Origin of the sequence: Tahibacter harae (genome assembly GCF_024437735.1) — a bacterium.
GTDB classification, from domain to species: Bacteria; Pseudomonadota; Gammaproteobacteria; order Xanthomonadales; family Rhodanobacteraceae; genus Tahibacter; species Tahibacter harae.
Map to the genome: position 1 here is coordinate 1 of NZ_JANFQO010000002.1, position 115,343 is coordinate 115,343.

Annotated in this window: 55 protein-coding genes (1 of these 55 running past the window's edge); 24 read left to right on the top strand and 31 right to left on the bottom strand. The window is 69.2% G+C overall.

Annotation, left to right across the window (positions count from 1 at the left end; all coding sequences use genetic code 11):
* The 7 genes from NM961_RS02020 to NM961_RS02050 all read left to right on the top strand — a co-directional run.
* Nucleotides 1-6,600 (top strand): SDR family NAD(P)-dependent oxidoreductase (locus NM961_RS02020; protein ID WP_255910677.1); only part of this gene is annotated, 6,600 nt, incomplete at its 5' end.
* Nucleotide 6,601: 1 nt separating this feature from the next.
* Nucleotides 6,602-6,853, top strand: a complete 252-nt coding sequence (locus tag NM961_RS02025) for an acyl carrier protein (protein WP_255911304.1) — start codon at nt 6,602-6,604, stop codon at nt 6,851-6,853.
* On the top strand, nt 6,846-8,075 hold the full coding sequence (locus NM961_RS02030) for a beta-ketoacyl synthase N-terminal-like domain-containing protein (protein WP_255910680.1): 1,230 nt from the start codon (nt 6,846-6,848) through the stop codon (nt 8,073-8,075). The genes NM961_RS02025 and NM961_RS02030 overlap by 8 nt, the downstream gene beginning before the upstream one ends.
* A 13-nt stretch (nt 8,076-8,088) precedes the next feature.
* Nucleotides 8,089-9,360 carry a hydroxymethylglutaryl-CoA synthase family protein gene (locus NM961_RS02035; protein ID WP_255910683.1) on the top strand — a complete coding sequence of 424 codons (1,272 nt, stop codon included), beginning with the start codon at nt 8,089-8,091 and terminating at the stop codon, nt 9,358-9,360.
* A complete protein-coding gene (locus NM961_RS02040) occupies nt 9,357-10,130 on the top strand; it encodes an enoyl-CoA hydratase/isomerase (protein WP_255910686.1) in 774 nt (257 codons plus the stop codon). Before NM961_RS02035 ends, NM961_RS02040 begins: the two co-directional genes overlap by 4 nt.
* Before the next feature lie 13 nt (nt 10,131-10,143).
* Entirely contained in the window at nt 10,144-10,908 is a 765-nt protein-coding gene (locus NM961_RS02045) for a polyketide synthase (RefSeq protein ID WP_255910689.1), read from the top strand.
* Between the two features lie 14 nt (nt 10,909-10,922).
* A complete protein-coding gene (locus tag NM961_RS02050) occupies nt 10,923-17,594 on the top strand; it encodes an SDR family NAD(P)-dependent oxidoreductase (RefSeq protein ID WP_255910691.1) in 6,672 nt (2,223 codons plus the stop codon).
* Between the two features lie 102 nt (nt 17,595-17,696).
* On the opposite strand, the gene NM961_RS02055 is transcribed toward NM961_RS02050, so the two are convergent.
* Together NM961_RS02055 and NM961_RS02060 are read right to left on the bottom strand one after the other, a co-directional pair.
* A complete protein-coding gene (locus NM961_RS02055; RefSeq protein WP_255910693.1) occupies nt 17,697-18,650 on the bottom strand; it encodes an acyltransferase domain-containing protein in 954 nt (317 codons plus the stop codon).
* Nucleotides 18,647-20,041: a PfaD family polyunsaturated fatty acid/polyketide biosynthesis protein gene (locus NM961_RS02060; protein ID WP_255910696.1), complete on the bottom strand. Its 1,395-nt coding sequence runs from the start codon at nt 20,039-20,041 to the stop codon at nt 18,647-18,649. The genes NM961_RS02055 and NM961_RS02060 overlap by 4 nt, the downstream gene beginning before the upstream one ends.
* A gap of 274 nt (nt 20,042-20,315) precedes the next feature.
* Here NM961_RS02060 and NM961_RS02065 point away from each other — a divergent pair, with 274 nt between their 5' ends.
* Both NM961_RS02065 and NM961_RS02070 read left to right on the top strand, forming a co-directional pair.
* On the top strand, nt 20,316-34,022 hold the full coding sequence (locus tag NM961_RS02065) for a non-ribosomal peptide synthetase (protein ID WP_255910699.1): 13,707 nt from the start codon (nt 20,316-20,318) through the stop codon (nt 34,020-34,022).
* On the top strand, nt 34,019-35,221 hold the full coding sequence (locus tag NM961_RS02070; protein ID WP_255910701.1) for a glycosyltransferase: 1,203 nt from the start codon (nt 34,019-34,021) through the stop codon (nt 35,219-35,221). The genes NM961_RS02065 and NM961_RS02070 overlap by 4 nt, the downstream gene beginning before the upstream one ends.
* Before the next feature lie 67 nt (nt 35,222-35,288).
* On the opposite strand, the gene NM961_RS02075 is transcribed toward NM961_RS02070, so the two are convergent.
* The gene (locus NM961_RS02075) at nt 35,289-39,416 is read right to left on the bottom strand and encodes a hypothetical protein (RefSeq protein ID WP_255910703.1); all 4,128 of its coding nucleotides are present in this window, start codon (nt 39,414-39,416) and stop codon (nt 35,289-35,291) included.
* Nucleotides 39,417-39,961: 545 nt separating this feature from the next.
* Between NM961_RS02075 and NM961_RS02080 the strand changes: the two genes are divergently transcribed.
* Complete coding sequence (locus NM961_RS02080; protein WP_255910705.1) at nt 39,962-40,597, top strand: hypothetical protein; 636 nt, start codon at nt 39,962-39,964, stop codon at nt 40,595-40,597.
* Between the two features lie 832 nt (nt 40,598-41,429).
* Nucleotides 41,430-41,963, top strand: coding sequence for a DUF4136 domain-containing protein (locus NM961_RS02085; protein WP_255910707.1), 534 nt, complete (start codon nt 41,430-41,432; stop codon nt 41,961-41,963).
* 18 nt (nt 41,964-41,981) lie between these two features.
* Here the strand turns inward: NM961_RS02085 and NM961_RS02090 are convergent, their stop codons facing one another.
* From NM961_RS02090 to NM961_RS02125, 8 genes are all read right to left on the bottom strand, one after another.
* Nucleotides 41,982-43,100 carry an RMD1 family protein gene (locus NM961_RS02090; RefSeq protein WP_255910709.1) on the bottom strand — a complete coding sequence of 373 codons (1,119 nt, stop codon included), beginning with the start codon at nt 43,098-43,100 and terminating at the stop codon, nt 41,982-41,984.
* Between the two features lie 9 nt (nt 43,101-43,109).
* Entirely contained in the window at nt 43,110-44,321 is a 1,212-nt protein-coding gene (locus tag NM961_RS02095) for an efflux RND transporter periplasmic adaptor subunit (RefSeq protein WP_255910711.1), read from the bottom strand.
* A gap of 3 nt (nt 44,322-44,324) precedes the next feature.
* Nucleotides 44,325-46,679: an ABC transporter permease gene (locus tag NM961_RS02100; RefSeq protein ID WP_255911306.1), complete on the bottom strand. Its 2,355-nt coding sequence runs from the start codon at nt 46,677-46,679 to the stop codon at nt 44,325-44,327.
* A gap of 2 nt (nt 46,680-46,681) precedes the next feature.
* Entirely contained in the window at nt 46,682-47,389 is a 708-nt protein-coding gene (locus tag NM961_RS02105; RefSeq protein WP_255910713.1) for an ABC transporter ATP-binding protein, read from the bottom strand.
* 474 nt (nt 47,390-47,863) lie between these two features.
* A complete protein-coding gene (locus NM961_RS02110; protein ID WP_255910715.1) occupies nt 47,864-48,862 on the bottom strand; it encodes a sensor domain-containing diguanylate cyclase in 999 nt (332 codons plus the stop codon).
* 648 nt (nt 48,863-49,510) lie between these two features.
* Nucleotides 49,511-50,623 (bottom strand): cyclopropane fatty acyl phospholipid synthase, encoded by a 1,113-nt coding sequence (cfa, locus tag NM961_RS02115; RefSeq protein WP_255910717.1) that lies wholly within the window; start codon nt 50,621-50,623, stop codon nt 49,511-49,513.
* A gap of 567 nt (nt 50,624-51,190) precedes the next feature.
* Entirely contained in the window at nt 51,191-51,838 is a 648-nt protein-coding gene (locus NM961_RS02120) for a BON domain-containing protein (RefSeq protein ID WP_255910719.1), read from the bottom strand.
* 74 nt (nt 51,839-51,912) lie between these two features.
* On the bottom strand, nt 51,913-52,353 hold the full coding sequence (locus tag NM961_RS02125) for an Hsp20/alpha crystallin family protein (protein ID WP_255910721.1): 441 nt from the start codon (nt 52,351-52,353) through the stop codon (nt 51,913-51,915).
* 567 nt (nt 52,354-52,920) lie between these two features.
* On the opposite strand from NM961_RS02125, the gene NM961_RS02130 reads away from it, so the two are divergent.
* The 3 genes from NM961_RS02130 to NM961_RS24090 all read left to right on the top strand — a co-directional run bounded on the left by NM961_RS02130 (nt 52,921) and on the right by NM961_RS24090 (nt 56,011).
* Nucleotides 52,921-53,409: a universal stress protein gene (locus NM961_RS02130; RefSeq protein WP_255910723.1), complete on the top strand. Its 489-nt coding sequence runs from the start codon at nt 52,921-52,923 to the stop codon at nt 53,407-53,409.
* 221 nt (nt 53,410-53,630) lie between these two features.
* On the top strand, nt 53,631-53,924 hold the full coding sequence (locus tag NM961_RS02135; protein WP_255910725.1) for a hypothetical protein: 294 nt from the start codon (nt 53,631-53,633) through the stop codon (nt 53,922-53,924).
* An 884-nt stretch (nt 53,925-54,808) separates the two neighbouring features.
* Nucleotides 54,809-56,011: a choice-of-anchor Q domain-containing protein gene (locus NM961_RS24090; protein WP_255910727.1), complete on the top strand. Its 1,203-nt coding sequence runs from the start codon at nt 54,809-54,811 to the stop codon at nt 56,009-56,011.
* Between the two features lie 32 nt (nt 56,012-56,043).
* On the opposite strand, the gene NM961_RS02145 is transcribed toward NM961_RS24090, so the two are convergent.
* The 11 genes from NM961_RS02145 to NM961_RS02195 all read right to left on the bottom strand — a co-directional run bounded on the left by NM961_RS02145 (nt 56,044) and on the right by NM961_RS02195 (nt 65,582).
* The gene (locus tag NM961_RS02145; protein ID WP_255911308.1) at nt 56,044-56,595 is read right to left on the bottom strand and encodes a lipocalin family protein; all 552 of its coding nucleotides are present in this window, start codon (nt 56,593-56,595) and stop codon (nt 56,044-56,046) included.
* Between the two features lie 2 nt (nt 56,596-56,597).
* Nucleotides 56,598-57,683 (bottom strand): SAM-dependent methyltransferase, encoded by a 1,086-nt coding sequence (locus NM961_RS02150; RefSeq protein ID WP_255910729.1) that lies wholly within the window; start codon nt 57,681-57,683, stop codon nt 56,598-56,600.
* Nucleotides 57,680-58,462, bottom strand: a complete 783-nt coding sequence (locus NM961_RS02155; RefSeq protein ID WP_255910731.1) for a DUF1295 domain-containing protein — start codon at nt 58,460-58,462, stop codon at nt 57,680-57,682. Before NM961_RS02155 ends, NM961_RS02150 begins: the two co-directional genes overlap by 4 nt.
* Nucleotides 58,459-58,992: a DUF2878 domain-containing protein gene (locus tag NM961_RS02160; RefSeq protein WP_255910733.1), complete on the bottom strand. Its 534-nt coding sequence runs from the start codon at nt 58,990-58,992 to the stop codon at nt 58,459-58,461. The genes NM961_RS02155 and NM961_RS02160 overlap by 4 nt, the downstream gene beginning before the upstream one ends.
* The gene (locus tag NM961_RS02165; RefSeq protein ID WP_255910735.1) at nt 58,985-60,262 is read right to left on the bottom strand and encodes an SAM-dependent methyltransferase; all 1,278 of its coding nucleotides are present in this window, start codon (nt 60,260-60,262) and stop codon (nt 58,985-58,987) included. Before NM961_RS02165 ends, NM961_RS02160 begins: the two co-directional genes overlap by 8 nt.
* Entirely contained in the window at nt 60,259-61,035 is a 777-nt protein-coding gene (locus tag NM961_RS02170; RefSeq protein WP_255910737.1) for a DUF1365 domain-containing protein, read from the bottom strand. The genes NM961_RS02165 and NM961_RS02170 overlap by 4 nt, the downstream gene beginning before the upstream one ends.
* Complete coding sequence (locus tag NM961_RS02175) at nt 61,032-62,303, bottom strand: NAD(P)/FAD-dependent oxidoreductase (protein ID WP_255910739.1); 1,272 nt, start codon at nt 62,301-62,303, stop codon at nt 61,032-61,034. The genes NM961_RS02170 and NM961_RS02175 overlap by 4 nt, the downstream gene beginning before the upstream one ends.
* Nucleotides 62,304-62,305: 2 nt before the next feature.
* A complete protein-coding gene (locus NM961_RS02180) occupies nt 62,306-63,244 on the bottom strand; it encodes an acyl-CoA desaturase (protein ID WP_255910741.1) in 939 nt (312 codons plus the stop codon).
* A gap of 65 nt (nt 63,245-63,309) precedes the next feature.
* Entirely contained in the window at nt 63,310-64,059 is a 750-nt protein-coding gene (locus tag NM961_RS02185; protein ID WP_255910744.1) for an anti-sigma factor, read from the bottom strand.
* A complete protein-coding gene (locus NM961_RS02190; RefSeq protein ID WP_255910746.1) occupies nt 64,056-64,628 on the bottom strand; it encodes a sigma-70 family RNA polymerase sigma factor in 573 nt (190 codons plus the stop codon). Before NM961_RS02190 ends, NM961_RS02185 begins: the two co-directional genes overlap by 4 nt.
* Before the next feature lie 135 nt (nt 64,629-64,763).
* Nucleotides 64,764-65,582 (bottom strand): hypothetical protein, encoded by an 819-nt coding sequence (locus tag NM961_RS02195; RefSeq protein WP_255910749.1) that lies wholly within the window; start codon nt 65,580-65,582, stop codon nt 64,764-64,766.
* A 537-nt stretch (nt 65,583-66,119) separates the two neighbouring features.
* On the opposite strand from NM961_RS02195, the gene NM961_RS23915 reads away from it, so the two are divergent.
* The 4 genes from NM961_RS23915 (at nt 66,120) to NM961_RS02220 (ending at nt 76,565) form a co-directional block, all read left to right on the top strand.
* Nucleotides 66,120-70,796, top strand: coding sequence for a hypothetical protein (locus NM961_RS23915; protein WP_305118995.1), 4,677 nt, complete (start codon nt 66,120-66,122; stop codon nt 70,794-70,796).
* A 40-nt stretch (nt 70,797-70,836) separates the two neighbouring features.
* Nucleotides 70,837-74,493, top strand: a complete 3,657-nt coding sequence (locus NM961_RS02210) for a DUF4132 domain-containing protein (protein WP_255910752.1) — start codon at nt 70,837-70,839, stop codon at nt 74,491-74,493.
* A 244-nt stretch (nt 74,494-74,737) separates the two neighbouring features.
* Complete coding sequence (locus tag NM961_RS02215) at nt 74,738-75,802, top strand: M35 family metallo-endopeptidase (RefSeq protein ID WP_255910755.1); 1,065 nt, start codon at nt 74,738-74,740, stop codon at nt 75,800-75,802.
* A gap of 370 nt (nt 75,803-76,172) precedes the next feature.
* On the top strand, nt 76,173-76,565 hold the full coding sequence (locus tag NM961_RS02220) for a nuclear transport factor 2 family protein (protein WP_255910758.1): 393 nt from the start codon (nt 76,173-76,175) through the stop codon (nt 76,563-76,565).
* Between the two features lie 120 nt (nt 76,566-76,685).
* Here the strand turns inward: NM961_RS02220 and NM961_RS02225 are convergent, their stop codons facing one another.
* From NM961_RS02225 to NM961_RS02235, 3 genes are read right to left on the bottom strand one after another with little or no spacing between them, the layout of a single operon-like run.
* Nucleotides 76,686-83,012: a polyketide synthase gene (locus NM961_RS02225; protein WP_255910761.1), complete on the bottom strand. Its 6,327-nt coding sequence runs from the start codon at nt 83,010-83,012 to the stop codon at nt 76,686-76,688.
* 4 nt (nt 83,013-83,016) lie between these two features.
* Nucleotides 83,017-89,028, bottom strand: a complete 6,012-nt coding sequence (locus tag NM961_RS02230; protein ID WP_255910764.1) for a type I polyketide synthase — start codon at nt 89,026-89,028, stop codon at nt 83,017-83,019.
* On the bottom strand, nt 89,025-90,647 hold the full coding sequence (locus tag NM961_RS02235; RefSeq protein ID WP_255910767.1) for a PfaD family polyunsaturated fatty acid/polyketide biosynthesis protein: 1,623 nt from the start codon (nt 90,645-90,647) through the stop codon (nt 89,025-89,027). The genes NM961_RS02230 and NM961_RS02235 overlap by 4 nt, the downstream gene beginning before the upstream one ends.
* 55 nt (nt 90,648-90,702) lie before the next feature.
* Between NM961_RS02235 and NM961_RS02240 the strand changes: the two genes are divergently transcribed.
* Nucleotides 90,703-91,287: a TetR/AcrR family transcriptional regulator gene (locus NM961_RS02240; protein ID WP_255910770.1), complete on the top strand. Its 585-nt coding sequence runs from the start codon at nt 90,703-90,705 to the stop codon at nt 91,285-91,287.
* Between the two features lie 58 nt (nt 91,288-91,345).
* Here NM961_RS02240 and NM961_RS02245 read toward each other — a convergent pair whose 3' ends face one another.
* Nucleotides 91,346-92,506, bottom strand: a complete 1,161-nt coding sequence (locus tag NM961_RS02245) for a hypothetical protein (protein ID WP_255910773.1) — start codon at nt 92,504-92,506, stop codon at nt 91,346-91,348.
* 462 nt (nt 92,507-92,968) lie between these two features.
* Between NM961_RS02245 and NM961_RS02250 the strand changes: the two genes are divergently transcribed.
* Nucleotides 92,969-93,553, top strand: a complete 585-nt coding sequence (locus NM961_RS02250; RefSeq protein ID WP_255910776.1) for a hypothetical protein — start codon at nt 92,969-92,971, stop codon at nt 93,551-93,553.
* Complete coding sequence (locus NM961_RS02255; RefSeq protein WP_255910778.1) at nt 93,550-101,202, top strand: Ig-like domain repeat protein; 7,653 nt, start codon at nt 93,550-93,552, stop codon at nt 101,200-101,202. Before NM961_RS02250 ends, NM961_RS02255 begins: the two co-directional genes overlap by 4 nt.
* Before the next feature lie 144 nt (nt 101,203-101,346).
* Here the strand turns inward: NM961_RS02255 and NM961_RS02260 are convergent, their stop codons facing one another.
* Nucleotides 101,347-103,026 carry an ABC1 kinase family protein gene (locus NM961_RS02260; protein WP_255910781.1) on the bottom strand — a complete coding sequence of 560 codons (1,680 nt, stop codon included), beginning with the start codon at nt 103,024-103,026 and terminating at the stop codon, nt 101,347-101,349.
* A 192-nt stretch (nt 103,027-103,218) separates the two neighbouring features.
* Nucleotides 103,219-103,794 (bottom strand): NAD(P)H-dependent oxidoreductase, encoded by a 576-nt coding sequence (locus tag NM961_RS02265; protein WP_255910784.1) that lies wholly within the window; start codon nt 103,792-103,794, stop codon nt 103,219-103,221.
* A gap of 423 nt (nt 103,795-104,217) precedes the next feature.
* On the opposite strand from NM961_RS02265, the gene NM961_RS02270 reads away from it, so the two are divergent.
* Together NM961_RS02270 and NM961_RS02275 are read left to right on the top strand one after the other, a co-directional pair.
* Nucleotides 104,218-104,742 (top strand): ECF-type sigma factor, encoded by a 525-nt coding sequence (locus NM961_RS02270; protein WP_255910787.1) that lies wholly within the window; start codon nt 104,218-104,220, stop codon nt 104,740-104,742.
* Nucleotides 104,739-107,516: a protein kinase domain-containing protein gene (locus tag NM961_RS02275; RefSeq protein WP_255910790.1), complete on the top strand. Its 2,778-nt coding sequence runs from the start codon at nt 104,739-104,741 to the stop codon at nt 107,514-107,516. The genes NM961_RS02270 and NM961_RS02275 overlap by 4 nt, the downstream gene beginning before the upstream one ends.
* 309 nt (nt 107,517-107,825) lie before the next feature.
* On the opposite strand, the gene NM961_RS02280 is transcribed toward NM961_RS02275, so the two are convergent.
* Both NM961_RS02280 and NM961_RS02285 read right to left on the bottom strand, forming a co-directional pair.
* A complete protein-coding gene (locus NM961_RS02280; RefSeq protein WP_255910793.1) occupies nt 107,826-110,231 on the bottom strand; it encodes a serine/threonine-protein kinase in 2,406 nt (801 codons plus the stop codon).
* 428 nt (nt 110,232-110,659) lie between these two features.
* On the bottom strand, nt 110,660-111,169 hold the full coding sequence (locus tag NM961_RS02285) for a hypothetical protein (RefSeq protein ID WP_255910796.1): 510 nt from the start codon (nt 111,167-111,169) through the stop codon (nt 110,660-110,662).
* Between the two features lie 387 nt (nt 111,170-111,556).
* On the opposite strand from NM961_RS02285, the gene NM961_RS02290 reads away from it, so the two are divergent.
* Entirely contained in the window at nt 111,557-113,995 is a 2,439-nt protein-coding gene (locus tag NM961_RS02290) for a hypothetical protein (protein WP_255910799.1), read from the top strand.
* A 37-nt stretch (nt 113,996-114,032) separates the two neighbouring features.
* Here the strand turns inward: NM961_RS02290 and NM961_RS02295 are convergent, their stop codons facing one another.
* Nucleotides 114,033-115,343, bottom strand: partial view of a glycosyltransferase gene (locus NM961_RS02295; RefSeq protein ID WP_255910802.1) — the 3' end only. The gene runs 2,823 nt beyond the window's last position; only the last 1,311 of its 4,134 coding nucleotides appear in the window; its start codon lies beyond the right edge, outside the window; the stop codon is at nt 114,033-114,035.

Consider the following 115,343-nt stretch of genomic DNA (forward strand, 5'->3'; position numbering starts at 1 on the left):
AGCAAGGGCAACGCCGGCCATACCCTGGCCGCCTCGGGCCTGGTCAGCCTGGTCTGCCTGGTGCAGGCGCTGCGCCACGGCGAGATTCCGGCCAGCCTGTATGCCGAGGAACCCAGCGACTACATCGACTGGTCGCAGAGTGCGTTCCAGATCCCGCAGGCGCTGACGCCCTGGCCGCGCACGGGTGAGAAACCGCGCCTGGGCGCCGTCAGCGCGTTCGGCATGAGCGGCACCAATGCGCATGCCATCGTCGAGGAATACGTCGCGGCGCCCGCTGTCGCCACTCCGCCGGCACCGGCCGTGCTGCTGGTGCTGTCGGCCAAGACCCCGGCCGCCTTGCGCCAGCGCATCGACGAGCTGGCCGAGGCACTGCGCCAGGACGACGGAAGCACCGCACTCAGCGCCGTCAGCTACACGCTGCTGTGCACGCGCCAGCACTTCAGCCAGCGCGCCGCCATTGTCGCCAGCGACCGCGACCACGCGCTCGCCCTGCTGGCGCTGCTGGCCGCCGGCGAACGCCAGCCCAACCTGTTCCGCGGCAGCGTGGCGCGCGAGTTCGCGCCGCAGACCGGCCTTGCCCGCTACGCCCAGGACCGCATCGCCGCCGCCGCCGGCCTGCAGCACGATCCGGCCGCGCTGCAGGAATGCCTGGCCACGCTGGCCGACCTGTACTGCCAGGGCTATGCCATCGCCGACGCCGCGCTGTTCGGCCCCGTCCCGCCGCCGCGCGCCGCACTGCCGACCTATCCGTTCGAGCGCGAACGCCTGTGGATAGAAACCACGGCACGCCGCCGCACCGGCGCAGCGAGCCATCTGCACCCGCTGCTGCACAGCAATACCTCCGACCTGCACGAACAACGCTATTCCTCCACCTTTGCCGGCGATGAATTCTTCCTCGCCGACCACCGCATCGGCGGCCGCCGCCTGCTGCCCGGCACGGCTTACCTGGAAATGGCGCGCGCCGCGGTACAGCGCGCCGCCAGGCCGGGGCCGCAGCAGTTCATCAGCCTGCGCGAGGTGGTCTGGCTGCGGCCGTTCGCGGTGGACGGCGAGCCGGCCGAACTGCATATCCGCCTGGGTGTGCAGGACGACGGCCGCATTGCGTTCCAGATCGTTTCCGGCAACGCCGATGAAGGCGGATTGCTGCATTGCCAGGGCATTGCCGTGGTGCAGGATCGCGGCGAAGTGTCGCCGCTGGATGCGGCTGCGCTCGCCGCGGCGGCCTCTGCCGCCACGCTGGACGCCGCCGACTGCTATGCGCTGTACCAGTCGCTGGGCATGGACTACGGCCCGTCCCACCGCGGCATCGCCGCGCTGGAACTGGGCCAGGAACAGGTGATTGCACGCCTGCAGCTGGATTTCGCCGCCCACGGCGGCGAGGGCTTCGGCCTGCATCCGGGCCAGCTCGACTCGGCGCTGCAGGCGGCGATCGGCCTCGCCCTGGACAGCGAGGAACGCACGCCGGCGCTGCCGTTCGCGCTCGACGCCATCGAGATACACCAGGCGCTGCCGGCGCAGTTGCAGGCCTGGGTGCGCTACAGCCCGGGCAGCACTGCGCAGGGCCGCGTGCGCCGCCTGGACATCGACCTCTACGACGATACGGGCACCGTGTTCGCCGCGCTGCGCGGCTTTGCGACGCGCAGCCTGGCCGATACGGCAGCCGAGGCCGGCGGGCCGGGTCCGGACGCTTCGGCGGCGGATTCTTTGCCGCAACCTGTCGCGAACGCGGCGGTGCCGGCCGGTGCCGATCCTGCCGCGGATGCGGCGAACTACCTGCGCCAGCTGCTTTCCGGCGCGATCAAGCTCGCGCCGCACCGCATCGACGTCACGGCGCCGCTGGAGGTCTACGGCATCGATTCGGTCATGGCGACCGAGCTGACCGCCCAGCTGGAGCAGGTGTTCGGCCCGCTGTCCAAGACCCTGTTCTTTGAATACCAGACCATCGCCGAACTGAGCGGCTATTTCCTGCGCAGCCACTCGGCCCGGCTGCAGCAACTGCTGGGGCAGGGCAGCGCGGCGCCCGACACCGCACGTTCCCGTGCCGCTGCCGCCGCCGCGGTACCGGCGACGAACACGCCCACGCTGCCGCTGCGCCGCACGCTCGCCACGGCGCGCGGCGGCGACGGCGCCATGGACATCGCCATCATCGGCCTGGCCGGGCGCTATCCGCAGGCGCCGACGCTGGAGGATTTCTGGAACAACCTGCGCGCAGGCCGCGACAGCGTGACCGAGATCCCGGCAGAGCGCTGGGACCACCGCCCGTTCACCGAAGCGGTCGGCGCGACCGGCAAGGGCTATTGCCGCTGGGGCGGTTTCCTCGACGGCGTCGAGGACTTCGATCCGCAGTTCTTCGGCATCTCGCCGCGCGAGGCGGTGGTGCTGGATCCGCAGGAACGCCTGTTCCTGCAGTGCGCCTATGCGACGCTGGAAGATGCGGGCTATACGCGCGCCATGCTGCGGGAGCGCGTCGCCGGCAATGTCGGCGTCTATGTCGGCGTGATGTACGAGGAATATCCGTACCTGGGCGTGCAGGCGCAGCTGGCCGGTACGCCGGTCGCGCTGGCCGGCAGCCCGGCCTCCTGTGCCAACCGCGTTTCGTACTACTGCGATTTCCACGGTCCGAGCATGACCGTGGACAGCATGTGCTCGTCCTCGCTGACCACGATCCACCTGGCCTGCGAGAGCCTGCTGCGCGGCGAATGCGCGCTGGCCCTGGCCGGCGGCGTGAATGTGTCGGTGCATCCGAACAAGTACCTGGTGCTGCTGCAGGGCCAGTTCTCTTCCAGCGTGGGCCGCTGCGAAAGCTTCGGCCGCGGCGGCGACGGCTATGTGCCGGGCGAAGGCGTAGGCGCGGTGCTGCTCAAGCCGCTGGCCCAGGCCGAGGCCGACGGCGACCATATCTACGGCGTGATCAAGGCGACCGCGGTCAACCACGGCGGCAAGACCAACGGCTATACCGTGCCCAATCCGCTGGCGCAGTCCGCCGTGATCGCCCAGGCCCTGCGCCGCGGCGGCATAGAGCCGGGCTGGGTCAGCTATGTCGAGGCCCATGGCACCGGCACGGCGCTGGGCGATCCCATCGAGATCGCCGGCCTGAGCAAGGCCTTCGGCGCGGAAGCGCTGCCGCCGCAGTCCTGTGCCATCGGCTCGGTCAAGTCCAACATCGGCCACTGCGAAAGCGCCGCCGGCATCGCCGGCGTGACCAAGGTGCTGCTGCAGCTGCGCCACGGCCAGATCGCGCCGTCGCTGCATTCGGCCGAGCTGAATCCGAAGATCGATTTCGCCAACTCGCCGTTCGTGGTGCCGCAGCGCCTGGAAACCTGGCAGCGGCCCAGCCGCGACATAGCCGGCCAGCGGCGCGAGCTGCCGCGCATCGCGGGCATTTCCTCGTTCGGCGCGGGCGGCTCCAACGCCCACGTCATCATCCAGGAATACCGCGCGGCCGCGGCCGAACCCGCGGCGGGCGCGCAGTTGCTGGTGCTGTCGGCGCGCACGCCCGAGCAGTTGCAGGCGCGCGCGCGCCTGCTGCTCGCAGCGCTGCAGAATGCCGCGGCGGCTGAATCGCTGGCCGATATTGCCTACACCCTGCAGACCGGGCGCGAGGCCATGGGCGAGCGCCTGGCCCTGGTCGCGGCGGATCACAGCGCGGCCGTAATGCGCCTGCAGGCCTTCCTCGACGGCCGTGCGGAGGAGTTCGACGACGTGTTCGCCGGCAATGCCGGCGAGCGGCGCAACCTTGCCGCGTTCGCCGACGACGAAGCCTTCCGCGAAGCCTTGCAGAAATGGATCGCGCGCGGCCGCTACAGCCAGCTCGCGCAGGCCTGGAGCACGGGCCTGGAACTGGACTGGAACCTGCTGCACCGCGGCCGCAGCGCGCGCCGCGTATCGCTGCCGACGTATCCGTTCGCGCGCGTGCGCTGCTGGCTGGATCTGGATGGCGCGCCGGCGCCGGCGCCCGTCAGCCTGGCCGCGCCGCGCACCGCCGTGGCGGCGGGCGCTGCTGCAGCGCCGCGCGCCGGACTGGCCCTGAACGAGGTCGCCGGCAGCGGCGGCCTGCAGTTCAGCCTGCGCCTGGACGGCAGCGAGTTTTTCCTGCGCGACCACCGCGTCGGCGGCCGTCCGGTACTGCCCGGCGTGGCCTATCTGGAAATCGCCCGCGCCGCGGCGGTGCAGGCCTGGAATCTCGGCGCGGCCGAGGCGCTGACGCTGCAGCGCGTGGTCTGGCTGCGGCCGCTCGCGGTCGAGGCCAGCCGCGACGTCGCGATCCGCTTCAAACCCGACGGCGATGCGCGCCTGAACTTCGAGATCGCCTCGCGCGAGACCGGCGGCGAAACCGTGGTGCACTGCCAGGGCAGCGTACTGCGCGCCGCGGCGGCCGCGCCGGCGCCGCTGGATCTCGCCCGGTTGCAGGTGGACTGCCCGGCGCAGCCGCTGGACGCCGCGGCGCTGTATGCGATCTATGCGAGCGCCGGACTGGAATACGGCCCGGCTCATCGTGGCGTGCGCAGCCTGCATGCTGGTTCCGGCCAGGTGCTGGCCGGCCTGGAACTGCCGGCCGCGGCGGCCGGCGATTTCCTGCTCAATCCGGCGCTGCTCGATGCGGCGCTGCAGGCGGCGCTGGGCATGTCGCTGCAGCAGGACGGGCTGGAGTCGGCGCGTCCGGCGCTGCCGTTCGCGATCGACAGCGTCAACGCCGTAGCGCCTTGCGCCGGGCAGGCCTGGGCCTGGATCCGCCAGGCCGCCGGCCGCAGCGGCGAGGAAGCCGTGCGCAAGCTGGATATAGACCTGTGCGACGCGCAGGGCCGCGTCTGCGTGCAGCTGCGCGGCTTCGCCGCCCGCGCCGTCGCCGCAACCGGCACAGGCGCCAGCGCGGCCACGGCCCTGTTGCAGCCGGCCTGGCTGCCGCTGAACCTGCCGCAGCCGGCCGGCGTACTGAGCGGGCAGCGCGGCGTGCTGCTGTGCGGTGTCAGCGAGGCGGTCGCCGCCGCTGTGCGCGCAGCGGTGGGCGGCGCCCAGTTCGTCGCAGTGTCCCCGTCCGGCGACAGTGCGGCGCAATACCACGCCGCTGCGGCGGCCGGCCTGCACATGCTGCAGGAACTGCTCGCCAGCCGGCCGGCCACGCCGGTGCCGGTGCAGTGGGTGGTCGCCGACGGCTCGCCGCTGCAGGGCCTGGCCGGCATGCTCAAGACCGCGCGCCAGGAAAGCCCGCAGCTGCAGGGCCAGCTGATCGCGCTGGAAACGCTGGACGATGCCGGCGCCATCGTGCGCGCGCTGCAGCAGGCCGCGGCCTCGCCCGAGCAGATCGAGCTGCGCTGGGCCGAGGGCCAGAGCTGGAGCCGCGGCTGGCAGGATCTGATCCCGCCGGCGCAGCAGACCGCGATCTGGAAACAGCGCGGCAATTACCTCATCACCGGCGGCGCCGGCGGCCTGGGCCTGATCTTCGCCGGCGAGATTGCCCGCCGTGCCGACGCGCCGCGCCTGTTCCTGACCGGCCGCTCCGCCCTCAAGCCGGCGCAGGAAGCCGCGCTGGCCGCGCTGCGCGAAAGCGGTGCCGAGGTTTCCTACCACCGCGTCGATGTGGCCGATGCCGCGGCGGTGCAGCGCCTGGTGGACGAGATCCGTGCCGGCCACGGCGAGCTGCAGGGCATAGTGCACAGCGCCGGCGTACTGCGCGACGGCTTCCTGCTGCGCAAGTCCGCCGACGACCTGCGCCAGGTGCTGTTGCCCAAGGTCGATGGCTGCGCCGCACTGGATGCGGCCAGCGCCGGTCACGCGCTGGACTTCTTCGTCTGCTTCTCGTCGATGTCCTCGGCCCTGGGCAATGTCGGCCAGGCCGACTACGCCGCGGCCAACGGCTACATGGACGCATTCGCCGCGCAGCGCAACCGCCAGGTGCGGCGCGGCCTGCGCAGCGGACGCACGGTGTCGCTGAACTGGCCGCTCTGGGCCGAAGGCGGCATGGGCGTCAGCGACGCGACCCAGGCCCGCGCCAAGGACAGTTCCGGCCTGGTGCCGCTGGCCAGTGCCGACGGCCTGCGCGTGTTCTACGAGACCCTGGCCAGCTCGGCCGACCAGGTGCTGGTGCTGTCCGGCGCGGTGCAGCCGCTGCGCCAGTTCCTGACCGGCAGGCCGCCGCTCGCCGGCGCGGCGGCGCGGCCGGCGGCGCGCGCTTCCGGCCTGTCGCGGCTGGCCGAGGACGGCAGCCCGATCAGCGCCAAGCAGCTGCGCGCGCAGCTGGTGCGCAGCGTGGCCGAAACCCTGATGCTGGATCCGTCGGAGGTCGACGAAGACCGCCCGCTGGAAGCGCTGGGGCTGGATTCCATCCTGTCGGTCAACTGGGTGCGCGACATCAACGAAGGCTACGGCGTGGCCATTTCGGTCACGGACATCTACGACCATCCCAGCATCCGTGCCATGGCCGCCCACCTGCGCAAGCTGATCGCGGCATTGCCGCCGCCGGCGCCCGCCGCACCGGCGGCGCAGGAAAATCTCGACGTGGATGCGATACTCGAACGGCTGCAGAACGGCCAGATGGACGTGGCCGAGGCGGAGCGGCTGCTGGCCACATTGAACATTGCGCAGGAGAAGGGTTTTGGCTGAAGTGAAAAGTTGGGACGAGGTCTATGCCATCGTCCTCAAGCATGTGCGTGACGTATTGCCGGAACTGCAGTCGCATGCGTTCCAGCCCAGCGACAGCCTGCGCGAGCTGGGCGCCAATTCGATCGACCGCGCCGACATCGTGATGGAAGTCATGGAGACCCTGTCGCTGGACATCCCGCGCGTCGAACTGCTCGGGCCGCGCTGCATCGGCGAACTGGTCGACCTGATCCACGCCAAGCTCGGCAATGCCTGAACTGGTCATCTCCGCGCTGGGCGTGACCTCGGCGATAGGGCAGGGCAAGGCCGCGTTCGCCGAGGCGCTGTTCGCCGGCCGCCACGCCTTCGGCCGGCTGCAGCGGCCCGGCCGCAGCGAGCCCGGCGACGACAGCGCATGCTTTCTCGGCGCGGAGATCGCCGATCTGTCGCTCCCGCCGCGGCTGCCAGCGCGCAGTGCGCGCACCGCCTCGCTGGCCGCCCAGGTCGCGGCGGCGACGCTGCAGGAGGCCTGGGACGAGGCGCGCCTGGACCAGGTCGACGCCGGACGCATCGGCCTGGTCGTGGGCGGTTCCAATATGCAGCAGCGCGAACTGGTGCGGCTGCAGGCGGAATTCGCCGGCCGTGCCCAGTACCTGCGGCCGAGCTACGCCACCTCCTTCCTGGACACGGATATTTGTGGACTGTGCACCGAGCTGTTCGGCATCCGCGGTTTCGCCTGCACCCTGGGCGCGGCCTCGGCCAGCGGGCAGATCGCGCTGATCCAGGCCGCCCAGGCCGTCGCCGCGGGCCAGGCCGATGCCTGCATCGCGCTCGGCGCGCTGATGGACCTGTCGTACTGGGAATGCCAGGCGCTGCGCTCGGCCGGCGCGATGGGCTCGGACGTGTTTGCCGGCGAGCCCGCGCAGGCCTGCCGGCCGTTCGACCGCCGCCGCGACGGCTTCATCTACGGCGAGAACTGCGCCGCGCTGGTGGTGGAAACCGCCGCATCGGCGCGCGCGCGCGGGCTGGAACCGTATGCGCACATCGCCGGCTGCGCCTGGGTCATGGACGCCAACCGCAGCACCAATCCCTCGCACGAGGGCGAACTGCGCGCGCTGCGCCAGGCCCTGGGCCAGGCCGGCGTCGACGCGGCAATGATCGATTACGTCAATCCGCACGGCACCGGTTCCCCGCTGGGCGACGAGACCGAGCTGCGCGCGATCTGCGATGCCGGCCTTGCGGCGGCATCCATCAATGCAACCAAATCCATCACCGGCCATGGCCTGACCGCGGCCGGCGCGGTGGAACTGGCCGCCGTGGCGCTGCAGCTGCGCGCCGGGCGGCTGCATCCCACGCGCAACCTCGACGACCCGGTCGCGCCCGGGCTGAACTGGGTCGGCGCGCAGGCGCGGCAGCAGTCCGTGCGCTGGGCGGTCAGTCTCAGCATGGGTTTCGGCGGTTTCAATTCGGCGGTGTGTCTGCGCCATCCACAGGCTTGAAAAGGTAGATGACATGAGTGTGGTCGGAATCGAGGCGATGAATGTGTTCGGCGGCACGGCCCGTATCGGCGTGATCGAGTTGATGGATCACCGCGGGCTGGATACCAAGCGCGCGGACAACCTGCTCATGGTCGAGCGCTCGGTCGCGCTGCCGCAGGAAGATCCGATCAGCTTCGCCGTGAACGCCGCCAAGCCGCTGATCGATGCGCTGAGCCCGGCCGAGCGCGACCGCATCGAACTGCTGATTACCTGTTCCGAGTCGGGCATCGATTTCGGCAAGTCGATGAGCACCTACGTGCACCACTACCTCGGGCTCAACCGCAACTGCCGTCTGTTCGAACTCAAGCAGGCCTGCTATTCGGGCACGGCCGGCTTCCAGATGGCGGTGAATTTCATCCTGTCGCAGACCTCGCCCGGCGCCAAGGCGCTGGTGATCGCCACCGACATCGCCCGCGCCGTGCTGCCGGAAGGTGTCGAGCTGTCGATGCTGCGCAATTCGGAATGGGGCTATGCCGAGCCCAGCTCGGGCGCCGGCGCGGTCGCGCTGCTGGTCAGCGACACACCGCGCGTGTTCCAGGTCGACGTGGGCGCCAACGGCTACTACGGCTACGAGGTCATGGACACCTGCCGGCCGGTGCCCGACGGCGATGTCGGCGATTCGGACCTGTCGCTGATGTCCTACCTGGACTGCTGCGAGAACGCCTACCTCGAATACGCCAAGCGCGTCGACGGCGCCGACTACGCCAGCACCTTCCAGTACCTGGTGTTCCACACGCCCTTCGGCGGCATGGTCAAGGGCGCGCACCGCACGCTGATGCGCAAGCTCAGCAAGGCCGACCGGCAGAGCATCGAAAACGATTTCAACACCCGCGTCATGCCCGGCCTGGACTACTGCCAGCGCGTGGGCAACATCATGGGCGCGACCGTGTTCCTGTCGCTGGCCAGCACCATCGACCGCGGCGACTACAGCAGCGCGCGGCGCCTGGGGTGTTTCTCCTACGGTTCGGGCTGCTGCTCGGAGTTCTTCAGCGGCGTGGTGCAGCCGGCCAGTCAGCAGCTGCTGGCGCAGCAGCGCATCGACGACGGGCTGAACCAGCGCGTGCTGCTGAACGTGGAGGAATACGACCAGCTGATGATCGCCAACCGCCCGGTGCGCTTCGGCGTGCGCGACCTCACGCTGGATCCCCACGGCGACCGCTACATCGGCGCGATGGCCAAGCCGCGGCCGCTGCTGTACCTGTCCCAGGTCGCCGGCTTCCACCGCAAGTACGAGTGGGTGGCATGAGCTATTCGACGATACGCACGCGCGACGAGGGTTCCATCCGCTACCTGCAGCTGTACCGGCCGGAAGCACGCAACACCATCAACGCGCAGCTGATCGAGGAATGCAACGACGCCGTCGCCGCGGCGGAAGGGCAGGCGGCGGTGCTGGTGATCGAAGGCCTGCCCGACGTGTTCTGCTTCGGCGCGGATTTCCAGGGCATGCGCGATGCGCTGGTGCAGGGCGAAGTCGGCGACGATGACGGCGCCGGCGCCGACAAGCTGTACCGGCTGTGGCTGCGCATCGCCACCGGCCCGTTCATCACCGTCGCCCATGTGCGCGGCCAGGCCAATGCCGGCGGCATGGGCTTCGTCTCGGCCTGCGATATCGTGCTGGCCGATGCGGCCGCGCGCTTCAGCCTGTCCGAACTGCTGTTCGGCCTGTACCCGGCCTGCGTATTGCCGTTCCTGATCCGGCGCATAGGCCTGACCAAGGCCAACTACATGACCGTCAGCACCCAGCCGGTCGGCGTGGAACAGGCTGCCGCCTGGGGCCTGGTCGATGCCTGGCAGGCGCAGAGCGAGCCGCTGCTGGCGCGCTACCTGCTGCGGCTGCGACGGCTGTCGCCGCAGAGCGTGGCGCATTACAAGAACTACCTGGGCCAGCTCAACGATAGCCTGTCCGGCGCGCGCGAGCTGGCCGTGCGCAGCAACCTGGCCATGAACGAGCTGCCCGGCGTTGCCGAGGGCATAGTGCGTTACGTGGAAACCGGGCGTTTTCCCTGGGAAGCCTGACGCGGGGCGGGACATGCAGGCCGAATACATGCCATCCGAGGAAGTCACCCTGCACGAGGTCGAAGACGGTGTCGTCCAGATCACCATGCAGGACCGCGCCAGCAAGAACGGCTTCTCGCCGGCGCTGATGGGCGGGCTGCTGCAGGCCTTCAAGCGCATCGCCGCCAACCCGGCCTGGCGCGCGGTCGTGCTGACCGGCTACGACAGCTACTTCGCCTCCGGCGGCACCCAGCGCGTGCTGATGACGCTGCAGGAAGGCACCGCCAGCTTCGACAGCGTGAATGTCTACAGCCTGGCGCTGGATTGCGAGATCCCGGTGATTTCGGCGATGCAGGGCCACGGCATAGGCGGCGGCTTCGTCATGGGGCTGTATGCCGATTTCGTGCTGCTCAGCCGTGAAAGCATCTATACGGCCAATTTCATGAAATACGGCTTCACCCCGGGCATGGGCGCGACCTATATCCTGGTGCAGAAGCTCGGCGTCAGCCTGGCCCACGAAATGATGCTGTCGGCCGAGACCTACCGCGGCGATGCGCTGGAAAAGCGCGGCGTGCCGTATGCGGTGCTGCCGCGCGCCCAGGTGCTGCCGCGCGCGATCGAGCTGGCGCGCACGGTCGCGGCCAAGCCGCGCAAATCGCTGGTGGCGCTGAAGAACCACCTGGCCGCGCCGCTGCGCCAGGCCCTGCCGGAAATCATCCGCCAGGAAGTGGCCATGCACGAGGCCACCTTCCGCGACGCGGACGTGCGCCAGCGCATCGAAACCCTGTTCGGCCAGTAAGCGTCGGAATAGCCATGAGCGTACAAGACATCCTCAACGCGGTCCGCGCCGGCCGGATTTCCACCGACGACGCCAAGGCCGCGCTGCGCCAGCGCCTGCACGGCGAGGCACCGCAGCCGCAGCCGCCGCAGGCCGCCGCGGAAGCGGCTGCGCCGGCCAGCCCCGACGCGGTGGCCATCATCGGCATCTCCGGGCGTTATCCCAAGGCGGCCGACCTGGACCGCTACTGGGACAACCTGCTGGCCGGGCGCGATTGCATCGACGTGGTGCCGTCCTGGCGCTGGGACGCGGAACAACTGTTCGATCCCACGCCGCCGCACCGCGGCAAGGTGTACTGCAAATGGCTGGGCGCGCTCGACGATGTCGACTGCTTCGATCCGCTGTTCTTCAGCATCTCGCCGGCCGATGCGGAAATGATGGACCCGCAGCACCGCCTGTTCATGCAGGAGGCCTTCCACGCATTCGAGGACGCCGGCTACGGCAACGCGGCGCTGAGCAACGTCAAGTGCGGCGTCTACTTCGGCATCATGACCGCCGAATACAGCTCGCTGGCGACGCTGAGTTCGGCCACGCTGGGCAACATGGCCGGCAATATGACCGGCAACAGCCATTCCATAGGCGCGGCGCGGATCGCCTACCACCTGAACCTGCGCGGACCGGCGCTGGCGGTGGACACGGCCTGCTCATCCTCGCTGGTCGCCACCCACCTGGCCTGCCAGGCGCTGCGCAACGGCGAGATCGACATGGCCCTGGCCGGCGGCGCCAGCCTGTACCTCACCGCGGGTTCCTACATCGGCATGTGCGCGGCCGGCATGCTGTCGCCGGCGGGGCGCTGCAAGACCTTCGACAACAGCGCCGACGGCTTCGTGCCGGGCGAGGGCGCCGGCGCGGTGATTCTCAAGCGCCTGGCGGATGCGATCGCCGACGGCGACCACATTGACGGCGTCATACTCGGCAGCGGCATCAACCAGGACGGCCGCACCAACGGCATCACGGCGCCGAGCAAGCGCGCCCAGATCGAACTGGAGCTGGCCGTCTACGACCGCTTCGGCATAGACCCGGCCACGATCAGCTACGCCGAAATGCACGGCACCGGCACCAAGCTTGGCGATCCCATCGAACTCGAAGCGCTGGCCGCCGCGTTCCGCGCACGCACGCCGCAGCGCAATTTCTGTGCGATAGGCTCGGTCAAGAGCAATATCGGCCATGCTTCGGCCGCCGCCGGCGTGGCCAGCATCCACAAGGTGCTGCTGTGCCTGCGCCACGGCATGCTGGTGCCGACCCTGCACTTCGGCCGGCCCAACGAGCACTTCGATTTCGCCGATTCGCCGTTCCGGGTCAACACCGCCGCGACGCCATGGCCGGCCCAGGACACGCCGCGCCGCGCCACGATCAGCTCGTTCGGCTTCAGCGGCACCAACGCGCATCTGGTGATCGAGGAATACCGCGCGCCCGCCGCCGCGGCGGCCGTGCCCGGCATGCAGCTGCTGCTGCTGTCCGCGCGCAGCGAGGAGCGCCTGCGCATCCAGGCGCAGGCGCTGCTGCAGCACTTGCGCGCGCCGTTCGCCGGTACGCTGGCGGATCTGGCCTATACGCTGCAGGTCGGCCGCGACGCGATGGAATGCCGCCTTGCCGTGCAGGCCGACAGCCTGGAGGCGCTGCAGCAGGCGCTGGCGAATTACCTGCAAGACCGCAGCGACGCCCGCATCGGCGCCGGTACCGCGGCGGCACCGGCCGTCGTCGCCGAGCTGTTCGACGACGAGGACCACGCCCTCGAATGCACCCGCGACTGGTTCGCGCGCGGCCGCCTGGACCAGCTCGCGGCGGTCTGGCTCAAGGGCTTCGACGTGGACTGGGGCGCACTGTATGCGCGTGGCAGCCGGCGCCGGCTGCGCCTGCCGACTTATCCCTTCGAGCAGGGCCGTTACTGGCTGCCCCAGGGCGAACCGGCCGCCGCCGCGACCCCGGCTGCCGCCGGCGGCGACGCGCTGCATCCGCTGGTACAAAGGAACCTCTCCAGTTTTGAACAACAGCGCTACGCCGGCAGCTTCAGCGGCGAGGAATTCTTCTTCGCCGAGCACCGCGTCAACGGCGCACGCACGCTGCCGGCCGCGGCACTGCTGGAAATGGCCCGCGCCGCCGGCGCGCTGGCCCTGAACGACGCGGCGGCGCCGCTGGAGCTGGCCCAGGTGCGCTGGCTGCGCCCGGTCAACGCCGGCGACGCGGCCCAGGCGCAGGCGCTGGACCTGGAGATCACGCTGCGCCGCAGCGCGGACGGCGCCATCGGGTTTGCGGTGCAGTCCGCCGCCGGACAAGTGCACAGCGACGGGCAGCTGCGCGTGCACGCCGCGGCGGCGCCGCAGCTGGATCTGGCCGCGCTGCGCCGCGCCGCCGATGCCGGCAGCGAAATGCCGGCCGGCATGCACTATGCCATCTACGAGGCCATCGGCATCGACTACGGGCCGCGCTTCCGCACGCTGCAGCGGCTGCAGCTCGGCGCCGACGGCGTGCTGGCGCAGCTGCAGCTGCGCGAGGCCGCCGCCGGCTTCGTATTGCAGCCCACGCTGATCGACGCCGCCTTCCAGGCCTGCATAGGCCTGAGCCTGGCCGGCGCGGATGCGGCCACGGCGCAGCAGGCGCGCCCGGCGCTGCCGTTCGCGCTGGACGCGCTGCGCCTGTACGCGCCGCTGCCGGCCTCGGTATGGGCCTGGATCCGCAGCAAATCCACCGCCGATGCCGCCGTGCGGCGTATCGACATCGACCTCTGCGACGACGCCGGCCGGGTCTGTGCGACCTTGCGCGGACTCAACTGCCGCGTCGCCGGCGCGGCCGTTCCCGATGGTCCGGGCCAGCTGCATGCGATGGCGTTTGAATGGCAGCCGCTGGAGCCTGCGCGCATCGAGCCCAGTCCGTCCGCCGGCGATCACCTGCTGGCGATCGGCGCGAGCGAGGCACAGCTGGAGCGCTGGCGCCGTGCCGGCCAGCGCATCAGCGCCCTGCAACTGCCCGCAGCGCTGGACGAAGCCGCGCTGCTCGCGCGCCTGCAGGGCCTGGATGCGATAGACCATGTGCTGTGGATCGCGCCGGCGGCCCCGGCGGCGGCCGACGCGGATTACCTCATCAGCGCCCAGCAGGGCGGCGTCGCCGCGTGCTTCGCGCTGACCCGCGCCCTGCTGCAGGCCGGCTATCTGCACCGGCCGCTGGACTGGAGCGTGCTGACCAGCCAGACCCAGGCCGTCAGCGCGGATGACGCGATCGACGCATCCCAGGCCGCCCTGCACGGCTTCGCCGGCACGCTGGCCAAGGAATGCCCGCGCTGGCGCGTGCGCCTGCTGGACCTCGACAGCGATGCCCGCTGGTCGCTGGATGAGCTGCGCGCGCTGCCGTTCGATGCAGCCGGCGATGCGCTGGCGCGGCGCGGCGAGCACTGGTTCCGCCGGCAGATCGTGCCGGCGCAGCACGACGGTACGGGTGTCGATTACCGCGAAGGCGGTCTGTATCTGGTCGTCGGCGGCGCCGGCGGTGTCGGCGCGGCCTGGAGCGAGTGGATGATCCGCCGCTACCGCGCGCAGATCGTCTGGCTGGGCCGGCGCGAAGCCGATGCGCAGATCCAGGCCGACTGCGCGCGCCTGGGCGCTCTCGGGCCGGCGCCGCTGTATCTGGCCGCCGACGCCACCGACGCGGCCGCGCTGCAGCGGGCGCGGGAACGCCTGGCGGCGCAGTTCCCCGGCCGGGCGCTCAACGGCATCGTGCATTCGGCCGTGGTGCTGCGCGACCGCAGCCTGGCCGCGATGACGGCCGAGGATTTCTCCACGGTGCTCGCGGCCAAGGTCGATGCCGCGGTGCGCGTGATGCAGGTGTTCGGCAGCGCTTCGCTGGATTTCGTGCTGTTCTTCTCCTCGCTCGCCGCGATCTTCCATGAAGCCGGGCAGGCCAATTACGCCGCCGGCTGTGCGTTCCAGGACGCCTACGCGCGCCAGCTCGGCGCGGCCGGCCCCGTGCCGGTCAAGGTGGTCAACTGGGGCTACTGGGGCAGCACCGGCGTCGCGGCTTCCGCCGCACAGCGCGAGCGCATGGCGCGCAACGGCGTGGGCTCGATCGAGCCCGACGAAGCGTTCGCAGCGCTGCAGCAGTTCCTCACCGGCGCGCTGCCGCAGCTGGGCGTCATCAAGTTGCTGGGCGAAGCCGCCGCGCCAGCGGCGGCCGACGACGTCCTCGCCGTGCCTGCCGGCGCCGCGCCGGCCGGCGCCGCGGCCACGCCGCGCGATGCCGTGCTGCGTTTTCTCGCCGGGCTGGTCGAGCGCGTGCTCAAGGTGCCGGCGGCGCGCATCGACGCAGCGCGTTCGCTGGAGCGCTACGGCCTGGATTCGATCGTGGCGATGCAGCTGGCGACCGCGCTGTCCGAAGCGGTCGGCGAAGTGGACAATTTGATTTTCCTGGAATATCCCAGCCTGGGCGAACTGGCGGACCATCTGCTCGCCACGCGCGCCGGCGCGCTCGCCCGCCTGCTCGATACCGCGGCGGAAGCCGCGCCGGCGCCGGCCGCGGCGGCCGTACTCGCCGCCGCGCCCGCGGTCGCGGCGGCCAGCGGCGGCGACGGCATCGCCGTGATCGGCATGGCCGGGCGCTATGCCGGCTCGCGCACGGTCGATGAACTCTGGCAGCACCTCGCCGAAGGCTATGACAGCGTCACCGAAGTGCCGGCCGAACGCTGGAACCACGCCGACTACTACGACGCCGACGGCGGCAAGCTGGGCAAGAGCTATTGCGCCTGGGGCAGCTTCATCGACGGCGTCGACGAGTTCGACGCGCTGTTCTTCGACATTTCGCCGCGCACGGCCGATGCGCTGGATCCGCAGATCCGCCTGTGCCTGCAGACTGTCTGGGAGCTGATGGAGAACGCCGGCCACACGCGCGAGCTGATCGCGCGGCGCCACGAGGGCCGGGTCGGCGTCTATATCGGCGCCATGTACCAGCAGTACCAGATGATGGAAACCGACTACGTGGTCAGCGCCGGCGTGGCCTTGTCCTCGTATTCGGGCATCAGCAACCGCGTATCGAATTTCTTCGATTTCCGCGGCCCCAGCGTGGCGGTGGATACGCAGTGTTCCTCGTCGATGATCGCGATTCACGAGGCTTGCAGCGCACTGCGTCAGGGCGAATGCGAGCTGGCCGTGGCCGGCGGCGTCAACCTGCTGATCCATCCGAAGAAATACATAGGCCTGAGCATATTGCGCATGCTCGGCAGCCACCGCGACTGCCGCAGCTTCGCCGACGGCGACGGCTACCTGCCGGCCGAAGGCGTGGGCGCGGTGCTGCTCAAACCGCTGCAGCGCGCCGTCGACGACGGCGACAACATCCTCGCCGTGATCCGCTACACCGGCCAGAACCACAGCGGCCGTGCGTTCGGCTACGGCACGCAGGATCCGCGCGCCCAGGTCGAGCTGTTCCGGCGCGCACTGCAGCGCACGGGCATCGACGCGCGCACGATCAGCTATGTGGAAACCAGCGCCAACGGCACGCCGCTGTCGGATGCGATCGAAGCCGGTGCGCTGAACCGCGTGCACCGCGAGTTCTCGCGCGACGAGGCCTACTGCGCGATCGGCGCGATCAAGTCCAACATGGGCCATACCGAATCCGCCTCCGGCATCGCCCAGCTGACCAAGGTGATACTGCAGCTGCAGCACGGCCAGATCGCACCGATGTTCATGCCGGCGCGGCGCAATCCCAAGGTCAGCTTCGACGGCACGCCATTCTTCCTGCCGGCCACGCTGATGCCCTGGCAGCGGCCGCAGATCGCGGTCGACGGCGTGCTGCAGGAATTCCCGCGCCGCGCCGCGATCAACAGCTTCGGCGGCGGCGGTTCGCTGGCCCATGCCCTGGTCGAGGAATACGTCGCGGCAGATGCCGGCGCGCCGAAGGCGGGCGCGGCAGAAGATCCGCAGCTGGTACCGCTGTCCGCGCGCAGCGCCGAGCGCCTGCGCGTGCACGCGGCGCAGATCGCGCACTACCTGCGCGCACGGCCGCAGCTGGACCTGGCCGACGTGGCCGCGACGCTGCAGCGCGGCCGCGAGGCGCTGGAAGTGCGCCTCGCGCTGGTCGTCAGCGACTGCGCGGAACTGGCCGCGGCGCTGGAGCAGTTCGCCGCGGATCCGTCCGCGCCGCTGTCCGGCGCGGATGAACCCGCCATCGCGGACGCGACACCGGAATGGCTGCGCGAACGCTTCGCCGAAGGCGATCTGGAAGCCGTCGCACGCCACTGGCGCGGCGGCGGCGAGGTCGACTGGAACGCGCTGCACGGCCACCGCCGCTACCGGCTGGTCGGCCTGCCCAACTATCCGTTTGCGCGCGACCGCCACTGGCTGCAGCACACCGACGCCACCGCGTACGCGCAGTCACGCATCGTGCAGGGCGATTTCGGCGCCGGCTACGACCGCGCCACGCAGAGCGTCGAGGACATCGTCTACAGCGCGCTCAGTTCGGCCCTCGGCATCGCGCGCGAACAGCTGGACCTGGACGTGGACCTTTCGCGCTTCGTGATCCTGCCCGTATTCCTGCCGCGCCTGGGCCACCATCTGGCCACGCATGCGCAGATCCGGCTGGATGCGGAACAGCTGCAGCTATGCACGACGGCGCGTGCGATCGCCGGGCTGGCGCTGGCCGCGGAGGAAGCCGCCGGCCAGTGACAGAACCGCCGCGCGGCAAGGCGCGGCGGAAGGGGCAGGGGAGTCGGGCCGCAGCGCCGTTGGACGGCACGCGCAGGCCCGCAGCGAACCGCCGCGGCGCGATCAGCCCAGCAGCTTCTGCTTCAGCTGCGCCAGCTTCTGCACGCCGTGCTGGAACGGCGTGAGTATGGGATGGACGGCCGAGGCCGAATCCGCGGCGAGGTTGTACTTGACGAAGGTGGCTGAAGTGCCCGAAGGGCCGCAGTCGACATAGTCCCAGGGCCCCTGCTGTTCCAGGCTGGCGACGGTTTCGCCGAAGCGCATGGGCTGGCGAATCACATTCCAGAAATAGCCGCTGTCCATCGCGTCGATTTCCCGGCCCAGGATGCCGGACAGGTACGGAATGCGCGGCGGCGCCAGCGGCAGGCTGCCGAGATAGCTGCGGTAGGCCGGTTCGATGCCGTCGATGGCGGCGGAATGGAACGCATATTTCACCGGCAGGCGCTGGCAGGTGATCTGGCGGCTCTTCAGCAGCGCCTCCACCGCGGCCAGCGTTTGCGCATCGCCCGCAATGGTGAAATGGCGGTCGAAATTCACGCCGGCCAGGGTCAGGCGATAGCCCGAGCGGGTCAGCTCGTCGTACAGGCCGGGGCTTTCCAGCACGGCCAGCATGCCGCCCGGCGCGACGGTCGCGGTCACGATGCGTACCTGTTCCAGCACCGCGTCGAGCACCGATTCCAGCGCAATGACCTCGGCCGCGGCGGCGGCGACGATTTCACCGAGGCTGCTGCCCCAGAGCAGGTCCGGCCGTATGCCTTCGCTGAGCAGGGTGCGGAACAGCGCGTATTCGACGATGACCAGCGCCGGGTGGGTCAGGCGCAGGTCGTCGCAGACCTCGCTGCGCGCACCGCCGTAGATCTGCGCGGCGACGGAAAAGCCGGCGCGCCCGCGCACATAGGCATCGCCGCGGTCGAAGACTTCGCGGAACACCGGATGCTGGTCGTACAGCTCCTTGCCCATCTGGTAGTACTGCGAGCCCTGGCCCGAGAACATGAACACCGTGCGGCGCTGTCTCATGCACTGGCGCCTTCGCTCAGGGCGGCCAGGCGCGCGTAGGACTGGGACAGCAGTTCCGCCGTCGCCGTCATCAGGCGCTCGGCGATGTCGTCGACATGGCGGTTGCGCCAGGATTCGATCTCGCTGCCGCGCACCCACTGGTTGAACGCGCCGAGCGAAGGCCCGGTGTGAACCTGGAAATCGACGCGGTGCTCGTCGTCGCCGGAGAAGGCCAGCCGCGTGGTATGGGCGAAGTACCATTTGAAGATGCGCGCCATCTTCTGCTTGGGGCTGGCTTCCAGCGCCTGGATCTCGTGCTGGCGCCCTGTGCTGGCGAGATAGAGCTTGTTGTCTTCCCAGATCTGCTCGAAGCTGCGCTTGAAATAGCGTTCCTGCAGCTGCTGCTGCACGTTCGGCGGAATCTCGTGCAGGCCGTTGTACTGCATGTACAGCGAATACAGCTTGTTGGCGCGGGCGGGAAAGAACACGCCGCGCTTGAGCACCTGCACCTTGGCGCCCAGTTCGAACATGTCGCCGGCCGGCGCGTAGTCCGTGTCCTGCACGTTCATTTCCTGCAGCATGTTCTTGGTCGTGTCGCTGGTGCCGCTCTCGACCGAACACTGGTTGATGGAGCCGGTCAGGATGAAGTCCGCCCCCATGATGTAGGCCGCCGCCGCGGCCTCGGGCGAACCTATGCCGCCGGCCTGGCCCACGTACAGCGTGACGTCGTCGCCGTAATGGCGCAGCGCGTCGTCGCGCAGGCGCTTGATCGCGGGGAACAGCACCGTCGGGATGCCGCAGTCGGTATGGCCGCCCGAATCGGCCTCGACGCAGATCTCGGTGGCGACCGGAATGCGCGCGGCCCACTGTGCCTGCTCGGGCGTGATCTGCCCTTCTTCCAGCAGCAGGCGGACGATCTTCTCCGGTGCCGGCGCCATGAACAGCGCGGCGACTTCCGGCCGCGACACCTTGGCCAGGATGCGGTGCTCGCTGACCAGGCGGCCGTCGGCGCCGGCGCGCAGGCCCTGCAGGCGGAACCACACCAGGGCCGGCGTGATGTGCATGTACGCAGCGGCCTCAACATAACGCACGCCGTAGCGCACGTAGAGCTTGACCATGTCCATCTCCGCCTGGGGACGGTCAAGGTCGGTCAGCAGATTCATGCCGAAGGCTTCGTTGTTGCCGAGCGCCTGCTTGATCGCGACCAGATGCTGCTCGACCTCGCCCGGCGACATGCCGGCGGAGCCGAAGAAGGCGAACAGGTTCGCCTTGCCCATGCGAATGACCAGCTCCTTGGAGGCGATGCCGCGGTACATGGCCCCGGCGAGGTAGGCGTACTTGGTCCGGTAGACCTCACGAAAGCCTTTGCTGCCCAGCACCGCGGGGCTGAGTCGGATCGCGTTCGACGTCATGACATCTCTAAATAGGGAATGGACGGGCTTGCAACCGGACCGATGCTACGCGATGGTCTGTGACGAATCCACACGCCGCCGGCCCGCTGCCGGGCCGGCCGCGGACCCGGCGCGACCGCAGTTATTGAAATAACTAATTGCGCAGCTTGCCTTTCTGCAACAAGTTGTTCGTTTAGAATTCCAGTCTCCTGCAGAACGGCCCCAGGCAGTCGGCGCCACGGTGGTCTGCAATGCTGCAGACTCGCCCGCCGACCAGCTCAGGGGAACTGTTCGCATGCATGTAGACAGCCGGGGAACCAGCCAGCCCGATCATCAGCCCGAGCGGCCGCAAGCGGCCGAGGCTACGCGCCAGCGCGGCGGCGCGCGCGCCGTCGCCTACTGGCTGCAGCAGCTGGCGGGACTGCCGCGCATCCATGCGCTGCCGCTGGACCGGCTGCGGCCGGCCCGCCTCGGTTCCGAGCGGGCGGCGGTGCGCAGCCAGCTGGCCGCCGACCTCACCGCGCGCTTCCTGCGTTTGTGCGAAGCCCAGGGCGCCAGCGCGCAGATGGGGTTGCTCACCGCGTTCGGCGTACTGCTGGCGCGGCACAGCGGCAGCGACGACATTGTCATCGGACTGCCACAGAGCACCGCAGCCGCGGCGGATGCGCCTATCCTCGCGCTGCGCAGCGCGGTTGGACCGCGCAGCAGCTTCTGCGAACTGCTCGCCGCCGACGGCAAGCGCCTGCTCGACGCGAGCCTGCAGGGCGGCATGACACCCGAACAGCTGACCGATCTGTTCGACCCCGGCCACGATGCGAGCTACGTGCCAGTGGTGCAGGTGTTCCTGCTGCGTCCCGGCCAGGCCGTGCCGCAGGGGCTGGCCTACGAGCTGCTGCTGCGCGCGGAATTCGGCGCCGACGGCCTCGCACTGGACTGGCTGTACGCGACGGAGCTGTTCGACGCGGCGACGATAGAACGCCTGGCCGAGCATTTCGGCCACCTGCTGCACAGTGTCATCGCGCAGCCGGACGAGCCGATCTGGCGCCTGCCGCTGCTGGGCGAGGCCGAGCGCGACACCTTGCTGCGCGGCTGGAACGCGACCGAGGCGCCCTGGCCGTCGCAGCGCTGCCTGCACGAATGGGTGGCGCAGCAGGCCGCCGCGACGCCGGACGCGATCGCGCTGGACTGGAATGAAGTGCGCCTGGACTACGCGACCCTGAACCGGCGCGCGAACCAGCTGGCGCATCACCTGCGCGGGCTGGGCGTGGCGACCGAGCGCGTGGTCGGCGTGTGCCTGGAACGCAGCGCGGACCTGATCGTCGCGCTGCTGGCCGTGCTCAAGGCCGGCGGTACCTATGTGCCGCTGGATCCGGATTACCCGGCCGACCGTGTCGCCTTCATGCTCAGCGACAGCGGCGCGCGCTGGGCGGTGACGCAATCCAGGCTGCAGGCCCTGGTCAGTGTCGAGGGCGTACAGCCGGTGGTGCTGGATGCGCCGGAGACCCCGGCGTTGCTGCAGCAGTCGGCGAATACGGATCCGCCGCGCCTGGCCGATGGCGGCCCGCACAACCTGGCCTATCTGATCTACACCTCGGGTTCCACCGGCGTGCCCAAGGGCGTGTGTATTGAGCACCGCAACGCGGTGGCGATGGTGTCCTGGGCGCATTCGCTGTTCACGGCCGAGGAACTCTCGGGCGTGCTCGCGGCGACCTCGGTGTGCTTCGACCTGTCGATCTTCGAGATCTTCGTGCCGCTGTGCCGGGGCGGCCGCATCATCGTGGTCAACAACGCGCTGGATTTCGGCGGCATCGCGCGGGCGCGGGACCTGACCCTGATCAACACCGTGCCCTCGGCGATCAAGGTGCTGGTGGAAGAAGGGCAGGTGCCTGCCAGCGTGCAGGTGGTGAACCTGGCCGGCGAAGCGCTGCCGGGGGCGCTGGTGCAGGCGATCTACCGCACCACGCCGGTGCGCGCGGTGTACAACCTGTACGGCCCTTCGGAAGACACGACGTATTCCACCGGCGCGCTGATCGGCCGCGACGAACCGCGCGAGCCGGTGATCGGCCGTCCGCTGTCCAACGGCCAGGTCTATGTGCTCGATGCGCAGCGCCAGCCGGTGCCGATCGGCGTGGTCGGCGAGATCTATGTCGGCGGCGCCGGTGTCGCGCGCGGCTACTGGAACCGGCCGGAGCTGACCGAGGAACGCTTCACGCCGGATCCGTTCCGCACCGAACCCGGTGCGCGGCTGTATCGCACCGGCGACCTGGGCCGGTGGCGGGCCGATGGCGAACTCGAATACGCCGGCCGCATCGACCACCAGATCAAACTGCGCGGCTTCCGCATCGAACTGGGCGAGATCGAGGCGCGGCTGCGCCAGCACGAAGCGGTCAAGGACGTCGTGCTGGTCGCCATGCCCGATGCCCAGGGCGAGAAACAGCTGGTCGCCTATGTGGTGCCGCCCGAAGGCATGGCGGCAAGCGCGGCGCTGGTGGCGCAGTACAAGAGCTATCTGCGCGAACACCTGCCCGAATACATGGTGCCGGCGCAGTTCCTGCTGCTGGATGCGCTGCCGCTGACGCCCAACGGCAAGGTCGACCGCAAGGCCCTGCCCAGGCCGCTTGCCGAGGCCGCCGACAGCGTGCAGTTCGTCGCCCCCGAAGGCGAATGGGAACAGCGCATCGCCAGCCTGTGGCAGGACGTGCTGCAGCGTAGCGAACCGGTCAGCGCGACGGCGAATTTCTTCGCCCTCGGCGGGCATTCGCTGCAAGCCACGCGCCTGCTTGCGCGCCTGCGCCAGCAGGACGGCATCGACATGCCGCTCAAGGCGCTGTTCGTACAGCCCGTACTGCGCGACTTCGCCCGCCGTGTGGCCGAACAGGGCCAGAACACGGCCCGCGTCGCCGTGGCGGCCCAGGTCCGCAGCGGCTGGCAGCCGCTGTCCTCGGCGCAGCGCCGCTTGTGGTTCATCGACCAGCTCGAAGGCGGCAGCGCACACTACAACCTGCAATCCAGCTTCCGCATCGACGGCGAACTGGACCTGCCGCGCCTGCAGCAGGCGCTGGATGCACTGGTGCAGCGCCATGCCAGCCTGCGCACGGTCTATGCCGAGTCCGACGGCCAGCCGGTGCAGGAAGTACGCAGCGCTGCCACCGTGAGCCTCGCGGTCTACGACCTGGCCGAACTCGGCGGCGAGGAAACCAGCGTCGCCGACCGGCTGCAGGACGACGACCTGGCGCTCACGTTCGACCTGAGCCGCGACACCTTGCTGCGCGCCAGCGTGCTGCGGCTGGACGCACAGCGCCACCTGTTCTGGTTCACCGTGCACCATATCGCGACCGATGGCTGGTCGCTGGCCGTGATGCACGAAGACCTGGGCGCGCTGTACCGGCAGCAGACCCTGCCGGAATTGCCGCTGAGCTATGCCGACTTCGCCGTATGGGAACGCGACTGGCTCGGCAGCGGCGAACACCGCGCTTCGCTGGACTACTGGCGCCGCCAGCTGGCCGGCGTGCCGGCCGTGCACAACCTGCCTGCCGACCGGCCGCGGCCGCCGCAGCAGAGCACCCAGGGCCACAGCGTGCGTTCCACCCTGGACGCCGCGGCCACGGCCGCGCTGCGCCGCTACTGCCGCGAGCAGGGCGCCACGCTGTTCATGGGCCTGCACGCCCTGTTCTCGCTGCTGCTGGGCCGCCACAGCAACGAGACCGACATCGTCGTCGGCACCGCCATCGCCAATCGCGACCAGGCCGAACTGGCCGGCATCGTCGGCTGCTTCGTCAACACCCTGGTACTGCGCAGCGATCTTTCCGCGCGGCCGGGTTTCCGCCAGATGCTGGCGCAGAGCCGGCACACCGCGCTGGAAGCCTACGACCACCAGCACCTGCCGTTCGACGAGCTGATCGAGCATCTGCAGCCCACGCGCAGCCTGGCCTACAACCCGGTGTTCCAGATCATGCTGGTGCTGCAGAACACCACGGCCAGCAGCCTGGAACTGCCCGGCGCCGTCGTTCGCCAGACCGTCGCCAGCGCCGCGCGCACCTCGCTGTTCGACCTGCTGCTGGAGGTCACCGAGGACGAAAACGGCCTGAGCCTGGAATGGATCTATGCGACAGCGCTGTTCGACGCCGAACGCATGACGCGGCTGGCGGCAGACTTTACCGCGCTGATCCATGCCGCGCTGGCCGATCCCGAGGCCAATCGCTGGTCGCTGCCTTCGCTGCCCGATCCACAGGCACCGGCGCGCACGCCGCAGCGCGTGCTGCAGGTGGCCGCGCCCGCGGCCCAGGCCTACGTGGCGCCCGCGACGCGGATCGAGCAGGACCTGGCCCGGCTGTGGCAGGAACTGCTGCAGCGCGAGCAGCCGGTCAGCGCACTGGATCATTTCTTTGAACTCGGCGGGCATTCGCTGCTGGCCATGCGCATGCTCGCGCGGCTGCGCCAGCAGCACGGCCTGAGCGTGCCGCTGAAAGCGCTGTTCACCCATCCGGTGCTGCGCGCCTTCGGCGAGATCGTCGGTGCAAGCGCCGGCGACGACAGCGCCTCGCTGCAGCCGGTGCCGCGCGACCGGCCGCTGCCGCTGTCTTCGTCCCAGCTGCGCCTGTGGTTCGTCGACCGCATGCTCGGCGGCAGCCTGCAATACAACCTGCAACTGGCCTTCCGCATCGACGGCGCGCTGGATCTGCAGGCGCTGCAGCTGGCTTATGCGGCGCTGGTGCAGCGCCATGAAAGCCTGCGTACGGTTTTCGTTTACGAAGACGGCCAGCCGCGCCAGAAAGTGCTGGCGCGCACGGCGCTGCTGGCGCGGCGCGACCTGCGCGCCGTGCCGGCCGCACAACAGGCGCAGCAACTGGACCTGCTGCTGCGCCAGGAAGTGCAGCGGCCGTATGCGCTGGACCGCGACCTGATGCTGCGCCTGAGCGTGCTGCAGCTGGCGCCGCAGCAGCATGTGCTGGTGCTGGGCGCGCATCACATCGCCGTGGACGGCAGCTCGCTCAGTGTGATCATGCAGGAGCTGGGCGCGCTGTATTCGGCCGCCGTGCGCAACGAAGCCGCAGCGCTGGCCCAGCTGCCGCTGCAATATGCCGACTACGCCGTGTGGGAGCGCGAACACCAGCGCAGCACGGCGATGGAAAAGCAGCGCCAGTACTGGAGCCGCCAGCTGGCCGGCCTGCCCACGGTGCACCAGCTGCCGCTGGACCGGCAGCGTCCGCCGCAGCCGGGCGTCGCCGGCAGCAATGTCAGCCATGTGCTGCCCGCGCAACAGGTCGCGGCCTTCCAGCGCCTGTGCCAGGAGCAGGGCGCGACGCTGTTCATGGGCCTGCATGCGCTGTATTCGCTGCTGCTGGCACGGCACAGCGGCGAGCGCGACATCGTCATTGGCACGCCGGTCGCCAACCGCAGCCGCGAGGAAATCAGCGGCCTGGTCGGCTGCTTCATCAACACCCTGGTGCTGCGCAGCGACCTTTCCGCGCCGCGCAGCTTCCGCGAGCTGCTCGACCACAGCCGCAGCGTCGCGCTGGATGCCTTCAGCCACCAGGAGGTGCCGTTCGAGCACCTGGTCGAGCTGCTGCAGCCGGAACGCAGCCTTGCGGTGAGCCCGCTGTTCCAGATCCTGCTGGTGCTGCAGGACGGCGAGAGCACGGCGCTGAAGCTGGACGGCTGCGAGGTCGGCGCGCTGCCGCAGTCGACCATCACGGCGCAGTACGAACTGACCCTGCAGGCCACGCCGACCCCCGACGGCCTCGCACTGGACTGGCTGTACGCGACGGAGCTGTTCGACGCGGCGACGATAGAACGCCTGGCCGAGCATTTCGGCCACCTGCTGCACAGTGTCATCGCGCAGCCGGACGAACCGATCTGGCGCCTGCCGCTGCTGGGCGAGGCCGAGCGCGACACCTTGCTGCGCGGCTGGAACGCGACCGAGGCGCCCTGGCCGTCGCAGCGCTGCCTGCACGAATGGGTGGCGCAGCAGGCCGCCGCGACGCCGGACGCGATCGCGCTGGACTGGAATGAAGTGCGCCTGGACTACGCGACCCTGAACCGGCGCGCGAACCAGCTGGCGCATCACCTGCGCGGGCTGGGCGTGGCGACCGAGCGCGTGGTCGGCGTGTGCCTGGAACGCAGCGCGGACCTGATCGTCGCGCTGCTGGCCGTGCTCAAGGCCGGCGGCACCTATGTGCCGCTGGATCCGGATTACCCGGCCGACCGTGTCGCCTTCATGCTCAGCGACAGCGGCGCGCGCTGGGCGGTGACGCAATCCAGGCTGCAGGCCCTGGTCAGTGTCGAGGGCGTACAGCCGGTGGTGCTGGATGCGCCGGAGACCCCGGCGTTGCTGCAGCAGTCGGCGAATACGGATCCGCCGCGCCTGGCCGATGGCGGCCCGCACAACCTGGCCTATCTGATCTACACCTCGGGTTCCACCGGCGTGCCCAAGGGCGTGTGCATCGAGCACCGCAACGCGGTGGCGATGGTGTCCTGGGCGCATTCGCTGTTCACGGCCGAGGAACTCTCAGGTGTGCTCGCGGCGACCTCGGTGTGCTTCGACCTGTCGATCTTCGAGATCTTCGTGCCGCTGTGCCGGGGCGGCCGCATCATCGTGGTCAACAACGCGCTGGATTTCGGCGGCATCGCGCGGGCGCGGGACCTGACCCTGATCAACACCGTGCCCTCGGCGATCAAGGTGCTGGTGGAAGAAGGGCAGGTGCCTGCCAGCGTGCAGGTGGTGAACCTGGCCGGCGAAGCGCTGCCGGGGGCGCTGGTGCAGGCGATCTACCGCACCACGCCGGTGCGCGCGGTGTACAACCTGTACGGGCCTTCGGAAGACACGACGTATTCCACCGGCGCGCTGATCGGCCGCGACGAACCGCGCGAGCCGGTGATCGGCCGTCCGCTGTCCAACGGCCAGGTCTATGTGCTCGATGCGCAGCGCCAGCCGGTGCCGATCGGCGTGGTCGGCGAGATCTATGTCGGCGGCGCCGGTGTCGCGCGCGGCTACTGGAACCGGCCGGAGCTGACCGAGGAACGCTTCACACCGGATCCGTTCCGCACCGAACCCGGTGCGCGGCTGTATCGCACCGGCGACCTGGGCCGGTGGCGGGCCGATGGCGAACTCGAATACGCCGGCCGCATCGACCACCAGATCAAACTGCGCGGCTTCCGCATCGAACTGGGCGAGATCGAGGCGCGGCTGCGCCAGCACGAAGCGGTCAAGGATGTCGTGCTGGTGGCCATGCCCGATGCCCAGGGCGAGAAACAGCTGGTCGCCTATGTGGTGCCGCCCGAAGGCATGGCGGCAAGCGCGGCGCTGGTGGCGCAGTACAAGAGCTATCTGCGCGAACACCTGCCCGAATACATGGTGCCGGCGCAGTTCCTGCTGCTGGATGCGCTGCCGCTGACGCCCAACGGCAAGGTCGACCGCAAGGCCCTGCCCAGGCCGCTCGCCGAGGCCGCCGACAGCGTGCAGTTCGTCGCCCCCGAAGGCGAATGGGAACAGCGCATCGCCAGCCTGTGGCAGGACGTGCTGCAGCGTAGCGAACCGGTCAGCGCGACGGCGAATTTCTTCGCCCTCGGCGGGCATTCGCTGCAAGCCACGCGCCTGCTTGCACGCCTGCGCCAGCAGGACGGCATCGACATGCCGCTCAAGGCGCTGTTCGTACAGCCCGTACTGCGCGACTTCGCCCGCCGCGTGGCCGAACAGGGCCAGAACACGGCCCGCGTCGCCGTGGCGGCCCAGGTCCGCAGCGGCTGGCAGCCGCTGTCCTCGGCGCAGCGCCGCTTGTGGTTCATCGACCAGCTCGAAGGCGGCAGCGCACACTACAACCTGCAATCCAGCTTCCGCATCGACGGCGAACTGGACCTGCCGCGCCTGCAGCAGGCGCTGGATGCACTGGTGCAGCGCCATGCCAGCCTGCGCACGGTCTATGCCGTGCGCGACGGCAGCCCGCGCCAGCAGGTCCGCGACGCCGCCGCCGTCACGCTGCAGCAGCACGACCTCAGCACACTGGCCGACGACGCACGCCAGGCGCAGGCGACGCGCCATCTGCAGGACGACGCCTTGCAGGTGTTCGACCTCAGCCGCGACACCTTGCTGCGCGCCGGCCTGCTGCGGCTGGGACCGCAGCAGCAGCTGCTCTGGCTGACCCTGCATCACATCGCCGCCGACGGCTGGGCCCTGGACATCGTGTTCCAGGAACTCAGCGCGCTCTACGTCGGCGCGCCGCTGGCCGCGAACAACCTGACCTACGCCGACTACGCCGCGTGGGAAAACGACCGGCGCAACAGCGAGGATCACGCGCAGGATCTGCGCTACTGGACCCGGCGCCTGGCCGGCCTGCCCAGCGTGCACAACCTGCCGCTGGACCGGCCGCGGCCGCCGCAGCAGGGCACGGCCGGCGCCAGCCTGCACACTACGCTGGATCCGGCCGCGACAGCGGCATTGCGCCGTCTGTGCCAGCAGCACAATGCCACCGTGTTCATGGGCCTGCATGCGCTGTTCGCGCTGCTGCTGGCCCGGCACAGCGGCGACAGCGACATCGTCATCGGCACGCCGGTCGCAAACCGGGAACAGGGCGAACTGGCCGGCATCGTCGGCTGCTTCGTCAACACCCTGGTACTGCGCAGCGATCTTTCCGCCGGACTGAGTTTCCACCAGTTGCTGGCGCAGACCCGCAGCAACCTGCTCGAAGCCTATGCCCACCAGCGCCTGCCGTTCGACGACCTGATCGAACACCTGCAGCCGGCGCGCAGCCTGGCCTACAACAGCCTGTTCCAGATCGCGCTGTCGCTGCAGCGCGGTGCCGCAGCGGCTGCGCTGGCCCTGGACGGCACCGTGGCCGAGGCGCTGGCGCCGCAGACCTATACCACCAAGTTCGAACTGACCCTCGACGCGGTCGAATGGGAGGACCGCATCGAACTGGCCTGGGTCTACAGCACCACGCTGTTCGATGCCGACAGCATCGCCCGCCTGGCCGGCCACTTCGAGGTGCTGCTGCGCGGCGCGACGGCCGAGCCCGAACGCAACGTGCATGCGCTGGGCCTGCTCACGGCAGACGAATGGCGCGTGCACGAGTCGGTCTGGAACGGCACTGCCGCCGCCTACGACAGCGACACGCCGATCCACCAGCAGTTCGCACGCCAGCGCGCGCTGGCGCCGGACGCACCGGCCGTGGCCCAGGGCCCGATCTGCCTGAGCTACGACCAGCTGGACCGCGCCGCCAACGGACTTGCCCACGAATTGATCGCGGCCGGTGCCGCGCGCGGCAGCGTGATCGGCGTGCTCGCGGCCCGTTCGCCGGAGCTGATCGCCGCCGCATTGGCCATCTTCAAGATCGGCGCGATCTATCTGCCGCTGGATCCGGCCTACCCGGACGCGCGCCTGGCCTTCATGCTGGCCGACTCCGCCGCCGCCGTGGTGCTGGTGCAGCCGGCGCTGCGCGGCCGCGCCGCCCTGGCCGGCGCCGCTTCGCTGCCGCTGCCGCCGGCCGGGGAAAGCGCCGCCGGCGGCGAGCTGCCGTGGCAGGGCAGTGCGCACGACACGGCCTACGTCATCTACACCTCGGGCTCCACCGGCCAGCCCAAGGGCGTCGCCGTCAGCCATGCGGCACTGTCCAATCTTTGCCAATGGCACAAACAGACATTCCGCATGGATGGCGACAGTGTCGCCAGCCATATGGCCAGCATCGGCTTCGATGCTTCGCTGTGGGAGGTGTGGCCCTGTCTGCTGGCCGGCGGCTGCGTAGTGGCGGTCAGCGACGAGGAACGCGCGACGCCGGGCCTGCTCGATACGTTGCTGGAACGCCACCGCGTGACCCACAGCTTCCTGCCGACCGGCCTGCTCGAACTCATGGCCGGCCTCGGCGCATTCGCCAGCCCGCACCTGCGCTACGTGTTCACCGGCGGCGACAAGCTGCAGCGCTACTGCCTGCCGGCAAACTGCCGCGCCGAACTGGTCAATTGCTACGGTCCCACCGAAGCGGCCGTGGTCAGCAGCAGCTACGTGGTACGGCCGGATTCGCCGGCCCCGCCGCCGATCGGCCTGCCGATCAGCAACGGCTCGCTGTACGTGCTCAACCGCGCGCGCCAGGTGCAGCCGGCCGGGGTCGCCGGGGAGCTGTATATCGGCGGCGACAACCTGGCCCTGGGCTATGTCGGTGCACCGCAGCTGACGGTCGAGCGCTTCCAGCCGGTGGCGCTGGACGGTGTGCCGCGGCGGCTGTACCGCAGCGGCGATCTGGTGCGGCGCCGGGCTGACGGCAACATCGATTTCCTCGGCCGCATCGACGACCAGGTCAAGGTCCGCGGCTTCCGCATCGAACTGGGCGAGATCGAAGCGGCCCTGGCCGCGTTGCCGGCCGTCAGCGCCGCCTTCGTCATGCTGCGCGAAGACGAGCCGGGCCTGCGCCAGCTCGTGGCCTATGTGGTACCGGCCGATGCGGCCGCCGCCGACGCGGCGGCGCTGCGCGCGGCGCTGGCGCACAGCCTGCCGGAATACATGCTGCCGACAGTGCTGTTCCTCGACGCACTGCCGCTGACGGCCAACGGCAAGGTCGACCGCCAGGCGCTGCCGGCGCCAGCCGGCAGCAGCGCCGATGCGGCGTACGAGGCTCCGGCCGGCGCGGTGGAGGAGCAGCTGGCGGCCATCTGGCGCGAGCTGTTCGGCCGCGAACAGATCAGCGCGGCGGCGAATTTCTTCGCCTTGGGCGGCCATTCGCTGCTGGTGATCCGGCTGATCCACGCCGTGTCCGCGCAGCTGGGCGCCACGCTCAGCGTGCGCGACGTGTTCCAGCATCCCAGCCTGCGCGAGCTGGCCGGCCTGATCGGGCAGGGCGCAGCGGGCGAGGGCGGCCTGGTGCATGTGCCGCAGCAATCCTCGGCGCCGCTGACCCTGAGCCAGTTCCGCGTCTGGTACGTGGAGCAGGTGCGCGGCGCCACCGACGAGCACAACATGCCCACGGCGCTGCGCTGGCAGGGCCGCATCGACGCGGCGCTGCTGCAGCGCGCGCTGGATCACCTGGTCCGCCGCCACGACGCGCTGCGCACCGGACTGCGCCTGGACGGCGCGCAGCCGCAGCTGCAGGTGGCAGAAGCGGCCGTGTTTCCGCTGCAGGTGCGCGATCTGCGCAGGCTGGCGCCGGAGCAGCGCGCGGCCGAAGCACAGCAACTGGCGCGGCAACATGCCGCCGCGCCGTTCGACCTGGCCCAGGCGCCGCTGGCCGCGGCATTGCTGCTGCAATTGGACGAGCAGGACTTCCGCCTGCAGCTGAATTTTCACCACGCCATCTTCGACGGCTGGTCCTTCGGCCTGTTCCACGACGAGCTGATCGCCAGCTACGAGGCCTTCGCCGCCGGCACGGAACCGGCGCTGGCAAAGCCCGAATTTACCTATCTGGATTTTTCCCATTGGCAACAGCGCTGGCTGGCCGGGGCCGAGGCGCAGCGCCAGGCCGCGTTCTGGCGCGGCTACCTGCAGGATTGTTCCGAGCAGATCGCGCTGCCCGGGCTGCGCGGCCTGCGCCGCGATGCCGGCGAGGCCGGCACGCGCCTGACCGCGCGTATCGACGGCGCCGTGCGCGAACGCCTGCTCGCGCTGGCCCGGCAGCACCGCGGCAGCCTGTTCAACGTGCTCTACAGCGGCTTCGCCCTGCTGCTGGCGCGCCTGTCCGGCCAGGACGACCTCACTATCGGTATCCCGGTCAACGGCCGTCATGTCGGCGGCACGGAGCGGCTGCTGGGCAACTTCCTCAACAACCTGCCCGTGCGCAACCGCGGCGGCCTGGAACACAGCTTCGCCGGCTATCTCGACGCGCAGACACAGAACCTGGCCGATGTGCTGTCGCACCAGGATTATCCGTTCGAGAAGATCCTGGAACTGGTGCCGCGGGCGCGGGCCAAGGACAGCACGCCGCTGTTCCAGGTGTTCTTCAACATGTTCAGCCTGCCGCCGCCCCAGGTGCAGGCGCAGTCCTTCCGCCAGCAGATCGAGGAGGCTCCGGAGATCGAGGCCAAGTTCGACCTGACCCTGTACGTGGTCGACAGCGCCGACGGCGTGGAGCTGACCTGCCACTACGCCCGCGGCGCCTTCGCCCGCGACAGCATGGCGCAGATGCTGCGCCAGTACGTGTTTCTGCTGGAGCAGATCGCGGTGGATGCGGAACAGCCCTGCCTGGCCTATTCGCTGCGCGCCGGCGGTCCGGCCGAGCGCACGGATGAACTTCAGGCCGCGCGCTTCTGGCCAGGTCCGGTGCACGAGGTGTTCCTGGCCCGCGCCGCGCAGACGCCCGCGGCGGTTGCGATCGAGGAACAGGGCCAGCAGTGGAGCTATGCCGAACTCGCCGCCAGCGTGCGCGCGCTGGCGGCGCAGTTGCAGCGGGCCGGCGTCGGCAAGGGCGACGTGGTCGGCATCGTCGCCGCCCGGCGCGGCTGCATGGTCGCCGGCGTGCTGGCGACCCTGGCCACCGGCGCGGCCTTCTCGCTGCTGAATCCGGAATATCCGGTCGAGCGCGTCTGCGTGCTCGCCGACATCGTCGCGCCGCGGCAGATCCTGTTCGCGGGCGATGCGGGCAGTTTCTCGCCGCAGCTGGAACAGCGCCTGGCCGCCTCTTATCCCTGCCTGTGGCTGCCGGCGCGCAAGCCCGCCGATACCCGGGCGTCCGCGGATTTCACGCCCGTGCCCATAGCGCCGGACCAGCCGGCCTGCCTGACCTTCACCTCGGGCACCACCGGCATTCCCAAGGCCGTGGCCGGCATCCACATCGGCCTGGCCGGCTACCTGCACTGGGTGCCGCAGTGGCTGGAGATCACGCCGCGGGACCGCTTCAGCATGTTCTCCGGCCTGGGCCACGACCCCATCCAGCGCGACATGTTCGGGCCGCTGTGCACCGGCGCGACCCTGGTCATCCCCGACGCCGACGTGTTCGCGCCGCAGCTGCTGGCGCAGTGGCTGAAGCAGAACGCGATCAGCTTCGTCCATATGACGCCGGCCATGTCGCAGATCCTCTGCGCCACGGACGAGACCGCGTTCGAGCACCTGCGCGTGACCTTCCTCACCGGCGAGAAGCTGCACAGCGACGCGGTCGCGGCACTGCTGCGCTTCAATCCGGCCATGCGCATCCTCAACTCCTACGGCACCACCGAGACGCAGCGCGCAGTGACCTATTTCGAGGCCTCGGAACTGCGCGGCTACGACGGCGTGATTCCGGCCGGCGAATCGGCGCCCGACGCGGTACTGCGTGTGCTCAACGCCGCCGGCACGCCGTGCGGACTGGGCGAGATCGGCGAGCTGTTCCTGGAAAGCCATCACCTGTCCATGGGCTACCGCAACGACGCGGCGCTGACCGCGAATGTGCTCAGCGATCTTGGCGGCGGCCTGCGCCGCTACCGTACCGGCGATATCGGCTGCCGCCTGCCGGGCGGCATGGTGCTGTGCCTGGGACGCAAGGACGGCCAGACCAACATCCGCGGCTTCCGCGTCGAGACCGGCGAGATCGAGACCCACGCGCGCCGCGTACCCCAGGTCAAGGATGCGGTCGTGGTCGCACTGCCCAAGGTCGCCGGCGGCGAGCTGTTCCTGGTGGCCTACGTCGTGCGCGACGACGAGCGCACCAACGCGCGCAACCTGCGCGCGGCCGTGGCCGAACACCTCGCCGCGCAGCTGCCGAACTACATGGTGCCGTCGGCGATCGTCGTCATCGACGGCCTGCCGCTGACGCCGAACGGCAAGCTGGACCGGCGCGCGCTGCCCGAGCCGGCCTGGGGCGAGGCGGCGTCCTATGAGCCGCCGGCCACGCCGATGGAAGCGGAACTCGCGGCGATCTGGGCCGAGGTGCTGCGCCTGGAGCGGGTCGGTGTGACCGACAACTTCTTCGAGATAGGCGGGCATTCGGTACTGCAGGTGCTGTTGCTGAGCCAGATGCGCAAACGGCTCAACCTGCGCTTCAACCTGACCGAAGTGATCGGCTGCGCCACCATCCGCGCGCAGGCCGCCGTGCTGGCCCGTCACGCATGAGGGTGTTCGTCCTGGCGCTGGGTTCCGGCGGCGATTTCTACCCGCTGCTGGCCAGCGCCATCGGCCTGGCTGCACGCGGCCACACGGTCACGGTGCTGGCCGGCGACTGGCACGAACCCAGCGTGCGCGCGGCCGGGCTGGATTTCCACCCGGTGCTGAGCAGCGAGGAATTCGCCAGGATAGGGCCCATGGCCCAGTCCCTGGCCACGCCCGGCGGCACCTGGGTGGCGTTCTTCCAGCACGGCGTGATGCCGACGGTGGCGCCGGTCTACGACTACGTGGCCGCGCGCGTGGAGCCGGGAAACACCTTGCTGGTCGCGCCGGTGCAGGGCATAGGCCTGCGCCTGATCGAGGAACGCTTCGGCGTGCCGCTGGTGACCCTGCTGCTGCAGCCGCGCGTGCACGACTGGGACCAGACCAACGACGAAGCCACCCGGCGCTTCGATGCGATGTACGGTCCGCTGATCAACCGTCACCGCCGCCGCTACGGCCTGCCGCCGCTGGGCCGCTCGTTCAAGGGCTGGATGGTGGACACGGCGCGCATGGTCGGCCTGTTCCCGGCCTGGTTCCTGAGCCCGCAGGTCGACCTGCCCAACCAGGGCCGGCTCAGCGATTTCGTGCTGTTCGATCCGGCCCCGGCGCAAGCCACGCCGCCCCAGCTCGATGCCTTCCTGGCGCGCCACGATGCGCCGCTGGTGTTCACCTACGGCACGGCCAACCGGGCAGTGGCGGAGTTCTTCGCCGCGGCGGCGCAGGCCTGCGGCGAACTGGGCCGCGCCGCCGTGTTCCTGACGCCGCACCGGCACCTGCTGCCCGATCCCTTGCCGCCGCATGTGCTACAGCTGGACTATGTTCCACTTGCAGCATTGTTGCCTTATTCCGAATGCCTGATCCACCACGGTGGCATAGGCACCTGTGCCCAGGCCCTGCGCGCCGGTATCGCCCAGGTCATCGTGCCCGGCGCGTTCGACCAGTACAGCAACGCCGTGCGCGTCGAGGCCCTCGGCGTCGGCAAGGCGCTGGCGCCGCACCTGCTGAACGCGGCCAGCCTGGCCGGGGTGCTGCGCGGCGCGCTGGACGACCCGGCTGTCGCCGCACGCTGCCGCGCCGTGGCCGCGCGCTTTGCGCCGGGCGACGGGGTGGAGCAGTGCTGCGAAGCGATCCTGGAACTGGCCGGCCGCATGCCTGAACGCCGCTGAGGTATCCGTCCGCCTGCGCCCGCGGCCATTGCCGGGCGGGCAGGGCGGTCGGCGCATCGTTTCCGTTTCAGTCGCCGCCTTCGTACAGCAGCAGCTCCATCGCGCCGCTCGCGGTATTGACGATGCCGTCGCTGAGCCCCACCGCCTTGGCGCGCATGAAGGTGCCGCCGTAGCGGCCGCCGAAGGTGAAGATGCCCCAGATCAGGTCGTGCTCGACCACGCCAAGGTCCGAATCGGCGAACAGGATGCGGCCCGGCGCGCAGTATTCCTGCACCAGCCAGCCGCCTTCGGCCAGGTGGCGCTGCACCAGCTCATCCCATTCCGCCGCGTCGGTGTTGCGGCCGAGGATGACGTCGCGGCCGCCGAAGGATTCGGCTTTCTTCAGCACCAGCAGCGGCTGCTGCTCGCGCAGCAGCTGTCGCAATGGCAGGCGCCGCCCGCGCCAGGGCACTTCGGTATCGGTCAGGCGCGCGGTCCAGGGAATGAACTCGCGGATGATCGCGCTCTCGCGCGCATCGAGCAGGCCGCGTTCGCAGCATTCATGCGCCAGCGCGAACTGCTTCTTGGTGTCGAGCAGGGCGTGGAACGGACTGTCCGGAAAGACCAGGCGCCCCTTGAGATAGGACTCCGACAGCAGCCGGTAGGTTTCCTCGGGCACATGCACCGCGGACGGGAACGAGAACAGCACCGCGTCGACCAGTTCGCCGTCGTAGCGCGTGTCGCCGTTGGCGTCGAAGCTGAAGCGGCCGAAGTCGGTGAACACGGTCAGCTTGCCGGCGGCGAGTTCGGCCGGCTTGAGCGCGTCGTAGCCCTGCTGCATGCATTGCTGCAGGTTGGCTTCGTCCGGCTGCGGCACGAAGGAATACAGCAGCACATTGCCGGTGGGCGGCCGCTGCGAGCGCCGCAGCATCGCGGCGATCAGCGAACGGAACTGGGTGTCGAACACGGAGTGGCGCTTGATCGGCAATGCCGCGCTGACCGCATAGCGCTGCAGCGCGGCGTTGACGCCAGGCTCGGCCCAGTCCAGCTGGAAGCCGCCGGCCGCCGAAGTGCAGTTGATCTCCAGCAGGCGCAGGCCGTCGGCATTGATGACCGCGTCATAGCGCGCATGCAGCTCGCGCGGATCCACCGGCTGGTGGCGCAGGATGTCGTACAGCACGGCGGGCACGCCGTAGAAATCGCTGAAGGCCTGGCTGTCGTTGCCGAAATACTGGCGCATGGCCTTGAACAGGATGCGCGGAATTTCCTCCACCACGGTGCCGAAGCGGCGGCGGGCGAAATCCTTGTCCACGATCAGCGGCCAGGCGCCGAACTTGATGGTCCAGGTATGCAGGAAGGAGGGCAGCAGCGGGTCGTTCAGCCGCAGGCGTTCGGCGCGCATCGCCGGGTTGCGCTGGATTTCCGCATTGAGCAGCGTGTTCAGTCGGGAGAACTCGCCCTCAAAGGTGCGCGAACGCTTTTTCCGCTCGGTTTCCTCCAGCACGATGAATTCGGTCGCGCCGTTGGCCGAGTTGATGACGCCGCTGCCGCCGCCGGCCGCCCGCGCGCGCACGAAGGCGCCGGCGTAGCGTCCGCCGAAGGCGAAGAAGCCCCAGATCACATCGTGCGGAGCCAGGCCGCTGTCCTGCGCGCACAGCAGCTCGCGCGCCGGCGGGGTGTAGGCCTGGGCGATCCAGTCGCCGTCGCCCAGCGCGCGATCCAGCGCCGCGGCCCAGACCGCCGCACTGACGAAGCGGCCGACAAACACGTCCTTGCCGCCGAACGAGGATGCACGCTTGAGCACCAGCTGCTCGCGGTGACGGCGCAGCAGCACGGGCAGGGCAGCGCTGTCGCCGTTCCAGCTGGCCGTGGCGCGGCTGACCCGCGCAGTCCACGGCACGTGGCGACGCACGAGTTCGGCATCCGTCGTGGACAGCCTGCCGTCGCGCAGACATTCATGCAGCACCGCGAACAGGCGCTTGTCGCCGAGCACGCGGTAGAAATGCGCATCGGCGGTGACCAGCTGGTTGCGCAGGCGCGCGGCAGTCAGGCGTTCGTAGAACGCATCCGACAGCTCGCCTTCGGCGGCGAAGGAGAGCAGCACCACGTCGACGCGCTGGCCCTCGTGGCGTACCGCATCGCTGCCGAACACGATGGCGTCGGCGCGGGTGCAGACCAGGATTCGGCCCGCGGCGAACTGCGCCGGCCTCACCTGATCGTAGACCGCCTGCAGTTGGTGCCGGAAATCCTCCAGCGCCGCCGGCGCGAAGCGCGCATCTGCATGCACCAGCACATTGCCGACAGCGCCCGCCGGCGCCTGCGCCTGCAGGCGCTCGAAGGCGTGCCCCAGCATGGCCGCGAACACCCCGCGATAGCGCACGTTCCAGTCGCCGCCCAGGCTGTTGAGACGCGCTTGCACGCCGGCGGCGAGCCAATCGTGCAGCCATCCGCCGATCGAGGAACAGCAGTTGAGTTCCAGCAGCTGCACGCCCGTGTCGGCCACTACCGCGTCGTAGCGGATCAGCGTCTCGGCCGGATCGGGCGGCGATTCGCGCAGCGCCGGCAGCAGGCCGGCCGGCCAGCCGAAATATTCCGAGAAAGCCTCGCCGTCGTCGCCGAAATGCAGGCCTATTGCACGGTACATCAGCCCGGGCAGCGCCTGCAGCAGGGGTTCTATCTCGTTGCGCAGCGTGGCGGCCGGCAGGAACACCGGCCAGGCGCTGACCGGGAAGGCGTAGCCGCGCAGGAACAGCGGCACGTCGGCGGCACGCAGGTCCAGGCCGTCGCCGGTCTGCGCGCTGCGGCCGGCGAGTGCGGCCGCGAGGCGCTGGGCGGGCGGTTCGGCGGCGCGCTCGACCTGGTCCAGCACCAGGAATTCGGTCGCGCCGTTGGCGGAATTGATCACGCCGCGGCTGATGTCGCAGCGCCGCGCGCGCACGAATGCGCCGCTGTAATCCATGCCGGCGGCGAACAGCCCCCAGATCAGCTCGTGCGGCGCCAGCCCCTGCAGGCTGTCATGCAGTTCCATGCGGCCCGGCGCGCAGTATTCCTGCACGATCCAGCGGCCCTGCTGCAGGCAATCCTGCACTACCCGGGCCCAGTCCTCCGGCTGGTGCTGCCGTCCCACGAACACGTCCTGGCCGCCGTAGGAGTCGGCCAGCTTGAGCACGAACTGTTCGCGCTCGCCGAGCAGCAGCTGCTCCAGCGGCGCGGTCTGCCCGCGCCAGCTGACCTGGCCCGGACGCAGCAGCGTGCTCCAGGGCACGTAGCGCTGGGCCAGCGCGATGTCGGCCGTATCGAGCAGGCCGTCGCGGCAGCATTCGTGCACCAGGGCAAACATGCGCTTGTCGCCGATCACGGTATGGAACGGGCTGTCGGGATAGACGATGCGGCCGCGCAGATAGGCATTGTTCAAGGCATCCGCGACTTCCCGCGGCACGCCCGATACCGGCGGGAAGCACATCACGACGGCGTCCATGCGCTGGCCTTCCACGATCACGTCGCCGCTGCGCGGAAAGCTGATCTCGCTGAAGTCGGTGAACAGGAAAATGCGCGCCTGCGGCCATTCCGCCGGCTTGCAGCCGTCATAGACCTGCTGCAGGTAGCGCTGCAGCGGCTCGCGTCCTTCCGGCGTGTTGGCAAAGCAGTGCATCAGCACATGGCCGCCGCGGCGCCCGCCGTTGCGCCGGCGCATGTTCTCCACCAGCAGGCGCAGCAGCGACTCGGCAGGGGTGGCCTCGGCCACGCCCCAGGCCGCACTGCGCGGATCGCGCGCGAGCAGCTCGCGCATATGCGGATAGATAAAGTTGCCGACCTGCCAGCCGCCGCAGGAGGTGCCGGCGTTGAGTTCCAGCAGCTTGAAATCCTGGCCGTCGAACACCGCGTCGTAACGGACATGGACATCGCGCGGATCCACCGGCAGATGGAGCAGGACTTCGTACAAATCGGCGGGCCAGCCGAAGTAGGCCTCGAAGGCGCTGCTGTCCTCGCCGAAGCGCGCACGCAGCGCGGCATAGAAGATGCGCGGGATATTGGCGGCGATAGGCCCGATCAGGCGCCTGCTTTCGACAGGATCGAGGAAGATCGGCCAGCAGCTGAAGGCGTAGTAGCCGCCGCTCAGATAGGGAACCAGGTGTTCGGGATCGAGACGGGCGTCACTGGGCAGAGCGCCGCTCCGAAGCAGCTCGGCCAGCTCGCGGTTCTGGGGGGACAGCAAGCGGAGTACTCCTATGGGCTTGTCCACGACTATACCGCAAGCGATTGCCCGCCCAGGAGATTGCCTGGCGGCCGATGCCGCGGTGCAGGCCGCTGCCAGGCACCGCGCCGCCCGGTCCGGATCACCGCGCCCGGGTCGCCGCCTTGTGGAACAAACAACCAGTGTCCAGCCCGCTGATTGCCGTTCGATGACCCGCGCGTTCCGCCGCACGCTTTGATAGTGCCGCCTGCCGCGCCGGAATGGCCGCGGCACGTGTGCCGCACCCATGCCAGGTGGGCATGCAGACCGGCCGCTCTAGGCCCACAGGCTGAAAGAAATTCACGCAGGGCAGGCAGGCGCGGCCGTCAGCTCCGCGCGATACATACGCCTCGCACGAATTTTGTGCGCCATTGCGCAAATGCGGCTTATGAGAAGCGCCATTCAGCAGCGTGAAAATGCAATAAGCGTAACGTGTATTTAATTTTAAAAATGTATGATACGCGCGCCTCAGGGGGGCACTGTAGTCCGTACTGCGATTCAACCCTCACTGTCTGGAGTCTCAACTAATGTCTTTCCGTGTATCGATCCTCGCCCTTGCCCTGGTTTCCGGTTCGGCTTTCGCGCAGCAGTCCACCCTGATCGAAGGCAAGCGCCTCGTCAGCGATGGCCTGTATGAGCAGAAGTCGGAAGACGGCGCCTCTTTCGTCGCTGTGAATGCCGCCGGGCATCGTGCGCTGCACGACCGTATGGTCGCGGATCGCGCCCTTATGGAGAAAACCTACGCCGTGGACGGCATTTCGGCTACCGAACGCGGTTCGCTTGAGCAGATGGACATTGCCATCTCCAAGCTGGCTCCGTCGTTCTCCGCCAAGGCCAGCCAGAGCGACTCGGGCGTGTGCGGCACCACCGCCGTGCACACCAGCGCCAGCTCGACCGGCGGCACCACCGCCAGCTCCTACGCCGCCGCCGACGCGGCCGGCCCGGAAGTGGCGACCTCCAACTACGCCTTCGCCACGATGGGCGTGACCTACGACCAGGCTGCGACGACCGGTTCCACCCCGGCCATTGCCAGCGGCACCAACCCGCGCGTCTGCATCTCGGTCGGCTTCGCCACCGTGACCTGTCCGACCGCGACCACCCCGGAAGCCAGCGCCTACGCGATCTCGTATCGCTATTTCGGCCCGGCCTGCCAGGTGCAGTAATCGGCTGAAGCTGGTGCAGGTTGCAAGAAAAGCACGGGCTTGCCCGTGCTTTTTTTGTGGGCTCGTGTCCGCCGGGCCGTGGGGCGTGTCGGGCGTTTTCATCATGAGTGCCGCCGTTTTCTTGGGGCTGCTTCTGAATGCCGCCGGCCCCGACGTGTCATTTCCGGGACGAAACAGCAAGCAGGGCGGCTGGCTGCAGCCAGGCGTACCGGATGCCGGTACATCGGCGAACCGACCGGTGGACAGGCTTGTCGCGGCGCCGGGACAGCGACGCTGCGAGCCTGAAGAGTAGGCGGGACGGCCGGCGGTGAACCGGACACGGCGTGCGGGCACAGGCCAATCATGTACCTGCAGGGAGCTTGCCGTCACGATGCACTTTGTATTGACCCGCATTTGCCATGCGCCGGCCGGGACTGATCTGCCCGGATCGCTGCGCAACAGCGGAGCAACCCAGAACGGCGGGCTTCTCGCCGGCTGCCGAATTTTCCTGCGAATGGCTGGGTGGAAGAGAGCGAGTGTCGATTTCAAGGTTGCCGGGGTCGCAGAGGTTGGTCATTCTTTATTTGACATAATATATATATTCGATCATTTATGGAGCATCGGAGTCGTCGGGCCGCACATACGCCTTGGCCCGCTGGACGTGTTCCTCGCCCTGCTGATCTCGTTCCTCGCCGACCTGGCCGTCAGATGCCGGCGGTCTTGCTGTAGTACGGTCTGCTGCGCATGTGCATCTGCATGCGCGCCAGGCAAGCCCGGCGGATTGATCTGAGTCAAGGCGCGCGTACCGGTTCGGCGGATGCTGGGAGCACCCCCGGTGCGTTGGAGAACCCTCGTGAAACTCGCTGGATTTCTGTTGTCGTGCAGCCTGCTTGCAGGCTGTGCGTCCTCCCCCGTCATTCACGTGCAGCGGGATCCCACCGTGGACTTCGGCCAATATCGGACGTTTGCCTGGAAGCAACTCCCGCCGATGCGCAATCCGCTGCTTCGGCAGCGGGTCGTGTCGGCCGTCGATGCCAGACTGGTGGCGAAGGGTTGGCGGGCCGTACCGGATGCGCAGGCCGATGTATTCCTGGTCGGCAACGTATCCACCCGGGAAGATGCCACGCTCAACTACTTCTACCAGGATACCGGCTGGGATGGCTGGCACTGGGGCGCACACGCGCTCGGCATGCAGCGCATCGAATTGCGCGTACTGCGCATCGGGACACTGGTGCTGGATGTCTTCGACGCCAGGACACTGCGTGCGATCTGGCGCGGTGTGGCACAGGGCTACGTGCCGGATTCGGAAGCGCGCAAGGACAGCGAGGCGATGGCGGCCGTCCAGCGGATGTTTCGCGATTTTCCCGAAGCGGCGCGTGAGCCCTAGCAGGCATCGAGCACCCGCCTACTTGTCGGCCAGCGCCAGGATGATCTCGAAAACGAACAGCAGCACGATGGCGATTTCCAGCAGTTCGGAGCGACGGCTGGAGGCTTCGTTGTACAGCGCGGCATAGGTGTCGCGGGCGATGGAAAGCTTACGGTGCACGCCGTCGGCCAGGGCGGGAACGCGGAACAAGTCCAGTGCCTTGCGGTACACTCGCGCGAGATGGACGTCCTCGGTGATCTGCAGCGAGGATTCGACGTTTCCGGTAAGCCGGGTCACTTCCGCTACCAGTCCGTGGATACGGCGCGCGAGCCGGGCGCAGCGGCGCGACGCCATCCAGGACATGCCGCGATGCGCATTGGCGATCATCGTATACATGCTGGCGAGTTCGGCATCCATCAGCGCATCGTAGTAGCGCATTTCCAGCAGCTGCGCATTGGCGATCTCCAGGATGTCGAGTATGTCCGTCTCGCCGCGGGGTTCCAGCACGACGGCCCTGTCGCGGGTGAGGACGACCAGATCGTCCTCGAAATATGAGTACGCATTCACGACCAGCTCCGCGCGCTGTGCGGGCGCCAACTGCCGCGCTTCGCCCGACAGCAGGCTGGCCAGATCGGCCCGTGCCCCGAAGCTCGCCGCATCCAGCGCGGGCTCCGTGCGATTCACAACCGCCACCAGGTAGTCCTCTTCCAGATGGCGCAGCGCGGGACGATGCAGCGCCGGACCGATCTCGTCGCGTACGGATCGCATGGCGGCCTGCCACACGGCTGAGCCGTCGATCGGGCCCAGGGCGCGGTCAAAGATATTGCATGCCGCAACGAATCCGTTCCAGCTCTCATCATGGACGTCGAGCTGTCCGATGAGCGTGACGGCACCGAAGTCGTAGAGTCTGGCGCTCATGCGCACCGGTTGCCGGACGCCGTCGATGTCGACTGCCGCATCCGGCAGGCGCAGCAGCAGCGGTGGCGACTGGAACGACAGTTCGTCGGCCGCCACGGACACGAAGCGGCTGCGTTGTCCGGGTTGACCGTGGCGTTCCAGCCAAAGTGTCTCGGCCAGCGACAGGTCGATCGCATCCGCGACATCGACCAGGCGATGTGCGATCAGGCTTCCGCTGACGATATGCGGCGAGTCCGGCATGCGGGGAGTTTACTCGTGACCCGGCTCGTGCCACACCGGCTGCACGCGATCGCCATCGCGGATCTCGTCGCCCGGGTAAAGCACGACCCGGTCTCCGGCGTCGAGGCCGCCGCGGATTTCCGCCCGCACCTCGCCCAGCCAACCGATATCCACCGCGCGCAAGACGGCGCGTCCATTCTTCACGAGGTATACGCGCCAGGCATCTGCCTCGCGGAACAGCGCGGAGATCGGCACGGTAAGGACCGCTTCGGCGCGCCACACGCCGAAGCGTGCATCGACACGGTAGCCGTCGCCCCAGCCCGCGGGAGCGTCCCCGAAATCCACAATGGCGAGCACGCGCTGTTCCTCGACGCCAACGGCGGAAACCTTGGTGAAGCCGCTGGGCTCGATGCGGCGCAGCGTACCCTGCACAGTACCGGCGCCGTCGGCCGCGCTCAGCCGCACCGGTGCGCCCGGCGTCAGCCGCAGGGCGTCGGCGGTGAGCAGTTCGACGATTACCTCCAGCTGCGACGGGTCGCCTATCTCGACAATCACCTGTCCGGCACGAACCGGGCCTGCACTTTCTATCGCACGCCGTATCACCACGCCGGCGACGGGTGCTGGCAACGCCATCGCCGCGGGAATCGCGGTGTTGCGTCCTTCCCAGCCCAACGGCGCGGCCAGGGCTTCCTTGCGATGGCGTGCTTCGCGTACGCCCGCAACCGCGCCGCGCAGGCGCGCCTGGGCGATGTCCAGAACAGTGCGCGCCTCTTCGCCGGACTGAGCGGACACTTGACCCGATTTGCCGAGGGTGGAGAGTCGCGCGGAGGTCCTGGATGCCTGGTCGCGCTGCGTCTTCGCGGCCGCGAACTCTTCCTCGGCGCGCCGCAGCGCGTCTTCGGCCGCGCGCAATTGCGCCTGCAGCGATTCGCGCGTCGCGGCATCCAGCAGCGCTCCGGCCTGCGGACGCAAGGTGGCGACGACGCTCCCCTCCTCCACCGCATCGCCGGGCTCGAGTTCGACACGATCGAGCAGGCCATCAAGCGGCGCTGCAATCGAATGGCGTTGCCTGAGCCGCGTGCGCCCTTCTTCATGGAAGCCGACCTCCAGCGCCTCGCGGCGCACTTCGCCGACGTCGACCGCGGCGGCGCGCGGCCACGCGGCCCACAGCACCAGCGCAAGCAGCACCAGCCCGCCCCATACGTACAGCGCCCGCGAACGGGAAGGCCTGCCTGCTGCCATGGCTCATTCCCTCGCCTTGAGCACGGCTACGAGGTCGAGCCGGTCCACGCGCCGCCGCAGGCCGAGGCCGCAGGCCAGGGCGCAGGCCAGCGAGACCGCGCCGGCGAACGCATGCGTGCGCAGGATGATGTAGTGCGGGATGCGGAACAGATCCGAATCGAAGCCCGCGGTCAGCAGCGCGGCCAGTCCGTGGCCGGCGGCGAAGCCGAGCGGCACCGCCGCCAGCGCCAGCAGCACGAGTTCGCCGACCAGCAGATAGGAAACCTCGCTGCGCGTGAATCCGAGGATGCGCAGGCTGGCCAGATCGCGCGATTGTTCCGACAGCGAGACACGCGCCGCACTGTAGACCACGCCCAGCGTGATCACGATGCCGAAGCTCGTCGCAATGAGCGTGAAGGTGAGAATGGTGTTGGCCATGCCGTCCTTGAAGTTGCGGATCGCAAGCCCGCGCTGGTCGATGCCGGCTACGTACGGGCGCCGGTCCAATGCCCGCAACACCGCCGGCTGCCGCCGGCGGTCGACGGCCAGCAGCCAGCCGGCATCCTGCAGCGAGCGCTCGAAGACGGCGTCGAACGTCTCCGCGTTCACATAGGCCTGGGCGCCGAAAGGCTCGCTTGTGGTGCCGACCAGTGGCAAGCCCACAGGCGGCGTGCGCGCATCGAGCGGGTCAATCAGGATCTCGTCGCCCGGCTGCGCGCCGATCATGCGCGCCAGATAGTCGGTGAGCAGCACGCCGCGCAGGGGGGCGGCGATCGGGCGCCCGTCTGAATCCAGCGTGCGGCGCAGCTGCGCGCCGTCGTCGAGCACGCGCACGGCGGTCCGGTAGTCCGCGGCGCGGAAGCTCACTTTCGCGGGCAACACGCGCACCGGCTCGACCTGCAGTACGCCGGTCAGGCGCTCCAGCTCGCGCTGCGCCGCGCGTCCGCGGGCTTGCACGGCATCGACCGCGATATCGTGCCGTTCGGTGCGCCGGAATTGCTGGTCGATCATCAGTTCGATGGCGTCGTTCTGGAAGCGGCCCATCATGATGATCGCGGTGCCGGACGCCAGGCCGAGCCACGTCAGCGCGCTGCGGATCGGCCGGCGCTGGAGATTGCGAAGGATGAAGCGGTGGGACTGGCCCAGCGGCAGCCGCTTGCGGCGCCCGGCGCGCCGCACCCACCGCGACGATGGCGCCTCGGCGCGCATTGCTTCGGCCGGTGCCAGACGTGCCGCCGAAATCGCCGGCAGCGCAGCACCAGCGACGGCGCCGGCCAGACTGACGAGTACGGCGATGCCGAGCAAGCTGGATGACAGGTGAAAGTCGATCCAGGGCAAGCGATAGAACTCACGGTACAGGTCGGCCATGCGCGCGCCCAGCAGCATGCCGCCTGCCACGCCGAACAGCGCCGCCATGCCGCCCGTGGCTAGAGCGAGCCCCGTGTAGTGCGCCGCGATGCGCCAGGTGCCGTAGCCGAACGCCTTCAGTGTGCCGATCTGTTCGCGCTGCGAGGCCACCAGCCGGCCCAGCACCACCTGCAGGATGAAGGCGGACACGGCAAGAAACACGACCGGAAAGGTGCGCGCCATGGTGTCGAGCTGGCGCAATTCCTCGCTGAGGTAACGGTGCGAACGCTGGTATTCGCGGCCGATGGCGCCGCGCCCTCCGTATCGGCGCAGCACGCGGTCGAGCGCCGCCAGTACGGCGGCCTCGCTGGCGCCAGGCTGCAAGGTGATGGCGACACTGTTGAATGCGCCGTCCAGGTCGGTGGCGGCGGCCAGCGTCTCGCGCGGCAGCCAGGCCACGGCGAAGCGCCGCGCATCGGGAAAAACGGCGGACGGATCCATCTGCGCGACATGTTCCGGCGAGGTGCCGATGCCCATAACGGTGAAGCGTTGCCGGCGCCCGTGCAACACCAGGGTCACCTCGCTGCCCACGCGCAGATGGTGCGCCTGAGCGAAGCCATCGCTCAGCACCGCGGCCCGCCGTTCACCCGGCGCCGGCAATCGTCCTTCGCGCAGATACACCGCATTGAGATTCGCGGAGTCGGGTTCGCCCAGGCTGACCGCCATGACGCGGATCGGTTCGCCGAAACCGGCGAGTTCCGCCCGTCCGGCTGCGAGCACGCGCGTGTCCACGGCGGCGACGCCGTCAATGTGCGCGATGCGTCTGGCCAGGGCTTCGGGCGCGCGTTCGACCTCGGCAAACACGTCGGCGAAGCGATAGCGGCCATAGAACTCCTCACGGCTTTCGCGCAGCGATTCCAGCGTGGCGCGCGCCATCACCAGGTTGGCTACGCCCACCGCGCCCACCATGGCCACGGCAAACAACGACAGCCGCAGCCGCCACAGGTCACGGCCGAGTTTGCGGCCCAGCATGCTCACCAGCTCAGCTCCGCCGCCGTGGCGCGCACCTCGTTGCGGGTCTCACCCACGATACGGCCGTCGGCCATGCGCAGGACGCGATGGGCCAGGCGCGCGATGTCGGCGTTGTGCGTGATGACCAGCGTCGTGGTCCCGTAGTCCCGGTTCACCTTCTCCAGCGCGGCCAGCACGCGGACGCCTGTAGCGGCATCAAGCGCGCCGGTGGGCTCGTCGCACAGCAATACGTCCGGGCGCTTGGCGATGGCGCGCGCGATCGCGACACGCTGTTGCTCACCGCCGGAAAGCTGCGCAGGAAAGTGATCGCAGCGCTCCTCCAGCCCGACGCTGGCGAGCGCGGCAGCTACCGGCATCGGGTCGTCCGCGATCTCGGTCACCAGCGCCACGTTCTCGTGCGCCGTGAGGCTGGGGATCAGATTGTAGAACTGAAACACGAAGCCGACGTGCTCGCGCCGATACTGCGTGAGCTCGCGTTCCCCTGCCCCGTGCAGGCGGTGGTCGCGGTACCAGACTTCGCCTGAGGTGGGCACGTCAAGCCCGCCGAGGATGTTGAGCAGGGTCGACTTGCCGCTGCCGGAAGCCCCCAGCAGGACGACGAACTCGCCCGCGTACAGGTCCAGGGTGACGCCGCGCAGCGCCTGCACCTCCACTTCGCCGGCGCGGTAGGTCTTCGTCAGATCGCTGGCGTGGAAGGTGGGCGTCGTCATGGCCCGATTGCAGCGCAGGCCGCACGGAGCGTTATTGACCCGGATCAACCCGGCGCGAGCGATCGGTAAGAGAAGAGGTCCATCGCGAGTGGAAGTTGCAACCAGCAAAGTATCGGATAGCCCAATCGCCGGCAGGCATCTGCCCCCGCCGGGCTGCTCGCGCATTCGCGGCCTGGATCGCCTTGGCGATCACGCGAAGCCGAGCGCGAGCGTGCGCAGCGACGGATATTCAAGATATCGCGGGCTCTCACCGGCACAGCCGCGGGTACCGGCCGGCGCCCAGTCATCAGCGGCACATTCAATAGGCCAACTTCGCCGTGATCGCTCCCACGAACGCGCCAGGCATGGTGCCCTGCCCGTGCCAACCCATGCCCCGCAATAGCAGGATTTGCTCGAGCAATTGCAGCAGGCCAGTGTTGATTTTTCCTCGCTGCGGTGAAGCCCCGTAATCCGATCGCGTGACGGCCTGGAGATTCACCGCTCGATGTGGTTGCGGCCGGCGTTCTTGGCGCGGTAAAGCAGGCGGTCCGCACGTTCGACCGCAGCCTCCAGGACTTCACCTTTTTCCAGCGCAACCAAGCCGCCGCTGAGGGTCAGGGCGAGCCCGGCCTGCAGTTCGTCCCATGATTCGTCGGCGACGGCCGTGCATACGCGCTCCATCACCGCTGCCGCGTCGTCCAGCCCGGTCTCGGGCAAAAGCACGACGAATTCCTCGCCGCCATAGCGCGCGATCAGGTCGTCGCTTCGGAGTTGCTGGGTCAGTATGGCCGCCACGCGGCGCAGAACCCGGTCGCCAACGGCGTGTCCGAAGCGGTCATTCACGACCTTGAAGCGATCGAGATCAAGCATCGCCACGCAGGTTGGCCTTTGTCGCCGGTGCGCCCGCTGCAGCTCGCGCAATGCGCGCTCGTCGAATTCGCGGCGATTGATCAGGCCGGTCAGGGAATCATGGCGGCTCAGCCGTTCCAGTTCGGCCTGCGCTCGCTTCAACGACCGGATCAGTTCTTCCATGTGCTGGGTACGCTGCTGCAGCGCGGCGGTCCGTTCGGCGACCTCTCGCTCCATCAGCGCGTACTGATCGCGCAAATGCGCCTCGAGCGCCTTCTGGCTGGACAGATCGAGCACACCGGCCAGAACGACGTCGCCTTGCCTGCTCTTCAGCGACTTCAACAACACGGCCACGGGGAACGAGCTGCCGTCGCGGCGCTGCGCCGCGAGTTCGCGCGACTCGCCCATCCGGCGCGTCACCGGCGCACGCTGGTAGTCAGTCCTCGCCTGCGCGTGGCGAGTGCGCACTGGTTCCGGAACCAGATTCTCGATGGGTTTGCCTAGCAATTCGTCCGCCCCGTAGCCGAACAGATTCTCGGCTTCGCGGTTCGCAAACAGGACGATCCCGCGCGCGTCGACGCCTACCAGCGCCAGCGGAAGGGCCTCGAGTACTTCGCGCATATCGTCCGGCAGGATGTCGAACACGCCTACCCCGCCCGGGAGATCCATGGGGACGTCGTCAGCCACAGCGGGCGCACCATGCGGTGGACATCCTTCTTTTCCACCAGACGGTTGTATCCGGGAAAGCGCGCCGCGTACGGCCTCGCAGCAGCGTGCCAGCCCCGCGATGGCGCCAGTCGCCCGGCGGCGCGGCTGCACTCGCGGCGCTCTTACCGTCCGGCATGGCGCGGTAGCGGATTGCGAACGGAGCGCCGTGGCCCAGGGTTTTACTCCGCCGCGGACGGCCCGGCCACAATGCCCAAGGCAGGACGGGTTCGCCTATGCTCATGGATGCGCCTCCGTTTTCCGTTATCGTGAGGCCACGGCAAGGCGCGGTCTTGATCCTGATCAAGTCCCGCCCAGCGGACCGCACGACGTTGGTGGCAGCCACGCCGCTCCCCGGCCGCCACCACGGTGATGCAAGCGGCACAAGGACGCAGTAACCGGCTGCCGCAGCGAATGCGGTAGCCGCTCATTGCAGGCCTTCTTCACACTGCCGCAGTCGCCCGGTCCTGAAGGCGCAGGCGAAGGACGGCAATGGCGCGATCCAACTGAAACAACCGGAGAAGCCCAAAGGAAGCAGCACAAACACCGCCTGGAGAACCGGATCGACGTGGGCCGCCGGCCGCTTCCCTAGCGTACGTCGAGATAGCCGCCCGGCACGCCGTGCGGCGACAGTACGATTTGCCAGAGCTGCGCCTGCCGCGTGCGGAAGGCGGCGATCGATGCGGCGAGGTAGTAGCGCCACATACGGCGGAATCGTTCGCCATAGTGCGTTTGCAGCGATTCCCACGCAGACTCGAGGTTGTCCCGCCATGCGCACAGCGTGCGTTCGTAGTCAGCGCCGAAATTGTGCCAGTCTTCGATGACGAACAGCCCTTCGAGGGCGCGCGTGATCTGCGCGGCCGACGGCAGCACCGAGTTGGGAAATATGTATTTCTCTATCCAGGGATCCGTGGATACAGCCGACACATTGTTGCCGATGCTATGCAGCAGGAACAGGCCGTCGCCGCGCAAACAGCGTCCGGCCAGCTCAAAATACGTACGATAGTTCTTCACGCCGACGTGCTCGAACATGCCGAGCGAAAACACGGCGTCGTAAGTATCGGTAACATCGCGGTAGTCCTGTACGCGAAATTCCACAGGAAGGCCACGGCAAAGATCGCGCGCATACTCCCCCTGCTCTTTCGAGATCGTGACGCCGACGCCGGAGACACCATAGCGCTCGGCAGCAAATTTCAGGGCTTCGCCCCATCCGCAGCCGATGTCGAGCACGCGCATGCCGGGACTCAAGCGCAGCTTGCGGCAGACGAGATCGAGCTTTGCCTCCTGGGCGGCGTCGAGATTCGAGGCATGGCGCCAGTATCCGCAGCTATACACCATGTAACGCCCGAGCATGGCTCGATACAGGTCGTTGCCGAGGTCGTAGTGCCGCTCGCCGACCTCGAAAGCCCGGTGCTTCCCCTGCAGATTCAGAAGGATCGCCCGTATGCCGACCCACCAGTCGGTCAAGGTGCGCACGTGGCGGTCGAGATGCGCCTCAAGCAGATGTGCAAGAAGCCCCTCGATCGACGCCGCATTCCACCAGCCATCGAGGAACGCTTCTCCGAGCCCCAGCGACCCGCGTGCCAGCACGCGCGGGAAAAAAGCCTCGTTGTGCACCTGGATGTCCCACGCCCGATCGCCGTTGACGCGCACATCGGCACAAGCAAGGATTCGCGCGACACGCTCGTACGAAGTTGCCATGGCGTTTTACCGATGATAGTGGGCAGCGCCCGATCATCCGTGACGCGGTCGCCGGCCAATGACCAGACTGCCGATTCGTCGGTATGCCACCGATGCCGGAGCCGCAATCGGGAATGAGGACAACAAGCCTGGCGTATTCGGCGACCGCGACGCTGGCCTGTATCGGTCCCGGCGTGGAGCTACCTACTGGTGCGGCCGCTTGAGAATAGTGCGGACCATGTGCAGGTTGCGTGCATCGGTTTGATCCATCGCGGTCCCGACCGCTACGCGCCTCAGGACACCGGCGGCCTGTACGATTCCGCGGAGCGCTTCGCCACACTGATGAGGTTGGTGTTCGCGCAACCAGGAACGGCGGCACTTCGCCATCAGCAACTCGTCATCGACGAGGCGCGGTCCGGTGCGGCACGGGCTGCAGGTTTCACGCCCGGCCACCTGATCCGATCCGGCACGGGGCGATGCTCCCCGACAAGAAAGCAATCGCCCCGGTGCCGCAGGCACATGACGCGCCGTTCCCCGCCTGCGGCTTGGTCGATCACGCAAGCTCCCCGCTCGCGATCGGAAATCGGGTCACGTGATCCGCAGCCGGTCGACCACGTTGCGCACGCCGCTGACCGCCCATGCCGCGCTTTCGGCGGCGATGCGCTCGTCCCAGCTGTCCACGTCGCCCGAGAGCGTCACGGTCGTGCCATCCACGACGATGCCGATCCGGTCGGCTTCCAGCCGCGCATGACGCGACAACGCGGTCGCGATGCGCTGCTTCACGTCGGCGGGCTGCACGTGTGGCGCGATCTCGATCTGGTTGAATACACCGACGACGCCGGAAAGCTCGCGCACTGCCTTTTCGGCAGCCGTCCGCTGGTGGTTCCAGCTCACTTCACCGGATAGCGTCACCCAGCCCTCCGACACACGCACCTTGACGGCGTCCTGTGGCACCTGCGTGTTCCACGCAAGAATGTTCACCGCGCGCTGCGCAATCTCGTCGTCGGCCCGGCGCTTGTGGCCGGGCAGGCGCACCTCGATATCCTGGGCGATGCCCCGGACTCCTTTCACGCGCCAGACGGCGCGCTCCGCCGCCATTTTCTGGGGATAAGAGCTGACGTGTCCGCTCAGTGTGACCACGCCGTGCTCGGCCGCAACACCGATGCTCGCCGCATCGATGCTGGGTTCGAATGCCAGTTCGTCGATGACGTTCTGGCGCAGTTGTTTGTCGTCCATCAGGGTTCTCCGGAGTTTGGACCCGTGTTCGCCATTCGCCGGGCCGACGCTACGGTGCGGCCGCGGCGACGGCCTCACGTCACTGCGATGCGGCGCGCGTCGCCATTGCGCTTCTTCGGCACGGTCAGCGTCAGCACGCCGTTGGCATAGTGCGCCTCGGCTTTCGTGCCCTCGAGTTCGTCCGGAAGCGTGAAGGCGCGGTAAGCCTTGCCGTAGTAGCTCTCGACGCAGATCTCCTGCTCGCCTTCGTGCTTCTCCTCGCGCTTGAACTCGGCACTGATGGAGACTTGGTTGCCTTGCACCGAGATGTCGATATCCTTCTTGTCGACACCCGGGAGCTGCGCCTTGACGACGTACGACTTTTCTTTCTCGGTGACATCCACCGGAATGCTGGCAGCGTCGAAGTCTCGCGGCAGCAGGCGTCCGCCCAGGCCGCGGAACAGGTCTTCGAAGCTTGAGGAAGGGTCGATCCGCGCAAGGTTCTTGAACGGACTCCAGCGGCTCAGTGCATTCATGGCATTCTCCCAATATGGTAGGGGGGGGGCCGCCTGCCGGCCGCGCCGCGCCGCGCTATTGCATCGCGGACTATCGCCGGTCCCGGAAGACGGCAAAAAAAGCCTACGCCACGCCCTGGGCGGGGGAATTGACCTGGATCAAGGAATTTTTGGGCGTGCCCGCATTGAGTGACGCGCGTCGGCCTTGTTCGCTGGACGATGATAAGGTCCGCGTCGAGCATCTGCCCGACTTCGACGGCGATCCGGTCCCGCGCCGAAACGCGCGACGTGCTCGCGCATCGCTCCCGCTGCACTGATTGATCTTCGCGAATACCGTCACTCACACCACGAACGCGAGCGACATTTCAGTGCCGCTCGCTCCGACGGCGCAGCACCAGCTCAAGGCCATACAGCAAGCCAATGCCGGCGACTTGATGCGGATCAATGCGGCGGGAATCGTGCGGCTTAGCATCCGGATGAAACTTCAAGGTCGTGGTCGACTCGGGCCGTTGCCCGGACTTCCACGATCACGATGGTTTCCGCAACGCAGAGCAGATGGGTCGTAACCACACTGACCGGAGAATTGCCATGTTCACGCACGTGTTGCTGCCAACCGACGGATCGGCCCAGTCCACTGCAGCCGTCGAGTGCGGCCTTCGCCTGGCCAAGGCGTTGAATGCCCGCGCGACGGTGTTCAACGCGCAGCCCGAATTCCATGTTTTCACGGTGCGGGCGGAGTTGCTCGAAGACAGTCGCGAAGAATGCGTCAAGCACGCTACGGCCAAGGCCGACACTTGCCTGGGCGACGCCCGCGCCGTCGCGAAGAGGCTGGGGTTTGCCTGCGACGTGGAGTTCGTGCTGAGCGACCAGGTGTATTCCGCCATCATCGCTGCGGCGCAGAAGCACGGCTGCGACCTGATCGTCATGGCCTCCCACGGCAGGCGGGGAATGCAGGCCCTGCTCCTCGGCAGCGAAACACATAAAGTGCTGACCCACGGCGACATTCCCGTTCTGGTGTACCCGGCCGCGAAACAGCGCGTGTCCTTCGGCCCGGCAGCCGAAGCGATCAATCCGTGATCGTCAGCGTCCGCGTTTCCTTCATCGACCCGGATTTCTACAGCGCCCTCGATCACCACACTCTTGTCCAGGGTCATTCTCATGTCGTGGCTCCGGCGGACACGCGAGCGTGTCGGCGGCGAGCGATGACGCCGAGAACCGGCCGCTGATGCTTCAGCGTAACGGCGTGACGAACCGCTTCGCCTACGCGCCGGCCGGCATGCGCTACCGCGGGCAGTCTGATGAAGCAGCCAAACGGCCAGTGGACGGACGACCAAGCAGCAGCGCGGTTCCTGCCGGACAACATGCACCTGGCCAAGAACGGACCAGTGACGATTCCGCTGCCCGAAGGTCTTCCCGCGCGCCTCGTGCACGGTGACGGCACCTTTGGAACGCCGATTCCCGCGGACGGCGTCACCACGTTTGCGGGAATCAGCCTCATTTCCGGCTTCGGCATACGGGCTCGGTTCTTGGGCTTGCACGGCCGACTGGAACGCCGCTGCGACAATCGGCCTGAATCGTCCAGGGGCTTGTAGACATCTCCGCGCCATTCGCAATTTCCGCAACGGAGATGGCGATGAGCGCCGCCTGGGGATCGCGACTTGCCGCCTTTGCAGTTGGGATCCGAAAGCCAGGAAAGCCGCCTGGAGCGACCAAGCTGAGGTCAACCAGAACGCCGAGGCCTGACGCCTCGAGGCGGAACTCAAGCGCGTCACCGCGGAAAGGGGCATCGCCCGCACGGATGGCATGGCGCGGCATCGGCCAGACGGACTTACTCCTCGTCCGGCCCTCATACAGTATCGCCACGTGCCGCAAGCGTCGCCAGGAGGCCGTCGTCGGCGCGGAGCCCGGCGAACGGCACCACGCTACCCGGGGGTTCGGTCTGCTGGGTGTCGTGCCGCAGCTTCGCCGGCTGGCTGTTCGCCACTTCTGCGCTTGGCAAGCAGCGCCGATGTTCTGGAACATGTGGGCAGAATTCGACTGAAATATCAACGACGTGGCGGATCCCGGCTTCTCTCGCGACATCAGTGCAGTTGAGCTTCGGCCAGGCTTGCCCGTAGGCTGAACAGGTCGCATGGCAGGTCAGCGAACTCAGTCGTTTGTATCACAGGCGGCCTTTCACCCAGCGTCCTTGCTCTGACCTGGCGACCTGTGATCGAGTCTTGCCCTTGTTTTGGTTTCCGCCAGGACGCTGCGACGCGCGCGCCTCCCCAGCCCCCGAAGAGAGAAACACTGTATGACTCGCAGAGCTTGCCGCAACCTTGTCGCTTTCGGCGCGATCGGTCTTTTCGCTTTTCCACCGGCCGGTGTCTCGGCATCCCGGGAGCCTGTGGCCGTCCGAACGAATTTTTCGGTCACGACGACCAGCGACAGCGGTGCCGGCAGCCTGCGCCAGGCCATACTCGATGCGAACGCCGACGTGGGCGGCCCGCACGCGATCACCTTCGCAGTGACCGGCACGATCACGCTGGCGAGTTCGCTGCCGGCCGTCACCCGGCCGCTGACGATCACGGGGCCCGGTGTCGACCAGCTGACAATCACGGGCAACAACACCTTCGGGATATTCACCGTACAGAGTTCGCTGACCATATCCGATGCCACGATACGCGGAGGGTTCAGCCCGAACGCGGCCTTCGGCGGCGCATTCCATGTCGGCGGCACCTTGAACGCCAACCGCTGCCTGATCCGCGACAACACCTCCGGCGCCGGCGGCGTCGGCAGCGGCATTGCCGTCATCAGCGGTTCGGCGACCATCGCGAACAGCCTCTTCACCAACAATGCCGGCGTGAGCGTGATCCATAGCGGCAGCCTGACGCTGAACAACACGACGCTCAGCCACAATGCCGGCCAGGCCGTGTACTTCTTTCCCGACATCGGGCCTGTGTCTGTCACGCTGCAGAACACGACGATCGCGGACCAGAGCAACGCCCTACTGTTCGATGGGCGCTTCGGTCCGATGACGCTGACGATCGGCAATACGATACTCGCCAGTACCATTCAGAATGCGCTGACCGTCGGCACCACCGTGCCGACGCTCGTGTCGCTCGGCGGCAATATCAGCAACGACAACACGCTCGCGCTCGCCGGCCCGGGCGATGTGCTCGGCACTAACCCGGTGCTCGCACCGCTCGGCAACTACGGCGGTACGATTCCGACGCACGCGCTGCTCCCGGGCAGCCCGGCCATCGACCACGGTGTCGCGGCCGGCGCGCCGGCGCTGGATCAGCGCGGTATCGCGCGGCCGCAGCTGGCGGGTATCGACACGGGGGCCTACGAATCGCGCGGATTCACCCTCGCCATCAGCGGTGGCGGCAGCCAGAGTGCAGTGGTGAACACGACGTTCGCCAATCCGCTGTCGGTGGCGCTCGCCGCGAATGCGGCTGGCGAGCCGGTGGATGGCGGCCGGGTCAGTTTCGCCGCGCCGGTCAGCGGTGCCAGTTCGAGCCTTGCTCCGAATCCCGCGACGATCAGTGCCGGCGTCGCGGGCACGACGGCAACGGCGAACGGCACCGTCGGCACCTATACGGTCGTCGCGAGCAGCGCCGGTACGCCGGGCCCGGTGAACTTCGCGCTGGAGAACATGACCACGCCGGTGACGCTGCAAGCCTTCGATGTGGAATGAGGCCGGTTCGCGCAAAACCGGCCCCTGCCCGGTCAATGCACCGGTTCGCGGCCGCCGGGAAAGCCTGCTTCCGGCCAGGCCTGCGGTACGCGGCGCACGTCTTCGGGCGCATAGCCCAGGGCGAGCAATCGCGACAGCAAGGCCTCGTAGCGTTCCGGCGGCAGCGTCGGCGTGCGCGCCATGATCCAGGCATAGTCGCGCTTGCTGCGTGCGACGATGGTTTCCTGGTAGTCGGCGTCGACGTAGGCGATCACGTATTCGGCGCGGATCGGCCAGATGAACTGCATGCCCCAAACGGCGTTGCCGCTGCCCTGCTCCGCCCATCCCTTGGGCCGCATCACCTTGAGGGGGCCGTCCGGCGTCTTGCGGTAGCGGAAGGTCGTGCGGATGGTGCCATCGCTGTCGAGTACGTAGCTTTCGATGGCGTTGTGCGCATGCCGCTCGGGCCAGCTGGGCACGTGCGCGATGACGTACCAGTCCCCCATGAAGCGTGGCAGGTCGACCGATTCCATGCGCGGCAGCACCGGGTTCGCCGCACAGGCGGTGAGCATCAGCGGGATCGCGGCGAACAGACCGCCGCGCAGGCTCATGACACGCTCCGGCGGACGAAGCGATAGTGCGCCACCATCCATTCGCCCCCGCCGTCGTAGCCGAAAAGTTCGGCGCAGGCCATCCAGAACAGACGCCAGCGGTGGAACCAGAGCGCCGCAGCCGCGCCGTAGGTCTGCTGCAGCACGGGCATGAGTACTTCGCGGTGGCGGTCCTGCCCCGCCAGCCAGTGGTTGGCCGTACGCGCGTAGTGCGTGCCGTCCACGAGCCAGCGCTGCTCCAGCGCCAGATTGTCCTGGAACCAGGCCAGCGTATCGGCCGAGGGCATGAGGCCGCCGGTGAAGAAATGCCGGCCCATCCAGTTGTCCTCGCCCTGGGTCTCGAACGGATAGGCAAGCGTGCGATGGCAGAAAATGTGGACGAAGAGACTTCCCTGCGGCCGCAGCCACCGCGCGATGCGGGACAGCAGCACCGCGTAATTGCGCAGGTGCTCGAACATCTCGATGGAGATGCAGCGGTCGAACGCCGCCGCTTCCAGTTCCAGCCGGTTTACGTCGCAGGTGACCACGCGCACGTTGGCCAGACCGCGTTCGGCACAGCGCGCCTGGATGAATTCGCGCTGCGACTGCGAGTTCGATACGGCGACGATGCGCGATTGTGGAAAGCGTTCGGCCAAGTACAGCGTCAGCGAACCCCAGCCGCAGCCCAATTCGAGAATATCCTGGCCATCGGCAAGTTCCGCGCGCTGCACGTAGAGTTCGAGCATGGCGACTTCGGCCTGGGCCAACGTCTCGCGTCCCGTCGGGTAGTAGCAGGATGAATACTTCAGGCGCGGCCCCAGGCAATGCTGGAAGAACGCCGGCGGCAACTCGTAGTGCTGGCGGTTGGCCGCATCGGTGTGCAGGGCGATGACGCTGTGTGACAGGCTCTGGCGTAACCTGCTGAAACGCGCTTCCTGCGCTTCAGGACCGCCGGCGGATTCCTCGTACAGACGCTGCCGGCACAACTGGCGTATGCCGAACCGCAGCAGCACATCGGGCAGCCAGCCGCGCTCGGCCAGGCCGACAAGTCCAGGCGCCGCACGATCGGTGTCGCGTTCAGCAGTCACAATCTCGGTATTCATCGGTCGCTCCGGGGAAACCAGGGAAACAGCATCGGCGTGCGGCGCATGTAATCGCGGTAGTCATCGCCGCGCGTGCGCAAGGCCTGCGCCTCAGTGAAGGGAATGCCGCTGAGCCAGCGCAGGAACACGAACATCACCAGCGGCCCGAACCACGCCAGCGCCCAGCGCGGCGAACCCCAGGCCAGCGCGACATAGGCAAACCAGTGCAGCCACTCGAAGAAGTAGTTCGGGTGGCGCGAATAGCGCCAGAGTCCGTCACGGCAGGTGCGTCCGCGGTTGGCGGGATCGTGGCGGAAGCGGCGCAGCTGCGCATCGGCGATCGACTCGCCGGCGACACCGGCCAGCCAGATCAGCAGGCCCGCGATCCACGCCGGATGTACCTGGTCGATGGGACTGCCTGCCACCGCCGCGAACGGCAGGGCGAACAGCACGATGAGGAAGGCCTGGAACTGGAAGAATGCGAACCAGCGCCAGTCCGAATCGCCCCACAGCGTGCGCAGGTAGGCGTAGCGCCCGTCTTCGGTCTCTGCGCGTACACGCCGCCACAAATGCCGCGCCAGGCGCAGTCCCCACGCGGCGCCAAGCAGCGCCAGCGTCACCCGCGACCAGGCCGCGCCCTCGCCCAGCGCGGCCAGTACCACCGCCGCGCCGCCGACGCCCGCGGCCCAGATGGCATCCACGATGCCGGCATTGCGCCGCTTGCGCTGCCAAAGCCAGCCCGCGCTCTGCGCAAGCGCGGCGAGCAGCCAGATCAATGCCAATTGCACAAGAACATTCATGGACGAATACCTTCCATGCGATGGTGCGTGTGCGCAAACCCGCGCGCCACGCTCGCGAGCAGCGGCAGCGCCACGCTCCAGGCCAGCGCCAGCACGGCCAGGCCGCGCCAGGCCGGTTGCGGGAACGCGACGGCGCCCAGCTGCGCGGCCGACCAGTAGGCCAGCGGACCACCGGCGGCAGCCACGAGCGCGCTGGCGCCGAGATGGCGTTGCGCCAGCACGAACGAATGGTTCAGCGTAAGTCCGAACGCGGCCCAGATCGCGAGCAGCCACGCCGGCGGCCACGGCGGCGACGCGGCTGCATACCGCGCCAGATCCAGCAGCGACAGGCCGCCGTCCAGCGCGAACCCGGCCGCGATGGCGAGCAGCGCCAGACGCGCGTCCGCGCGGCGCTGCGTCGAAACCAGCAATTGCACACTGCCCAGCAGCAGCACCGCCATCGGTCCCAGCCATGTCCATCCGCGCGCCGCGCCGAGCACCGCGGCAAACCAGACCAGCTGGTAACCAAGAAAGTTGAAGACCTTACGCATCGGCCTCGCAACCCGGCAGGAACTCGGCAGCGCGGCATTGCGGTCCGGCCAGCAGCAGCTGCGCCACGCCGATGGAGCGTTCGCGGAAACCGCCTTCGCAATAGGCGAGGTAGAAGGTCCACAGGCGGATGAACGCCTCGTCGAAGCCCTGCGCCAGAACCGCGTCGCGCTGGGCGAGGAAGCGCTCGCGCCAAATCTGCAGCGTGCGCGCGTAGGAGCTGCCGAAATCTTCCAGCTGGACCAGGGCCAGTTCGCAGGCCGCCGTCTTGGCCGACAGCAGCGCCGCAATCGACGGAATGAAGGCGCCGGGAAACACGAAGCGCTTGATGTAATCGACCGCGCGCAGCGCCTGGGCATAGCGGTGGTCCTCGATGGTGATGGCCTGGACCAGGGCCAGGCCGTCGGGTTTCAGCAGCCTGCCGATGGTGCGGAAATACGCGGGCAGATTGGCCGCGCCGATCGCTTCCACCATCTCGATCGAGACGAGCTTGTCGTAGCAGCCGTCGAGATCGCGGAAGTCCTTCCTGAGTACGGTAATGCGGTCCTGCAGGCCGGCCTCCGCCACGCGCTGGCTGGCCAGGGCGAACTGCTCCTGCGAGATCGTGGTCGTGGTCACGCGGCAACCGTAGTGGCGCGCCGCGTGCAGCGCGAAGCCGCCCCAGCCGGTTCCGATCTCCACGACGTGGTCGCCTGCCGACAGGCGCAGCTTGGCGGCGATGCGGTCGAGCTTGCGCGCCGAAGCGGCTTCCAGCGTGTCGTCCTCGCCGGCGAACAGCGCCGAGGAATACATCAGGTCCGGCGACAGGAACAGGCGGAAGAAGGCGTTGCCGAGGTCATAGTGCGCCGCGATGTTGCGCCGTGCACCGTCGCGCGTGTTCGGCCGCAGCGCATGCCAGCCGCGCAGCAGCCAGCCGCCCAGCGCGGCGAGACCGCCTTCCATGCCGTCGAGCAGGTCGCGGTTGCGCACCAGCAGCCGCACCAGGCCGACGAGGTCGTCGCAGCGCCAGTGACCGTGGATGAAGGCTTCCCCTGCCCCCACGCTGCCATAGGCCGCCACCGCCCGGTAGAAAGACGGATGTTCGACCCACAGCGCAATCGCCCCACCCTGCCCGCTGCCGCAACGCCGTACTCCAAGATCGTCTTCGAGCAGCACAGCGCCATGCTGCAGACGGCTCATCTGCGCGAGCAGACGGGTGCGCAGCCAGCGGTCCAGAGCGCTCCAGCGGGCGGTGGCCGCCGTGCCGGGCAGCGAGTCGATCGATGAATTCATGGGCGGTTTCCTTGCACGTGAGGATGAAACGGTGCGCGCTTGAGCCAGAGCCGCAGCGCCTGCCAGTGGATGGCGCCGATGACCTGGGCTGTCATCAATGGATAGCGCCAGAGCACGCGCGCGAGCGAGGCGCCGCCGAGCGGACGGCGCTGCAGGTCCAGGCTGGCGTCGAACACGCGGCGGTCTTCGCGATAAAGGTCCATGTGCACGTGCAGGTCGCCGGCGGGCACGGTGAAGCGCCAGCAGTAGTCCAGGTCCATGGCCTGGAAGGGCGAGACATGGAACTGTTTGGCGAACGACCATTGCAGCGCGCGGCCGCGCCGGTGGGCCGCGTCGACGGGCAACACGTAGCTGTGCCGTTCGCCCCAGGGCGTGTTGGTGATCTCGGCCAGCACGAATTCGAGTTCGTCCGTGCCGGCGGCGAAGCCGTAATAGAAGCTGACCGGGTTGAACACATAGCCGGCGTAGCGCAGGTGCGCAAGCAGGCGTATCGGCCCGGACGGTCGCCGGCCGGTTTCGGCTTCGACGCGATCGCGCACGGCCTCGGCCAGCGGGCGATCGTGCGGCGCGAGGTAGTCGCTGCGGCGGAATTCGGCGACATTGCGCCGATCGACCGACCAGAACCAGCGGCCGGCGAGCACGCGCTCGATCTCGTCCAGGTCCAGATACAGCTGTGCGATGCGGTAACGAAACACGTGCGGGCATTCGCCGTGACGGCGATGCCGCACCACGCCTTCGTAGATGGCGCTGGACCATTCCGCCGCTGTATTCATGCCGCCGCCCTGTTCGCCGCCGCGGCGTTCCAGTTCACGCCCAGTTCGCGCACGACCTCGACCGCACTGCGCATGCCGTCTTCGTGGAATCCCCAGCCCCAGTAGGCGCCGGCGAACCACGTGTGGCGGCGGCCCTGGATCTCCGCCTTGCGCGCCTGCGCCGCGACCGAGGCGTGGCTGTACACCGGATGGGCATACCGGCGCCGCGCCAGGATGGCGCCGGGATCGATAGCCTCGGTGCGGTTCAGTGTGACCACGAACGGCAGGGGCGAAGTCACGCCTTGCAGCAGGTTCATGCAGTAGCTGACCGAGCACGGCGCACCGGGCTCGGCCGGCACGTAGGCGTTCCACGCTGCCCAGGCCTTGCGCGAGCGCGGCAGCATGCGCGCGTCGGTATGCAGTACAACTTCGTTGGGCTGATAGGCGATGGCGCCAAGGATCTCGCGTTCGCGCGTATCCGCGTCGCGCAGCAAGGCCAGGGCCTGGTCGCTGTGGCAGGCGAGTATGGCGGCATCGAAGCGTTCGCTGCCGCCCGGCAATACCACTTCGGCGCCACGCTCGTCGCGGCGCAGGCCAAGCACCGGCGTGGCGGTGCGCACCGTTGCCTGCCAGCGCGCCTGCAGCGCCTGGACGTAGCGCTGCGAACCGCCGCATACCACGCGCCATTGCGGACGCCCGGCTACCTGCAGCATGCGGTGGTGGGCCATGAATTGCACCAGATAGCGCGCCGGAAACGACAGGATCTGCTGCGCCGGGCTGGACCACAGCGCGCTGGCCATGGGCACGAGGTGATCGTCGCGGAAAGCCGTACCGTAGCGGTGTTCGGCCAGGTAGTCGCCCAGCGTGGGGCCTGCACCCGGCGCGTCGAGCAAGGCTCCGGCGCTGCGATAGAAGCGGCGCAGATCGGCCAGCAGGCCCCAGAAACGCGGCGACAGCAGATTGCGCCGCTGGCAGAACAGGCCGGACAGCGAGGCGGCGTTGTATTCCAGGCCGGTGGCGGCGTTGTGCACCGAAAAGCTCATGGTCGTGGCCTGCGTGGCCACTCCGAGTTCGGCGAACAACGCACTCAACAGAGGGTAGTTTTCCGCATTGTGGACGATGAAGCCCGTATCGATACGGTAGACGCAGCCGCCCTGCTCCACGGTGTGCGTATCCGTATGGCCTCCCAGGCGCTCGTCGGCCTCGAACAGCACCACCTCGTGCGTGCGCGACAGCAGATAAGCGCAAGCCAGCCCCGAGATGCCGGACCCGATGACTGCGATGCGCATGCTCACCTCCGCGCCTTGGCCAGCACCCAGGCCGGCACGGGCTTGAGGTCGTGCACGAGCCCGGCCAGGGCGAGCAGGCGCAGGCCATACCAGCTCAGATCGACTTCCCACCAGCGGAAGCCTTGCCGTGCCGTGCCCGGAAAGAAGTGATGGTTGTTGTGCCAGCCCTCGCCGAACGTCAGCAGCGCCAGCCAGACGTTGTTGCGGCTGTCGTCGGCCGTGTCGAAGCGGCGCGAACCGAAGCGGTGGGCAAGCGAGTTGATGGTGACGGTGGCGTGGAACAGCACGACCGTGGAGATGGCGAACCCCCAGACCAGCAGTTGTGGCCCGCTGGTTTCAAGCCCCGGCGCCCAGCGCTGCAGCGCCCAGCCCAGGCCGTACAGCGCGGCTGCCAGTGCGACGGGCACGGCGCTGTCGTAGCGGTCCAGCCAGCGCAGTTCCGGGAAAACGGCGAGGTCGCGCACGCGCGACAGGTCGGTGGCGAAGGCGCGCGGGGTCAGGAACCAGCCGGCATGGCTCCAGAGAAACCCGTGGACACGCGGCGCATGCGGGTCGGCGGGCGTATCCGCATGACGATGGTGGTGGCGGTGATGCGCCGCCCACCACAGCGGGCCGCGCTGCACGCAGGCTGCGCCGATCACGGCAAACACGAACTGCACGGCGCGCGAGGTGCGGAACGTGCGGTGGGAGAAATAGCGGTGGTAGAACGCTGTCAGCGCAAACATGCGCACCGCGTAGAGCACGACCGCGACCACCACTGCCGTCACCGAGACGCCGACCGCCAACACACCCAGGCAGGCCAGGTGCAGGCCGATGAAGGGCGCCGCCCGCAGCCAGTCGATGCGGTCCGCGTCCACCGCAACGGTGGACGCGGCGGCCGCGTCGAACCACGCGCGCAGCGACGCTGCCGCCGCCGTCCATCGCTTCGCCGTTGTGTGCATACGCCGTTCCGGTCAGGGAGATACCGGAACTACGCAGCTCAGTGCGGTTTGGATTCAGCGCCCGATCAAATTGATTGAATGTTGCCGCTGGCCACGACGGGCCCGTTCGGCGCGCGATGCGGTATGCCGGCCTGCTCCTCCAGCGTCACGGCCAGCGTCGCGCCCGAGGCCACGATGGCACGCAGCGCGGGCGGTACCTCGATCGTGTGCGCCTTTTCGTTGGACAGGAAACCCAGTGACTGCGGCGCACCGCCGGCCGGGATGATCCACAGCTCGTGCACGCGGCCCGACGGATCGGCCGGCGTTGGCACCGGCACCATCAGCACCTTGCCCTGGGTCGCGTCGATGCGTGCGATCCAGCCGGTGGCGCCGCCTTCGCGTGCGAGCACGGTGACCGGCTTCGCAGCCTGTTCCTCGGCCACCGGCGGTACCGGCGCGGGCGTGCGCGCAACCAGCACGGCCACGGCGGCAAGGCCCGCTGCCGCGGCCAGACCGGCCATGCCGCGCCAGAACCTGGCGTTGTCCCAAAGCGTGCGCGGCACCGGCTGCGCGGCGTCCCAGCCCAGGCGCGAACGGATACGCGGCCAGACATGCGGCGACGGCTGTTCCGGCGGCGCCTGGACCAGCCACGGCGCGAAGCGTCGCTCCCAATCGTCGACCCGCTGCGCAAACGGCCGGTCCCGCGCAATGCGAACTTGCGCCTTGTGGCGTTCCTCGGTGTTCAGCAGGCCGGCCACGTATTCGGCCGCGCGCACATCGTCGCTGGGCGGCAGGGCGCCGTTGTCGTCGGGGGATGGATCGCGGGGCGTATTCATGATTCCAGGCACGCACGCAATTGCAGCAGGCCACGCCGGATCCAGCTCTTGATCGACCCCAGCGGCGAGCCGGTGCGCTGGGCCAGATCTTCATACGTAGCGCCCTCGAAGAAGGCCGTGCGGATCAGGGTGCGCCGCCGCGCGTCGAGCTGGCCCAGGCACCGGTCGAGTTGGGAGCGCTCGCTGTCCGCTTCGGCGCGTGCCCCGGGGGTGGCCTCGGGATCGGACTCCAGCTCGGCCAGTTCGATCGTCTGGCGCGACGCCAGGGCCGGCGTCGCCCGCAGGCGGTCGATAGCGCGATGGCGCGCAATAGCGGCGAGCCAGGTCATAGCCGACGATTTCTCCGGCGAGAACTGCGGCGCCTTGCGCCAGACGGCCACATAGACGTCTTGCAGCACATCCTCGGCCTCGGCGCGATCGGGCAGCACGCGCAGGCAGACCCCGAGCAGGCGTGCCGCTGTCGCCTGGTAAAGCTGCTCGAACGCCGCCCGGTCCCCGTCGGCAACGCGCCGCAGCCAGGCCTGCTCAGGCCCGTCGACGACACCTTCCTCCTGCGCGATGGCCTGCATCGGGTCGCATCCCTGAAAGTTGATTTTCCCGCAACGGAACACGCGGCCCCGCGGAGCCGGACGGCGCGGCGGGCCGGATCGTGCTGGGACGCACGTGGCGGATTCGTGAATAAAGGCGTGCAAAGTGGCATGGCCTCACGATTCCTGGCAACGCGCGGTCAAGGGTTCGGCCGTCGCTGCCGCGATTTCACCGTCGGTGGCCGTGCTTGGCGCAGCGGCCGGGAACACGACGCGGAGCGTCTGCCGCTTGCCGCGGTCGTCGCGAATGGTCACGGCGCCCTGGAATTCACGCAGCCGCCGCGCCGTCTGGTCGTACGTCAGCGACAGCGCTGGCACGGCGAACGCATACCAGCGGTCGAGTTCAACCGTGAATCTCACGCCGGGGAAGGCGGCTCCCGGCTCCACGCCCGGCACACGTCGGATAACCACGGGAACGGCGGCGAGATCGGCGGGAAGCAGGAAGGCCGTCCGGAGCGGATTGCCGGTGGCCAGTTCGTCCCAACGGCGACGTATGAAACTGTCGAAGCCCGCGTCGGCGACGGAATCGGGCGCCAGGCGTACCTGCGCGCGGCGCTCCCCGGCAGTGCTGCCGGGCTGCCAGTAGACTTCGCGCCCGTCGGGGCCGCTGACCAGTCCTTCACGATATCCGTCGCGCTGGTCCAGGAAATCGAAATCGGGCGAAGCCTCGTTGGCCTGCTGCCAACGCAGACGCTTGCGCGCGAAGGGGCGGCCATCGGCACACCGGTACAGCACCAGCCGCAGACGGCTGTCGCCTTCGGCATAGCGCCAGTGGGTTTCCCGATAGGCGACACGTCCCGTCCGGTCGTAGGCCACGCCGTCGTCGCGGTCCGCTGCCGGGGAAGCGCCAGCGTCCAGAACGAGCGCACAGCCGAGCATGCTCGATGCGGCACGCCGGACGAGGAGCCGGTAAGACAAGGCAAGGGGAATTTTCAAGGGCCGCTACGCTCGCCGGGGTCAGTTGCACTACATACGGTAGCCAGGGGCTTCTGGATGCGCGGTTCTTGCGCAACACCGCGGATGCTTCCGTGGGCGGCCCTCGTCCCGGAGCTTCGCGGCATTGGCCGCAACGCGGGTTGTTTCAGGCGGCGTTTCCTTCTTCCGCTCCGCTCGGCTGGCTGCCGATCAAATCCTTGCGGCACACCTCGTGAACCCGACTCAAGTTGCTCGGCCGCGGTGCTCATTCACAGGGAGCCCGTGCTTGCTGTTCCGCTGCGCAGAAGCACGCCACGGCTAAAGCGCCTCTCGCCGCGCTTGACCGATCCCCTGTCCTGAACGAGCATCCCCCACGCCGCCAGCCGGCGCCGTCGTAGCTCGACGCAAGGGGAACCACCGATGATTCGTCTTACCAGGGCCGCTCTGGGCGCCCTGTCCTTTTGTTTCGCCTTCGCGCCGCTGGCGCTGTCCGCAGCCGAGATCGCCGGAACCCGCCTCGCGGGCGCGGCGGGCGTAAGCGCAACCTCGGCGCAGTTGATGACGCGTCCTGCTGATGCGCCGGTTCCGCCGCCTGCCCTGCTGCGTCAGGCTGGCGCCAGCGCGAACCGGGCGGCGGCCGTGGATACCAGCGCCGCCGCGCGGTGGCCAGCCTCGGCGAAAGCAGTGCCGGGCGGCGACGCACCGGCAGCCCATACGCTGGGGATTGCTTTCGACAGCATTGATGTCGCCGCCGCCGGCCAGATACTGGCCAATCCTTCCGGCGCGGCGGGTCCCACCCAGGTGGTGGTCGCCACCAACGGGCGCCTGCGCAGCTACAGCCGCACCGGCGTGGCCGATGGCGTACTGGATGCTCCGCTCGACAGCTTCTTCGCTCCGGCGATGACGCCGGTGGGCGGCAGCGTGGTGGCGAATTTCGCCAACACGCCGAACGTGCGCTATGACCGCTTTACCGCGCGCTGGATCCTCGCCGCGCTGGACAGCCCCTGCACCGCCGGCGACTGTTCCACGCGGGCGGCGAACCGGGTGCTGCTGGCGGTGAGCGACGCCGCCAGCAATGGCACCCTCTCCGCAGGAACGGTGTGGACCTTCTTCAGCTTCCAGGCGGATACGACGAATACCGCCATCCACCTGTCGCTGGGCGTGGATGTCAACGCGCTGTACATCGGCACAAGCATGCTCAATGGGACGGGCAGCCTGGTCGGCACCAATGGCTACGTGGTGCAGAAAAGCTCGGCCCTCGGCGCCGGACCTATCCTGGTGACGGCCTTCCCCAATCTCGTGAACGGCGGCACCGGTGCGGGGCCGTTCGCACCGCGCGGCGTCGACAACGTCGACCCCGCCGCCGCCGAGGGCTATTTCATCGGCGTGGACAACGCTACTTTCAGCACCCTCATGCTGCGCCGCGTGAGCAATCCCGGCAGCGCCACGCCGACCCTCTCGGCCAACATCGCGCTGACGGTGCCGACCACCACCTTCCCTGCCCGCGTGCCGCACCTGGGCAACACCGGCGGCACCAACGGCCAGCTCGACGGGATCGACGACCGCCTCGGTGCCGCCATCGTACGCAACGGCCGCCTGTGGACGGCGCACAACTTCCGCGTCAACACCACGGGTGTGGCCAGCACGGCAGCGGGCAACCGCGTGGCTGTGCGCTGGTATGAACTGCAGAACCTCACCACCACGCCTACCTTGGTGGAAGCGGGCACCATCTTCGACAATGCCGCCACCAATCCGGCGCAGCACTTCATTCCTACGGCCACCGTGACCGGCCAGGGCCATGCCGTGATGGGATTCACCCGCGCCGGCACGCTGGTGGGCGCCACGCCGGCCTATGCCGGCCGCCTGGCCGGCGACACCCTGGGCACCACCGCGCCCATTGCGACCTTCGGCACCAGCACGGCCAATTACAACCCGCCCGCCGATCCGGGCGGTGCCACCGGCCGCCTCTGGGGCGAGACTTCGGCCACCGTCGTCGACCCCATCGACGACATGACCGTGTGGACCTTCCAGCAATACAACCATGCCCTCAACAGCTGGGCCATCCGTGTGGGCCGGCTCGCCGCGCCGCCGCCGGCGACGCCCACCTGTTCGGGCTCGCCCGTCGCCTTCAACGGCCCCACCGGCAATATCGTGATCAACGCCACCAGCAGCGGCGGCTCCGGCTTCTACGATCCCGGCGCCAACCTGCCGGCGCCGGCGCGGCCCTTCGCCCACCTCACGGCGGCGATGAGCAATGCCACGGTCAACAGCGTCACCTTCAACTCGCCCACCCAGGTCACGCTCAACGTGACTGCAACGGCAGCCGGCCTGCAGAACGTGACGATCACCAATCCCGACGGCCAGAGCGTCACCGCCAACGGCTGCGTGACGGTGAACCTGCCGGCGGCGGACCTCGCCATCACCAAGACCGACGGCGTCACCACAGCCACTCCGGGCGGCAGCGTCACCTACACCATTACAGCCTCGAATCCGGGTGCCGTCGCCGCCACCGGCGCAACAGTGGCCGATACCTTCCCCGCCATCGCCACCTGCACCTGGACCTGCGTCGGTGCCGGCGGCGGCACCTGCACTGCCAGCGGCAGCGGCAATATCAATGACACGGTGAACCTGCCGGCCGGCGCCAGCACCACCTATACCGCCACTTGCACAATCAGCGCCGCGGCAACGGGCACCTTGTCCAACACCGCCTCGGTGACGATCGCCGGGGATCCCGACAGCGCCAACAACAGCGCCACCGATACCGACACACTCACACCCAGCGCCAACCTCGGCATCACCAAGACCGACGGCGTGACGACCGCGACGCCGGGCGGCAGCGTGACCTACACCATCACCGCCTCGAACGCCGGCCCCAGCAACGCGCCCGGCAGCACTGTGGCCGATACCTTCCCCGCCAGCGAAACCTGCACCTGGACTTGCGTCGGTGCCGGCGGCGGCACCTGCACGGCGTCGGGCAGCGGCAACATCAGCAATACGGTGAATCTGCCGGCGGGCGGCAGTGTGACCTATACCGCCAGCTGTGCGATTTCGGCCGCGGCGACGGGCACTTTGTCGAACACCGCCACCGTGGCCGCGCCGGCAGGCGTGACCGATCCGACGCCCGGCAACAATTCGGCCACGGACAGCGACACGCTGAACGCCAGCGCCGACCTGGCCATCACCAAGACCGACGGCGTGACCACGGCAACACCCGGCGGCAGTGTGACCTACACCATCACCGCCTCGAACGCCGGGCCAAGCAATGCGACCGGAGCAACGGTCGCCGACACCTTCCCGGCCAGCGAAACCTGCACCTGGACCTGCGTCGGTGCCGGCGGCGGCACGTGCACCGCATCGGGCAGCGGCACTATCAGCGACAGCACGAATCTGCCCAGCGGCGGCAGCGTGACGTATACCGCGAGCTGCACTATCTCGGCTTCGGCGACGGGCACGTTGTCGAATACCGCCACCGTGGCTGCACCGGCCGGCGTCACCGACCCCGTGCCGGGCAATAACGCGGCGACGGACAGCGACACCTTGAACGCAAGCGCCGACCTGGCGATCACCAAGACCGACGGCGTCACGACAGCAACGCCGGGCGGCAGCGTGACCTATACGATCACCGCCTCGAACGCCGGACCGAGCAATGCGACCGGAGCAACGGTCGCCGACACCTTCCCGGCTTCGCTGACCTGCACCTGGACCTGCGTCGGCGCCGGCGGCGGCACGTGCACCGCATCGGGCAGCGGCAATATCGCCGACACAGTGAACCTGCCCGCGGGCGGCAGCACCACGCATACCGCGAGCTGCACGATTTCCGCCTCGGCCAGCGGTTCGCTGAGCAATACCGCCACGGTCGCGGCACCGGCCGGCGTGACCGATCCGACGCCGGGCAACAACGCGGCCACGGATACCGATGCGCTGGGCGCCAGTGCAGACCTGTCGATCAGCAAGACCGATGGCGTGACTTCGGCCACGCCCGGCGGCAGCGTCACCTACACGATCACCACGAGCAACGCCGGTCCGAGCAACGCCACCGGAGCAACGGTTGCCGACACCTTCCCGGCTTCGCTGACCTGCACCTGGACCTGCGCCGGCACCGGCGGCGGCACCTGTACGGCCAGCGGCAGCGGTAACATCAGCGATACGGTGGATCTGCCGAGCGCCGCTTCCGTCACCTACACGGCGATCTGCGCTATCTCCGCCTCCGCCACCGGCACGTTGACCAATACCGCCACCGTGACCGCGCCGGGCAGCGTCACCGACACCAACCCGGCGAACAACGCCGCCACCGACAGCGACAGCCTCGGCGCCACGGCGGACCTGGCTATCAGCAAGACCGATGGCCTCGCCACGGTCGCCGCAGGCGGCAGCACGACCTACACCATCGTCGCCAGCAATGCCGGCCCGAGCAACGCCGCGGGCGCCACCGTGACCGACACCTTCCCGGCCGGCACAACCTGCACCTGGACCTGCGCCGGTGCCGGCGGCGGCACCTGTACGGCCAGTGGCAGCGGCACTATCAGCGACACGGTGGATCTGCCGAGCGGCGGCAGCGTCGCGTACACCGCGGCGTGTGCGATCTCGGCCGCCGCCAGCGGCACGCTGACCAATACCGCCACGGTGACGGCCCCTGCGGGCACCACCGACCCGACTCCGGGCAACAACAGCGCCACCGATACGGACAGCGTCACCGTCACGCCGCCAGGCGGGGCCATGCTGAGCGGCACCAAGACGGTGAGCGGCAGTTTCGTGGCGGGCACGCACGTGATCTATACCATCGTGCTGAGCAACAGCGGCGCGGGCGCGCAGGGCGACAACACGGGCGATGAGTTCGTCGACACGCTGCCGGCCGGTCTCACTCTCGTCTCCGCCAATGCCACTGCGGGCACCGTCTCCAGCGCGGGCAACACGGTGCGCTGGAATGGCGCGATCCCGGCGGCGGGCAGCGTGACCATCACCATCGCCGCATCGATCAACGCGAATGCAAGCGGCCAGATCATCAACCAGGGCACGCTCAACTACGACAGCGACGGCAACGGCGGCAACGATGCCGCCGCCGTCACAGACGATCCTTTCCGTCCGGGCAGCGCCGACGGCACGGGTTTCGTTGTCGTACCCGTAGCCAGTCCGCCGCTGCCAGTCCCTGCGCTCGATCCTCTGGCGCTGCTGCTGATGCTGCTCGGCCTCGTCGGCCTGGCCTGGCGCCGCTACGCGGCACGGTGTTCCATCTAAAGCCACGCGATCGGCCCGCAGGGGGCATTCGGGGTTATCCATGACAGCAGACACAGCGGAACCATCGGCCGGCGCGCCCGCGATCACGTCGGCCGAATGGCCGGGCGCACTTACGGCCTTGCTCGCCCCCGCAGCTGACGACCAGGGCCGCCTTACCGAGGCGGTCCCGCTCGCGGATGTCGCGCGCTACATTGCCCATGGCGAGCCCGCCGGACTGCCGGCGACCCTGGGCAAGCACGCCGCACTGTCCAAGCTGCTGCTCGACAACAGCGCCACCACCTGGACACGGGCGCTGGAGCCGGTCTATGCACACGTCGCGGCTGTGGCCCCGGCGATGCTGGTGCGCTGGGGCGAGATCGTCGCCGCCGTGCTGGAGAATCCGTATTACTGGTCCGGCGCGCTGCACGTGCCGCCGCGGGCGCGCTGGGCCGAAGCGCTGCTGCATCAGATGATCGGCTGGGCGCGCCTGTGGCCGGAGCGGCCGCTGTACCGGCGCATCACCTCGGTGGTGTTTGAAAACGCCCTCGCCGCCGACGGCCTGCCGCCGTCCGCACTGGTGGTGGCCGCATTCGCGACGCCGCTGGAGCATCACCGGCAGGCGGAGACCTGCGCCAGGGCGGTGGGCGCGCTGTGCGATTTCGGTGCCGCGGCGTTGCGCTATGCGGATCTGATAGTGCCGCACCTTGCGCCCGCCGATGCAGCCCAGCGCCTGCACGTGCTGACCCTGCTGACGCCGCTGACCGCCGAAGCCTTGACGCCCTTTGCCGCGCCGCTGGCCGAGCTGTCATGTGCATCGAGCAAGCAGGTGAGCAGCCTGGCCCAGGGACTGGCCTGGCGGATCATCGACGCTGCCCTGCCCTTCCTGCGCCAGACCGCACTCCGGTCGAAACCCGACCAGCGCGTGCAGGCGCTGCGCTTTCTCGACGATATCGCGCGCCGGCGCAACGATGCGGTACTGCGCGACTTCGTGCGCGACACCACGCGCGCCGACAAGGCTACCTCGGTACAGGCGCTGCTCACGGAATGGGAAGCGCGCGAAGCCGCCGCCCAGGGCCCGGTCAACGCCTATACCGTTCCCGTGATCGACTGGAGCGTGCCGGACGATCCCGCGCTGGCGGCCGTGCTGGATACCTTCTGGCGCGAGGTCGACGACGCCATCGACCAGGGCAATGCCCGGGTCACGCAGGAGAACTACCGCGCGCCGGCGATCACGGCGCAGACACGGCGGCAGCTGCGCGACTACCTCGCCTCGGCCGAGCCCAACCCCACAGCCACCCTAACCCTGCACCACATTGCCGAAAAGGCCGTCCACGGCGCGCTGGAAAATCTGGCGCAACGCGACGGCACATCGCTGGTGCTGCTGCTCAAGCTGTATCGCTTCTTCGAGCTGCTGGTGAATCGTTCTGGCTGGCTGAACCATCACGGCATCGAGGCCGTGGAGAAGCTGCGACGCCGTACCGGCCAGCCGGCGATGCTGGAATACGCGCTCGCGCTGGCCGGACTGGGCGTGCCCACGGACAAGCTGCTGTCTGCGTTCGGCAATGTGCGCGAGCGGATCCGTCCCGGCGAACGCAGCGCCGAGGACCTGTGGCCGTTCTTCGCCCACTACTTGAACGCGGTTGCGCACGAGTTGAAGTGGAAGGTGCAGAACCACCCGACCGCAGACCACAGCGCCCGCTTCCGCGCGCTGGGCCTGCTGCCGCAGGTGCCGCCGGAGCTGGTCGCGTGGCTGCTGGAGATCGCGCTGACCGGCCCCAAGGCGCAGCGCGGCCCTGCCCGGGATGTGCTGGCACGATTGCCCCAGCGCGATGCCCATGTCATCGCCGCGCTGTCGGACGGCAAGGCGGAAGTCCGCGCCGCCGCGGCCGCGTGGATACGCGACCTGGGGCTGGAAGCCGCAGTGCCCGCGCTGGAAAAGGCCGCCAGGACCGAAAAGCAGGAAGCAGCCAAGGGCGCCTTGCTGGAAACGCTGATCGCACTGGGCCGCAGCACAGCGCCCTTCGTCGATCGCAAGGCCCTGGCCAAGGACGCGGAGAAAGCCTGGGCCAAGGGCGCCGGCAAGGAACTCGACGGATTCGACTGGGAAGCATTGCCCCGCGTGACCTGGGCGGATACCGCAGAAGCAGTCGACCCGATACTCATTCGCGGCATGGTCATCCAGGCGGTGAAGCAGAAGACGCCGGAACCGCATGCCCTGCTGCGCCAGTACTGCGCGATGTTCGAACCGCGCAGCCGCGAAGCCCTGGGCCAGCACCTGCTGGAAGCCTGGATCCGCGCTGACACCCGGCCGATCAATGAAGCGCTGGCCCGGCAGTCCGCGCAGGAGCGCGCGCGCGACATGCACCGGTTCATCGCGCAGAACCCGCAGTACTACGCCGGCAGCCCGCAGCTGAACCATACGGTTGAACAGTTATACGATGCGCTGCTGCCGAAATACCTCAGTCAGCCCGAAGGCAGCGCGATCGCCAGCAAGGGCATGCTCGCACTGGCCGCCGCCTGCGCGGGCGGCGGCGCCGTACCGGTGGTGGCGCGCTATCTGAAGGACTATTACGGCACGCGCGCCGCGCATTGCAAGGCGCTGATCGCGATGCTGGCCTGGATCGCGCACCCGACCGCCGTGCAGCTGCTGCTCGCCGTCGGCAACCGCTTCCGCACCAAGGGCATCCAGGAAGAAGCCGCCCTGCAGGTGGAAGCCCTGGCCGAGCGCCGCGGCTGGACCGTGGCCGAACTGGCCGACCGCACGATTCCCGCAGCCGGCTTCGATGAGACAGGCACGATGACCTTGAGCTACGGCGATCGCGAATTCGTCGCACGTTTGCTGCCGGACCTGAGCATCCGGCTGCAGGACAGCGACGGCAAGACGCTCGCCGCCCTGCCCGACCCGCGCAAGGACGATGACGAAGCCCTGGCCAAGGAATCGAAGAAGAGCTGGTCGGAGGCGAAGAAGACCCTGAAGACGACGCTGGCGCAGCAGACCGATCGCTTCTACGAAGCCCTCTGCACCCAGCGCGAATGGCCGTTCGAGGACTGGAAGCGCTATCTCCTGCAGCACCCGATAGCGCGCCACCTGGTGGAATGCCTGGTATGGGCCGTGGTCGAGGGCGGCGAAGTGCGGACGACGTTCCGGCCGCTGGGCGACGGCTCCCTGACCGACATCGACGACAACACGGTCACCGTGGCCGACACGGCCAAGGTGTGCATCGCACATGCTTTCACCCTGCCTGCGGCGCTGGCCGATCGCTGGCAGCAGCACTTGAGCGACTACAAGGTCGTGCCGCTGTTCCCGCTTTTCGGCCGCGGCGTCTACCGCCTGCCGGCCGATCTGCAGCAGGCCCAGGAGCTGAAGGATTTTGAAGGCTACGTATTACCTAATTTCACGTTGCGCAGCCGCGCACAGAAACTGGGCTACGCGCGGGCCAACCACGGCGAAAGCTGGTTCACCGAATACACCAGGACCTATCGCGGCCTTGGCATCACCGCCGTGATCGAATTCAGCGGCAGCAGCTTCCCGGAAGAAAACAAGCCGGTCGCCCTGCTCAGCCTGAAATTCGAGCGCGTCGAAGGAGATTTGCGCGAAAGCCTGACGCTGGGCGAGGTTCCCGGACTGCTGCTGTCGGAGTGTTACCAGGATCTGCGCCAGCTTGCGGCCGAGGGCAAGGGCTTCGATCCGCAGTGGGCGAAAACCTGCGGGGTATGAGGCGGCGCCTGGACCGATGAGTCAGGGCGGCTTTCGCGTCCCTGCCGCCGTCCCGGCGTCACAGCAGCACCAGCCCGACTCGGCTTGCCGTCGCGCCCGTTCTTCGCGGTATTCCTTCCAGCTATATCGCCCCTGATACAAACATCCTTGCTTTTTCGTGTTTTCCACACTGGGCCCATGGTCACGGGGGACTGTGCGCCCGGGATATTCACCATCAACAGCATGTTTTTGGGGAGGAAAACCAATGTACAGAATTCTCGCAGGTATGGTTGCGCTCGGCTTCCTGGGCTCGGCAAGCGCGGCCGGGCTAGACGTCGCCCTGTCCGGACCGCTTGCCAAGAGCGATTACGGCAGCGGCAAGATCCACTACGCATTGACCAACCACACCGGCCGCACCCTGCATGTGCTGCGCTGGCAGACGCCGCTGGACGGCCTTTCCGGCGAGCTGTTCCAGGTGACAAAGAATGGCGAGCCGGTGGCCTATGAAGGCATTCTGGCCATGCGTACGGCGCCGACGGCGGCCGATTACGTCGAGCTGGCACCGGGCGCGACGCTCGCGGCCGAGATCGACCTTACGGCCTACTACGACATGAAAGCGGGCGGCCAGTACGAAGTGCGCTATGCGCGCGATGCGCGCGACGTGATCGCCGAAGTCGCCCAGTCGGCGAAGGGCGGCCTCGATGTGGGCTATCTCGACTTCGACCGCGCCGCAGCGACTTCGATCCACGTCGACACGGCGGTCGATGCGTTCGACGCACCGGCGCTCAAGGCCGGCCCCGGCCTGTTGGCCGCGACCAACAGCTACGAAAGCTGCTCGACCACGCAGAAGAACGCCATGCCCGCGGCGCGCACGCAGGCGACAAGCTACGCGAACAGTTCGCGCAACTACCTCAATGCCGGCAGCACGGGCACGCGCTACACCTGGTGGTTCGGCGCCTACAACGCATCGCGCTATTCGACGGTGCGCTCGAACTTCACGCGCATCTACAACGCGCTGTCGTCGCAGCCGTTCGTGTTCAATTGCACCTGTCCGGCTGCGCCGAGCGCGATTGCGTACGTCTATCCGAACCAGCCGTACCGCATTCACCTGTGCTCGTCGTACTGGGGCTATCCCAATGCCGGCGCGCCCTATTCCAAGGGCAGCATCCTCGTGCACGAGGTCAGCCATTTCGACGTCGTGGCCAATACCGACGATGTGACCTACGGCACGACGAACTCGCACAACCTCGCGCTCAGCAATCCGGCGTCGGCAGCGCGCAATGCCGACAACTACCACTACTTCGCCAACAACGCGAACAACGGCAACTGAGGGCGCTGGCCGGGCCCGGCATATAGCCCGCAGGTACCCGGATCGCACCGCCCGGTTCGCCGGGCGGTGCGGCAACCGCAGACTCCGCTCAACCTCGCATCGTCCGTAGCGCCAACGGCCGGGGCCGTATCGACGCGCGCAGCACTTCATGTCGCCTATGCGCTCCAGCAACCAGACTTGCCCGCGTTCCTGCGGATTCCCCGGCAGAGCCTGGTTGCGCAGTTGTTCATAACGTGTCGAATGCACAAAAGCCGCGCATGGCGTTTGCTCCGCGGATTTCCGTGTATTCCGCGAGAACGGCAGCGACCGGCAAGCACAGGCTCAGGCGCACGCGGCCAATCTTCAGGCTTCCCACCACCCGGAGAACGACATGACGAATGCCGCCGACATCATGAAGCTGGAGCGAGAATTCTGGCAGTCCCTGGTGGACGGGACGCCGAAAAAAGCCGCCGCATTGCTGACCGATACGGCAGCCAGCGTGTCCATGTTCGGCATCCACCATTTCGGCCCGGCCGAATACATCACGATGGCCGAGGAAGGCCCGGCGAAACTTACCGGCTTTTCCTTCTCCCAGGAAAAAGTCCTGTTTCCCGCGGCGGATGTGGCGGTTGCCACCTATGAAGTGGCGCAGACGGTTGAAATGAACGGCCAGCCTCAGGAAATGGTGTGCCTGGACAGCACCACCTGGGTCCGACGCGATGGCCGATGGCTGGCCGCCGTCCATACCGAGACGAACAAGCAGGACAAGCAAGGCCAGCCGTAGCCAGCCGGGTCATTGGCGGTGCGGACCGGCGTGGTTCGCACCGGGCCAGGTCAGGTTATACGCCGCGCCTGCCGGCCCTGCGCGGCGTGATCGACAGGGCGGCTGCCATTGCTTTCGTCCTCAACCGTGAAGACGCAGGCCGAGCCCGCTGGCCTCGTAGATCCTCTCGCCGTCGACCCACAGGCTGGCATCCGCGACGGCATAGTCGGGACCGGATTCGGTCACCTGCAGGGTGATCGCCACGGCGCCGTGGTGGGGCAGTACCTGGCCGCGGTATTTCCAGGTGTGTTCGCGTCCCAGCAGCGGCGCCGGGACACCCTCTGCCGCGCTGCGCGTCGTACGCAACCACTGTTCCAAGGTCTGCAGCATTGCCTGCACGCCGAGCGAACCAGGCTGCACCGGATCCTGGAAGAAATGCGCCTTGAAGAACCACTCGCCGGCATCGACGCGCTTGCCCGCGCGGATCGCATCCGGCCAGACGCCTTCGACGCGGTCGATCATGCGCAGCGGCGATAGGCCTTCGAGTTCGCGCGCGGCATTCGCTTCGCGGCGCAGCAGCGCCTCGTGCGGCTCGCTGCGCGGCAGGCCGGCCTGCGCCGCGAGCGCGGCGCGCGGGAAGAAGCCGAACACCGTCTTCAGCGTGTAGACCTCGCGCGCGCCGACCGTGCAGCGCACGTCGAACGCGACGATGACCATGCCGCCGGACGCCGCGACCGAGGTGAGCGTGGCATGCGTGCTGAGCGTCTCGCCGCCGCGCAATTCGGAGTGCTGCGTGCCGCGGCCGTCCAGGTTGCGGAAGCGCAGCTCTTCTTCGCTCGCCAGTGCGCAGCCGGCCCAGCTCGACAGCCAGCCGCACGGCTGCAAGGCGGCTTCCTGCAGCAGCGCGAACGGCACGGCGCCGGCGGCATCCAGATACCAGGCGTCGCGCGGCACGTCGAATTCGGCCACGACGCGCGCGCCGGAACGCATTTCGCCCTGCGTACCTTCCACGTGCGCGATGCGGCTGATGCACAGGTACGGCGGTGCCGGCAGGCGCGGTGCGCGCAGCGTGCCGTCGAAGCGCTCGTACAGGGCGCCGAACGCGCGCGACGGGCGGCCCAGCGCCGACGCCAGCAGGCCCTCGCTGTCCGCGGCGGGGAAATCCGGTACCAGGCGCAGCGCAAGACGCCGCGCATGGAATGCCTTCAATCCATCGACCGTGCACAGCAGATCGGCCCAGATCGTCGGCACCGGTCCCGCCGCGATCTCCTCGACGAATACCTCGGTCACCAGCAGCCGCGAACTCGGAATCACCTGGCCGCGGCATTGCAGTTTGTAGGCGAGTTCGGGCACCGGCTCGAAGCGCGCGCCATCGTGCTCCAGCGTGTAGCCGCAGGCGGCGAGATGGAACGCGAGCGCTTGCAGGCAGCCTTCCAGCATCAGCGTGCCGGGCATGCACGGATCGTTCTTGAAATGCCCGTCGAAGAACCAGCGCGACGGGTCGATGTCGAGTTCGGCCTTGAGATACCCGCGTCCCCAGGGACCGCCGCGCGGCTCGCACGCGCTCACGCGGTCCAGCAGCAGCATGTCGCCGGACTGGATGCGCGGGCTGCGCGTGTGCGTACGCGCAAGCTCGAACCCGGCGCCGAAACACGCATGCGTGTCGCCGTCCGCAAACGCTTCCAGCGCGGCGCGGTCGAAACGGGTGCGCCCGCTCACCGCGCGCGGCGGATCCAGGCGCGGGTTCGGGACAATCTCCTGCCCTTCCGGCGTCCACAGGCAGCCCGCCGAGCCGGCGAGTTCAGCATCGGTGAAGAAGCCGGCCTGGCCGTTCCTGACCGTCAGTTGCCTGCGGCTGCCATTCATGCAGTCGTAGTGGAAGAACATGAGGCGCACGTCGCCCTGGGCGGCGTGTCCGTCGAGATGGATATCGAAGGTGATGGTTTCACCCGCGCGCGGCAGCTCGCCGTGGTAGGTGAGTTCGCAGCCGAGCAGGCGGTAGACGCGCTCGCCGCGATTGAGCGCATCGACGCCAAGCCAGGAGATCAGCATGAGATCGGCCTGCCCGGCCTCGACCATCACGCCGCCCGGCATGCGGCCCTGATGCAGGTACCACGGTTCGGCGCCGATATCGGTCTGCGTGGTGATAGAACCCGTGCCCATGCTCATCGGCTCGGCGTGCAAGGCGGTCACCCGATCGGCCAGCAGCAGCGGCGGACGCGGCATGCGCACCTGGCGCCGGAAGCCGTCCTGTGCGGCGAACTGCGCACCGAAGATCTGCGAGATATTGCCGTCGGCGTGGACCAGCAGGTCCGCGCGTGTGAAGCGCACGGTGCGCTCCGCCGCCTCTGCGGCAGCAGGAGCCAGGCGCCCCTGCACCCCTGCCTGCCCCGGCGCCGGCGCGTGGACGACAGCGCCGCCGGATGCCTGCTCGACCTGCCGCGGCTTGTCTGGCCCGCCGGGGCCGTTCTGCGGTTGTCCCGCCGCGGCTGGCAGCAGCGCCGGGACCGCGAGCGCAGACGCGCCCTGCCGTCCCGCACGCAGCAGCGCTTCGGTCGCCTTGGCCTGCAAGGCGAGGAACTGCCCGTGCGCCCGCGTCTGCGCTTCCGTGAACGCCTGTTGCGCCGCGGCGAGTCGCGCCAGCTCGGCGCGAATGCCCTCCAGCGCAGGATGCGCCGCCTGCCGCGGCGATGGCGGCGGCGCGGCAAGCGCCGACGCGGCGACGGACGGCAGCGCGACCGGCGCGGCAAACGCCGGCGCTGCGGCAGGCGGCGTCATGACCGGCGCGACGGGCGTTGTCGCTGCAACGGAAAGCGCCGCGCCCACGTATTCGCGCAGCGCGCATTCGGGCCCCGCGTAGTCGAGGACCGCCGGCAGCCGCGGCGCCGGCGCCATCGTCTGCAACGTGTCCTCGCGCGGCGGCAGGCGCACCGGCGGCGGGTGCGCGTCGAAGCGGCGCGGACGCCTGGCCCCGGCGCGCGGCACCGGCGCGAGCGCGGCTTCCAGCGCCGCGTGATCCACCGCCACGCCGGCGGCGAGCAGCGCCGCGGTCGCGCCCAGCACGTTCTCTATGCCCTCGCCCTGGCGGTCCAGGCTCACCACCAGCGCTTCGCGCGCGCCCAGCACATGACGGATCGCGCGGCCGAAGGTGCCGCCCGGTCCGTGCTCCACGAACACGCGCACGCCGTCGTTCCACGCGTTCTCGACCAGCGCACGGATGTCGATGGTATCGGCGGCCTGCGCGAGGATCGCCTGCGCGCAGGCCTCGCTGTCCGGCGCATAGGGCCGGCCGCTCGCGGTACTGTAGATGCGTCCGCGCCGCGGCGCCGAAGTTGCGCGGCGGTGCACGTCCAGCCAGGCGCGCTCGACGCCGCGCAGCTCGGGCACATGCACCACCAGCGAATAGTCCAGATGCAGGCAGCGCGCCGCGCCCAGCCGTTCGACCACGCGCGCGCACTGCTCCGCGGCGCCCGCGACGAGGCAGCTCGCATCGTCGTTGATGATGGCGATATGCATGCGGTCCAGGCCGGCCAGCGCGCGGCGCACCTCATCCAGCGGCGCGGCGACGGTCCAGCATTGCCACGCGGCCGGCTCGCCCCAGGCGCGCGCCAGCAGATCGAAGCGGCCGGCGAGTTCGCGTTCGAGCAGCCCTGACGCTTCCATGTCGTCCATCAGCGCGTCGGGATCGTTCCAGACGCCCGCGGCAATCAGCGCATTGGTCTCGCCCGACGAATAGCCCAGCCACGCATCGGCTTCCAGGCCGAGCAGGCCTTCGCTCAACGCCAGGTGCAGCTGCGACAGCGCCGAGGAACCGCACAGTTGCTCGAATACGCTCGGCGGCGCGTCGCCCGCTGTGAAGGACCAGGCCAGCGCAGTCGCCAGGCGCCGGCTGCGCGCGCGCAGTTGTTCCTGCAGCTGCGGCAGGTGCAGCAGCAGGTCGCGGCCCATGCCGCGATACGACGCCCCCGCACCGGCAAACGCGAATGCGATCTGGCCGCCGACCGGCCGCGCGCGGAAGAACACGCCGCGGCCGGCGGGCGCACCGGTTTCCAGGTGGGCGACGGCGCGTGCGCGTACCGCGTCCAGCGCCGCTTCGGTCGCGACGAGTACGCAGCGCGCCGGACCGTCCAGGCTGCGGCGGTCCTGCTTCAGCGCGGCGATCACCGCGGCCTTGTCGGCACCGGCGAAACAGTACAGGCGCGCGACAGCCTGTTCGGCGCGGCGCGGATGCGCCGGGGCTTCGACGAGACCCGCCGCACGGCGCGGCGCGGCGCAAAGCCACGGTTCGCCGTCGAAATCGCGCCGGTGGTGCAGCGCCAGCGCCGCCGCAGCGGTTTGCACCAGTCCGAAAGCGGCCTGGGCGTAGCCGAAGCGCTGCCGCAGCAGGGCCTGCAACTGCGGCAGCGGTGCTTCCGACGCGGTTGCGGTCGCAGCGATACAGGCCTCATCGACCAGCGCATATACCCGGTCGCCGTCGCGCTGCGCGTCTTCGAGCCGCTTGAGCACCAGCACCACCGCCGCATCGCCGCCCGCTTCCCCGCTCGCCGCACGGTGTACCGCCTCGCAGCCGAAATCGACTGCGCCGACGATGGCCGCATCCAGCTCACCGCAGGCGAGCGCACGCGCCGCGATGCGCAGCGCCTGCGTGCCCGACGCAGCACCGGCCTGCAGCGTGAACGACGGGCCGCCGAGATCGAACTGCGAGTTCAGGCGATTGGCCGGAATGTTCGGCATCGAACCCAGCACTGCGGCTGCTTCGAGCGCCGGCACCAGCGTCGCGCGCGCCCGTGCCGCCCAGTCGTCGCCGCGGCCGTTGGTCAGCCGCCAGCGCGCGCCGTGGCGCGCGACTTCCGGATCGGGCTCCAGGCCGATCAGCGCCGCGCTGCGCTCGCGCGGCAGCGGCGCCGTCTCCGCCAGCGCCTCGCGCGCGGCCGCGAGCAGCGCCAGTTGCTGCGGCAGCGCCTGTTCGAGATCGCGTGGCGGAAAACGCAGCCCGTCCATATCCAGTTCAAACGAATGCATGCGGCCGTCGCGCGTCGCGCGGGCGCCGGCATCCGCACCCTCGCCGCTTTCTGCGCGTCCCTCGAACAGCGCGCGCGCGAACGCGGCGCGGTCGGGCGCATCGGCAATCTTCGCGCCGATGCCGACGATTGCGACCGGACGCGCGAGGGCGGCGGCGGGCTCGCCGCCGATGCCGGCGTCATCTTCCGAAACGATCAGATGCGCGTTGTTGCCGCCGAAGCCGAAGGCGGAAACCGCCGCGATGCGCGGGCCGTCGCTGCTCCATGGCTCGGCTTCGCGCAGCAGCCGGAATGGCGTCTGCTGCAAGGCCGCATCGGGATCGCCGCAGTGCAAGGTCGGCGGACGCACGCGGTTGCGCATGGCTTCGAGCACCTTGATAAGCCCTGCCGCGCCCGCGACGGTAATGAGGTGGCCGAGATTGGATTTGAGCGAGCCTATCGGCAGGTCGCGCGCCTGGGCGAACACCTGGGCGCTGCTGCGCAGCTCCGTGGCATCGCCCACCGGCGTGCCGGTGGCATGGCATTCGAGCAGCGACACCTGCGCCGGTTCGACACCCGCAAGCGCATACGCGGCGCCGAGCGCGCGCCGCTGGCCTTCTTCGCTGGGCGCCAGGAAGCCCTTGCCGCGGCCGTCGTTGGACAAGCCGACGCCGCGGATCACGCCATGGATGGTGTCGCCGTCGCGGCGCGCATCGGCCAGGCGCTTGAGCGCCAGGAATGCCGCGCCTTCGGCCGGCAGCAGTCCGTCGGCCTCGCGATGGAACGGGCGCGAGCGCCCGGACTTGCTCAGCGCGCCGAGTGCGCAGAAGCCGACATGGAGGAAAAGATCGTCCGCGCGCTGTACCGCGCCGGCGAGCATCACGTCGGCGCGGTCGTCGTGCAGCGCATCGCAGGCGAGCTTGATCGCGTACAGCGACGAGGCGCACGCGGCGTCGAGGCAGAAACTTCCTGCCTCCAGCGCCAGCGCGCGCTCCAGCATCGCCGCGGTGCCGCCGCTCATGAAGCGGTTGCGCGGATCGATGTCGCCTTCGCCGCTCCACACCTGTTCGCAGAACGCGGCCATGTGCGCGGTCGGGAAACCGAGATTGCCGAAGACCGCACCCACCCGGCCGGGCGTTCGCGTCTCGCGCAGCGCTTCGCGGGCGCAATGCAGCGTCCAGTGCACCAGCGGGTCCAGCCCTTCAAGTTCGGCGGCCGCGACTGCGAAGCCGTGCGGGTTCCAGATCGTCTCGAAGCCTTGCACATAACCGCCGCGATCCGACCATGCGCGGTCCGGCTGCGGCGCCTCGGGCGCGCATAGCGCGTGCTCAGGCGCGAGGCGCCAGCGGTCCGCGGGTACGCGCGTGACCAGGTCGCGCCCGTTGACGACCGCGTCCCAGAGTGCGGCCGGACTCAGCGCGCCCGGCAGCACACAGGCGCGTCCGACGATGGCAATTGGCGCGAACACGCGACTAGGCGCCGTTCGGCAAGGCGTGGTTCTGCACGCCGAGCATTTCGGCGTAGCGCCGGCCGCTCCGGTCGGTCAGCACGATATCCGTGGTCGTATCGCTGCTGCCGACCTTGCGCAGATAGGCGGTGGCCGTGATCGGGCCGGCGCTGGGCTCGGCGCCGAAATGCCGCAGTTCCCCGATGGCTGTCGGCAGCGTCTGGCCGCCGAGCAGGCGCCGGCCGTGCAGCGCGGCGACCTGCAGGCCGCCGTCGAGCGCGGCGACATCCAGCGTCCAGCTCTCCCCTTCCCAGCCGGCCGCGTCGACGCCGCGCACCGTCGCGTCTATGCCTTCGTCGGAAATGCCGCGCACTTCGTCGATCAGCTCGAACTGTTTGCGATGGAACAGCAGCTCGGGATAGATGCGTTCGCCGCTCCACGGGTCGAGGGTAAGGCCGGGCGCCTCGCGTCTGGGCTTGGGCGGTTCGGGCAGCAATTCCGCGCGGGCGCTGTAGTTCAGCGCGCCGCGCGCGTCGCGCACGGTCATCAGCAGCTGCGCGCCGCGCTCGCTGGGCAGCGGCGTCGCCTCAATGCGGCAGCGGTCGCCGCCATTGTCGAACCCGCCGAGACGGATGCCCTTGAGCACCTTGAGTTCGTGCAGGCTGGCCAGCGCCAGCCCCGGACGGAAGCTGCGCGCCGCGCGCGCCATCCATTCGGCCACGAGCACGACCGGCACCACCGGCGTGCCTTTCACCGCGTGGCCTTCCAGGAAGGCGTGGCTGGCGCGCGAGACCACCAGTTCCACGCCCTGCACGCGCGCCTGCGCCCCGTCCATCAGCAGCGCTTCGCCGCGCGGCTCGCCGCCGAGCACCAATTCGATATCGGTGGCGCGCGAGTCGCACATTTCGTCGGCGAACATCTTCGCGCCGGCGTCCAGCGGAACCATGGGAACACCGAGTTCGGCAAAGCGCGCCTTCAGCGCCGGCGTGACCATGCCGCCTTCCCACGGTCCCCAGCCCAGCGACTTCGCGCGCAGGCCCGGGCGCTGGCGCGCCTCGGCCGCGACCACCTTGGCCAGCACTTCGTTGGCCATCGCGTAATCGCTCTGCCCGGTGTTGCCGCAGCGCGCCGACACCGACGAGAACACGCACAGCAGTTTCAGCGGATCGGCCGCGGTCGCGGCCAGCAGGGCGCGCAGCCCGCCGACCTTGGTGCCGAACACGAGGTCGAACTGCGCCAGCGTCTTGTCGGCGATGCGGCGGTCGGCGAGTACGCCCGCGGCGTGTACGACACCTGCGATCGCGCCCCAGTCCTGACGCACGCGCTCCAGCGTGGCGGCGAGCGCGGCGGCATCGTCGACCGCGACCGATTCGTAGCGCGCCTGCGCGCCCTGGGCCTGGATCGCGGCCAACGTCGCGCGGATCTCGCGCGCGCCGAGGATGCGATCCACTTCGCGCGACAGTTCGGCCGGCGTGAGCGCCGCACCGCGCGCGAGCACGATGCGCTTGAGCTGCGCTTCGTCGTCGACGCCGGCGCAGTCGGCGGCTTCCTCGCGCAGCGGCGTGCGCCCGAGCAGCACGAAGCGCGCCTTGCATTGTTTGGCCCATTCCACGATGCAGGCGGCAGTCACACCGCGCGCACCGCCGGAGACGACGACGACATCGCCGGCGTTGATCGCGGCGACCGAGGGACGTACCGCGCGCGCCAGGCTCTTCAGCGTGTAGCGGCCGCCGGCGGCGGGCAAGGCCACCTCGATCTCGCCGCCGCCGCGCAGCAGTTCGCCGGCGATGACCTCCGCAAGCGCCGCATCGTCGCGCGCGCCGCGCTCCACGTCGATGGACTTCAGCGTCGCGCGCGGCCATTCCAGCGCCGCGGTCTTGACCAGCGCGGGCAGGCCCGCCAGCCAGGCGCGGCGCGCATCGGCATTGCGCAGGCCGAAATGGCCGCCGGTGTCCTGCACGGTCACGAACAGCGCATCGTCGACGCCGGCCAGGCGCTGCGCGACGACGAAGGCATCGCGGTTGACCGCCATCGCCTGCACCGCATCCTCGACCGGGCGCAGACCGCCCAGGTAGACACAGCGCTTTGCGCCGTCAGGCAAGGCCTCCACCGCCTGCGCCTCGACACCGTTGCTGCGCAGCGCGGCCGCAACCGCGGCATCCAGGCCCGCAGCGCCGAGCACGAACACCGGCGCGCCGTCGCTCAGCCCCGGCGCGGCAAAGCCGGCCGCGGGCGCGGGCATGAGTTCGAGCACGAAGCGGCCAAGCTCGGCGCGGCGCGTCGGCCTGGCTTTTTGCACCTCGGCGCCCGGCGACGCTGCCGCGGCAGACGGCGCCGGGGTCGCGCCGAGGTAGGCCACGATGTCGGCCAGCGTATGCATTGCCGCCGGGGGCGCGCGGTCTTTCGCGATGCCAGGTACGTGCCCGGTCATCGCGGCGAGGATTTCCACGCGCTTGATCGAGTCGATGCCGAGGTCCGCTTCGATGTCCATGGACAGATCCAGCATCTCCACCGGATAGCCGGTCTTGTCGGCGACGACGCCAAGCAGGATTCCCGCGATGTCGGCGGCGGCCGGGGCGGCGGTGGATGGTGCGACGGCGGGGATTGCGGCCGCCGCTCCGCCCTGCAGGTATCCGGCGATCTGCCGCAATGTATGCATGCCGCTCATCTTTGTGCGATCGGCCTGCACGACGAGCGCGCCTTGCGCGTGCACCGCGGCGAGGATTTCGACCCGCTTGATCGAATCGACGCCGAGGTCGGCTTCGAGATCCATGTCGAGATTGATCATCTCCGCGGGATAGCCGGTCTTCTCGGCGACGACGGCGATGAGAAGCGCGGCGAGGTCGGCGCCGGACGCCGGTGCCGGCGCGGCAACGGGCGTCGCAACGGCTGGAGCGGCGGAGACAGCAATCGCCGGCGGCGCGCCAGGTGCAGGCGGGGCCGGCGGCGGCACGGCGGGCTGCGCCGGCATGGCCGCCGCGACCGGCGGCGGAACCGGCGACAGCGGCGCGGCGCTCTGCGCGGCTGCGACCGGAGCCGCGACTGCGGCGGCCGGCGCCGCGCCGAGCAGCGCGGTGAGGCCGTTGATCGCGCTCTCGGCCAGCTTGAGGTATTGCGCATGACTGTCGCTCAGCGCGCGCTGATAGGCGGCGTGCGCGTTCGCGGTCTGCTGCTGCGCCTCCTGGAACGCGGCGAGCCAGGCTGGCGACAGCGGCGATTCTTCTTTCACGGTGCGTACCTCGACAACGGGTGCGGATTCCGCACGCGGCGGATTGGGAGCGGGCAGCTGCGACGGATCCGCCGGCGGATAGGGTTTGCCGACATTGCTGCCGCTGATCGCGATGCCGTGTTTGTGCATCGCCGGCGGCGCCGGTACGCGCACGTCGGCGAACAGGGCCGGCAATCTGGTCACATGGCCCGCGGCGGCGAGCTGTGCGATACCCGCGAGCAGCGGTTCCAGATCGGACTTGCCTTTGCGATCCAGGGCTATCGCTCGATGCGCGCGCGTACCCAGGATCGCGCCGACCAGCCCCTTGAGCACCGTGCTCGGGCCGACTTCGACAAAACAGCGCGCGCCCGCGGCGTACATCGCTTCGATGGTTTCCACGAAGCGCACCGGCTGGGCGATCTGCTGCGCGAGGACGGCGCCGGCATCGCCGGCGTACGGCGCGGCGTGCGCGTTCGCGTAGACCGGCACGCGCGGCGCGGCGAATGCGATGGTGGCGAGGAACTCCCTGAACGGCGCGCACGCGGGCGCTACCTGGGCGGAATGGAAGGCGGCGGCGACCGGCAGACGCTTCGCTGCCACGCCTTGCGCCTCAAGCGCGGCGATGGCCTCCAGCGGCCCCGATACAACGACTTGCTCGGGCGCGTTGTGGTTGGCAATGGCCAGCGACGGGCCGATCAGCTCGCGCGCCCGTTCGATCGGGCACGCCAGCGCGCACATCGCGCCGCTGCCGTCCGCCGCCGCGTCGCGCATCAGTTCGCCGCGGCGGCGCGCGATGCGCAGGGCGTCGGCTTCGCTGACGGCACCTGCCGCGTGCAGCGCGACGATCTCGCCGAAGCTGTGGCCGGCGGCCATCGCGCCCTCGACGCCGAGGTCGCGCAGCACGGCAAGCAGTGCCATCGACGCCAGGCCCAGCGCAGGCTGCGCGTTTTCGGTGCACGTGAGCTGATCGCCCGAATTGCCGAACACGATCTCGTGGACGCCCAGGTCGGCCGCGCGGTCCCACACGGCGCGGGCCGCGTCGAACTGCATCGCCGCGGCGGCGCCCATGCCGGCGTACTGGCTGCCCTGCCCCGGGAACAGCAGCGCCAGCGCGCCCTCGGGTGCGCCCACACCGTAGCTGGTGCCGTCCGGCAGCTGGAACGGCAGCGCAGGACCGGCGGCGATCTTCGTCTGCGCGGCGGCCAGCCGCCCGTCGAGTTCGGCGGTGCTGGCCGCGACGACGGCGAGGCGCACGGCGGCGCTGTGGTCGAACGCATCGCGCGAGGCGCGTGCGAGCGAGGGCAACGGCAGATTGCCCGCACAGGATTGCCGCAGCTGCGTAATCTGTTCGATCAGCGCCGCGGCGCCAGGTGCGCTCAGCGCAACGAGTTCGTGCGACTGCGTCGCGAGCCGCTCCGCGCGCGGCGCCGGGCCGGCGTATTCCTCCAGCGCGAGGTGGAAATTCGAGCCGCCGAAACCGAAGGCGCTGACCGCCGCACGGCGCGGGTGCGAAGCGGCGCGGATCCACGGCCGCGCTGATGTATTGAGATAGAACGGGCTTTGCGGCAATTCCAGCCTGGGGTTGGGCACGTCGGCCTTGATCGTCGGCGGCAGCACCTTGTGGTGCAGCGCCATCACCACCTTGAACAGGCCGGCGGCGCCCGCGGCCGCCTTGGTATGGCCGATCTGGCTTTTCACCGACCCCAGCGCGCACCACTGCGTGCGCGCGGCATCCGCTTCGGCATAGACGCTGCGCAAGCCTTCGAACTCGGCCGCATCGCCGGCCTTGGTGCCGGTACCGTGCGCCTCGACCAGCTCCACGGTCGCGGGACCGAAGCCGGCCTGGGCGTAGGCGCGGCGCAGTGCCACCGCCTGCCCCGCCGACACCGGCGCGTACACCGACTTCGCGCGGCCGTCCGACGAGGTGCCTACGCCGCGCAGCACCGCGTAGATGCGGTCGCCGTCGCGCTCGGCGTCGGCGAGGCGCTTCAGCGCGACCATGCCCAGCCCTTCGCCGAGCATGGTGCCGTCGGCCTGGTCCGAGAATGGCCGGCAGTCGCCGCTGGGCGACAGCGCCGGCGTCTTGGAAAAGCACATGTACATGAAGATGTCGTTGAGCGTATCGACGCCGCCGCTGATGACGAGGTCGGAATCGCCCAGCTGCAGTTCGTTGACCGCCATCTGGATCGCGGAAAAGCTCGATGCGCAGGCCGCATCGGTCACGCAGTTGGTGCCGCCCAGGCCCAGCCGGTTGGCGATGCGCCCGGCGACGACATTGCCGAGCAGGCCAGGGAACGAGGCTTCCTGCCACGGCACGTACTGCGCGGCGATGCGCGCGCAGGCGGCCTGCACTTCGTCTTCGGGCAGCCCCGTTTCGCGCAGCGCCTTCTGCCAGACCGGGCGCTGCAGGCGCGATACCAGCGAGAACAGCAGCTCCTGCGCGCTGGTGACGCCCAGGATCACCGAGATGCGCGAGCGGTCCATGGTCTCGAACTGCTCGCGCGCGGCATCTTCGAGCACCGCACGCGCCGCGATCAGCGCGAGCAGCTGCGAGGTATCGGTGGCGGGAATCGTCGCCGGCGGTATGCCCCAGCCCAGCGCATCGAAATCCATCGGCGCGAGAAAACCGCCGCGGCGGGCGTAGGTCTTGTCGGGTGCCGCCGGATCCGCGTCGTAGTAGTCGTCGATGCGCCAGTGCGTGGCCGGTACGTCCGTCAGCAGATCCTTGCCGGCGAGGATGTCGCGCCAGAAGCCGTTCGCGTCGTGCGACCCGGGAAAGATCGCGCTGACGCCGACAATGGCGATTGGCTGGCGCTGCGGTGAACTCATGCGAGGGGCCTCGGACGGAAATCGAACGCGGACGGCGGAATGGCCAAGCCGAAGGTACGCAGCTGCTGCACGCGCGTGAGCACCGCGGCGCCTTCGAGCAGGTTCAGCGCGACCTGCACGGCGGTGCGCCTCTCGGGCGCTTCGAGGAAGCTGCCCGCGGCCCAGGTGTTGAACGCCCCCATGGCGGGGCCGCACCAGATCTGGTAATCGGTCAGCCGCTCGCTCACGCCGTCGATCGCCCAGCGGCTGGAGAGGCCCAGGTAGGAACGGAATACCAGCGCCATGCGGTGCTTCGGATCGGATTCGGCGCGTGCGACGTGGGAGGGATCGCGCGAGGACCAGAATGCGCGCGTCGAGGCCCAGGCCTCGTCGAAGCTGGCGCGCAGCATGTCTTTCTCGATCTTCGCCCGCTCGGCGGCCGGAACCGCTTCCAGCGACGGATAGGCGCGGTAGATCTCGTAGAGCTTCTTCGCGCGGATCGCGAACAGGGTGCCGCGGCGCAGGACCTGCACATCGACGCCCAGCTCGAACATGTCGGCCGCCGGCGCCATGATGACATCGGCCATCGAGGCTTGCGCCAGCATCGCCCGCGCACCGGCGCCGAGGCCCGATTCCACGCAGGCTTGGTTCACCGAGCCGGTCTGCACATAGGCCGCGCCCAGCGCAAAGGCCGACGCCAGCGCACCCGGCGTGCCCAGGCCGCCGGCGGCACCGACGCGGATCGGCCGCGCGTAGCGCTGCTCCGCGACGATGCGGTCGCGCAGCGCCATGATGGTCGGCAGCAGCGCGGCCAGCGGACGGTTGTCGGTGTGGCCGCCGGAATCCGCCTCGCAGGTGATGTCCTCGGCCAGCGGTATGCGTGCGGCCAGCTCGGCTTCGGCGCGCGTGAGTTCGTTGCGCGCGACCAGTGCGTCGAGCAGCGCGGCCGGCATCGGCGCCATGAACTGCTTTGCCACTTCCTCGCGCGAGACCTTGGCCAGCACGCGATGGCGGCGCCGGATGGCGCCCGTGTCGTCGACGGTGAGGCCGCTAGCCGCGTAGCGCACGATCGCCGGCGTGAGCCCCATGAACGCCGAGGCTTCGACGCAGCGCACGCCGCGCCGGATCAGCAGCGCCGCCACCGCGTCTTCGATCGCCGGCTCGTTCGGGCTGTGGATGAGGTTCACGCCCCAGGGCAGCCCGAGCGGATCGAGTTCGCGGGCCAGTTCATCGGCCGCGGCTTCCACGCGCGCCAGCGACAGGCCCGCGGCGCCGAAGAAGCCGAGGCAGCCCGCGCGCGCCATTTCGGCCACCAGCCGGGCCGTGGCGATGCCATTGGCCATCGCGCCCGCGACATAGGGAAAGCGTGTGCCGTGCGTCTCGCCGAAGCCGCGGTCGCCCAGCCACTCGGGGTACAGCGGCGGCAGCATGCCGAGCACCGGCCAGGCGCCGCTTTGGGCCGCGGCGACCAGCGCGCCGTCCAGCCCGACGCCGAGCCGGCCGTCGCGGTCGTCGCGGATCACGACCGCGGTATGGCGCACCTGGGCGCAGGCGGCCGCCAGCTCGGCCGGCGCGAACGCGGGCGCGCCGCCGTGCCAATACGCCGGCGCGTGGGGAGCAATCGGGGGGACACTAGCCAAAACTGGCACTCAGTGGCACTTTAGGGGACGCCGTTATAGCCGTCCTGGGGTGGAAATGCCACTGCGAGAAGCCAAGAAGGCCGCAGTCCGTCAAGCGCTGGTCGCCGCGGCGAACCGCCGCTTCCATCGCCACGGCTTTGAACAGACCACGATCGACGAGATCTGCGCCGACGCCGGCGTGAGCCGGCGCACCTTCTTCCGCTATTTCGAGAACAAGGAAGCGCTCGCGTTTCCGCACCGGAACGAACGCCTGGAACGCTTCCTCGCCCTGCTCGACGGGGCCGGCCACTCGCCCAACCCGGTCGACGGCCTGCGCGCGATCTGCGAAATCTTCGCCCAGGAATACTCGGCCAACCGCGCGGCCATCCTGGCGCAGCAGCGCCTGGTCGATTCCGTACCGGCTCTCGCCGCGCGCGAGCACGAGATCGACCGCGACTGGGAAACCGCGATGGCCGCCACGTTCCACCGCCGCTTCGGCCGCGGCGCCGCCTCCGAGCGCCGCGCACGCCTGATGGCCGGCGCCGCCATCGGCGTCATCCGCGCGACGATGCGCTACTGGTACGAAAAGGATGGCAAGCCCGATCTGGCGCGGCTGGGGCAGGAAGCACTGGACGGACTGGAGCAAGGTTTCCTGTCCTGAGTGCTGCCTGATACCGGACGAAGTTGATCGCTTCGCCGACGGCTTGAAATTTGGCCGCCTATTTCACCGGAACGCACCGCCGCAAATGCTCCGCCAGTTGCACGATCGGCGTATCGCCCTCGATATCGCGCCGGTCGTAGCGGGAGTCAGCGTACGCGACCATGCTGTCGAAATTCGGGTTACCGGCGAGCCAGGCCAGCACGATCGGTCCTTCGGCGGACAGAAAATCGATACCGTCGATGCGAGAGCGATCGCCGTTCACGAGACGGTCCAGTTCGCGGACCTGGCTGCAGCGCTCGACCAGCACCGGCAGTTTCTTGCCGAGGAACTTGATGAACGCCTCGATATGCCGGAGCGATTTGATGTCGAAACCCCCGCGGCCTTCGATGCTTGCCAGTCGCAGATCGCAGGTCGATGAACGTTCGTGCTGCGGAATGACGCTCGCGACCAGCCGCTCTACCGTGTGCTGGCGCACGGAAATCAGGACGTCGCAGGTAAAGAAGGGAGGATCGTCGTAGCCGACGCCGCAGATCGTCAACGTCGTGTCGTCGCGGGTCTGGACGAAATCGTCGCCCCCGCGGGCTTGCCTTACCTCGAAGCCCAGCGGAATCAGTATTGCCTCCAAGGCACGTCCCAGCGTGGCGGTCAGCTCATCGCGATCATTCGGCCATCCGAAGGTGATCTGGGTGCCGTTGGCGACGACCGCGCCCTTGCGCGGTACCAGCCGCGTGAAACGCAACCCGCGATTCTCGCCGTAGCGGAAGCCGGTGCAGGACTTGGCCACGGCTGCAGGCACGCCGTAAACGGCATCGTGGCCCTCCGCGCGATGCCGCGCGATCGCCTGTTTGAGCAGCGCCGCCGTTTCCCTGGGCGGTTCCCCTTCGGTCTCGAGGTGTTCCGCGCCCTGATCGAGCAGATGCGTGATCTGCCAGACCTGCCTGCCGTCCTGCCACAGGAACGCAGTCGACGCATTGGCGTTTTCGCTTTCGGCGCAGCCGACCACGCTTGCCTCCAGCGACAGCGCCGACAGCTTCGCGGGGTGGATCAGTGCGTGCCAGAACGCATTTGCCGCGACGACATAGCCGCCCTGCGGCAGGGGTGCGCCGGCGATCTCGCCCTCGCCCTCGCCCACGGCGGTGCCGGTGTCCTCAAGGTTCAACGCCGCGAGTACTTGCGCCGGCGACAGCGCCGCCGACAACCACGAAAACGCCCTGCTCATCCAGCTTGCTCCTTCCCATCCGGCGCGCGCCGCCGCGCAGTCTAGCGCGTCAGGGTTCGGCCAAGCCGACAGGGCAACCTGGCAACCAGAGACCAGGCATCGGCCAGCACGCATCACCGGTCGAATCTGACATCGCCGCTGTCGCAAGTATCGGCGAAACCGCGCTTTCCGATCCGCAGATTGTCCGGAGCGCCCCCGTGCTGCACCCCGTTACGGTCGCAGGAACCCGGATGCCATGGGTGACAGTGGCGCCTATCAGCAAGTCGACCGTGTCGTTGCTGTTGCCGGAACCGTACAAGTGCAGCCGGCGTCCGCGCAGGTCCATGGGCAGGCCAGGGCGGACAGTCGGCGGTGCCGCCGCCGGAGCAGCCGCACTTTTTTCGGTCCGGATGATTTTTTCGGGGTCAAAAAAACGGAAGACACGCTGATGCTGCCCCCTTTGCGGCAATTCCGGAGCCGTCCATGTCCCGTCGCCCTGTTCCTCCCTGGTGCCAAGGCACCATCGCTGCCCTCGCCCTGGCCGCACCGCTCCCTGTGATGGCCGCGGGCGGCGCCTGCGCGGGGTCGCCGCCGCCGGCGTTCGAGCTTTCCATCGCCAGCGGGGCAATGCGCGACGGCGAGGAAAACCGGGTCGAGGTGCGCGCCCATGCCGACGGCTGCGTCGCCGTGCGCCGGCCCTGGTTTCTGCGCGAGGCGGGCGAGTACGAGCTGCGTCTGGATGCGCGGGAATGGGCGGCGCTGCAAAGCGCGGTGGCGCCGGAGGAACTGCGCAAGATCGATCCGCGGCGCCTGGGCGCACAGACAAGGCAGGTATGGAAGGATGCGGCGGCCGGCCCGGTCGTGTTCGCCGAGCCGGATGCGGATGTGTACACCCTGCGCTGGCGCGAGGGCGATGCGCTGCGCCAGCTGGTGGCGGGTGATCCGCGCCAGGCGGCGGCGCGCCAGCCCGAATCGGCCGAGGCGGGCCGCGTCGCGCAAGCGGTAGCGGCTCTGCGTGCGCTGGCTTCGCGCACGGGCAAGCCTGTGGCGGCGGAGGGCGCGAAATGAACCGCACCCGCCTGACCGCATTGATCGCTTTCGCCGCGACCGCGCTGCCGCAGCTGGCTGGCGCCGGCAGCTTCATCGCGGTCGAAGAGGACGAACCCGGCCGCGTCGCACATCAGAACTACCAGGGCGCCGGCGGCGAGCTGGCGCAGATCCGCGTCTGCATCGACAACTCGGTCAACCCGGCCCTGGCCGCCGCCGCGGAACCGGCGGTGCGCAATGTCGTCGCCACCTACAACCGTATCCGTTCGCTGGCGGACAACACCTATGCCGAAGGTGCGGCGACCAGCGCGCCCCCGGACCAGGTGGATTTCGAAACCGTGCTGCTGCACGAATTCATGCACGCCAACGGCCTGGATCATCCCAACCAGGCCAACAATCCCGCGGGCGCCGGCGGCTACAACTATGGCGACTCGCGCAGCGCCGACGGCGCCAACAACGTGCTCGATCACCTTGGCGATGCCGACGGCATTCCCGGCTCGGCCGACGACCAGCGCGGCGACGACGTGAACCTGCTCTGGTATCCGCGCGGCACCAACGATCCCGCCGTGCTGCCTGCGGTGGTGGATACGACCACGATGGCGCGCACGCTGGACCATCTGCCGCCGGGCCAGCATTTCGCCGCGAACGCCAACAGCGCGGTGATGGCTGCGCTGGGCCATCCCAACAGCGAGGCGGTGGCGGTACAGGGCTATGTGCAGGGCCAGGTCGGCCGTCATCTGCACCATGACGACCTGGCCATGCTGCAGCTGGCGCGGGCCGGTATCGACGGCCTCGCCGGCACGGCCGACGACTATCGCACCAGCGCGGTGTTCGCCGGTTTCTTCAACAATCCGCAGGGCGGCGAATGCTCCATGGTGGTGCGCTTCATCGACGAGGTCGGCTTCGCCGGCACCCTGGTCGGCCTCACGCCGCTGGCGCCCAACCATTGGCGCCTGATCTACCCGACCCGCATGCGCTTCAACCCGGCGGTGAACTGGTACTTCACGCCGGGCGCCAACACCGCGATGCAGATAGACCCGGCCACGCCCGGCACCAGTTCCGGCGTGACGCCGTACACCGTGCAGGTAACGGTGGCCAAGGCCGGCTACAACCTGATGAGCGGCACGCCGCGGGGAAGCGTGATCGTGCGCGACGGCGCGCGCGGCGACCCGCTGACGGCGGCCTGTTCCATTGATCTCACGCCGGCTTCGGGCGGCAGCGGCAGCTGCCTGCTCACGCCCGTGACCGCCGGCCGCAAGATACTGACCGCCGACTACGTCGGCTGGGGCGGCTGGGACGGCAATACCGCCAGCGTCGCGCACGACGCTACCGGCGTGGTGACGTTCGCGAACATCACGCAGGCCCCCTCCCCGTCCGCCATCGGCGTCGATGTCAATTTCGACTGGGCGCTGGTGCCGCCGGGCGGAGGCGCGCCGGTGCAGGCCAGCGGCAGCGTCGTGGTGAAGGAAGCGGCCGACTGCGCTTCCGCGCCGGCCGATCCCGCACTGCAGTGCTCGGCGACACTGCCGGCGCACGGCTGTTCCATCCGCTTTTCCAGCCCCGGCACGCATACGCTGCGGCTGTGCTACAGCGGCGACAGCGCCGTGGCGCCGGCCCAGGCCAGCGTGGTGCATACCGTGCTCGCCGGACGCGCGACTGCGACCAGCATCCTGGCGCAGTCCTCGTCGCTGACCAAGCCCTACGAGCCGTATACCGTACAGGTGCAGGTACGCGAGGTTCCGGACCAGGGCGGCCATCCGCAGGGCACCGTCATCGTGCGCGACGGCGACGACAGCGATCCGCTGACCGCGCGCTGCACCGCCACGCTGGCCGGCACGCCCGACGAAACCGCGTCCTGCCAGCTCGCTTCCAACCGTGCCGGCGTGCACCCGCTCACCGCGTCGTTCGCCGACCAGGGGCTGTGGATGGGCAGCAGTTCGGCCTCGCTCGCCCATTCGGTGCGCAGCTTCGCCATCGTCAGCAACAATCCGTCCAGCGTGCCGCTGGGACAGGCGGCCAGCGTGGTGGTGGCGCTGGAAGTCGCGCCCTTCGGCGCCACGCCGGCGCCCAGCGGCACCATCGTCGTCAGCAACGGCAGCGACAGCTGCGAGATCGTGCTGCCGGCCAGCCATTGCGCCTGGCGCGGCAGCAGTACGGGCACGCATCAGCTGGTCGCCAGCTGGAGCGGCGATGCCAACTATCCGGCCATGACCACAGCCGCGGTGATGCAGACGGTGACGCCGGCGGCGCCGTATCCGCGCTGGGTATCGCAGGCGCGCAGCGGCTATCCGGAAAGCAACGCCGCCTCGACCGGATCCAACCGCGGGCTGTCCGCGGACGGCCGCTTCGTGGTGTTCTCTTCCAGCGCGACCGACCTCGTCGGCGACGATACGAACGGCGTCGAGGACGTATTCGTGCGCGACCAGCTCAACGGCGGGCTGCGCCGCGTCAGCGTCACCGCCGCCGGCGCGCAGGGCAACGGTGCCAGCCGCCTGCCGGCCATCAGCGCCGACGGGCGCTTCGTGTCGTTTGAATCGCAGGCGAGCAATTTCTTTCCTGGCGACAGCAACGACAAGGACGTCTTCGTCAAGGACCTCTACAGCGGCGCCCTGGTGCGCGCGACCACGCGCGCCGACGGCAGCGCGCCGACCACGCCCGAACTCGCGTTCGCCACCACGGCGCTGCGTTCCTCGCTGAGCGCGGACGGGCGCTTCGTGGCCTTCGCCACCTACCGCCTGCTGGCGCCCGGCGATACCAACGGCCGCGTCGACACCTACGTCAAGGACCTCGCCACCGGCGCGCTGGACCTCGTCAGCAGCAACAGCGCCGATCAGCCCGGCGACAACCACAGCCAGTTTCCCGCCATCAGCGCCGATGGCCGCTACGTTGCCTACAACTCCACCGCGGGCAACCTGGTGCCGAATTTCCCGGCGAACGGCCTGCTCAACCGCGTCTTCGTCAAGGACCGCCAGACCCGTGTTTCCTCCTTGGCCAGCGCCCTGGCGGACGGCACCGTGGCCGACGGCGCCTGCGGCGACTACCCGGCGATCAGCGCCGACGGCCGCTACGTCGCGTTCCAGTGCAGCGCGACCAACCTGCCCGCCCTGATCTGGAACGGCGAGCGCGTATTCGTCAAGGACATGAGCAGCGGAGCGATCGAACTGGCCGCTTCCAGCATTACCTACAGCAACAGCCGCACGCCGTCGCTCAGCGCCGATGGCCGCTACGTCGTGTTCCAGACCGGCATCAATGCATCGCCCGGCTACGTCGCGGTGGTCGTCAAGGATCGCCAGAGCGGTCAGTTGGTCAACCAGCACGTTCTGCCCGGCAGCACCCCGGCGCAGGAGGACCAGGTGCCATGGGAAACGCGCATGTGGCCGTCGATCAGCGCCGACGGACGCTACGTGGCCTACCAGTCGGTGTCCGCGGCAATCGCGCCGCCGGACAACAACGCCGCTGCCGACGTGTTCGTGCGCGACCGCGTGGCCGGCCTGACCCAGCGCGCCAGCGGCGCCTACTTCGGCCTGCGCAACGACGGCGACAGCGACAACGCGGCGATCTCGCGCGACGGCAGCATCGCCGTCTACGATTCCTTCAGCTCGCGCCTGATCGACGGCGATGCCAACGGCCAGCGCGATGTATTCGTCTACCGCAGCGGCAGCGGCACTGCGACGCGCCTGAGCACGGCCGCCGATGGCACGCCCGCCAACGGCGCGAGCTACGCACCGGCGCTGGCCGAGCACACCGGCGACGTGTTTTTCCTGTCCGCGGCCGGCAACCTGGTTGCCGGCGACACGAACGGCAAGGTCGATGTGTTCCGCCGGCATTCCAGCGGCGGCAGCATCCAGCGCATGAACCTGTTCTACGGTTCCCAGGCCAGCGCCGACGCACAGGCGCCGCTGGCGGTCAGCGGCGACGGCCGCATCATCGCCTTTGCCTCGGCCGATGGCGGCATCGCCGGCGATTCCAACGGGTTCACCGATATTGTCGTCTACCGGCCGTACAACAACGGCTCGGCCAATCCGCTGACGGTGGCGGCCAACGGCAACAGCCTGCAGCCGGCGATTTCCGACGACGGCCGCATCCTCGCCTTTGCGTCCGAGGCCACCAATCTCGGCGTCAGCGGCGCCGCCGGCGTGCGCAGCGTGTATGCACGCAACATGCGCGAGTACTACAACGTGCCCCAGCCCATGCAGCTGGTCAGCGCCGACGCCGCCGGCGTGCCCGCCAACGGCCGCAGCGAGCAGCCGGCCGTGAGCGCCGACGGCCGCTACGTCGCCTTCGTGTCCTGGGCGACCAATCTCGTGCCCGGCGACGACAACGGCGTCGCCGATATCTTCGTCAAGGACATTCAGACCGGCGCGATCGAGCGCGTCAACACCACGGCCGCCGGCGCGCAGGGCGCGGGCGGCGACTGTGCCTCGCCCGCGTTCAGTTCCGGTGCGCGTTTCGTCGGTTTCGTCTGCGCCCAGGGCAACCTCGTCGCGGGCGGCGGCGGCACGCCGGCCTACTACGTCAAGGACCGCAGCAATGCAGCGATCGTGCGTCTGTCGCAGACGGCCGGCGGCAGCGCGGCCGACGCCGCCAGCAGCGCGGGTGCGCATGCGCTGGCCGACAACGGCATGGGCGTGTTCGTCTCCGATGCGGGCAATCTGGCGGCGCTGGATTCCCCGCTGGTTTCCAACGTATTCCTCAACCTCTATCCGGCCGCGTTCAGTGCGAGTGCGGTCAGTATCGTGTCGACCTCGCCCGCCCAGCCGGAAGTCGGCCGCGGCTATACAGTCGCTGTCAGCGTGACGGGCTCGGGCGCAAATCCACCGACAGGCCGCGTGCGCGTATTCGACGGCACCGACGCCTACCCGACCTGTGTCGCCACGCTGACTCCGGGTACGCCTTCCACCGGCAGCTGCGAGCTGGGCACCGGCGTGAGCGGCACAGCCACGCTGACCGCGTACTACGGCGGCGACGACAGCAATGGCGCGGCGGTCTCGCCGGCCTTCTCCGTGCCCGTACAGGACTTGGTGCTGCCGGCCAAACCGATCATTTCCACCGTCACGCCCGGCAACGGCCGCGCCACGGTGCAGATCGGCATGAGCAACGTCGGCTCGCCGTTTTCCGGCTATACCACCACCTGCGGGGCGCAGACTCAGAACAGTACGGGCATGCCGGTCGTGGTGACCGGATTGCAGAACGGCGTGACCGTGGACTGCCGCGTCGTCGTACACAACGTCGTCGGCAGCAGCCCGCCCTCCGATCCGGTCAGCGTCACGCCCAGGGCCGGCACCAGCGCCGCCATCACCGCGCATACGCCCAATCCCTCGCGCGTGAACCTGGCCTACAGCGTGAGCGTGGCCGTGCAGGGCGAAGGCACGCCGGCACCCGGCGGCCAGGTGACCGTATCCGACGGCGCCGCCTCGTGCGTGGCGGCACTGACGCCGGGCTCGCCCTCCGTTGGAAATTGCACGCTGGTTTCAACGCTGCGCGGCAGTCGGACGCTGACCGCCAGTTACGCCGGCGACAGCGCGAACACCGGTTCCAGCGGCACCGCCGCACACAGCGTGGCCGATGTGCCCGCCGCGCCCGTGCTGACGCAGGCGGCACCGGGCAACGGCCGCGCGACGCTGACCTTCGGCGCTCCCGCGGACAACGGCGGCAGCGCCGTGCTCGACTACACCGCGAGCTGCGGCGCGCAGTCCGCCGTAGACACGCAATCGCCGCTGGCGGTGACCGGCCTGACCAACGGCACGCCGGTGAGCTGCAGCGTGACCGCACGCAATGCACTGGGCCACAGCCTTGCCTCCAACGCCATCGAAGTAACGCCGGCCACCGTGCCGGGCAAGCCGAATCTGATCGGCGTGCAGCCGGGCGACGGCAGCGCCACCTTCACGTTCTCTGCGCCGGAAAACGATGGCGGCAGCCTTGTCGACAGTTACCGCGCGGTCTGCGCCGGCAAGTTCGCCGCCGGTCCGGCATCGCCGCTGGTCGTCACCGGCCTGACCAACGGAACCGCGGTCCAGTGTTTTCTCACGGCCCACAACGCGATGGGTTTCAGCGCGCCGGCCGGACCGGCAAGCGTCACTCCGGCAGCCGCGCCCGGTGCACCGCTGCTGACCGCGGCCCAGCCCGGCGACGGGCGCGTGACCCTGGTGTTCGACGCGCCGGCCAGCAATGGCGGCAGCGCGGTCCTCGACTACACGGCCACCTGCGGCGCGCAGTCGGCCACCGGGCCGGCTTCGCCCGTGAGCGTGAGCGGCCTGGCCAACGATGTCGAGGTGAGCTGCAGCGTCCGGGCGCGCAATGCGGCGACCACCGGCCAGCCCTCCAATGTCCTGGCCGCGACGCCGGCGCCGGCACGGGCAAGCACCGCGCTGGCGCTGAGCAGCGGCACCGATCCCAGCCAATGGGGCCAGCCGCTGTCCTTCACTGCCACGCTGCAGCCCGTCGCACCGTACAGCGCGACGCCGGGCGGCAGCGTCACGTTCAAGGACGACGGAACGCCGGTCAGCGGCTGCACTGATCTTGCCCTGACCACGACAGCACCGGTCACCGCCACCTGCACCACGGCCGCCCTCGGCGTCGGCCCGCACAGCCTCACGGCCCAGTACAGCGGCGACGCGGTCTACGCCGCGGCGCAGCAGCCGGTGTCGAACACGCTGAGCCATACGGTCGGCCGCGCGGTCAGCACGGTGGACTTCGACGTGCTGAACTTCGTCTATACCGGCAGCACCAGGACCGTCACCGCGCATATCCACGATGAACCGGCCACGAGCTGTACGGTGACGCCGTCCAGCATAGGGCCGGACATCGGCAGTACGCCGGTGACAGCCAGCTGCGAAGGAATCCACTACACCGCCAGCGGCAGCGCCACGGCCGTCATCGCCCGTGCCCCAAGCACGGTGGATTTCGGCACGCTGAACTTCACCTACGACGGCAGCGCCAAGACGGTGACGGCACGCATCCACGACGAGCCGGCGACCAGCTGCACGGTGACGCCGTCCAGCGTAGGCCCCAATGCCGGCAGCACGCCGGTGACGGCCAGCTGCGAAGGAACCCACTACACCGCCAGCGGCGGCGCCACGGCCGTCATCGCCCGCGCCGCGAGCACGGTGGACTTCGGCACGCTGAACTTCACCTACGACGGCAGCGCCAAGGCGATCACCGCGCGCATCCACGACGAACCGGCGACCAGCTGCACGGTGACGCCGTCCAGCGCAGGCCCCGGTGCCGGCAGCACGCCGGTGACGGCCAGCTGCGCTGGTACCAATTACACCGCCACGGGCAATGCCGCCGCTGTCATCGCCAAGGCGGCCACCACCTTGACGCTGACCAGCGACTGCCAGCGCACCTTCGTCGAGAACCAGCCGTATACGCTGGTGGCGCGGCTCAACGGCGGCATCAACGCGACCGGCAGCGTCAGCTTCGACGACGGTCCGGCTTCCCTGTGCGTCAACCTGCCGCTGCTGAGCGGGGCGGCCACCTGCGTGGCGACGCTCTCGGCCCACCAGCAGGCAGTGGCGACGCTGGCGCTGGGCGCACGCTACGGCGGCGATGCCAACCACGATGCCAGCCAGGCCACGGCGATCAATGTCACCGTGCTGGGACTGCTGAACGCGATCTTCCGCAACGGACTGCAACTGCCGGGAGATCCGGATGCGTGTCCAGTAGAGTGAGGCTGGACTGGCAGCGGCCCGGGCGAGTGCGCCGTCGCGCGCATTCGCCCGGACGGGCACGGCCCGGCGGCGCGGGCCACTGCCGATTCGCCGCGCGCCTGCGCCAGGACCCGCGCCGGCCGTACCGGACGCAACACCGCCCGGTCAGCGGCCGCCGCCGCTGCGGAAGATGGCCCAGAGCAGCCAGATGCCCGCGAGCGAGGCGCCGACAAAACCGAGCAGACCGAAGAACGGCAGGCCAAGCAAGGTCGGACCGCCTTCCACGGTCATCGTGATCGACGAACCGACGATCAGCGCGGCAATCACCAGACCGCCGGCCAGGCGGTTGGCGGAATGGCTGACGTCGCGGCTGAAATCGCGCAGCTCGTCGACCTGCATGCGCAGACCGGCCTTGCCGCCCTGCAAGGTGCGCAGCAGCCGGCGCAATTCCCGCGGCAGCGCAATGGCCAGTTCGGAGAAGTCGCCGACGGCGGCGATGCCGCGCCGCGCAAGCACGGCCGGCCGATAGCGCTCGATCATCGCGCGGCGCAGGAAAGGCCGCGCCTGTGCCGCCATGTCGAATGCCGGATCGAGGCGGCGGCCCAGCCCGTCCAGGGTCAGGCAGACCTTGATCAGCAGCGCGAGATCGGCCGGCAGCGCAAGCCCGTGCTGGCGCAGCAGCGCGGTCAGGTCCAGCAGCATGCGGGCCAGATCCAGCTGTGCCAGGGGCACGCTGTGGTAGCGGTCGATGAACGCATCGACATCGGCCGCGAGTTCCGCCGTATCCCCGTCGCCGCCGTCCGACCAGTCGAGCAGTACGGCGCAGACGCGATCGGCGTCGCGTTCCACCAGCCCGGAGAGCAGCTGCACCACTTCGTCGCGCCGCGCCGGCGACAGCCGCCCGACCATGCCGAAATCGATCAACGCGATGCGCCCGTCGCGCAGCGCGAAGACGTTGCCCGAATGCGGATCGGCATGAAAGAAACCGTCGCGCAGCATCATTTTCAGTACGAGCTGGGCACCGGCACGCGCGATGGCCGCGCGATCGATCGCCGCCCGCTCCAGCCCGGCGAAGTCGGCGAGCGGAATGCCGTCGACATAGTCCTGCACGTTCATGCGTTCGTTGGTACACGGCCAGTACACCGCGGGCACGATCATGCGCGGATCGCCGGAGAAGCGTGCGGCAATGCGCTCGGCGTTGCGGCATTCGGCCGCCAGGTCCAGCTCCTGCATCAGGGAGGCGCGGAATTGCCGCACCATGCCGACCGGATGGAAGCGCCGCAACCCGGGAAAACGCGCCTCGATGCGGCGTGCGGCGTACTGCAGCAGGCGCATGTCCGCCTCGACCAGCGGCACTATGCCGGGGCGGCGCACCTTGATGACGACTTCGCGCCCGTCCGGCAGCCGCGCGCGATGCACCTGGGCGATCGATGCGGCCGCCAGCGGCGTGGATTCGATGCACTGGAAAAACGCTTCGGGCGCCTGCCCCAGCGCTTGCTCCATCTCGCTCCGTACAGCCTCGAAGGGCAGCGCCGGCACAGCGTTCTGCAGCAGGCTGAACTCGGCTATCCACTCGGGCGGAAACAGGTCCACCCGCGTCGCCAGCAGCTGGCCCAGCTTGACAAAGCAGGGCCCCATCTCTTCCAGTGCATGGCGCACACGCACCGGCACGGGCTGGGATATCCAGTGTTCCAGCCGCTCCACGGGTATCGTGCCATCGACACGATGCAGCGCGCGCGCAATGCCGAGCCGGCGCAGCAGATCGCCGAAGCCGTGGCGTATCAGGATGCCCGCCAGGGTCTGCACGCGACGGGTGTCGTAACTGGCGATCAGGGTGTCCCACATCGGTGCCGCGCCTTTGCTGTCATCGTTATTGGCGATTCGCCGCACGCGGCGGCCGCGGATCGCGCGGCCGCCGCCGCGGAAGCGCGATCGGCGGCATTCCCGGCCCGGCCGGGACTGCGTTCCCGCAAGGCGCCGGCAGCGGCAATGTCTGCACGGTGGCTGCCCGCTGGCCCCCGGCTGGCGGTGGCACGTTCAACCGCCACGCCTGCCGAGATCGGCGAGCCGCCGCAGCGCGCGCTCGCGCACGGCCGGCACGCCGACCAGGCCGATGCGCGTTTCGCGCACCGGCGCGATGCCGCAGAAACCAAGGATGCTCCTGCGCAGTGCGCGCGTGCCGTGGCCGCCGTACCACCAGCGATAGACCGGCGCCGGCATGCCCATGGTCACGATCACGCGCGCGCTGCGGCCGCGCAGCAGGGCCTCGGGAAAACGCTGCGATTCGGCGCGGTGGGAGAAGCCGGGCCGCAGTACCTGCTCGAAGAACGCCTTGAGCCGCGCTGGAATCATGCCGAGCCAGAGCGGGTGCACGATCACGAGGTGACCGGCCCAGCGGATCTGCTCCTGGGCAAGCCGCAGCGGCCCGGCCACGGCTCCGGACTGGAATTCCCGTTCGCTCATCAGCCACTCGATGGGCAGCTGCGCGACGTCGATGCGGCTCAGCTCGTGGCCAGCCTCTGCGGCCGACGCCGCATAGGCATCGGCCAGCGCGTGACAGAAATGGCCACCGGCGGGATCGGGATGGCCCTGGATCAGGGTGATGCGGCTCATGCAAGGTACTCCCGGCGCCGCGTTGGCGGCCCATGCCGGCGATGATCGGCGGCGGCACGAGCTTGCATGTTGACACCGGTCAAACCCGGCCCACGCTGCAGCAGCCCCCCTCGTAGCACCCTGGGCAGCGGGTTCGTCGAGTGCGTCGGCCTGTTCCGCGTGACGCCGCCCGGCGCCGGGCAGCCATGCCGCGGCGCCCGCGCGAGGCCATCACGACGAGTTCGCAGCCCTGTTCCCTGGGCGCGCCATGATTGCGGCACCGGGAGCGCTTTCGCCTGCGGTGCAGACGAACTGTGCTGGCGGCCTGAACGACGGCACTCGCCGGACGCGCTACGCCGCGAGGCCCGAAGACTGGCCGGGGGCCGGGTGGAAAAACCGCGGTCTTGCCTGTACCGTGAACTCCCCCGTCAGAACCCCCGGTCCATGCAGCACGTCGTCGATGCCCGCGGCCTGGATGACTTGGTCGACGGTCTGTACCTGCAACTGCGCGCCCTGGCGCGCAGCGAGCGCCGGCGCGGCGGCGCTCCCGACACCTTGCACACGACGGCCCTGGTCAACGAGCTGTACCTGAAACTGGCCGACGCCGAGCGCCTGCGCTTCGGCGAGGCGCGGCAATTCTTTTCCTACGCCGCCAAGGCCATGCGCCATATCCTGCTCGACCGCGCGAAATTGCAGATGCGCCTCAAGCGCGAGGACAGGCGCCTGCGGGTAGCCCTCACCGATCCGGATGTGGAGGCGCTCACCGTCGATCCGGCGCAGGCGCTGGAGCTGGATGCGGCGCTCGACGGCCTGCTGCTGCACGACCCGCGCGCGGCCGACGTGGTGGAGCTGCATTATTTCGCCGGCCTGGGCCTGGACCAGGTGGCCGCGCTGCTGGGCGTGGCGCCGCGTACAGTGGCGCGCGACTGGCGTTTCGCTTCCGCCTTCCTCAAAGCCCGGCTGACGTGAGTGCGGCGCCGCCCGATCTGCGCGCGTGTTTCGATCACCTGATCGACCTGACGCCGCCGCAGCGCGAGGCCTGGTTCGCGGCGCACGCGCTCGATGCGGAACTGCAGCAGGAACTGCTGGCCCTGCTGGCCGCCGATCTGCAGGACGCGCCGCTGCTGGCCACCTCCGCGGCCGCGCTGGCACAGCAGTACACGCCGCCGTACGACGACGGCGCCGGCCTGGTCGGCAGCAGCATAGGACCGTACCGGCTCGGCGCCGTGCTGGGACAGGGCGGCAGCGCCGTGGTGTTCCGCGCCCAGCGCGCCAGCGGCGCCGGCATGCAGACGGTGGCGCTGAAGCTGCTGCGCACAGGCCTGTTCTCCGCCGACGGACAGCGGCGTTTCCGGCGCGAACAGGGCGTGCTGGCGCAGTTGTCGCATCCGCATATCGCCGGACTCATCGAAGGCGGCATCAGCGAGGCCGGCATTCCCTACATCGCGATGGAATTCGTCGATGGCCTGCCCGTCACTGCCTATGCCGATGCGCACGCCCTGGACCTGCGCGCGCGCCTGGAACTGCTGGTCACGGTCTGCCGCGCCATCGACAGCGCGCACCGCAACCTGGTGGTGCATCGCGACCTGAAACCCTCCAACGTGCTGGTCAACACCGCAGGCGAGATCAAGGTGCTGGATTTCGGCATCGCCCGCCTGCTCGACGACGACGATCAGCAGGCCACCCAGACCTGCGCAATTGCGCTGACGCCCGGCTATGCGGCACCGGAGCAATACCTGCCGGGGCCGGTGAGCACGGCAACCGATATTTACGCGCTGGGCATCCTGCTGGGGGAACTGCTCACCGGACAGATGCCGCCGCGCAGCCCTGCCCGCGCCGATCTGTCGCGCGCCTGCGCCGATGCGGCGGCGCTGCCTGCCGGCATGCCCGCCGCGCCCGTCCTGGCACGCCTGCTGCGCGGCGACCTGGATGCGATCTACAACACGGCGACGGCGCAGGATCCGGGCCGCCGCTATCACTCGGCGGCGCTGCTGGCGGACGATCTCGAACGCTATCTGCACAACCAGCCGGTGGCCGCGCGCACGCCCTCGGTCTGGTATCGCCTGCGCAAGAGCATGCAGCGCAACCGCACGGCGTCGGCCGCCGCGCTGCTGGCCCTGGCGGCCATCGTGATCGGCGTCTCGCTGGCGCTGTGGCAGGCCCATGTCGCCCGCGAACAGGCGCAGCGCGCCACGGCGGTGCGCGATTTCCTGATCGAACTGTTCGATGCCTCCAAGGCCGGGCAATTGCCGGACCAGCGCCTGACCCTGGATCAGCTGGTACAGCGCGCCGGCACGCGCCTGCAGACGCAGACCGATCTTTCCGTCCCCACGCGCGTGGAATTGCTGCGCACGCTGGGCGAAGTCCGCATGGCGGGCAGCGACTATGCCCAGGCCGGCCAGTTCTACGACCAGGCGCTGGAACTGGCGCAAACCTTCTACGCACCGACCGACACGGCCGTGACGCGGATCCGCCTGCTCCAGGCCAGCCTGCTGATCCATCAGTCGCGCTACGCCGATGCCAGCAGCATCTACGCCGCGCTGCTGCCGCAGATGCGCGCCGATATCAGCGCCGCCGGCGTGGACGGACTGCAGAATTACGCCAGCGCGCTGATGTACTCGGCGCGCACCGAGCAGGCGCTGGCCATCTCCGCCGAAGCGGCACGGCAGGCCGCGGCCGTGTATGGCAAAGGCACCCTGGGTGCCATACGGGCGGACCTGGTGCGCGGCAATCTGCTGGTGGGCTCGGGCCGCCACGCCGATGCCGTGCAGTTGCTGGAATCCGCCTTGCAGGCCTGGCGCAGCAGCGGGCGCGCGCCGGACCAGGACTTTCTCCAGGGCCTTACCGACCTGTCGCGCGTGTACCACACGCTGGGCCAGATGGCGGCTGCCGAGTCCCTGCTGCGCGAAACCCTCGCCACCGCCGAACGGATCTACGATGCGCCGCATGACCGCATCGCGCTGGCCCTGCTCAATCTCGGCGACGCGCTGAGCCTGCAGGCGCGCCTGGACGAGGCCGAGCCCGTGCTGGTCCGCGCCCTGGCGATGATGCGGGCCGTCTACGGCGACGGCCATCTGCGCGTGGCCAATACCCTCGCCAGCCTGGGCAAGCTGGAACTGCGCCGGCGCGACCCGGCCGCGGCGGCCCGGCACATCCGCGCCGCGGCGCAGTGGTGCGAACATCCCGACCGGCACGCCACGCGCTCCTGCATCGAAACCTATGCCATCAAGACCGAACTCGCCCTGGCCACGGGCGAGCTGGACCAGGCCGACGCGAGCAGCGCCCGCGCGCTGGCGATGGCGCAGGAAATCTTTCCCCAGGGGCATCACTGGATGGCCCAGCTGTGGCAGTTGCGCGCAGAACTGAGCCTGCGCCGCAACGACCCCGCCGCAGCCCTGGCCCTGTGCGATCAGGCGCACGACCTGCTGGCACGCCTGGACAAGCAGCACGGCACCACCGCCGAGACCGTGCTGGCACGACGCGCCAGCGCACTGGCCGCGCTGGGCCGCCCCGCCGAGGCACTGGCCGATATCCACCAGGCGCTGGCCCTGTGGCAGCAACTCGCGCCTGCCGGAAATTTGCACCGGATCGAACTGCTGGACCAGCTGGCATCGCTACACACCCGCCTGGGCGATAGCCGCGCAGCCCGCGATGCCGCCCGCCGCGCGGTCGCGCTGGTACAGGATCGCAGCCGGATCGAGCCGGCCTTGCTGGCGCGGATCGAGGCGCTGGCCGGGCGCTGAGGGGCGGTAGTGGCACGGGTCCGCGCTGCGGCGGCCGCTGTCACCCGGGCTGCGCCTTTGCCTGGGCCTGCGGCTGGCCGGGTTTGCCGATGTGTTTCTTCGCAGCCGGCAATCGGTGCAGCTTCCTGCCGCGGCAGTCACGGCGGATTTCCTGTCGTGCGCAGTCAGCGGAACAGCGAACGGGACCACGATGCGCAAGGCACCGAAGCGCCGTTGTCGATCCCCCCTGCATTGCTCACTGGCCTTGCGCACCCCGTCCGCCACGGTCTGTCCGATGGCTTCCGCACAGCTGCCGGGCGGATGCATGGATCAGGCTTCCTTCAGCGCCGCAATCCCCGCCAGATCCTCCACGATCTGCGGATGCGCGTCGTCGCCGAACACTTTGCGGTCGATGGCGAGCGCGCGCTGCCAAGCCTGCCGTGCGGCAGCGGTGCGGCCCAGGGCGGCCAGCGCGCGGGCGCGGGTGCGTTCGAGTTCGGCCAGGGCGGGACTTTCCGCGCCCAGGCTGCTGGTCAATGCCGGTTCTATCCTGGCCAGGCGCTGCAGCGCCGGATCGGCCTGGCCGCTGGCGACTTCCAGGTTGGCATAGTTCAGTTCGTAGTTCAGCGTGCGGGTGTTGTCCGCGCCCCAGGCCTGCGTCGCGCGGTCCAGCGCCTGGCGGTAATAGGGCCGGCTCTCGTCGAGTTTGCCGCCCAGGCGCAGGGCGCTGCCGAGCAGCGCGGCGAAGTTGATCGCGGCGAAGCTGAGATTGCCGAAACGCTGTTCGGCCTTGGGCAGCAAGCCGCGCAGCAGGGCCTCGGCTTCAGCGAAGCGCTGCTGGCGCAGGTACAGGATGGCCAGACTGGTCTGCACGGCGATGGTCTGCGAGTTCAGTTCGCCATTCACGCGCAGGCGCCGCTGCAGCAAGGATTTCAGGGTTTCCTCGGCGGCGGCGAACTGGCCCAGTTCGGTGCGCGCGATCGCCAGCGTCTGCAGGTTGGCCAGCGTGGTTTCGTGGTCGCTGCCCAGCAGCCGCTCCAGCCGCGGCTGCAGCGCGCTGCTGGCTTCCAGCGCATGCGGGAAATCGCCGTTGTCGGTCCACTGGAAGATCAGCGCATGGGCGCTTTCCAGCGTATCGGGATCATCGGCGCCGAAAACCTGTTCGCGTTCGCGCAGGATGGCTTCGTACTGCTGCAGCGCCAGCGGCGTCTGGCCCTGGGCGGCCAGGGCGTGGGCGATCTTCTGGCGCACGGCCAGGCGCTCGCGCAACTGCCCGGGCGGCATCAGGTCCAGCGCTCGTTGCAGATACTGCTGTGCCAGCGCGTATTCGCTGATCTGGTGGTAGGTCTTGCCGATCACCGCGCTGATCTGTGCCAGCACCCGCGGTTCGTCGGCCAGTTCCTTCTGCGCATTGCGCGCCGCGTCGTCCAGCAGCAGGCGCACCAGGCGCGTATCCAGGTTGCGCGCCTGATCGGGGTCGGCCGCGCTGAGCAGGTTGCCGAGGAATTCGGCGGTGCGCTCGGCGCGCGCGCCGGCGGCCTGGGCCTGCTGGCGCTGCAGGCGTGCGTCGCGCAGGCTGAGCAAGGTACCGAACAGGCCGCCCAGCAGGGCCAGCACCGCGACGGCCGCGAGGCTCAGCACCAGCGCGTTGCGGCGCAGATAGCAGGCCAGGCGATAGCCGCGCTGCGCGCCCATCGCCGCGACAGGCTCGCGATCGAGGAAACGGCGCAGGTCATCGGCGAAGGCGCTGACGCTGATGTAGCGCTGGGCCGGGTCGGCGGCCGTCGCGCGTTTCACGATTGCGCGCAGCGCGCGCGGCACCGCGGCATTGGCGGGATCGTCGACGGCAGCCGCGTCCCAGCGGTCCGTGGCCGGGCACGGCGCCGCGGCGGTCCTGCCCAGTTGCAGCAGATGCCACAGCACCCGCCCCAGTCCATACACGTCGGTCGCAGTCGATACCTCGCTGCCCGCACGCTGCTCGGGGCTGGCATAGCCCGGCGTGAACGCGCGCGAGCTGCGCTCGTCGACGGCAGCTGCAGACAGGCCGCGGTCGTCGATCAGGCTGGCGATGCCGAAATCGAGCAGGACGGGACGCCCCTGCGCATCGACCAGGATATTTCCCGGCTTCAGGTCGCAATGAACGATGAGGCGCTGGTGGGCGAAGCTGACGCCGTCGGCGACCGCGATCAGCAGCCGCAGCAACTCCGGCAGCGCCAGGCCACGCTGGCGCAGATAGTCGTCGATGGGCACGCCTTCGACGTAGTCCATGACCAGGTAAGGCTGGCCCGACGGCGTGGCGCCGCCGTCGAGCAAGCGGGCGATGTTGGGATGCGACAGCCGGGCCAGGATCTGGCGTTCCTGCGCCAGGCGCTCCAGCGCCTCGCTGCTGGGAATGCCGCGCAGCAGCTTGACCGCGGCGATCTGCTCGAAATGACCGTCGTTGCGCTGGGCGCGGTAGACCGTGCCCATGCCGCCCTGGCCGATCTGCGCCAGCAGGGTCCAGTTGCCCAGGCGGTCGCCGACCTGCACTTCCCCGCCCGCCGCCGCCAGCGATTTCAGCGCCGGCTCCACGATCTGCCAGGGGTTCATCTCGGTTCGGTCGAGCAGGGCCTGCACTTTGGCGACGACGGCCGCATCGCCGCTGAGTTCGCGCAGGCGCGCGCTGCGCAGGGGTTCGTCCAGATCGCAGACGGCGTCGAACAGCGCTCGGACCTGCGCAAAGTGCTCACGTTGCATGAAGACCCCCTGGGATGCGCGCAACGATAGCGTCATTTCCCGGGGCTTGTCTGCGACCCGGTATTCCACCAGCGCACGGTGTCCGGCATGACAGTCCGGCCGTCTGTTTTACGCAGGCATTCCGGCGCCGGAGGCGGCCGCATCCGCATCATTTCGCCGGCCACAAGTTGAACTTTACACCGATGCCCCATGCCGGACCGCGCCGCGGATCTTCCGGCCGGGGCCCTGCTGTGCGCGCCCGCGCAGCGGCCCGGGAAATCCGGCGGTGTCGCGTCCCGCGCCGGGGAAGCCGGCAGCACCACTGAGCGGGAAGTCAGCGTCCGGCCAGCCCGGTGGCAATGGCGTGATCGATAGCGCCGGGAACGGCGGCGGCGGTGCGGGTGCGGGTCCGCCGACGCCACGCATTGCGCCGGCCGGCGCCGCGCCGCTCAATTCGCCGGCTTCACCTTCGCCGTCGTGTTATAGCCCTCCACGCGCAACCACCAGTTGCCGAAGGTGCCGGGCTTGATCGTCACCGCAGGGTTGGCCAGGGCGCGCGGGACGGTCAGCGTGCTGTTGTCGTCGATGCGCCATTGCTGGCCGTTCTCCAGGGTCAGGGTCGTGCCCTGACGCCAGCCCTTGAACTCGCCGGCGATGCGGCTGGACACGACGTTCTTGTCCGCGCGGCGCTCGCGCTCGGCGTCCGCGCCGGTGACGGCCGCGGCCGATTTCCTGTCGGACCGGTGCTCGAGCGCGCGCAGTTCGTCAGCGTGCTCGATGATGAATTGCTCCAGCACGGCGATCTCGGCGGGCGTGGCGCGTTCGAGTCCCGCCTCGCGGAATTTCGCGCCCATGACCTGTTCGAGACGGGACTTCGCGCCGTCGCCGGCGGCGCTGCCGGCAAAGACGAGCAGGCCCAGCGCGAGGCCGGCGGCGGAACGGATCGGGGCGCGACGCATGGGTTTGTCCTTCGTGGGCCGCAGTGGCGCGGCCCGCGATTCTCACGTGTCGCGGCGGGCGCGCCAAGTCCCGGCACGGCCGCCGCGGGAAACGATGCGAACGCTGCCGCAACGGCCGATGCCGGGCCGCTCCGGCCCCCGGTCCGCCGCGGCCATTGCACTGCCACGGCTCCCGCGCGCTACCATCGGCCATTTCCGCGCGCGGCCCTTCTTGAACAGCTATTTCCGCAACCGCCTGCCCCGGCCCGGATGCCCCGCTGCCGGCCTGCATCGTCTGCCCAGCCGGCGCGCCGCCGCCGGCCGAAACCGCACGGCGCCGGAAAGCCCGCAGACGGCGCGGCTCCCAGGCGGGCTGCACCATTGCTGCGCCCGCCCGGGTACGCCATCGTGAACGCCCGCACCGCGCAACCGGCGCTGCCGCCGCGCGCCAGCGTCCTGGATTTGGCAGCAACAGCGCTGGCCGGCCTGCTGTTCCTCATGGCCAGCGTACGCTTCGGCGGCTCGGTCGCCGGCGACGAACTCGATCCTTCGTGGACCATGGTGCTGCGCTGGGCGAGCATGCACGGGCTGCATTGGGGCAGCGAGATCGTGTTCACCTACGGTCCGCTGGGCTATCTCTATCCGCTGAATGCCTGCGATCCGGGCACCTACGGCGCCTTCGTCGCGGCGCAGATCGCGCTGGCCGCGGCGGCCGCCTTCCTGTTCGCGAACGCCTGGTTCGCGCAGCGCTGGCCCGAACGGCTGATGCTGGCGGCGGCGGTACTGATCGGCGCGCCGCTGCTGGCGGCCGACCCGGTGTGGCTGTCCATGCCGGTGTTCGCGCTGGCCGGCCTGCACGCCCATGCGGCCGCCGGGCGGCGGCGCGCACTGTGGCTGCTGCTCGTGGTCGCGGCGCTGTATGCGGCAACCATCCTGCTGATCAAGATGAGCAGCCTGCTGCTCATCGTGGCCTGGTGGCTCGCGGGCACGGCCGTGCTGCTGGCCACCGGCCTGTGGCGCCAGGCGCTGGCCTGGCTGCTGCTGGTGCCGGCCTGCGCCCTCGCCTTGTGGACCCTCAGCGGCCAGCGCCTGTACGACCTGCTGCCCTTCATCGTCAACGTGCTGGAAATGTCCCGCGGCTATACCGCGGCCATGGGCATTCCGCCGCCGCTGCGCTACGACATCTACGGCCTCGGCGTGCTGGCCGGCTGCGGCGGCGCCGGGCTGTGGGCGGCCTGGCGCGCGCGCCGCGATCCCGCCCGGCTAACTTGCATCGCGCTCTGCGGCCTTACCATTTTCGTCGCCTGGCGCGCCGGCTTCACCCGTGCCGATACCCATGTCGCGATCTTCGCGCTGACGGCCTGGCTGGTGCTGCCGCTGCTGCCGGGAATGACGCCCGCGCCGCCACCGCGGCTGCGCGCGCTGAGCCTGTTCCTGGCCCTGGCCGTGGTGCCCGTCGCCGACCGCTGTTTCAATCCCGGCACGGGGTACCAGTACGGCGATCTGGCGAGGGCGAGCGTGGACGTGCTGAAGAATAATGCCGGCCTGCTGCTGCGCCCCCTCACCTATCGGCCGGCGCTCATCGCGGCGCTGGAACGCGAGCGCCTGCGCCTGGATCTGCCGCAGACCCGCGCCGCCGTCGGGCGCCGCAGCGTCGATCTGCTGGGCACGCAGCAGGGCGTGGTCATCTTCAACGGCCTGGCCTACCGGCCTTCGCCCGTGTTCCAGGGCTACGGCGCCTATACGCCGCGCCTGCAGCAATTGAATGCCGCGGCGCTTAGCGGCCCGCAGCGCACGGATTTCGTGCTGCTGGCGTATTCGCCCATCGACGGCAACCTGCCCAGCAGCGAAAACGCGCTCGCGTTCACCACGCTGTACCAGAATTACCATCCAGTACTGGTGGAAAAATCCTATCTGCTGCTGGAAAAGGGCGCGGCGTCCGCGCCGCCGCCGCTGGCGGCGGAAACCGGCTGGCGGCAGACGCCCTGGGGCGAATGGACCGACCTGCCGGCGGCACCGGAAAGCGTGACCGCGCTGGCTTTGCGCAGCGAACTCTCGCTGGCCGGCAAGGCCATGGCACTCCTGTTGCGCGAGCCACTGCAATTCATAGAACTGGAACTTGCCGACGGTACGACCCGGCGCTTCCGGCTGGGCCGCGGCGCGGCGCCGGGCGGTTTCCTAGTGTCGCCGCTGGTGCAGTCGCTGGACGACTATGTGCGCCTGTTCGCCGGTGCTGATCTGCCGGCCGTACGGCGTTTCCGCCTGCTGCCGCAGAGCGATGCGCTGCGCCCCCTGTTTGCCGGCGACGTGCAGTGGAACGCGGCGCAGTTGCCGCGCCGACCGCGCGGCCCGCTGCCGCCGGCGCTGCGGGATGCCTTCTTTCCCGGTTTCTCGCAGCAACCGGAAAATGTGAGTGGCGAGGTGCGCACGCTGGAAGAAGGCGGGCGGCGTGTGCTGTTCATGCACAGTCCCGCGCAGCTGGGTTTCAGGACCGGCGCCGGCAGCTACGTCGTTTCCGGCGAAGTCGGCATCGTGCTCAATGCGTTCACCGATGCCGGGTGCCGCGGCGGCGACGGTGTCGAGGTCCAGGCCGGCGGCGGCACGGACGCCGTGGCGGGATACCGCTACAACCCGTTCGCCGATGCGGCGCTGCGCCCGGCGCGCCGCTTCCGGCTCGGCCCCGTGACCGCCGATGCAGACGGCATGGTATGGCTGAAGATGGCGCCCGGCGCGGCGAACAACGGCGATTGCGACTGGGCCTATGTGCGCGATGTCAGCCTCCGCGCGGCCGGAGACCTCGATCCCCTGGCGGGCGATCGTCCGCCTGAGCGCACGAAAGCGCAGTAGCCGAGCCGGCGCGGCCTCGCACGGCCGCGCCGCAGAATCAGCCCGGCCGCCGCGAGCGGATATCCGTCAGCCGCGCGCTTATCGCCGCCAGGCAGGCCGCGGCCGAAAGGCGCCGGCTCACGCTGGTCCTGGCGTTTTCTCCAATCTGGCGCGCATAGACCGGGTCGTCGGCCAGCCGCCGCAGATAGGCCGCCGCCTGTTCTATGTCCGGCTCGGCCCAGTGCTGGTCCTGCCAGGCCGGATACTCGCCCTCGCGCACCGGGATCAAGCTGTAATCGACCAGACAGCTGTTGTCCGCATCCATGAAGGCCAGGTTGCCGGAATAGGCCGTGGCGACTACCGGCTTGCCCAGCAGCATGCATTCGGCCATGCCCAGGCCAAGGCCTTCGGAACGGTGCAGCGAGACATAGCAGTCGCAGCTGGCTTGCAGCGCCCACATGCCGCGGCGGTCGAGGAAACCGTCGCGCACTTCGATGCGGTCGTCGGCCGCGGCCGTGTCGATGAGCTGCTGCAAGGCCTGCGGGAAGCGCGCGCCATTGGTCGTCTTGATCAGCAGGCGCACGTCACGGCGGCCATCGGCGAAGGCGCGGCGGAAGGCGGCGATCACGCCTTCGGCATTCTTGCGCACCACGAAGGAGTTGAAGTCGAAGCTGAAGAGGCACAGGAATACGCCTTCGGCCAGGCCGAATTCGCTGCGCGCGCAATCCCCGGGCAGGTTCACCTCCAGCGCGACCGGCACGATATGCACGGGCTTGCCGGTGCAGGCGGCGATCGCATCGCGCACGAACGGCGAACTCACCCAGATTTCGTCGACGATATCGATGGCGCCATGCCATTGCCCGGGGAATTTCTCCAGTTCCCAGAACCAGCAGCCGATGTTGTAGCGCCCGGCGAACACCGCATCGCCCAGCTGTTCGCGTGCCACCGGCATCTGGTCGGCATTGATGCAGAACAGGTTCACGTCGTAGCGGCATTCCTCGGACAGGAATCGCTGCATGCTGCGGTCGCCCTGGCGGCTGGCGACGCCGGTGGCGAAGTTGCGCACCACGAAGGGCACGCCGCCGCCCTGCAGCGCATGCGCATAACGCCGCAGCACCTCGGCGACGCCGAATTCGCCATGGGCATAGCCCACCAGATTGATGCCGCCCGTGCTTCGTGCAATGGCAGTCGTCGCGGCGGCCAGGGCCGGCCTGCCGGCCATGCGTTCCAGCCGGCGGCGCACGCGGTTGCGCGCGTCTTGCGGGATCAGCGCGTAGAAACGCAGCACCGGACGGAAGCGGCAGCTCCAGTTGATCAGGTCCAGGCACGCGGACGCTGCGCGGCCTGCCGGCCCCTGTGCCGAACGCCA

Coding starts and splice junctions, on each gene's coding strand:
- NM961_RS02030 (WP_255910680.1), top strand. CDS start 6,846: ATGCCTGAACTGGTCATCTCCGCGCTGGGCGTGACCTCGGCGATAGGG.
- NM961_RS02035 (WP_255910683.1), top strand. CDS start 8,089: ATGAGTGTGGTCGGAATCGAGGCGATGAATGTGTTCGGCGGCACGGCC.
- NM961_RS02040 (WP_255910686.1), top strand. CDS start 9,357: ATGAGCTATTCGACGATACGCACGCGCGACGAGGGTTCCATCCGCTAC.
- NM961_RS02045 (WP_255910689.1), top strand. CDS start 10,144: ATGCAGGCCGAATACATGCCATCCGAGGAAGTCACCCTGCACGAGGTC.
- NM961_RS02050 (WP_255910691.1), top strand. CDS start 10,923: ATGAGCGTACAAGACATCCTCAACGCGGTCCGCGCCGGCCGGATTTCC.
- NM961_RS02055 (WP_255910693.1), bottom strand. CDS start 18,650: ATGAGACAGCGCCGCACGGTGTTCATGTTCTCGGGCCAGGGCTCGCAG.
- NM961_RS02060 (WP_255910696.1), bottom strand. CDS start 20,041: ATGACGTCGAACGCGATCCGACTCAGCCCCGCGGTGCTGGGCAGCAAA.
- NM961_RS02065 (WP_255910699.1), top strand. CDS start 20,316: ATGCATGTAGACAGCCGGGGAACCAGCCAGCCCGATCATCAGCCCGAG.
- NM961_RS02070 (WP_255910701.1), top strand. CDS start 34,019: ATGAGGGTGTTCGTCCTGGCGCTGGGTTCCGGCGGCGATTTCTACCCG.
- NM961_RS02080 (WP_255910705.1), top strand. CDS start 39,962: ATGTCTTTCCGTGTATCGATCCTCGCCCTTGCCCTGGTTTCCGGTTCG.
- NM961_RS02090 (WP_255910709.1), bottom strand. CDS start 43,100: ATGCCGGACTCGCCGCATATCGTCAGCGGAAGCCTGATCGCACATCGC.
- NM961_RS02095 (WP_255910711.1), bottom strand. CDS start 44,321: ATGGCAGCAGGCAGGCCTTCCCGTTCGCGGGCGCTGTACGTATGGGGC.
- NM961_RS02100 (WP_255911306.1), bottom strand. CDS start 46,679: ATGCTGGGCCGCAAACTCGGCCGTGACCTGTGGCGGCTGCGGCTGTCG.
- NM961_RS02105 (WP_255910713.1), bottom strand. CDS start 47,389: ATGACGACGCCCACCTTCCACGCCAGCGATCTGACGAAGACCTACCGC.
- cfa (WP_255910717.1), bottom strand. CDS start 50,623: ATGGCAACTTCGTACGAGCGTGTCGCGCGAATCCTTGCTTGTGCCGAT.
- NM961_RS02120 (WP_255910719.1), bottom strand. CDS start 51,838: ATGGACGACAAACAACTGCGCCAGAACGTCATCGACGAACTGGCATTC.
- NM961_RS02125 (WP_255910721.1), bottom strand. CDS start 52,353: ATGAATGCACTGAGCCGCTGGAGTCCGTTCAAGAACCTTGCGCGGATC.
- NM961_RS02130 (WP_255910723.1), top strand. CDS start 52,921: ATGTTCACGCACGTGTTGCTGCCAACCGACGGATCGGCCCAGTCCACT.
- NM961_RS02135 (WP_255910725.1), top strand. CDS start 53,631: ATGAAGCAGCCAAACGGCCAGTGGACGGACGACCAAGCAGCAGCGCGG.
- NM961_RS02150 (WP_255910729.1), bottom strand. CDS start 57,683: ATGAATACCGAGATTGTGACTGCTGAACGCGACACCGATCGTGCGGCG.
- NM961_RS02155 (WP_255910731.1), bottom strand. CDS start 58,462: ATGAATGTTCTTGTGCAATTGGCATTGATCTGGCTGCTCGCCGCGCTT.
- NM961_RS02160 (WP_255910733.1), bottom strand. CDS start 58,992: ATGCGTAAGGTCTTCAACTTTCTTGGTTACCAGCTGGTCTGGTTTGCC.
- NM961_RS02165 (WP_255910735.1), bottom strand. CDS start 60,262: ATGAATTCATCGATCGACTCGCTGCCCGGCACGGCGGCCACCGCCCGC.
- NM961_RS02170 (WP_255910737.1), bottom strand. CDS start 61,035: ATGAATACAGCGGCGGAATGGTCCAGCGCCATCTACGAAGGCGTGGTG.
- NM961_RS02175 (WP_255910739.1), bottom strand. CDS start 62,303: ATGCGCATCGCAGTCATCGGGTCCGGCATCTCGGGGCTGGCTTGCGCT.
- NM961_RS02180 (WP_255910741.1), bottom strand. CDS start 63,244: ATGCACACAACGGCGAAGCGATGGACGGCGGCGGCAGCGTCGCTGCGC.
- NM961_RS02185 (WP_255910744.1), bottom strand. CDS start 64,059: ATGAATACGCCCCGCGATCCATCCCCCGACGACAACGGCGCCCTGCCG.
- NM961_RS02190 (WP_255910746.1), bottom strand. CDS start 64,628: ATGCAGGCCATCGCGCAGGAGGAAGGTGTCGTCGACGGGCCTGAGCAG.
- NM961_RS23915 (WP_305118995.1), top strand. CDS start 66,120: ATGACGCGTCCTGCTGATGCGCCGGTTCCGCCGCCTGCCCTGCTGCGT.
- NM961_RS02210 (WP_255910752.1), top strand. CDS start 70,837: ATGACAGCAGACACAGCGGAACCATCGGCCGGCGCGCCCGCGATCACG.
- NM961_RS02215 (WP_255910755.1), top strand. CDS start 74,738: ATGTACAGAATTCTCGCAGGTATGGTTGCGCTCGGCTTCCTGGGCTCG.
- NM961_RS02220 (WP_255910758.1), top strand. CDS start 76,173: ATGACGAATGCCGCCGACATCATGAAGCTGGAGCGAGAATTCTGGCAG.
- NM961_RS02230 (WP_255910764.1), bottom strand. CDS start 89,028: ATGAGTTCACCGCAGCGCCAGCCAATCGCCATTGTCGGCGTCAGCGCG.
- NM961_RS02240 (WP_255910770.1), top strand. CDS start 90,703: ATGCCACTGCGAGAAGCCAAGAAGGCCGCAGTCCGTCAAGCGCTGGTC.
- NM961_RS02245 (WP_255910773.1), bottom strand. CDS start 92,506: ATGAGCAGGGCGTTTTCGTGGTTGTCGGCGGCGCTGTCGCCGGCGCAA.
- NM961_RS02250 (WP_255910776.1), top strand. CDS start 92,969: ATGTCCCGTCGCCCTGTTCCTCCCTGGTGCCAAGGCACCATCGCTGCC.
- NM961_RS02255 (WP_255910778.1), top strand. CDS start 93,550: ATGAACCGCACCCGCCTGACCGCATTGATCGCTTTCGCCGCGACCGCG.
- NM961_RS02260 (WP_255910781.1), bottom strand. CDS start 103,026: ATGTGGGACACCCTGATCGCCAGTTACGACACCCGTCGCGTGCAGACC.
- NM961_RS02265 (WP_255910784.1), bottom strand. CDS start 103,794: ATGAGCCGCATCACCCTGATCCAGGGCCATCCCGATCCCGCCGGTGGC.
- NM961_RS02270 (WP_255910787.1), top strand. CDS start 104,218: ATGCAGCACGTCGTCGATGCCCGCGGCCTGGATGACTTGGTCGACGGT.
- NM961_RS02280 (WP_255910793.1), bottom strand. CDS start 110,231: ATGCAACGTGAGCACTTTGCGCAGGTCCGAGCGCTGTTCGACGCCGTC.
- NM961_RS02285 (WP_255910796.1), bottom strand. CDS start 111,169: ATGCGTCGCGCCCCGATCCGTTCCGCCGCCGGCCTCGCGCTGGGCCTG.